The following is a 114,205-nucleotide window of genomic DNA, read 5'->3' as shown; positions in this document are numbered from 1 at the left end:
TGACCCCCGGGCGGTCCGCGTGGAGGCCAACGTGAAGGAAACGGACATCCGCCATTTCCGTCCGGGCAAGAAGGTGAGCGTCCGGGTCGACGCCCTTCCGGGGGACAGGTTCGAGGGAACCGTCCAGAGAGTAGGTCAAGCCGCGACGAGCGAATTCGCACTCCTTCCGAGCCCGAATCCGAGCGGCAACTTCACCAAGATCACCCAGCGACTGCCCGTGCGGATTTCCGTCGCCCGGCGCGACGGTGCGCTCAAGCCGGGCATGATGGTGCAGGTCGAGGCGAACACCCGTGAATGAAGACCGCGCGTCCACAACGACCGCGGACCTCGTCGCCCGTTACGGCCCCGGTTATCGCTGGTTCGCCACGGCTACCGTGATGATCGGGACTATCGTCAGCGTGCTCAGCTCGACGATCGTGAACGTTGCGCTGCCCGACATCATGGGCGCGTTCGGCATGGGCCAGGACAAGGCCCAACTCCTGTCCACCGCGTTTCTGGCTGCCATGACCGGTGCCATGCTCCTCAACGCATGGATGGTGGAATCCTTCGGGCAGCGGGCAACATTTCTGCTGGCAATTTCCGTTTTCATGGGCGCATCAGTCCTCGGCGGCCTCGCGCCGGCCGAGGGTGTGCTGATCCTGGCTCGGATTCTCCAGGGCGCGTCCGCGGGGATCCTGCAGCCGTTGACGATGATGGTGATCTTTCAGGTCTTTCCGCCCGAGCGCCGGGGCTCGGCCATGGGCATCTACGGCATCGGCGTCGTTCTTGCGCCTGCGCTCGGTCCCGCGGTGGGGGGGATCATGGTGGACAGCTTCAGCTGGCGCTACGTCTTTTTCCTAACTCCGCCGTTCTGCGCCATCGGCATCCTGGCGGCCCTCATGTTCCTTCCAGGACGGGCGGGGAGCGGGCCGCCGCGCCGGTTCGACTGGATCGGCTTCCTGTTGATGGCCGTGTTCCTGGTCACTCTGCTCACCGGCCTCTCGCACGGCCAGCGTGACGGATGGAGCTCGAACGTCATTGTGCTGAACCTCGCCGCAGCCGCAGCCTGCGGCATGGCTTTTTTCTGGTGGGAGCTGCGAACGGCTTCGCCGATGCTGAACCTGAAGCTGTTTTCCATCCCGGCGTTCTCGGCCGCGTCGGTCGTTGCCTTCATATTCGGTGCCGGGATCTATGGTTCCACCTACCTGGTGCCGTTGTTCGTGCAGACCGTCCAGGGGTACACCGCCACGCGATCCGGACTGCTTCTGATGCCGGCCGGGCTCGTGCTGGGCGTCATCTTCCCCCTTGCCGGGCGGCTGACAGATCGCACATCACCGCATATGCCGATCGTCTTAGGACTGATCGTCTTCGCCACGTCCTCTGCGCTGATGGCACAGGCAGACACCAACACTTCGTTCCTGGCTTTTGCGTGGTGGCTCGTCCTTGGGCGCATCGGCCTGGCGTTCATCATGACGAGCCTGAATGCGGGCGCGCTCGGCACCGTCCCCCATGCGATGCTCGGCCAGGGCTCCGGCGCCATCAATTTCGTGCGACAGCTGGGGGGGGCGCTTGGCGTAAATCTGCTCTCGGTCGCGCTGGAGCGGCGTTCCCAGCTCTACACTCAGACCTTTGCGGCCACGCAGGATGCCGCGAATACAGCCTCCGCCGAAGCCTTGCGGCAGTTGTCAGCGCTCTACGCGCATGCCGGCCTCACCGAAGGCGTGGCGCTGGCTGCGTCCTCCCAGTTTCTAGGCAGCGTCGTGGCAGCGCAAGGCAGCATGATGGCGTTTCGCGACAGCTTCCGGATGGTCAGCGTCATCTTCATGATCGGCGTGATCCCTGCCGTTTTTATCCATCGCCAGGCGGCGGAGAGGGGTTCACAGGGATCGCCAACTGGACGAGGAGACGGTTGCGCGTGAGCAGACCCATGCCGCAAGGGCGGCCCCGATAGCTCTGGGTCCCATGAGCTATGGCCGGCGGTTGACATTCATCGCCGCCGATGCTCGGATCCCATCCGACCAAATTCCGAACCGCAGTGCGGGATAACCCGGGATTCCACGGAGCTTTTATTTAATAATCTCGATGTTTTGCATGAATATCGAGTTGTTAGTTGCGCCGAGCGCGAGCCCTGACAACGATTGCCGTCCAGTTCCCTGACCCTGGAGACCTGAAATGTCGTTTCGCTACCTTGCGCGTGCCTTGGTCTTTTCTTGTGCGGCCGCCGTACACCTTGCATGCCCTGCGGCCCCACCGCCGGGCTACCCCGACAAGCCGATCAAGATGGTCACGTTATACCCGCCGGGCGGCGGCACGGATTATTTCGCTCGGCAGATCGCGCCGAAGATGGGCGCAGTCTTGGGTCAACCGGTCGTCGTGGACAGCCGTCCGGGTGCGGGCGGCTCGATCGCTGCGGTGGCGGTGGCGAAGAATCTGCCTGCAGATGGCTACGCATTCCTGCTGGGGGACCGGGGCATGTACGCCTTGAACCCAAGCCTGTACGACAACCTCCAGTACGATCCCATGCGCGATCTGGCGCCGGTGTCGCTGATTGCCATCTACGATTTCGTCCTGGTCGTCAATCCGAAGGTCATGCCCGTTCGCACTGTGGCGGACATCATCGCCGCGGCCAAAGCAGCGCCTACAGGGTTGAATTACGCGGCCCCGGGCACTTCCTCGACGCACACCATGGCGATGCAACTATTTGCCCACGCAGCGAACCTCAAGCTGGTCCCCGTGCTCTACAAGGGTGGGAATCCAGCGTTGCAGGACGTGCTGGCGGGCCAGGTGGGCATGATGTTCCTGGATCGGGCGTCGGCCACGCCTCACGTCCAGTCCGGAGCGCTGCGCATCATCGCGACGGCCGGACGCGAGCGCATTTCTGCCTACCCAGACGTGCCGACCGTCGCCGAGTCTGCGGCGGTGGAGCCCGGGTTGAAGGACTTCGAAGCGAACGCCTGGCTGGCATTCACGATGCGGGCGGGAACCCCGCCGGAGATCGTCGCCATGGTGCGGGATGCCTTCATTAAAGCGACGGCTGATCCAGAATTGCGGCAGAAGCTGATGGCCGTCGGAATCACGCCGATTTCAAGCACGCCGGAGCAGCTCCAGGCGCACATGGCTAAAGAGGCTGCACTGTGGGGAAAGATCATCCGTGAACGCGGAATCAAGCCGAATTGAGAGATCTGGCGCACCATGGCAGACAAGAACCGGGTCTTCATCGGCGAAATCTGGGAGGTGGAATCCGGCAAGTCCAAGCTCGTGCGGCTCGAGGGCATGCCGCCGCTGGTGCTGTTCCGGATCGCTGAAGAATTTTTTCTCCTGGACGACACCTGTACCCATGGGAATGCCTCTCTGAGCGAGGGCGATGTTTGCGGCTCCGAGGTCGAATGTCCCTTCCACGCCGGGCGATTCGACATACGCACAGGGCAGGCCACCCGCTTTCCCTGTACGGACCCCCTGCGGACCTATCCTGTGGTTGTCGAAGGCGAGGCCATCTTCGCCGACCTCGATGAAGAGGGGGAATCCTGAGGGTCGATTCCTTCTGCAGAGGCTGGTCCGTCCCGTGGTGCAGTAACGGCGGGGCGCGACGAATTGCCGTCGGTGTCGCGGGGTGTTTCGCGGGCTACACTCGGAGTCGCGCCTTCTTCAGAGGCGACTTCCCTTGCAAATGAACCAAGCCGCCGACTCCATGGTGGAACAGGCAGAGGATGAAAGTCCTCGAACGCTGATTGGGGCGACGTACACAAAGCTGCGCCACGATATCGTTGGAGGCCGGCTGCAGCCCGGGCAGAAGCTGCGTGTCGATCATCTCAAGTCTTCCTACCAGGTCAGCTCGGGGACCATGCGCGAAGCGCTGGCGCTGCTGGTCTCCGATGCGCTTGTCGTCGCCCAAGGCCAGCGAGGCTTTCGGGTCACATCGGTCTCGTTGGCCGATCTGGAAGATCTGACGCGCGTGCGGGTGTTGCTGGAGACAGAGGCAGTTCGCGACAGCATTCTGTTGGGAAAGGACGATTGGGAAGCGAATCTGGTCGGCGCCTTTCACCGCCTGACGCGCGCCGAAGAGCGGTTGCGGACGGACCCCGGTGGCAGCTTCGACGAATGGGAGCAGTGCAACCGCCGGTTCCACGAGGCTTTGACAGCTGCTTGCCGCTCGCGTTGGGTTCAGCGCATGCGACTGATGCTTTACCAGCAGTCGGAGCGCTATCGCCGGATTGCCGCTACCCAAGGGCCGCCGCCGATCGAGGTGCACAGCGAGCACACAGGGATCTTCGAAGCGGCACTTGCTCGGAATGCGGAGACGGCCTGTGCGCTGTTGACGATTCATATTCACCGGGCCTTGCTGGTGATCCGGACTGCGGGCCTTCTGCCCTGAGGGTTTGCGACGGGGAACACGCGGCGTACGTTCGGCAAGACGGTAACGCTTCGTCGGCGGCCGTCGCGCGACCTTCCGGTGGCCGCTCCAGACTGAAAGACCCGCCACAGAGGCTAGGGTTTTCCATGAACGTCGATCTATCGAGATTATCGAAAATATCGATAATCAAGGTGCACATGGCTTCTTCCCCCCACACTAGAAACTTGCGACTTGCGTACATCGAGCTCGAAGCGTCCGATCTGTCGGCTTGGCGCCGGTTCGCCGAAGAGGTTCTTTGCCTGCAGGTCGTCGGAGAGCCCAGCTCTGGTCGCCTCCAGTTGCGCATCGACGACCGAGTATTCCGGATTGCGTTGCGCAGCGGTGACCAGGACGACGTCGTTGTGCTCGGCTTCGAAGCAGACAGTCGCGAGGAGTTCGAAGCCGTTGGTGCCGCCCTCGAGCAAGCCGGGTACTCAGTCCAGCACGAAAGTGCTGAGGCCGCAGCCGCGCGAGGCGTGGCCGCCTTGATGCGCACCGAGGACCCTGAAGGCCTGACGTTCGAATTCTGCTACGCCAGCGTCTACCGCCCTCAAGCCCCGTTTGCGCCGCCGCTGGGCCATGCAGGTTTCAAGACCGGCGACCAGGGGCTAGGGCACGTTTTGCTTCGCGTGAAGAATCCCGAAGTCTATGAGCGCTTTTGCAGCGAAGTACTGGGGCTGCGTGTGAGCGACCAAGTGAAGACGTCATACAACGGTGTCGATGCAAAGTTCACGTTCATGAGAGGGAACGCGCGCCATCATTCCATCGCGTTTGGCACTCTCCCGGTCCCGAAGCGACTGCTCCATTTCATGCTCGAGTGCCGCGATCTGGACGACGTGGGCCGGGCGCTGGACCGGGTACCGGCCTCGGGCCTTCGGCAAACTCGTTCGCTCGGGCGGCACGTCAATGACCGGATGATTTCCTTCTACATGGCCACCCCCTCCGGCGTGCAGGTCGAGTACGGCTGGGGTGGTGTCTCCGTTCAAAACGAAGAAGACTGGCCGGTCGCCACCTACGATGTCACCAGTGTGTGGGGACACCGACACCTATGAGAGGAGACGTTCAACGCGGATGGGGGCGATCCGATCTCGTCGGCGTGTGGTCCCTCGTCTCGTGGCGGCAGTTCCGCGGTGAGCAGGTGGTGCTGCCCATGGGCGACAGGCCCGTGGGCAGACTGATCTATACGGCAGACGGTTGGCTTTCGGTGAACATCATGCGCGGCGAGCGCCCGCGGATGACGACAGGAGACTTCGTCACCGCCTCAGCTAGCGAAAAGGTGGCGGCGTTCGAGGGCTACATGGGCTACAGCGGCCGATATGAGCTGCGGGACGACGAAGTGATCCATCAAATCGATTGTGCTAGCTATCCGAACTGGGTTGGCGACGCGCAGGTCCGGCGGCCCACCGTCGGCAGCGGCTTGCTCGTCCTGGAGGCGGCGGTGCGAATGGTTCAGGGCGTGCCGGTGTCCGCCACGCTCGAATGGAGAAAGCAGTGAGCACCACATGGAATGGCGGAGCACAGGCCGCCGCACAGGCGAACCCTGAAATTCACAAGCGCATCAACGCCGCAGGACTGGACACCAACTACCACGATCATGGCGATGGCCCCCCCGTACTGTTCGTGCATGGCTCAGGGCCGGGCGTCAGCGCTTACGCCAACTGGCGCCCGGTGATGCCCGCGCTCGCACGTAGCCGACGTGTTCTCGCGCCCGACATGGCAGGTTTCGGCTACACCGAGCGGAAGCCGGGGACAAAGTATGAGCTGGACCTCTGGGTCCGCCAGCTGATCGAATTCTTGGATGCGCTTTCGATCGAGAGAACCGACCTGGTGGGAAACTCGTTCGGCGGAGCCGTGGCGCTCGCGACCGCGATTCGACATCCGAGCCGGGTTAGACGGCTTGTGCTGATGGGTTCCGTAGGCGTGAAGTTTGAGCTGACGCCGGCACTCGATGAGATCTGGGGGTACCGTCCGGATGTCCAAGTCATGCGGCGAATCATGGATTACTTCGCGTACGATCGCCGCCTCGCGAGCGACGAGCTCGCGCGGATCCGCTACGAAGCCAGCATCCGCCCCGGCGCGCAGGAGTCGTATGCGTCGATGTTCCCAGCCCCTCGCCAGCAGTGGATCGATGCTCTTGCCAGTCCGGAAGAAGCCATTGCGGCATTGCCTCACGAAACGCTCCTGGTGCACGGGCGCGACGACCGGGTGATACCGATGGCGACCTCATTGAAACTGCTGTCGCTGATTCCGCGATCGCAACTGCACGTTTTTTCCCGATGCGGTCACTGGACGCAGATCGAACAAACCGCCCGCTTTGTGGAGTTGGTGGAATCTTTCCTCAGCGAAGCGGACGCGGAAGGTGTGGTCGTCGCCGGCTCCGCACATCCAATGGAGAAGGCGCAATGAATCTGCGACAGTTCGATCGCCGGAAGTTCGGCACTCTCTTGGCGGCAGGCATGGTGGCCCCGTGGGTCAGGGCGGAGGAGTTTCCCTCGAGACCGGTTCGGATCGTCGTGGGCTTTCCGCCGGGCGGGCCCACGGACATGATGACGCGCGAAATCGCAGGCGCACTGCAGGACCGGTGGAAGCAGGCCGTCGTGACCGAAAACAAGCCCGGTGCGGCGTCACTTCCTGCGGTTGAGCAACTCATTCGCTCGCCGGCAGACGGCTACACGCTGATGTTGGCGACCGACACCCCCATCGTGGTACTTCCCTTCCTTCGGCAGAAGCTCCCGTACGATCCATTGGCCGACATCAAGCCGGTCGCCATCGTCGGGGCGATTCCGCTGATTCTGGTGGCCAGCGCGGCCTCGGGCTTCAAGACGTTTTCGGAGTTCGTCACTGCTGCGAAAGCGCGCCCCGGTGCGCTCGACTATGCGTCCAATGGGATCGGCGCGGGACTGCACATCGCGATGGAGCGCATGCAGCGTGCCGCAGGAATCGAGCTGAACCATATTCCCTACAAGGGCAGCGGAGATGCATTGCCGGCACTGGTCGGCGGGCAGGTGCCAGTGATGTGGGACACCATCCCGTCCTCCCTGCCGCTGATTCGGTCCGGGAAGTTGATACCTTTGGCTGTCGGCGGACTGGAACGCGTGTCATTGCTGCCGGATGTGCCATGCATGCCTGAACTTGGGTACCCCGGGTTTGACGTCGGCTTGTGGATGGGACTTGTTGCGCGCAGCGGGACGCCCGCCGCCATTCTGGAAAAGATCGAGGGCGATGTGCTCGCGGCACAGCAAAACAAGTCATTCGTCGAGCGCGTGGCGGCGCGTGGATTCGAGCGTCGCACAGCAGGCATGGCGGAATTCGCGAAGCGCATCCAAGAGGATTACGCCCGCAACAAGGCGCTGTTTGCTCAATTGAAGATCAAGAAAGACTAGGACGTGAAGGCTGACCGCATCTCCCAGCTGCTGCTGGAAGACGTGACCCGGGGTCAGCATGGCATCGACCGCAGGGCCTTCACGGATCCCGCATTGTTCGACCTTGAGATGGAGCACATTTTCGAGGGCGGATGGATTTACCTGGCGCATGAAAGCCAGATCCCGCGGCCGAACGATTACCTCACAACGACAATGGGCCGTCAGCCCATCATCCTCAATCGTGACCGGCACGGGCGGATCGGAGCGTTCCTGAACGCCTGCGCGCACCGCGGCGCCACCTTGTGCCGGGATCGCGCTGGCAGACGGCCCGTGTTTTCCTGTCCGTTTCACGGGTGGTCCTATGCGTCGTCCGGAGAACTGCTGGATGTGCGTGACGAGAAATCTGCGGGATATCCCGCTCAGTTCGACCGCGGTGCCTATGGGCTTACGCGGGTGCCGCGGGTGGAGAGTTATCGAGGCTTCATTTTTGGGAGCCTGGTCGACAATGTCCCGCCGCTGGAGGAGCACCTGGGAGGAGCGGCTTGGTTCGTCGACCTGATCGTTGACCAGGCACCCGACGGGATCGAAATGGTGCCCGGCCGATGCACATACATTTACCACGGGAACTGGAAGCTGCAGGCGGAAAATGGCGCGGACGGCTATCACGTTGCCACAGTGCATGCCAATTACGTTGCCGTACAGCAGCGGCGCAAGGCGCGCACCACCGACAGGATTGGTGCCATCACGCCAGGTGGCGTGGGCGCACGTGCCGGCGGTTTCTACGCGTTCGACAACGGCCACGTCATGCTGTGGTCCGAGCGCGCCAGTCCGAAAGACAGCCCGAACCATGTGCTGGATGCGCAGTTGCGCGAGCGCTGGCCGGGCGAGCGCGTCGACTGGATGCTCTCGAGGTCACGCAATCTCGGCCTTTATCCCAATCTCTTCCTGATCGATTCGATGAGCTCTCATATCCGGCAATTCCGTCCGATCGCTGTCGACCGAACCGAGGTCACGACGTACTGCTATGCGCCCGTTGGCGAAGCACCATCCGCAAGGGCGCGCCGAATCCGCCAATTCGAAGACTTCTACAACCCGTCTGGCCTGGCAACTCCCGACGATCTTGCTGAGTTTCAGGCCTGCCAGATTGGCTTTCAAGCCAGAGGCCGTCGCTGGAACGATCTCTCGCGCGGCGCCGCGCATGAAATTCCCGGTCCGGACGAACTTGCAAGGACGTCGGGAATTCCCGGAGTCCGGCGCAGCGGCCGTCAGATCGCCGACGAGGGTCTCTTCGTCGAACAGCACGGCGCATGGCAGCAACTGCTTCTCGAGCGTATGCGGCCTGGATCCCGATGAGCACGCTGGCACTCCAAGTCGATGTCGACACATTTATCCAGCAGGAGGCGCTTTGCCTCGACGAAGGACGCTTCGGAGACTGGCTCGGACTGTACGCACCGGAGGTGGAATTCTGGGTACCGGCGTCGGACGATTTCGGCCGGTACACCACAGATCCGCAGACTCAGCTCTCTCTCATCTACTACGATTCCCGCGCGGGGCTGGAAGACCGGGTCTTCCGAGTCGAAAAGGGCAGATCCTCGGCAAGCACGCCGATGCCGCGTACCTGCCACATGCGCACGCCTTCCATCGTGCGGGCAGCGGGCGAGCGGATCGAGGCACGGTTCAACTGGGTGACCCACAGCTTTCGCTTCGGAGCTTCCACCACCTACTACGGCCGCAAGACCATTTGGCTGGAGCGGAGGCACGACGCTCTTTGCATTGTCCAGGCCCATACTTGGGTTCTGAACGATCTGGTCGACCAGGTGCTCGACTTCTATCATCTGTGAACGACCCCGACATGCAGAGCCCTGCAGCAGCCAGGTTTCAGGGAAACGTCGTTGTGGTCACGGGTGCCGGGCAGGGGATCGGGCGCGCCGCTGCGGAACGATTCGCTCGAGAAGGCGCACGCGTCTACCTCGTCGATCGAGCTGGTGCCCAAGGGCGGGCGGCCGCCGAGGCGATTCACGCAAGCGGGGGCGATGCCCGTTTCGTCCAGGCCGATCTCGAATCCTACGGTGCTGCGCGAGACATGGTGGACACAGTCCTGCGGGAGGCCGGGCGCATTGATGTGGCCGTTCATAACGTCGGCGGAACGATCCACGTCAAGCCGTTCTGGGAATATGAGCCTGTGCAGATCGAACAGGAGATCTCCCGGTCCTTGATGCCAACACTATGGTGTTGCCGGGAGGTCATCCCGGTCATGCTGCGCCAGCAACGGGGAGCCATCGTCAACGTCGGTTCGGCGGTGACCCGCGGTGGGCTCTTCCGCGTTCCTTATGCGGCGGCCAAGGCGGGCGTCCACGTCATGACGGCCTGCTTGGCGCAGGAACTGGCGGACACTGGGGTGCGAATCAACTGCGTGGCCCCCGGAGCCATGGACAACGCGGACCGTGTGATTCCCCGCAATCCCTCGCCGCCCACCGATGTGGACCGCGAGCGAATGCAGGCAATGTACGTCCGCGCGCTGGCGGATACGCCACTCCGACGCCGCGGGCGCGCTGACGAGGCCGCGGCCGCGATCTGTTTTCTGGCTGCCGATGAATCCTCGTTCATCACTGGCCAGGTCCTCAGCGTCGCCGGTGGCGCCACCGCAAGCTGACTCCCAGCCCTGGAGCCTCCATGCACGAACACACCTCACCTCAGCACGGCTCCGGCGTGGCTGGGCTCATCCGCGAAACTGCGGTTCACAGTAGCCTTTACACCGATTCGGAAGTTTTTTCGCAGGAAATGAGCGAGATCTACGGCCGGTCATGGGTCTTTGTCGGACACGAGTCGGAGATCCCGAACCGAGGAGATTACGTGCGGCGGGTGATCGGCACGACCCCGGTCCTCATGACGCGATCGGCCCAGGATGAGATCGCCGTCGTGGTAAATCGCTGCGCGCATCGTGGAAATTTGTTGTGCCAGGAGGAAAGGGGGCATCGCCGCAACTTCGCCTGCCAGTACCACGGCTGGGTCTTCGGGCTGAACGGCGATTTGCTTGACGTGCCGTTCCCGATCGGCTTTCAGCAGGACCGCTCGGTCCACGCACTGCGCCGTGCCCGCGTCGGGCGGTACCGGGGGTTCGTGTTCGCGACCTTCGCAGAGCACGGACCTACGATCGAACAACACTTGGGCAACGCGCGACGGGCAATCGACCGCGCAGCAGGCCTGTCCCCCGTCGGCGAGCTCGATCTATTCGGTGGGTGGATCCAGCACCTCTATCAGGCGAACTGGAAGATGCTCGCTGAAAACAATGTGGATGGCTATCACGTCAACTACGTGCATGACTCGTTCGCGCGCGGAATCAAGGTGCAGTACAAGTACAACGGCGTACTCCAGACCAAGGAAGAGAAGCTGGACGCCGTGGCGCGCGACCTGGGCGAAGGCCATGCCGAAATCGACTACGCCCCCACCTATTCGAAGCCATTGGTCTGGCTAGGTGTCGAGCCCGACCGGTATCCTGCCTACACGGCATTGATGGTGGCCGCGTATGGGCAGGCCGCGGGCACCGAAGCGTTGCGCGCAGGCCCACCGCACACTTACATCTTTCCAAATCTGTTCATCGCTGAGACTGCCGTCACGATGATCCAGCCAATTGCTTGCAATCGAACGGTTCAATGGCACACGCCCCTCTACCTCAAAGGGGTGCCGCCCGAAGTCAATGAGCGCATCTTGCGTCTCGGTGAAGCCGCACTCGGTCCCTCGGCCTTTCTCTTGGCGGACGACGCGGTGATATCGGAGCGACAGTGGAAGGCGATCGACCAGGCGCCTGTGTGGATGGATCTCAGTCGTGGCATCGATCGTGAAAAGGTGTGCCCCGATGGCACCCGCACTGCGCATTACTCGGACGAGACGCCGCAACGTGGCTTCTGGCGCCACTACAGAAAGATTTTCGCGTCTCGCTGCGTTCCGCAGGCTGTCGGCGAGCCCGCCAAGGAAGAGGGGCTCGGACAATGAATGAAGGTCTTGCACCATTTACGCCGCACCCGACGGTTACGGAACTGGAGCGCCGGGAGATCGAGACCTTCCTCTATACCGAGGCACAGTACGCGGACGAGTCGCGCTACGACCTCTGGGAGTCCTTGGTGGAGGACGACATGGTCTATTGGGTGCCGCGAGGGAGCGGGGACCTGTCTCCGAACCGGGACGTCTCCATCATCAACGACAACCGGTCACGCCTCGCGACTCGCATCAGGCAACTCAAGACGGGCACGCGGCACAGCCAGACGCCCCCGTCGGAGATGCGAAGGTTGATTTCGAACATCGTGACAAGTCGTCTTGAAGACGGCCAGTACTTGGTGGAGTCCAACTTCGCACTTTTCGAAATGCAGCTTCAATCCTTGGACACCTTGACGATCTGGGCCGGACGCACCGTTCACCGCTTGCGGCGGCGCGAGGGAACGCTGCGCATGTCGTTCAAGAAGGTGATCCTCGTCAACGGCGCCCGGCCGGTGCCCACGCTCGCCTTCCTTATCTGATGCGAAGGCTGGACGGGCGACCGAAGGGATGAAGGGCTGGACGCGACCGCTCGTTCCCTGTACGTGGAAAAACAACTCGTTGAACGCGAACTCCAATGAGCACGCTTGCTGAAATGATTTCCGCCTGCGGGCGAAACCTGCCCCTGAAGACGGCTTTCGTCCAAGGCACGAGAACGGCCACCTGGAAGCAGGTGGACGAACGGTCTTCGCGTTTTGCGAGTGCTTTGGCCGATTTAGGCATTCGTCGGGGTGATGCGGTGGCCATCCTGTCGCAGGAGCGCATCGAGGTCTACGAGCACTGGTTCGGCTGCATCAAGGCGGGTGCGATGCGCGTAGGCATCAATTGGCGCTACTCAGTGCGCGAGATGCAGCATATTCTGGTCGACTGTCGGCCCAAGCTGCTGCTGGTGGATGCACATTGCGCTGCATCAGTGCCCGCTTTAGCACCGACTTTGGCAGCCCTTGGCTGCAAGGTGGTCGGCTTCGGCGACGGGCACGGGCAGTTGCTGGATTACGAAGCTCTTCTTTCGACGACATCACCCGCGCGCGAGCCGGTACCGTACACGGGCGACGAAACCGTTCTGATCACATACACCTCCGGGACGACCGGTTTCCCCAAGGGCGTCATGGTGAGCGAGCGTGCTGTACGCAAGGCGATCCTCTATACCGCCCTGTTTTCCGGAGTTTCGGCGGACGACGTCTGGTATCGCCCGAATCAGTCTTCCTGGATCGTTTTGATCGGCAATTCCTGTGGACTCGCGAACGGGGTGACGATGGTCATCCCGGACGGTGTTTTCGAGGTCAAGGCTTTTTTGCGCGATATCGAGCGGCTTCGGGTTTCTGTTGCGCTGCTGGTACCGACCAGCCTGCAGCGCATGCTCGATGAGTGCCGCGACGGGACGTACGATTTGTCGTCTCTGCGCACGCTCATCTATGGAGGGGGTCCGATCTCGCCCCGCTTGCTGCGACGTGCTCAAGAAGAGCTGCGCTGCAGGATGGTGCAGGTGTACGGGCTGACCGAGGCGACTTGGGTCAGCTACCTGCGTGATGGCGACCACGTGTCCGGGCTGGCTGAGCGTCCCGCCCTGCTTGAATCGGCCGGCACCATCGCCACGCACTTCGAAGCCAGTATTCGCGACGAGGACGGGCAACCGGTCCCCAGTGGAAGCATCGGAACGTTGTGGCTGCGCGGCCCCTGCGTAATGAGCGGCTATCTGAACCTGCCCGAACTGACGGCAAGTGTGCTGAAGCCGGACGGATGGCTAATCACACACGACATGGGCTACCTTGATGATTCGGGCTATCTGTTCCTGAAGGACCGAAAAAACTTTCTCATCGTGACCGGAGGTGTCAACGTCTACGGTTCGGCAGTAGAGGCCGTTCTAGCGGAACACCCCGCAATCAGCGAAGTCGCCGTGGTCGGGCTGCCGGACGAACGTTGGGGAGAGACAGTCGCTGCTGTCGTGGTCGTAGTGCCAGGGGGGGAGATTGACCTTGCCGGGCTGAGAAGCTTCTGCGAGGGAAAGCTCGCACGCATGGAGATCCCCAAACGACTATTCACCGTCCTCGAACTGCCGCGCACGTTCACTGGCAAGATCGACAAGGTCAGCATCCGTAGTTCACTGCTGGAGCAGGACTGATGGCCCTGCTCCTGAAGCCCGAAGCGCCGCTATGACAAGGTGATTCCCGACTTCCGGACCACCGGGCGCCAACGATCGCGCTCGGTCTGAATCAACCTGGCGAACTCGGCGGTGCTGCCGCCCAAGGGTTGCTGACCCGCACCTTCGAGCCACTTGCGCATGGTCGAATCCTGGACCGCCTCGTTCAACGCGGCATTGAGCCGGGCAATCACCGGCTGCGGCGTGCCTGCAACGCCGACCACGCCGAACCATGCCGTCATGTCGAAGTCGGCGATGCCCGCTTCGGCAAAGGTCGGAACTTGGGGCACAAGCGGGGAGCGTTGCCGTGTCGGGATGGCGATGGCGCGCAGCTTGCCCGCCTGCAGGAGAGGAAGCGAGTCGCTGAGGAGAGCAAACAGCATCGTGGTCCGCCCGCCGATCAGGTCGGTCGTGGCGGGCCCGGAACCCTGGTATGGAACGTGGATCATGTCGATGCCTGCCTGTTCCTTGAGCAACTCTCCGCCAAGGTGCGATGCGTGTCCAAGTCCTGGCGACGCGAACGCCAGCTTGCCGGGTTGCGCCTTTGCCAGCGCGATGAGTTCCGGCAGTGTTCGCGCCGGAACGTCGTTGTTCACTACCAGGATATAGGGCAAGCTGGAAATCAGGCCAATGGGTACAAAGTCGCGTTCCGCGTTGTACGGGAGGCTCTTGTAGACCAGCGGATTCAGGATGGCCGTGCTCGTCGAGATGAGGCCGATCGAGTATCCGTCGGCGGCCTGCTTCGACAGGTATTCGAGCCCGATGTTGCCCGCCGCTCCGGCCCGGTTTTCGACAACGATGGTTTGGCCGAGGTTGCGGGACATGCGCTCAGTGGTCTGACGCGAGATGGCATCGCTGCCCGCGCCCGGGGGAAAAGGGCAAACGAATTTGATGGGTTTGGACGGGAAGGCCTGGGCGGAGGCCGGACCCGCGAGGGAGCTTGCGGCGAGAGCGCCTGCAAGAAACGTGCGTCTGTCGATCATTGATCTCTCCTGGGTTGAGTTCTGAAAACTAGTGAGCCAGCGCTGTCGAATTCGGCGAACACCGGCATGCCGACACGCAAGTCTTCCTCGGCGGGCAGGGCGCACGATAATCGGGGGCCCTCGTCCAACTGCACAATCGCAACGGCATAGGGGGGCTCGCGGTCCGCGTAGCCGATGCGATAGATGCTGAAGGTATGGACCGTCGCTTGGCCCGAGGCGGTGCACCATTCAAGGCCCGCTCGGGGGTGATCGGGGCACAGGCGCTGCGTATAAGCCAAGACGCTGCTGCAAACAGGGCATTTTGCAACCAGCAGGCGCCGCTTTGCCAAGCCATCGGTGAACGCGCGCTCGTGGGCGGTGTGATGGCCGTAGGTCTGGCCGCTCATAAAGCCTCCTTCGGGCTCAGCAGCATCGCCGCGTGGTAGTCCATTCGTCCGCCGTTGCCGGTGACCAGGATAAGTTCGTTGCGCGGGCTCTGGCGTTCACCGGCGTGTCCCCGCGCCTGGACCACCGCCTCGGCTACCGGCGTCATTCCCTGCAGATAGAAGCCTGACAGATGCCCGCCTCCGGTGGCCACAGGCAAGGTCCCGCCCGGAGATGTGGCTCCGGACGCGACGAATGACGTCGCTTCGCCGCGTCCGCACAGTTGGTAGTCCTCCAGCGCCTGCAAGCCCACGTAGGAAAAGGCGTCGTAGAGCTGCGCCATCTGGACGTCTGCGGACGTGACGCGTGCCTGGCGCCACAAGGATTCAGCGGCAAGACGCGCGCCGGTCTCGAGTTCGGGTTCGTCGCCGGCAAAGGGTCGCAATCCTGCGTGCCCTTGGCCGCAGGCGTGAACATAGACCGGTGGCTGCCGCAAGTCGCGTGCGCGCGCCGCCGAGCAAACGAGCACGGCAATGGCGCCATTGACGGGGTAAGCGCAGTCGAGAACGCGGAAAGGCTCCGCGATCATCCGAGACTGACGATAGCCTTCGATGTCCAGAGGCTCGCGGAGAAAGGCACTTGGGTGGAGGCTCGCCCATCGCCGACATGCCACCGCGTAGCAGCCGAGGGCATCGGGGGCCAACGCGTACCGCGCCAGGTAGCGCTGCGCGGCTAATGCGTAGGGCCCGGCGGCACCATACAGGCCGCTGCGTGCCTCCATTCCGTCGATGCCTGTGAGGTTCATGACCCGGTTGTAAGCCGCCGAGCCCGACTGGGTGGCGCCTCCGAGGGGCGAATCACCAAAGACGCACAACACCAGGTCGGCCAACCCGTTGGCGATCTGCAGGGAGGCAGCCTGGATGATGCCAACCGACGATGCGCCTTCCATGTTCAGGTCGCCGAGCAATCGGAGGTCGCCCAGGCCGAGGTCGAGGCGAAGCCGAAGCGGCAACTCCGAAGTCGGTTTGGAAGGGCTGCGGCAGACCAGGAGACCCTGCAAGTCCCGAAGAGCGACACCGGCGTCTTCGACGCAGGCGATGGCGGCGGCGATCGCCAGGTCGCGCGTCGAGCCGATGTCGGTGCGGGCCATGGGCGACATGCCGAGGCCGGCGATCGCTGTGGCGCACTTCGTCATGCGCCGCTCCTTTCCAGGGCCGAAGCTGCGCCCCAAGGCAGGTCGGATTGGCGGTCACGAGCCCATGCCAACACCGCGCGCTTGTCGACTTTCGACGTCACCGTTCTCGGAAGGGCGTCGATCGAAAAGACGTGCTTGGGCAACTCCATTCTGCTTAGCCGATCGCGCGCAAATTCCCCAATCTCCTTGACGTCGGGAACGGGCCGGCCGCTCCGCGCAACTACCACGGCCACGACCGCCTCTCCCCATTCCGGATGCGGCAGCCCCACCACGGCGATTTCGGCAATGTCGGGGTGGTCCGCAAGCACTGCCTCGACACTCGCCGGAAATACGTTAACTGCTCCGGTGATGATCATGAACTTCTTGCGATCCACGAGATAAAGGTAGCCCTCATCGTCGAACCGACCGATGTCGTTGGTATGCAGCCAACCGCCGCCAAGCGCTTCTTCGGTTTCCTTCGGCAGGTTGCGGTAACCCAACATCGTCGTTTCCCCGCGCAGCCAGACTTCTCCCGTTTCGCCGGTCGGGACCTCCCGTCCGTCGTTGTCTCGCAGGGACATTTGGTACATGGCGCCGACACGCCCCGCCGAGGACAGCAGCCGTGCGTCGCCGGCCAGGGCCCGAAGGTGGTCCTTGGGTGTCAGATGGGACACCCAGCCGCCTTCGGTCATTCCGTAGGTTTGCATCAGCTGGCAGCGCAGCGTTCCCATGATGCGCTCCAGGAGGCTTCGGGGAGCGGGAGAAGATCCATACATCAGGAGACGGAGGCTGTCGAGGGCACTGGGCGCTCCGGCGCACTTGTCCAACAGCCGTCCGGCCAGTGTGGGAACCAGGAGTGCGGCGGACACTTCATGCTGCTGCACTTCATCCACAAAGCGATCGATGTCGAAAGCTCCGTCCATCACGACCGTGGTCATGCCATTGGCGAGCCCGATCATGTTCAGCACGCAGGCCATCCAAGAAGAAGCGATGGCACCGTACCAGACGTCGTCGGTAGTGAGGCCGCGGGAAACGGCGCCCTGCAGGATGATCAGGGCGACGCTGCGGTGGCTGTGGACGACACCTTTGGGGGCGCCGGTCGAACCGGACGTATAGCTGATGACAAGCGGATCGGCAGGCTGCAGCGCCGGATGCGCGACGCTTGGCGCGCGGCGAAGCAGCGTCTCGTAGTCGAGCGGCTGCGAGTGTTCCCCATAGCCGATGACGGTGATCCCCTCGATCCCGGAAAACGCCAGCGCCGCCCGCAGGAGCGCTTCGCTGCGGCCGTCTACGAGTACGCAACGGGCGCCCGAATCCGCCAGGATATGCGCGACCTCCGCCGGCGCGTAGCGCCAGTTGATGCCCACGCGCACCAGACCAAGCTTCATGCAGGCGAAGTAGTGTTCGTAGATTTCAAGCCGCTCCTGTCCCAGGATCGCGACGGACTCACCGACGGCCAGCCCCAGCGCGGCCAGGGCACCGGCAAGGCGCTCCGACCGCTGCTCCATTTCACCCCAGGTCCGGGAGACTTGGCCACAAACATATGCGTGACGCCCTGCGAAATTACGGGCGACGCGCGAGAGCATCGTTCTTGGCAGAAGCATGGGGCGGTCAGATCAGGAAAGCGAGGCTCGGGATCGGTGCGCTGGCATCGACGAGATCCACGCGCTTGTAGTACATGCGAAAGCCATCGTCACCGTGGTGGCGGAGCCGGTACTCGTAGCGACCCGCCCAGAGGTGCATGCGATGCACGGATTGCGCCCGGAATTCGTGAATCACGAAGTTGCAGCCGACACGCATCTCCGTACCGGAGATGCGCTCCAATTCGATGTTGGACAGGTGCCGCCGCATGGGGGAGATCGGTTGCTGGGCCAGACGGCGGCCGGTCTTCAGCTGGGCGATCCGGTTGGCCAGGCGCCTGCGGTTGTCGGCGATCAATGACGCCGTCTGGTCGGGATGCGGATGGGGGTGCGCAATCGGCACCCAGTAAAGCATTTCGTCCCGATCCACGAGGCCTTCCCATTCGTCGTAGCGTGATTCGTCCGCATACTTCGCCTCCGAGAACAGGAAGGCGAGCACGCCCTGCCGGTCCTTGTCCGAGATGTCCCCGGTCGTGGCTACCGCTTCACAAACAGCTGTAGTCATGGATTGGTGTTCCTTTCGCTTGCTTCTGTTAACTGGTGATGCCGGTTTCGCGAACGAGCCGACTCCACTTATCGTGTTCCCGCGCCAGGAGCTCACCGAACTGCCGCGGCGACTCCGTCACGGGCACGATTCCGAAACTGGCGAAGTCGGCCCGGACCTCCGGCGAGTCGGTAATGGCGTTGAAGTGCCCATTCAGCTGCTCGACAATGGTGCGGGGCACCTTCGCCGAAGCGACAAATCCGAAGAACCCTGCGGCACTGAAATCCGGGTAGCCGGCTTCGGCAATGGTGGGGACGTCGGGGAGCTGACTCGAGCGCTGCCGGTTCGCTACCGCGATCGCCTTCAGCTTTCCCGACTTCACCAGTGGGGCGGCGATTTCCACCGAAACGAAGGCTGTGGCCAGGGTGCCTGCCATCAGGTCGACCACCATCGGCGATTCTCCTTTGTAGGGCACGTGTTGCACCTTGAAGCCCGCTGCCCGGGAGAACAATTCCATGGTGAGGTGCGACAACGACGCATTGCCGGCGGAGCCGTAGAACATCGGCTGCGGGCGGCCGTTGGCGACTTTGATCAGACCCGAGAGACTTTGAGCGTCGATGTTTGGCGCAGCCACGAGCACGAAAGGGTGAATCTCCGCGATGCGAGCAAGCGGCGCGAGGTCTGTGAGCTCATACGGCAGGGACTTGGAGAGAATGGGATTGACAACGGCTGGCCCGATGAAGGTGAAGCCGAGGGTGTAGCCATCACCTGGCGCCTTGGCTACGCTGTCCATGGCGAGCGCGCCGCCACCCCCGGGCTTGTTTTCAACGACCACCGCCTGGGACACCCTCGTGCTCAGGTGCCGGGCAAACAAGCGGGTCACCCGGTCGGCTAAGCCCCCGGGTGCGATTGGCGTCACGACACGAATGGGGCGGCTGGGATAATTGTCGGCCCATCCGTGCCGAGCCCAGGGAACTGCTGCCGCAGCGGCGAGCAGAGCAAACGAGCGTCGTTTCATAGGTGATCCTCGGGTTGAAGCTTCCACGGGAGAAGATGGACATTTCGGGAGAGCCAATCACTCGCGGCGCGCCGGTCCACTTTGCCAGTAGCGGTACGGTCCAATGGGGACCGCAACAGAAACGCTTTTGGACAGGCTGCCTTGCTCATCCGCGTGGCGCAATAGGCGAGGAGATCGGCTGCCGAGCAGTCGGCCTTGGCCGGTTCGATCAAAGCGACCACCGCTTCCCCCCACTCGGGATGCTGCGCACCAAGCACGCAGACTTCCGCCACTGAAGGATGCCCGGACAAGACCTCTTCCACCGCAGTTGGATAGACCTTCACCGCTCCGGTATTGATCTGGAACTGGCGCCGACCGATCAGGAACAGATAGCCGTCATCATCGATCCGCCCGATATCGTTGGTTCGGAACCAGTCACCGTCGAACACGGCTGCGTTCTCTTCCGCCAGATTCAAGTACCCCGTCATCAGCGGCTTGCCTCTGATCCAAATTTCCCCCGGCTCTCCGGGCGCCACGGGTACGCCTTCGTCGGAGCGCAGCGAGAGCGAGAACAAAGTGCTCGGTCTTCCCACGGAAGAGAGCAGCGTCTCATCTGCGGCAATCGCGCGGCGGTGATCTGCCGGTGAAAGGTGGGTCACGCCCCCGCATGTTTCGGTCATGCCATACGTCTGCGTCAACTCACAACCGAATGTGGCGTAGGCGTCGCGGACCAGCTCGGCGGATGCCGGCGAGGAGCCGTACATGATGACCCGCAATGATGAAAGGTCATAGGAAAAGTCACGGCTCGCGTGGATAGCGCGCTTGATCATCGTCGGTACCCAAAGGACCGCGGTGACCTTGAGTCGCTCGATGTCTCTCAAGCACGCGTGGATTTCGAATGCACCGTCGGGAATGGCATGGGTCATCCCGTTCGCCAATCCGAACATCGTCATCATTACCACGATCCACGCGGACTGCGCAGAGACGTAATAGATGTCGTCGTGGGTGAATCCGCGACCGATCACCCCGGAAAGCACCGCGTGCGCAGCCGCAGTGTTGCTGATGATCGCGCCCTTGGGACGGCCCGTCGTCCCGGAGGTATAGCTGTAGAGCAAAGGATGTTCGGGTTCAAGTTCCGGCCATTCCATGTGCTCTGCGCGTCCGGTGACGCCGGCCATTCGTTCCTCGTACGGCGATACCACTGCGCTGGTGCCAAAGACGATGACCCGAACACCGGCCGACTTCAGCTGCTCTTGAATTTGCTGCGCCTGGGCCAACAGTTCGGCCTGCACGAATAGCAGGCGAAGACGAGCGTCGTGCAAGATGTGCGTGAGTTCGGGCGCGGAAAACCGCCAGTTCAGGCTGACCCGCACCGCGCCCAACTTCGCACAAGCGTACAGGTGCTCGTAGACTTCGATCGTTTCGAGCGCCAGGATGCCGACCGCCTCGCCCGCCACGATGCCTTCCTCATGGAGGACGGCAGCCAGGCGAGAACTGCGCGCATCGAGTTCCGACCATGTCACCGAACGAGCCCCACAGAGGTATGCGGCCTTGCGCGGATAGTTCTGCGCGCACTGGCTGAGCATGGCGCGAATCAACACCGGCTCACCCTGCCTGCATCGCCCGCAGATAGTGCGACCAGAAGCCGCGGTTTGTCGTTTCGTCGCTGATATGCCCGATCACTGCCCCGCTGCTGCGCACCTCCCGACTTGTTCCGCGGCTGAGATCGAGCCAGCCGCCCAGACCACCGGCGGCAACCTGCTGCCGCTCCGAAATGATGGAGTCGTCGGCCAGAAGAAAAGACGCCGGGCCCATGGCCGCGACGGATTGACGAATGATCCGGGTGTTCAGCTCGGGCGGCACACCTTCGAGCAGCATCGGCGTGTGCCAGAGCACGCATTCATTCACGGACACGGGCTGGAAGATGCCGATGTTCATCTCGCCAAGGAACAGGTTGGGGAACACGGCCGCGTGCGCCGGCCCGTCCGTAAGCCGGCGCCGCGCTTCGTCGGCGCCGAATTCCCTCGTCATCGCCGACATATACTCCGGCGCCTTTTCCTCGGTGATACCCAGCCAGCGCAGGGGCACCTCGTAAGACGGGGCATGCTCCAGCGCGACGTGCCCGTTTCCCCAGTCGATGGCTTTCGACTTGCGCTGATCTTCGCCCTGCGCGAGCATCTCGTACTGCGAGTCGCTGGCGAAAGTGCGCAGGAAAGATGCGTGCGTGAAGGGCGCGTGGTATCCGTCTGTCGCATTTTCCGGCAGCATCTTCCAGTTGCAGGCGAAGTGCTGCTTGACCCAACCGGCGCCCAGCTTGATCTTCCGTTGCGGCGACAGGAAAACCGACCGTTCGATCAAGTCGGCTGCCGCACCGAGATGCTCGCGCAACGGTGGCGCACCGTCGTCGAAGGTGGCAAACACGAATCCATGAAACAGTTCGGTTCTCGCCGGTTTACGCAGGCCGAGCGTCGACCGGTCCTTTTCCTCCCCTCCCTTCAGCGGAACGCCGATAAGGTCGCCGGAAAGACTGAACGACCACGCGTGGTAGTCGCAGGTGAACGCCCGCGCCTTGCCGTGTTCGAGCGGAACGAGCAGGTTGCCGCGGTGGGAGCACCGGTTGGACAGCACGTTGACCTGTCCGTCGCTCGCGCGCACCATGATGACCGGCTCCAGGCCGAGCATGCGTGTCACGAAGTCCCCAGCTTGAGGTACCTCCGAATCATGCCCGACAAAAACCCAGCCACGGGAGAACAGCCGCGTCATCTCGTCCTCGAAGATGCGGGGATCCGTATACAGGCTGCTGTGAACGGCATCGGGGCGGATCAGGTCAGCATAAGCCGGTCGCGCGGGAGCGCCTTGCGAGACCTGTGGATCTTGGATCGTTTCCATTGCATTAACCCTTCTTTGAGCGCGTCCGTTTTTCAGAGGCCGAAGCCCTTGGCATCCGTCTGGTGGCCGTAGTAGTCGCCGCGGTAGTGCTCCGCTTGGGCGGGCACGTCGCGTCCGTTCCAGCCGAGTTCCCAGACCCACCCAGACGGATTGGCGAAATAGAAGCTGACGGCCCCATCGTTGGAATGCCGCCCCAGCCGCCTGACGATGGGAATGCCTTTTTCCTGCACCAGGTCGAGGGCCCTGCCCAGGTCGTCGAGGCTGGTGTATTCGAACATCAGGTGATTGACACGCTTCTTTCCTTGGTAGCCGCGGCCGAACGACACCGTGTGCTGCCGTCTGTTGCAATGCATGAACACCGGCTTCTTCGGCGGACCACCGGGAACATCGAATATGTATTCCACGCCACCGCGCATGCCGAGCAACTTGTAGAAAGCGTAGGCCGCGTCGGGGTCCGGCTGCGAGAGGAAGCAGTGGCCGAGGCCGTGCTCGCCGGTAAGAAACTTGCCATGCAACGGCCGGCCCGGGTGGAACGGCCGGTGATTTTCGATCTCCGGCCCGAAGAAGATCTCGGTGTCGATTCCTGCCGGGTCGGCCAGCTTCAGCAGGCCAAGGACGTGACGCTCTTGGCAATCCTCCTCGGTACCGCGGCGAAAGGCCATCCCAGCCCGCTCCAGGCGCTGCGCCATGCCATCCAGCGCATCCTGATCGCGCACGCGCCAGCCCACGTGGCGAATGTCGTCGGCAGTGTCGTGCCGTATGTCAATCCGATGATGCCAGGTGTCCAGCCGGAGCTGGAAGCCGCCAGCGGTGCCGTCGCGTGCTTCCATTCCGGCGATGGCAGTCGCGTACTCGCGCCAGGCAGCCAGGTCACTCACGCCGATCCCGACGTAGCCAAGCTCGGTGACATTGTCTGCCGGATCGACCTGCGCGTTGTTGGAACTCTGCATGGTCACCTTCCGAAGAAGTCGATCACAAGGCGGTTGAAGCGCGGTGCCTGGTCGAGGTGACTCCAGTGGCCGCATTGTCCGAACATGTGCAGTTCGGAGCGCGGAATGAGCCGGAACAGCCGTTCGCTCGTTTCGGTGGGCACAACGCGATCCTCGCGACCGTGGATCAGCAGCACCTCGCTCTGGATCGAGCGGATCTGGTCGTCCGGCGTGATCATCGCCAGCATCTTCTGCTCGCGTGTCCCTGGAAACAGCTTTTCGAAGGTAGCCTGGTACCCTGGGCGCATGCTGGTTTCGTATCGCAACTGAACGGCTTCGTCGGTGATGTTCTCGGGCGCGCAGGTGAAGTTCTGCAGCAGCTTGCGCATGCGTTCGACCGCAGGCTCATATCCATGACCTGCATTGAACGCCGGCGGGATCTGGAAGTGCGTTCCCACTGCGCCCATCAGGACGGTGCGGCTCACTCGGTCTGGATGGCGCGCCGTCACCGCGAGCGCCACACCACCGCCGAAGGAGTTGCCAAGCAGATTTGTTTTCTCGATGCCCATCGCATCGAGAAAACGGATGACGTGATCCACCCAGTAATCCAGCGAATAGGAGGCGTCCGTCGGACACGCGCTGTAACCGAAACCGACCATGTCCATGGCAATTGCGCGAAAACTCTTGCCGATTTCCGGCATCGTGTACCGCCAGTTCGCGTAGCCGGAGACGCCGACGCCAGAGCCGTGCAAGAGCAGCACCGGAAAACCGCTGCCTGTTTCGTGGTAGTTCGTCTCGATGCCTCCTGCGTCGATGGTCCGGCCAATGGCCGGGCTGCGTTGTGCTGTCATGCTGGCTCCTGTGCAAGGTGACTGGAAAGAAGGCTGATCGCTTGTTGCAGAGCGGCGGGATCGGCACGCCCGAGGCCCGCAATGTCGTGGGCGCATCCGTGAGCCACACTGGCGAAAATCACGGGAGGCCCGAGCGTCAAGGAGGTCGCTCGCAGTGGGCTCAGCAGCTTCACGGGGATGTGGCCCTGGTCGTGGAACATGGCGAGATAGCCATCATGCGCGCGCTGACTGAGCACGAGGTCGGCCGGCAAGGGACCTTCCACGCGCAAGCCTTCGGCACGCAACTGTTCGGCTGCGGGCTTGGTGACGCGCTCGTCTTCGTCGCCGAAAAGTCCGCCCTCTCCGGCGTGCGGATTGATACCGAACATGGCGAGCCGCGGCCGCTCAACGTGCAGCCGTCGCAGCATCAGATCGGTCGCGCGGGCCGCCTTGCAGACCAACTCAGGTGTCATCCGCGCAAGTGCATGGCCGACGCCTTCGTGCAGCGTGACATGGGAGATGCGCAGTCCGCCCGCCACGAGCATCATGAACGTTTCGTCGGGCGGCGTACCGGTGAGTTGCGCCACCAGCGGCTGGAATCCCGCAAAGCGGATACCCGCCATGTTGACGGCCGTCTCCGAGCATGGGCAGGAGATCACCGCGTCGACTTCTCCCGCGAGGGCCATCGCAACGGCTTCCTCGATGAATCCGACGGTGGCCCTCCCCGCGGCCGCGCTCACTTCACCAGGTCGATAGTCGTCCGGTCCCATGCACTGGACATCACGGGTGGCGAAGGACTCGCGGTTTCCGAAGCGCCGGATGCTGTCTTCCGTCACTCTAGCGGCGCCAACCAACATGATGTCGGCCTCGCTTCGGCACGCGCGAGCGGCCTTGACAGCGATCTCGGGCCCGATACCGTTCGGGTCGCCGAGAGCGACGGCGATGCGGGGCCTGCTCACAACGGAATCGCAAGCAAGGTGTCGATGCGGGAGCTGTCGCAGATCACCTGCCGCTCTGACAGCAGCATCTGGCCGTCGGACCGCACTGCGATGCGGTCGACGTAGCTTCCCGAAGCGAAGATGCTAGTCTCACCCGTGCGCATGATTCGTAGAACGAGAAAGGGAGTCTCACCCTTAAGCGTCTGGTCTACCATGTTTTCCAGCAAGGGAGTTCCGATGACGTGCCGGTAACTCTGGACTTCATAGATGTTGGCACGCTGGAGGGCCTGAACGCGGTCCAGCAGCATCGCCTTGCCCCTCGCATAGATGAGGGACCCTGGCAATCCGCCGAGGAAGTTGTCGCGGGTCGTGACCCGGTACAGGGCATCCTCTGTGAAATACTGCGGCCACTCGTCCAGGAGGCCGGCGTCGAGGCTGCGACCGTACCGCGCATTCAGCCGCGCAGCGAGAAGGCTCGATTCGAGTTCCTGCATCAAAGCTCCATTGCCGTGCGGTAGGCTTTCCAGAAGCCGCGGATGGACGCTTCTGTCGCACGGAAATCCTGGCTCTTGCTCTCCAGGCCACCAAGCTCGATCACCGACTCGTGGTCCGCTGCAGCAGCAATGCCGCGTTGCACGAAGTTGCCCACTGCGCCGTCTTCCATCGACACGTAGCCGGCCGGTCCAACCAGGTTGGCTTGCATCAGTCGCATTTCACGCAAGCGGGGTGAGTCGTCGGCGAAGCCGACGAGAGTCCAGTGCAAGTCCATCGAAGCGGCTCCGGTGGGCACGATCTGGCGCACTGCGATGCAGTTATGGATCTGCTGCAAGACGAATCCGGGAAAGACAGTCAGTATCTGGACCCGAATGCCGTCTCCAATCTCGTCTTCTGAGTCGAGCATCTGCGGTGCATGCAACCTGAAACCGTCCTGGTTCGACCGCTGCTCCGCGTAGGCGGTGTCCGTGCCACGCTCCTCCTCCGGGGCCTTGATGCTCGCGCTCGCATGATGGCCGCCGCTTGGGCTGATTACGACTCCACCCCCTTGGCTCAGGCGAGTGATGTTGAAAGTCGTGAAGAACAGATGCAGCAGGCTGGCGTGATACGTGTCCCGGGCGTTCTCGGCATAGAGCTTCCAGTTGTTCGGCAGCACCTGGGTGAAACGTCCGATGACCTCGAGCGGCTTGAAGAGAACCCGTTCGATCTTTGCGACGATTTCCGGTCCGAGATACTCATCCAGTGGGTCGACATCATCCGCGAAGCTCGCGAACACCAGGCCGGCCAACAGGGCCACCCGAAGCTTGCGCGGCCCATGTTCTTCCTTGCAAAAGCTGGGCGGCATACCGCCGAGGCCGCGCACGCCTTTCTCGAACGCGACGCCCGTGAGGGTGCCCTGGAGATCGTAGGACCACGCGTGATAGACGCACTGGAACTGACGGGCGTTCCCCGCGTTCTCCAGGCAAATCAGCGCACCTCGGTGCGCGCAGCGGTTCTCGAACCCGTAGATTTCACCGTCGAAGTCGCGCGAGATCACCACCGGCGCCTTGCCGATGTGCGTGGTCTTGAAGTCGCCGGGGGCTGCGACTTCCACTTCCAGGCAGACGAAATGCCAGTGCTTGCCCAGGAAGATGCGTCGCTGTTCGTCTTCATCGAAGGCTTCGCGTGAGAAGACGGAGTAGGGGACCCGAGATTCCCCCGCAACGGGCCAACGGATCAATGGAGGTTGTTCGTTCATTGGAGCTGGACGCGGAGATCAAAAAAAGCAGCGTATCGCACGCCGAGACGCTTGTCATGAGGTGCGAGAAACTCTAAGATGGGGTGGAGAGTTTGTCAAGACGCAGAAAAATGAATCCCACCAGGCGATCCGCCGCGAGCACCTCTCCTGAGAGGCATGCCACAGAAACCATCAGGGCAACAACTGGAGGCGTCCAGTCCGTAGGGGTTGCCTTTGCCGTGGTGGAGGAGCTTGCGCATGCATCCGATCCCATCGGGGTGAGCGAACTGGCTCGGCGCTTGGGGCATACGAAAGCGCGCATGCACCGGCATCTGCTCACGCTGCGCGAGCTGGGCTTCGTCGAGAAGGACGCTGCGAGCGACCGTTACCGCCTCGGCTGGAAGCTGTTTCGTCTCGGAATGGCCCTGGGAGAGAATTTCGACCTCCGCCGCACGGCGCATCAACACCTACTGCGCCTCCATGAGCGCGTCGCGCAAACAATCGTGCTTGCGATGCCCGCAGGTGTGCAGGTGGCGGTCGTTGATGCCGTTCAAAGCCGCGCCGATGTGGCAATCACGGTGCGGCCGGGCTCGCTCATGCCGGCGGAGTCCTCTGCAATGGGCCGTGTCATCCTGGCCTTCCAAGCACACGGCACCGAGCACCCTCTTGCACTGGCGGAACGGCTCGCGCTGATCCGGCAACGGTGGTACGAGGTGGCCGTCGACGAGCGGCTGGTCGGCGTGGGCGGTCTGGCGGCACCTGTCTTCGATGAGTCGAATCAAATCGCCGCCGCAGTCGGTATCGTGGCAGTCAGCAACCGGCTACGCGACCCTCCAGAGCCGCAAATGACCGAACTTCTTCAACAGGCTGCAGCCGCCATCTCTTCCGACCTCCGCTCCACACGGTGGCTTGAGATAGGCGGCGCGCCTCGGCGGACCCGCCCGCAACGTGCCGCCTGAAGCGGCGAGCTATCTTGGTAATCCAAAAAGGAGACGACGTGTCGAATTCCATCCGGCCTGACCGCAGGAACTTCCTTATCGCGAGCGCTGGCATGCTCTGCGCTTCGGCAGTACCCCTCGCCCGAGCCCAGTCCTACCCGAACCGCCCGGTGAAGATCATCGTCGCATATGCCCCCGGCGGGGCAAACGACATGACGGCACGCATCTACGCCGAAGCTCTGAGTGTCCGCCTCCAACAGAGTTTCGTCGTCGAGAATCGCCCTGGCGCGAGCGGGATCTCGGGCACCGTGCAGGCAGCGAAGGCCGAGCCCGACGGGTACACGCTCATGCTAGGTGCGGGAGGGGTGATGACCATCAACCCCGCGCTGCACCAGAACCTGTCGTACGAGCCGCTTCGAGACTTTGCGCCGATCGGCCTTGCGTCGCGTTCCCCGCTGGTGATGGTGGTTCCGTCGTCGCTGCCGATCAAATCCGTTGCCGAGCTGATCGCTCATGCGCGAGCGCGGCCTGAAGGCATTTCCTTTGCGTCCCCTGGGGCCGGAACCCCACTGCACTTGGCCGGCGAGCTGTTCACCCGGCAGGCCGGGATCAAGGCTCTGCATGTACCTTACAAAGGCAGCGCGCCTGGCATCGCGGACGTGATAGCGGGGCGGGTGGACCTCATGTGCGACGCGCTTAACAGTTCCCTGCCGTTCATTCGGTCCGGCAAGCTGCGGGCGCTGGCCGTGACCACCGCCCAGCGCAGCGACCAGTTGCCGGAGGTTCCGACACTCCAGGAAGCCGGACTGAAGGATTTCGATGTCAGTTCGTGGTTTGGTCTCTTCGCACCGGCGAACACTCCTCGAGAGATCGTCGGCCTGCTCGCCGCAGAGCTGCAGAAGGCAACCGCCATGCCGGAGACGCGGCAGAAGATTGCGAATATCGGGCTGGAAACGGTGAGCTCCACGCCCGAGCAATTGCGCGCAATGATCGAGCGAGAGCAGCTCCGCTGGAAGGAGGTCGTGCGGCAGGCCAACATCAAGCCTTGACGTCTTCCGAGCTGCTCGCAAGGCGCAATCTTCCGCTCCTGTTGCTGCGGGCGCGAGAATCCGCCCTGTCATTCCATCGGCCGGCGCTGCGCAAATATGGTTTGTCGGATCAACAGTGGAGGGTCCTGCGGGTTCTTGCCGAGTGCGGCGTCCTTGAAACGGGTAGGCTGGCGCACGAAACTTTGCTCGCGGGAGCCAGTCTCACCGGCATCATCGATCGCATGGAGCGCGGTGGTCTGGTCAGGCGCAAGCGTGACCAGAAAGACAAGCGCTGTACGTTGGTGGAGGCCACGCCAATCGGGACTCGACTCGCCCGGCAGCTGTCCCCCTCCATCGAATCGTCATACGGCTCCTTGGAGGCGAGCTTGGGTCGGCAGAACCTTGCAAGTCTTTACGTACTTTTGGACGAAGTCGTGGCCGCTATGGAGAAGGCTCCGGGCTTGCGGTAGGTGCGCGGGCACTCTGATCGCAGCCATCGAAGTCGTCCGCTCGGGAACGAGGGTGGCCGCATTCATGGCACCGGCGGACGTGCCGGCGTAGATGTCGAACGGAGGTTTCGAGTACGCGCTCAGCTCGCGCCGAATGCGCAAAATCCCAAGAGCACACCGACTTGGTATGCCGCACCCGCGCCGCCTCCGGTTAGCACGATATCGAGGCCGTGGCGGGAATCGCTCTGCAGCGTAAAACGATAAACAGGCTTAGCATTTTCGTGCCCTGAATGGTGCCAGCGGGCAACCGAACCTACCATTCGCGATAAGCCGCAGCGATCCGCGGGGGATCAGCGCCACCCTCCGCCCAATGCGCGGTAAAGCTGGATCTGGTTCTGCAGGCGGGCCAGTCGCGTCTGAACCAGCAACTGCTCGGCCGTGAAGAGCGAGCGCTGTGCGTCCAGCAAGTCCAGATAGCTTGCCGCGCCGGCTTCATAACGCAGGCGCGCCAGCCGGGTGCGAGCCTCCTCCGCCGCCACGACCCCGGATTGCGCCTGCAGCTGGTCGCTCCACGTCGTACGTGCCGCTAGAGCGTCAGCGACCTCTCGGAAAGCCGACTGGATCGCGCGCTCGTACTGAGCCAGCGCGATATCACGCCCGGCCAGTGCCGCAGCGAGGCCGGCGCGGTTGCGTCCGGCGTCGAAGATGGGCTGCAGCAAGGACGGTGCCGCAGTCCAGCCCCACGAGCCCCCTCCGAACAGGCCGGAGAGATCGGAACTCGCCGTGCCGATGCCGGCGGTGAGTGTGATGCGGGGAAAGAACGCGGCGCGCGCGGCCCCGATGTTGGCGTTGGCCGCAACGAGTTGCTGCTCGGCCTGGCGCACGTCGGGTCGTTGGACGAGCACGTCCGATGGCGTGCCCGCCGGCAGGTCGGGAAGGCGCACGGCTTGCGTGGTGGCGCCTGTCTGGAACTCGGGCGGCACAGGCTCTCCGAGCAGCAAACCCAGCAAGTTCAGGTCGTTGGCGCGCTGCCGCTGCAGTTGGGCCAGCGTCGCACGAGCCGTTTCCGCCAGCGATTGCGCCAGCCGATAGTCGATTTCGCTGGCGACGCCGTTTTCGAAGCGCAATCGCGTCAGGCGCAAGGAGTCCTCACGCGTGGCGAGCGTGCGGCGAGTGAGTTCCAGGAGCTCGTCGTCGGCTGCCAGGCTCAGCCATGTCGTTGCGACCGACGCCACGAGGCTGACCTGGACGGCCTTGCGCCCCTCCTCGCTCGCGAAAAATTGCGCGAGGGCCGCTTCGGACAGGCTCGCAACGCGGCCGAACAAGTCGATTTCCCAGGATGAGAATGCAATGCCGGCCGTATACGAAGTCACGCTGCTGCCCGAGGCGCCCGGAGCGCGCGTGCCGCCGACTGTCGCCCCGACCGTGGGAAACCGGTCTGCCCGACGGATGTCGTACTGTGCGCGAACCTGCTCGATATTGAGCGCCGCGACACGCAGGTCGCGATTGTTCGCCAGTGCCTTCGCGATGAGCGTGCGAAGCGTGCCGTCGGGAAAGAACTGCTGCCACTCAAGATCGGCCGCGCCCCGCTGATCAGACGGCGAGCCATACGGAAACGCCGCAGGAACGGGCGGCTCGGGGCGCTCGTAAGCGGGCATCAAAGAGCAGCCTGCCAGCAACGCCGCCACACAAGCGGCCACCAGCGACTGCGAAGGGCACAGGTTCATGTGCGGTCTCCCGGAGGGTTGTCGGTGGCGAGGTCCAAAGCCATGTGTTGCGCAGCGAAGCGGCGCTGGCGCTCGCTGCCCTTGAACAGCCCGCGCACCAGCACGAAGAACACAGGCACGAAGAACACCGCCAAGGCGGTGCCGGTAATCATCCCGCCGAGCACGCCCGTTCCGATTGCGCGCTGGCTTGCCGAACCGGCTCCGCTGGCGATTGCCAATGGCAGTACGCCGAGTCCGAAGGCCATGGAGGTCATGACGATCGGCCGGAAGCGCAGACGCACGGCGGTGAGCGCCGAATCGACCAGGCTCCTTCCCTGCGCTTGGAGATCCTTGGCGAACTCGATGATCAGGATCGCGTTCTTCGCCGACAGTCCGATGGTGGTGATCAGGCCGACCTGGAAATACACGTCGTTGGCGTAGCCGCGCAGAAACGTCGCCAGCAGGACGCCGAGCACCCCCAAGGGCACCACCAGGATCACCGCCAACGGGATAGACCAACTCTCGTAGAGCGCAGCCAGGCAGAGGAAGACGGCCAGGATGGCAAAGCCGTAGAGGATCATTGCCTGCGCGCCGGCCAGCTTTTCCTCGCGCGATTGTCCCGTCCACTCGTAGCCGAAGCCCTGCGGCAGCTGGGCCGCCAGCCGCTCCATTTCGGCCATGGCGGCGCCGGTGCTGTACCCGGGCGCCGGGCCGCCAGAAATGCGCATGGCCGGGTATCCGTTGTAACGCACCGTCTGCATTGCCCCCGTCACCCAGCGGGTGGTCGCGAATGCAGACAAGGGCACCGGTCTGCCCTGCTGATTGATCGCGTTGAGTCGCAGCAGGTCTTCGGGCTGCATGCGCGAAGGCGCATCCGCCTGCACCACCACGCGCTGCAACCGGCCGCGATTGGGGAAGTCGTTGACATAACTCGAACCGAGGGCGGTCGACAGTGCGCCGTTGATGGCTTCGAATGCGACGCCCAAGGCCTGCGCCTTCTCACGATCGATGTCCAACTGCAGCTGCGGCGCGTCCTCCAGCCCATCGGGACGGACCTGAGCCAGCACGGGGCTCTTGGCCGCTGCGCCGAGCAGTTGGTTGCGCGCGGCGATCAACGCCGCGCGGCCGTTGGCCCCTCGATCCTGCAGTCGGAATGTGAAACCCGAGGCAGTCCCGAGCTCAGGAATCGGCGGAGGGCTGAGAGGAAAGATAAACGCGTCACGGATGGCAGAGAGTGCGCCGAACGCACGGCCTGCCAGGGCTTGGGCCGACTCGCCGGCCTCTTCACGTTGCTTCCAGTCCTTCAGCGTGACGAACGCCAACGCGGCGTTTTGCCCCTGCCCGGAAAACGAGAAACCCAGCACGCTGACGATGCTCTGCACCTCGGGCTGCTTGAGCACCCACGCCTCGACCTGCTGCATGACGCCCGAGGTTCGTCCGATCGTCGCACCGGGCGGCAGCTGCACGTTGACCAGCAGGGTCCCCTGGTCCTCCGCGGGCAGGAACGAGGTGGGAAGCCGCGCGTAGATCACCGCGGCCGCGGCGCCGATCGCGGCGTAGAGAATCAGCATCCGTGGCGCGCGATGCAGGATGCGTGCGACAACACCCTCGTATCCGTGCGCGGTTCGGCCGAACGCGCGGTTGAAGGCGCCGAAAAACCCGCGTTTGTCGTCATGATGGCCGGGCGGCACCTGTCGAAGAAGCGTGGCGCACAGCGCCGGCGACAGCGACAACGCCATCAGCGCCGAAAATCCGATCGAAGCCACCATGACCGCGGCGAACTGGCGATAGATGTTGCCGGTCGCGCCGGCAAAGAACGCAAGTGGAACGAAGACGGACACAAGGACCACCGTCACCCCGATGATCGCGCCCTGGATCTGGCTCATGGCCTTGCGCGTAGCCTCCCGCGGAGGAAGACCCTCGTGGCTCATGATCCGCTCGACGTTCTCCACCACGACAATCGCGTCGTCCACGACGATGCCGATGACCAGCACCATGCCGAACATCGTGAGCACGTTGATCGAGAACCCGAGGGCCAGCAGCGTCGCGAACGTACCCAGCAGCGCCACGGGAACCACCAGGGTCGGGATGAGGGTGTAGCGCCAGTTCTGCAGGAACAGGAACATCACGAGGAACACGAGCGCCACGGCTTCAACAAGCGTGATCGCCACCTGCTGTATCGAAATCCGTACGAAGCGAGAAGTGTCGTACGGAATGTCCCACTTCATGCCGGCCGGGAAGTAGGCGCCAAGCTCGGACAGGCGCTGGCGCACGGCGTCCGCCGTGGCGAGCGCATTGCCGTTGGGCGACAGCTGGACGCCGATACCGGTGGACGGCTTCCCGTTCAGGCGGGCTGCGGTCGAGAAATTCTGCGCATTCAGTTCGACCCGAGCCACATCCTTCAGCCGAACAGCGGAGCCGTCGGTATTGGCGCGCAGCACGACATTGCGAAACTGCTCGACGTCGGAGAGCTGGCCCTCGACCAGCACCGTGGCGGCGATGCCTTGGCCCGCAACATTGGGCAACTCGCCGATGCTGCCGGATGAGACCTGCGCGTTCTGGCCGCGGATCGCGGCAGTGACGTCGCCGGCCGAGAGGTTGTACGCCACCAGCTTCTGCGGGTCGATCCAGACTCGCATCGCCTGCTCGGTGCCGAACAACTGGGCTTGGCCGACGCCGGGTATGCGCTGGATTTCGGGCAACACGTTGCGCGATGCGTAGTCGCCCAGTTCCACAGGCGTCCAGGCAGGGTCGTCGGACGACAGGATCGTGAAGAGCAGGAAGTTCGAGCGTGCCTTGTCAACGCGCACGCCTTGCTGAGTGACCGCCGAAGGCAGGCGCGGGGCCGCGCGCGACAAGCGGTTCTGCACATCGACCTGCGCGAGGTCAGGATTCGTTCCGGGCTCGAAGCTGAGGGTGATCTGACCGTTGCCGTTCGCCTGCGTGACGGACTCCATGTAGATCAGACCGGGCGAGCCGTTCATCTCCTGCTCGATGACGGTGATCACGCTTTCTTCCAGGGCGCGTGCCGACGCACCCGGGTATGTGGCGGAGATGACCACCGACGGCGGCGCGACGGGCGGGTATTGGGCAATCGGCAGCTGCGTAATGGCCACGCTGCCCAGCACGATGATAAAAAGGGCGATGACCCAGGCGAAGATCGGCCGGTCGATGAAGAAGTTGGCCATGGGCTGCGCTCAGCGTGAGACCGGGGCAGAAGCGGCAGCAGAGGCGGCGGTAGCGCCTGCACCTGCAGGCGTCCAAGGCGTGGGCTTGACCGGCTGGCCAGGCCTCAGTTTCTGGAAACCGTCCACCATTACCTGCTCGCCCGGCTGCAGTCCTTGCAGGATGACCCACTGCCCGTTGCGCGAACCACCGACCTTGACTGGCCGCGAGGCGACTTTGCCATCTGCCGATACCACCATGACCGTGTCGCCTTGAGGAGAGCGTGTGACGGCCTGCTGTGGCAGAAGCACCGCGTTCGTGGCTTTGGCCTGCTCCAGTTGCACGCGCACGAACATCCCCGGCAGCAGGACGCCGCGCGGGTTGGGAATCTCGGCCCGGATCGTCACCTGGCCCGTTGCCGGATCGACGCTGAGGTCGGCGAACAACAGGCGACCCAGGGGACCGTAGTCGCTGCCATCCTCCAGCAGGACGCGAACCTGCGCGCCGTCGGCCCCGGCGCGCTTCAGCTGGCCTTGTTCGAACGCGCGTCGCAGCTTCATGACTTCGCTGGAGGACTGCGTGAAGTTGACGTACAGTGGATTGATCTGTTGGATCACGGCCAACGGAGTCGCCTCGCCCTGGCCTACGAGAGCCCCTTCCGTGACCAGCGAGCGGCCGATGCGCCCCGAAATGGGCGCCGTCACTTCTGCATATCCGAGATTGATCTCGGCGGTCCGAACGGCGGCCCGCGCTGCGGCCACTTCGGCCTCGGCCTGTTTCTGCGCCGCAACCGCATTGGCGTAGTCCTGCTTGCTGATGGCGTTGGCCTCGACAAGCGGCTTGTAGCGTTCGGCCAAGGCTGATGCCTGTCCAAGACTGGCTTCCGCGCGAGCCAGGCTCGCCCGCGCGCTGGCGTTGGCGGCCTGGTATGGGGCAGCATCGATGCGATACAGCACCTGACCAGCCTTAACGTCGCTTCCTTCCGTAAACATGCGGCGCTGGACGATTCCCGCCGCGCGTGCGCGCACCTGGGCGCTTCGGGATGCCTCGAGCCGGCCGGGGAGTTCGGTCACCAGACCCACCTCGCCTGTGGCAACTGTCACCACGCCCACCGCGGGCGGTGGGGGTGAGGCCGGTGCTGCGGCCGGCCCGCCTTGGCGGCCGCAGCCGGTCAGGCTGGCGATCACCAGCACCGAAGAACACGCGGCCAGCACTGCCAATCGGGTTCGCAACATGACGCCTCGCTAAACGACCAGGAAGCGGCGGATTATACATACGTCAATGAATCTATAATCGAGTCCATGCCGAGACGCACCAAGGAAGAAGCACTCGCCACGCGCAATCGCTTGCTGGATGCGGCCGAACGACAATTTCTTGCCAATGGCGTGGCCGGGACGTCGCTGAACGACATCGCTATGGCAGCAGGCACCACCCGGGGCGCGATCTACTGGCACTTCAGGGACAAGGCGGACCTGTTCAACGCCATGATGGACCGCGTGACGCTGCCGCTGCAGGCAGCGGCGAGCCGCCTGGTGGAATCGTCCGAAGACGAAGATGCCCTCCCCAGCTTGCGATCGGCGATTCGGGCTGCGTTGAGCCAGACCGTTCGCGATCCGCAGACGCGCCGCGTCTTCGAGATTGCCACACACAAGGTGGAGTATGTGGACAGCCTGTTCGCGATACGAGAGCGCCATCAGGGCATGCGCATGGAGTGGGTGCGCGGCATCCGCCGCGCGCTGCGAGTCAGCGCGGCGTCGCGAGGGCTGCGCCTGCCAATGACTGCGGCGGCCGCGGCACACGGCTTGCAGGCACTTGTTGACGGGCTGATCCAGAACTGGCTGCTGGACACGTCCGCCTTCAACTTGGAGGTTTCCGGCGATAAGATCGTGGGCTGCTTCCTGGCCGGGCTCGGGTTCGATTAGCTCGGAATGGTGGCGTGCCAGCAGCTTCGACATGCCGCGAAGTCGATGACTTCTGAGCAACTGGGACGTTCGGCAGCGAGCCACGGATTCCCGCATTGGCGATCTCGATTGCGGAGCGAGGCAGCGTTTCATTCCAACACGAGCCCGGTGGCAGCAGTTGGCGCTGGCTCGACCGTCAGTGCGCCCCCTACGGCGCCTTGCGCCATGAGCTCGCGAAGTGCCACCAACCTGCTTCATCGGCCTTTGGTCCGTGGCCCCTTGAATTCAGGGAACGCACCGAGCAAGACGGTGACGCGTGTTGCGTCATCGTCAGGGCCTGCCGGACGAGGCCGACGTGGCTGCTGGACTGCGTCGCTCATCTTTAGGCAACAACTCTTTCGACGCCCTGATCCAGTCGACATCGTCATGGATGATGCAGCGGATGTCCTGCATCTGCTGCCGATATTCAATCGAGCTGCGCTCCTGGTTGGGTCACGCGGTTCGAGGCGTGACGGACCAGGTTGTTCACACGGCGACCCGTCGTGTACAGCGTGTTGCTCAAGTCAGCGTCACGCGCAGGAAGCACGTCGGCTCCAGCACCTGTGAGTCGTCGGCACGGCCCTTCGATTCGCGATGGCGGTTGACGATTGCCCGGGCGTGGCCCTTGGTCTCTTCGTTGACTTCAGCGATGCTGCTGGGGCTGTGCTTGCTCGCCGGCAGCTTCAGCCACTCCAGAACAGTACCGCCACTACGACCGCGCCGCGACGAGTACACCGCTGCTAACAGCCTGGCCCTCCAGGACTCCGGTCAGTTCCGCCATCGTTGTGTCGGCGTCCGTGATGCCGGCGAAGTCGCGCGCCCATTTCTAATGTTCGAAGAGCGTGGCGACGCGCGCATAGCATCCGCGCTTCGTTGGAGCACAAGTCGCTTTCAGATTTCGACGTCGAGCAATTGTTTCGAATCAGCACAACGGATGTAGCAGCCATCCGTGAGCGCTTCCGGGCGGACCGCCGGACCGCCGCCTGGGCGTCGCGGTCCAGTTGGTCGTCCTTCGCGCGACCGGGCGTTCGCCGGATCGAACGTCGGTCTTGCGTCGCGTACAGCTGCGGTCGCTGTGCGGTGCGGGGCCAGAGCGAAACGGCCGTCGCGTCCCTCAAGACAATCTGCGACCGGACGCGAATGCCCGTGCCGCGGGTTTACCCGGCACACAGAGCGTGACGGGGAGCATGGAAAGCAAGGTCACCCCAAGTGCCAGTAGATCGCACCCCGGGTGGTGCCCGCTGCCATAGCAATGTCGTTCAGCGACGTCCCGGCCACGCCATTGGCAAGAAATTGTCGTTCGGCCGCATCCAGCAAGCGATTGCGGGTGGCAAGTGCTTCTTTCTTGGTGCGTCTCGGCATGGACCGTCAATGCGCCGGCCGGCCTTACGGCGTAGACATCCTGATGCCACGGAAGTACGAGGACGTGTCGCAATTGGACGTCGATGCCTTCCCAGTTGACCACGTCGACTTTGTGCGAAAGCTGCTCGACGACGCGGGGGTGCCGCGCTTGGCGCCTGGCCAGGACGGCCGAAGCGGCGCGCGAACTGCTCAAGGGCCTGCACATGACGCCGCGCGAAAGTATGGAGATGCTCGAGCTCTGCTTTCGCCATCCGATCAAGCTCATCGTCAACGCCCTTGGCGGCCCGCCGATCGACCTCGTCGAGCGTGCGCATTCGAAAGGCATCAAGGTCGGGGCGTTGGCAGGGAAGGTCGACCATGCGCTGCGGCATCGAGAGGCGGGATGCGACGTTATCGTCGCGGTCGAACGGAAGCCGCAGGGCACACCGGCAACATTTCTTCGATGGTGCTGTGGCCCCGCATCGCGGGCGCAGTCGCGCCGCTTCCGGTGCTGGGCGTCGGCGGTGTGGGGCGTGGCAGGCAGCTGGCTGCAGCGCTGGCGCTCGGCTGCGAAGGCGTCTGGTGCGGCTCGATCTGGCTCAAGACCGTGCAAAGCGAAGTGCTACCCGCAATCAAGAAGAAGCTGTTCACGGCGGGCGCGAGCGATGCCATCCTGACCAGGAAGGTCACGGGCGAGCAGTGCCGCACACTGTGCAACGCCTTCAGCGAGGCTTACGCGCGGTCCGGTGCGCCGGAGCCGTTGCCCGCGCCGCTGCAGAACATGCTTTGTTGGGCGCACGGGCGCACGCGGGTGGAGCGCGCAAACGCCGAACCGTTCCTCACCTATCCGGTCGGGCAGCTCGTCGGGGACATGAACGAGGAAAGTTGAGTTCGCCAGTCGTGCAGGACATGCTGCTGGAGCTTGCCGACACGAAACTGCGTCTCGACGAAATGCTGTTGATCCCCCTCGCTGCCACCGGAAGCCGCAGGCAAACAAACGACCGTTAGGTGTTAGGATGGTGGCCACGTCAAATCTGCACGGGAAATGGGTCGGAGTTCCATGCCAACTGTTCACCAGGGTCCGGCAGCGGCCGGGAGAAGCTTGCGCGGCCGCGCCGCCGTTGTCGGGGCCGGGAGGTCGGCGGTGGGCCGCGTCGAAGGCCGAAGCGTCATGGCACTGGCCAGCGATGCCGCCAAGGCCGCGCTCAACGACGCCGGGATCGAGCGCGCAGCCATCGACGGCGTCCTCACGAGTGCCGCTTTCGCAGCGCCCTTCCACCGCTTCAGCGTGGCGTTCAGCGAGTATTTTGGCATCCAACCGACGTTCTCGAACACGCTGCAAGTTTCCGGCGCCACCGCGGCGACCATGTTCAACATCGCCGCGGCGGCCGTCGCATCCGGCTTGGCCAACAACGTCCTGGTGCTTGGCGCGGACAGCCTCCTCACTGGGCTTTCGCCAGACCTCGCGCTTCGTTCCATGACAGAGAGCCGCGACCAGCAATACGAGATGCCGTTCGGAATCCCCGTGGCCAACACGTTCGCGATGACGGCGCACCGCCATATGAGGGAATTCGGAACGACCTCTGAGCAGCTGGCGAAAGTGGCCGTGATCCATCGCGAACATGCGATGCAGACGCCCGAAGCTCAGATGAAAAACGCCATCACGGTGGAAGACGTCTTGAATTCGGGCTGGGTGACGACGCCGTACCACAAGCTCGACTGCTCGCTCATCTCCGATGGCGCGGCGGCATTCGTCGTCACTTCGGCTGACCGCGCGCGCGATTCCGGCGGCGCGCCCGTCTACATCCTCGGGGGCGGCGAATGCTACACGCACGAACACATCTTTCTCATGCCGTCCTTGACCACCACCGGTGCGGTCGAATCGAGCGACAGGGCCTACGCCATGGCCGGTGTCGGGCCGCGTGACATCGACGTCGCCGGCGTCTACGACTGTTTCACCGGCACCGTCATCATGATGCTCGAGGACCTCGGGTTCTGCCCGAAAGGCGAGGGCGGCCGGTTCGTCGACGACCGGCAGATCACCTACGGGGGAAGCATCCCGATCAACACGCACGGCGGTTTGCTGTCGTTCGCGCACCCGGGCATGCCGGGGTCCCTGCTGCACTTTCTCGAAGTCATCGAGCAATTGCGCGGCCGCTGCGGCGACCGACAGGTACAGGGTGCCGAACTGGGGCTGGTCCACAGCCTCGGTGCCGGCTTCGCCACGCAGGCGACCACCATCCTCGGAACGGAGGCAACGCTTTGAGACGCATTGACCCAAGAGAGGCGCATGACAAGCCGCTGCCGACGCCAGATTCCGACTCGCGCGCGTACTGGGAAGGGCTGAAGGATGGGCGATTGCTCCTTCAGCACTGCAACACCTGTGGGCACGTGCAGTTCTACCAGCAGGCCCTCTGCCGCAAGTGCCTGGGCACGGACCTTGCCCATCGCGCGGCCAGCGGACGCGGCACCGTGCATTCTTTCAGCGTCGTGCACAGGGCCCCCGGCCCCGCGTTCAAGCAGGACACGCCCTATGCCGTTCTGCTCGTGGAACTGGCGGAAGGACCGCGCATGATCAGCTCGCTGATCGACGCCGATCCGATGTCCGTCGCGTTCGACATGCCGGTGGAACTCGTCTGCGATTCCTCAAACGCCGATGTTGTCCTGCCTCGTTTCCGGCCCGTTAAGTTGGCGCAGCCGCACACAAGTCTTGATGTTCAAGGGAGTTAAGTCCATGCGCATTGGCAGCGTTGAGTTCGAGAAGCGGGACCGCTTGGCGGTCCTGACACTGGATGAACCCACCAAGCTCAACGCCATCTCACCGGCGTTGTGCCAGGGGTTAAGCGAGGGATTGGCGCTTGTCGACGGTGACCCGGATATCCGTGTCGGTGTCATCACCGGACGGGGTGACAAGGCTTTCTGTGCAGGTGCCGACATCGGTTCGTTCCCTGAATCGCCGGAACAGGCGCGCGATTTCATCGCGCGGGTGTTGCCGGTGCTGGAAGCTCCCGAGCGATGCCGAAAACCGCTCATCGCCGCAGTCAACGGGATCGCGTTTGGCGGTGGCTTTGAAATCGCCATTGCGTGCGACTTCATCGTTGCGTCCGACCAGGCGAAGTTCGGCGTGCCCGAGATCCAACTCGGCCTTCTGCCGGGTTTCGCACTCCTGCGACTGCACCAGATCGTCGGCCGGCCGAGGGCCAAGGAGCTGAGCATGCTCGGCGAGCCGATCTCGGCGGCCCAAGCGGTCGAATTGGGCATCGCGCTGCGCGCCGTCCCTCATGCGAACTTGATGGAGGATGCGTTGGCTTTCGCGGAAAAGCTGGCCGCCAAGCCGCGAATGGCCCTCCAGATGGCGAAGTCTTTCTACAACAGGGGCTTAGGGGGCGACGACATGCGTTACGCCGTCGATGCGTTTCCCTTCCTGTTCCAGACCGACGACGTCAAGGAAGGAGTCGACGCTTTTCGCTCCAAGCGCAGGCCGCAGTTCAAGTAGGGCCCGCGCGGTATCTTTGTAGCGTCATGCAAGCCAGCGTTTGCGACGTCGGTAGTGCTTGATGTCCTTGAAATCGCGGCCCTCCGCCCCGCCAAGATAGGCTTCACGAATGTCCGGGTTGTTCCGCAGCACTTCGGCTCGGTCGTGCATCACGACGCGGCCGTTCTCGATCAGGTAGCCGTGCGACACGACATCCAGCGCCGCGATCGCATTTTGCTCGACCAGCAGGATCGACATGCCTTCTTCCCGGTTGATGCGCCGAAGGATATCGAAGATCTCGCCGACGACGACTGGCGCCAGCCCCAGGCTGGGTTCGTCCAGCATCAGGAGCTTCGGCTGCGTCATCAAGGCCCTTCCGATGGCCAGCATCTGCTGCTCGCCGCCCGACAAGTAGCCTGACTTTGCGCCGCGCCGCTGGTGCAGGCGCGGAAAATATGCGTAGACACGGTCGCGGTTGCGCTGCATCTCGGCCCGGCCGCCGTGGACCGCGGAAGCCGCGATCAGGTTCTCGTCGGGAGTGAGATGCTCGAACACACGCCGGCCTTCAAGAACCTGCGCAATGCCGAGCTTCACCCGGTCCTGGGGCGCGAGCTTTCCGATGTCCTGGCCGAGGAACTGGACGTTGCCGCGCGTGATCTCGCCTCGTTCGGACTTCAGCAGCCCGCTGATTGACTTCAAGGTGGTACTCTTGCCGGCGCCATTGGCCCCAAGCAACGCAACCATGCCACCTTTCGGCACCTCGATCGAGACACCCTTGATAGCCAAAAAGACGTGGTCGTAGATGACCTCGATGTTGTTCAATGTCAGGGCGTTGGTCATCGTGCGTACCCGTCGAGGCTCCTTATTTGTTCGCCTTGGCGAATTCCGCCGAATTGGCCTTGACGAGCGTGTTCACCAAACCGGTGTAGTCCGCGATCCAGGGGGTCTGGGGTACCCACTTCGATCCGTCCCACATGTCGATGCGGGTCCTGCCGCCACCGCCGTGGTCCTGCGGGGTCACGGTGATCGGTGGCATGAAGCCCTTGGCGTCGTAGTTCTTCAGGCTGTACATGCCCTTGCGAATCTTTTCCGGGGTCAATGGCCAGCCCTGGGACTTCACCGCGTGGCGCACACCCTCAAACACGGAGGAATAGACGGCCAAACCGGTGTTGTAGTACGAGTCCGCGACAAGCTTCCGGTCGCCGTTGCCCTTACCCTTGTCGTAGAGTTCCCGCAGGATGTCCTGCACGAGGGGGTGCTCGGCGCCGCCGCTCACGACCGCGGATCGTTTCAGCCCCTTGGCGGCAGCGGCGCCGAAGTTGTTGATGTCGACCTCGTTGATCCAGTTGACCGTGACCATTCGCTCCAGCGGGATGCCGTTTCGTTGCATTTCCCGGAAGGAGATCGGGTTGAGCGGGGAGAAGGACCAGAGAACGACCCAGTCGGGCTGGAACCGGCGGATCTGCGCGAAGGCTGCGCTCTGGTCATTTCCAGGCACCGGGAACGGAAAGGTCTGGAAGTCGAATCGTTCCAGCCGCTTGAGAGCCTCGAAGACCGGGATGGGTTCGCGGCCGAATGGCGTGTCGAGATAGAGAAAGGCCACCTTCTTGCCCTGAAGCTCTCCCTTGGCCTGCTTCTTGAAGTAGCTCACGATGTTGGCGGCCTGGCCCCAATACGTCGGCGCCAGCGGAAACACATTCTTGAACACTTCTCCGTCGACGGCGTCGCCGCGACCGACCAGCGGCTGCACCAGGATGTTCCCGTCCTGCATGATGCGCGGCAGGACCGCGCGTGACACGGGCGTGGAGAAGAAATCGAACACCATCACGCCATCGCGTTTGAGGCGCTCGTAGCAGTCGATGCCGCGCTGCGGCTCGTTGCCGTGGTCGATCAGGGTCACTTCGATCGGGTGGCCCTCGATCCCGCCCCGGAGGTTCAGCAGGTCGGCATAGTCCTTTACGGCCTGGGCCACCTGCGGCACAGCGGCGACGTAAATCTTGCTGATGTCGTAGCAGAGGCCGAACTTGACCGGGCCTGCAGCGTGCGCGGAGGGGAAGATCGCGCCACCGAGCAGTGCGATCGCGGCAAGCTTCGAGCGAAGGGATGTCGTCATGGCAGTTGTCCTGATCGATAGGAGGTGCGCCCGCCCCGCGAGGGCCGGGCGCGTACGGGTCACTTGGCTCCGCCCGACTTGGCAAATTCGCCGGAGTGCTGCTTGACCGTGCTCCAGATGAGGTCGGAATAGCCAGCCGTCCATTCACCTTCTGGAACCCAACGGGTGCCATCCCAACGTTCGATCCGCGTCTTGCCACCGCCGCCGTGGTCCTTCGCCGTCACGGTCAGTGCGGGCATCAACCCCCCCGCGTCATAGTTCTTGATCGATTCAAGGCCCTTGCGCATCTTTTCAGCGGTGAGTGGCAGCTTTTCATTTTTGATGGCGATGCGCGCACCCTCGAACACCGTCGCGTATGTGGCGAGACCGAGCGTGTAGTAGATATCCGACACGAACTTGCGGTCGCCGTTTCCCTTCCCTTTGTCATAGAGTTCGCTCAGGATCGCCTTGACGGTAGGGTGGTCGGTGCCGCTCAGAACAGGCGTCGCGCGTCGCAGGCCCTTGGCCGCCTCGGGTCCGATGTTCGCAATATCCACGTCGTTCAACCAATTGACACTGATGATGCGGTCCAGCGGCACCCCGTTGCGCTTGGCCTCCTTCGCAGCGACGACGTGCATCGCGGAGAACGCCCAGTGAACGACCAGGTCAGGCTGGAAGCGACGCAGTTGCGACCAGGCGGAAGACTGGTCGCTTCCGGGCAGCGGATACGGGAAAAGCTGGAGGTCAAAGCCTTCCCGCTTCGCCAACTCCTGCATCACGGGGATCGGTTCCTGTCCGAAGGGGTAGTCGATATACAGGAATGCGATCTTCTTGCCCTTGAGGTTGCCTCCTGCCTGATTCTTGTAGTGGGAAACGATATTTGCAGCCTGCCCCCAGTAGGTGGGGCCGAGGGGAAAAACCCATTTGAAGACATCGCCGTCGACTGCGTCGCCGCGGCCGACCATGGCCTGGATCATCACCTCGCCGTCCTTCATGGCACGAGGCAAGACGGCGCGCGAAACCGGCGTCGAAAGGGTGTCGATCGTCAGAGCCTGGCCCTTGACGCGTTCGTAGCACTCGATGCCCCGTTGCGGCTCGTTTCCGTGATCCTGCACGATGATTTCGATCGGCTGGCCCTCGATGCCCCCCCGCAAGTTCAGCAGCGCAGCATAGTCTTTCGCGGCCTGGGCGAATTGCGGCGTGACGAACGTGTAGGCCTTCGTGAGGTCGTAGCAAAGAGCGAAGCGAAGCGGATCGGCCGCGAACGCCGAAGGTATCGCCAATGCCAATGCGGCGGCGCCCAGGATTTTCTTCAGACTGCCTGTCATGCGAACTCTCCTCGTTTGGAAGGGATGGGTGAAAGAGAACATGAGCGAAGACCTACCTCTTCGCGTAGCCGAATGGCCAGAAAATGAAATAGTTGCGGACGTTGCTGTAGATCTTTGCCAGACCCAGCGGTTCGAACAGAAGGAACCCGATGATCAGCACTCCGTAGAGAAACGCAGGCACATGCGCGAGCAGCTCGATGCCGATCTTGAGGTTCGCGGCCTGGGCGGCGGCGAAGATGAGGTTAGAGACGACGCCTGGCAGCAGCAGGATGAATGCCACCCCGAAATAGCAGCCGATGATGCTGCCCAACCCTCCCACGATGACCATCGCAAGGACCTGGATGGAAACGTTCACTGCGAACTGTTCCGGCGTGACAGCGTGATAGAACGTGAATACGAGCACGGCGCCGCTGACGCCGCCGATGAACGACGACATGGCGAAGGCCGCAAGCTTGTAGTAGAAGCTGTTGACCCCGATGACGGCCGCGGCGAAGTCCTTCTCCCGCACTGCAACCAAGGCACGGCCGAGACCCGAGCGGCGCAGGTTGAGCATGAACACGGTCACCAGCACGCACCATCCGAGTGCAACGTAGTACAGCGCAACGTCGGAAGTGACCTGCACGCCAAGAAGTCGCATCGGTGGGGCCTGTATCGTGGCTTGGGTGCCCCCGCTGACGGCGGGGACCTTGTTGATCACCCAGTCGATCACGAACTGGAGCGCCAGCGTGCTGAGCGCGAGGTACAGGCCTCGCACGCGCAGCGCCGTGATGGCGAATGCGCAGCCGATCATCGTTGACATCGCACCGGCAAGAAGCAGAGCGATCTCGAAGGGTACGCGGTTCAGGGTGGCGTGAACGGCGGTGTACGCCCCGATGCCCATGATCGCCGCATACCCGAAGTGGAACTGGCCGGCCCAGCCGAGGATCAGATTCAGGCCCAGGGCCGCGGCGGTCCAGATGAGCCATGGGAGCATGTAGCTCTTCATGTACAGGGGGGTGAGCAGCAGGGGCGCCGCAATTCCCAGCACGAGCAACGCCGCGATCTGGAACCGGTCGAAGGGGATCGGAAACAACTGGCGATCGCCGCGATAGGTGGTGTGGTGGATGCCCGCTTGACGAAAGAACATGGCAGTCAGATCCGCTGGATGTCTTCACGGCCGAAGAGTCCATGCGGCCGGATGAGGATGGTAAGAACGAGGGTTGCCGCCACGACAAGCTCGCGGCTTCCACCCCCGACGAGCCGGTCGAGGTAACCCGAAGCCACGCCCTGGAACGTTCCGAGCAGCACACCCGCGACGATCGCGCCCCCGATGCTGTCGAGACCGCCGAGGACGGCGACGGTGATGCCCATGAGGAGCAGCAGCGACAGGGACTGGTCGACCCCCTGTATCGAGCCCCATAGCGCGCCTGCGAGTGTGGCGACCACGGCGGACATGGCCCATGACAGGGCCACGCCACGCTCAACGGAAATCCCAACCGACCAGGAAGCGGTGTAGTCGTCCGAAATGGCGCGCATCACGATGCCCATCCGCGTGCGGAAGAAGAGGACAAAGAAACCGAAGAGCGCGAGCGCCACGACGCCCCCAGCGGCGTAGCTTCGATTGATCAGTACCGGGCCGATAAAAAGCGGATCGGACGAAATGGGCAGCGGCAACGGACGGTTGGTCCCTCCCCACGACAGCAGCGCGGCCGCCCGGACGAAGATGTCCACTGCCAGCGTCATCATGAGGATCATGACCAGAGGGCGGCCGGCGAGGCGGCGTAAGGCGACGCGTTCTATGCCCATGCCGATGCCGAACATCACGATCATGCCGACAGGAAGCGCCGCCCAGATGGACAGCTTCAATGTGTCGAAGAGCGCGAGCACGACGTAGGCGCCCAGCATCGCCAGTGCGCCCTGCGCCAGGTTCGGCACGGAAGACGACTTGTAGATCAGCACGATGCCCAGCGCGACCAGCGAGTACATGAGTCCGGACAAGGCGCCGTTGATGGCCAGCTCCAGGAAGAATGCCCAATCCATCGTCAAATCTCTTTCAGCGCAAGCTCGCGCTCGATAACGCCGGTTTCTCCGGTGTCGTAGGTGATCTGGGCCTTCATCCGGACCGAGCGTGCATCCGAATACAGGGCTTCGATGACGGCCGCATAATGCTCGTCGATCACGTTACGGCGCAGCTTGCGTGTCCGGGTGATCTCGCCGTCGTCCGCGTCGAACTCCTTATGGAGGTTCGCGAAACGCCTGATGCGCAATCCGTCGGGAAGTGCGTTGTTGACATGCCGGATGACGGCTGCCACCAGTTCATAAACCTCTTGCTTCTGCGACAGGTCCGCGTAGGAAATGTAGGGAATGCCCCGCACTTCCGCCCAGTGGCCCACGGCTTCGCTGTCGATGCAGACCATCGCACAGAGATACTCTCTCCCGGTCCCGAGGACGGCGACGTCGCGCACGTACGGACTGAACTTGATCCGGTTCTCGATATAGCCGGGGATGTAGCGCTCGCCCGTCGACGTGTGCACAACTTCCGACACGCGGCCCAGCACCACCAGGTGACCGTCAGGCTCGATGTGGCCGGCGTCTCCCGTATGAAGCCAACCGTCGATCAGGGTCTTGGCGGTTGCTTCCTCGTTCTGGAAGTAACCGCTGAAGATGCTCCCCGATCGCAGAAGAATTTCGCCATCGTCGGCGATGCGCGCTTCGACCCCCGGGAGGGGGCGGCCCACAGTATGCAAGCGCACCTCATCGGCTGCCTGGACGGAGTTGAACGCGCTGCTTTCGGTCTGGCCATAGAGCTGGCGCAGGTTGATCCCGAGCGCCCGGTAGAAGAGGAAAGTGTCCTCCCCCATGGCCTCGCCTCCCGTCAACGCGACGCGCATTCGGGTTAGCCCGAGCTGGTCCTTCAGCGGTCCGAATACCATCCAGTTGCCTAGGCGCAACATCAGGCGTTGAAGGTCCGAAGGAACCTTCCCCTCCAGCTTCATTCGCTCCGCCGCGACGCCGAGCTCGATGAAGTGATCGAACACCCTTTTCTTCCAGGGGGTTGAGTCTTCCATCCTCACGCGGATCGTCGTCAGCATGTTGTCCCAGCTGCGCGGTGCGGCCAGGTACAAGGTCGGCGCGATCTCGCGCAGGTTGCGTAGCACCGTTTCCGACCTTTCGGGGACGTTGATCGTGAAGCGAAGGGCCACCCCGGCGGCCATGGAGACCGCGAAGTCGCCGATCCAGGCCATGGGCAGGTAGGCGAGGATGCTTTCCCCGAAGCCGAAGACCTTGCCCTTGTACGCGTTGCTCACGCCCGCCAGTACGTTGCGCTGCTTCAGCACGACGCCTTTCGGCTTTCCAGTGGTGCCGGACGAGTGAACGAAGACTGCGGGTCCGTCCGGCTGCGAACGGTGCACGATCGCCTCGCGCAAGGCGGGTTGGTCGCGCAGGCGCGCGGCCCCGGCATCTCGCAGTTTCTCCCAGCCGATCAGCCCCTCGACGCGGTAGTTGTTCAGGCCTCGGGGGTCATCGAAGATGACGTGGGCCAAGCCGGGAGCCTTCTCGCGCAGGTCGAGCACCTTGTCGACCTGCTCCTGGTCTTCCGCGAGAGCGAACCGGGCCTGCGCTTCGCTGGCAAAGTGAAGCACCTCGGCCGGCGTCGCATCGGGGTACACCGGCATCGCGTAACCACCGAGGGCGCCGGCGGCGAGCATTCCCATGTAAAGGCGAACCCGGTTGTCGCCCAGCACCAGAAGAGAGTCGCCCGCCGTGAACCCAAGATGTTCCAAACCGGCAGCCACCGAAAGCACTTCCTCCAGGACATCGGCCCATGTGAACTCCTGCCAGATCCCCAAGGCCTTTTCGCGCATGGCAACACGGTTGCCGTAATGCCGCGCGTTGAGTTCCAGCAATCGAGCAAGAGTCGTATTCGGGTCGAGGTCCCACTGCCGGGTGTCGGGCCCTGCGGCGGGGGTCCATTGCGCGGGATCTTCACGCCGCATGCTGGTGACCCTTTCCGAGGTAGGCTTCGATCACGCGGGGATTCGCGACGACGTCGCGGGGCAGGCCCGTCCCGATGACTTCGCCGTAGTTCAGCGCCATGATGCGATCGCAGATGCCTGTGACGACGTCCATGTGGTGCTCGATCAGCAGCACGGTGATGCCGCGTTCGTCGCGCGCGTCCAGGACAAATCGGGCCATGTATTCCTTCTCTTCCTGGTTCATTCCGGCCATGGGTTCGTCGAGGATCAGGAACGTCGGCTCGGCGACCAGCGCGCGAGCCAGTTCGACACGCTTCTTCAAACCGATGGACAGGGACTCCACGGGCTCGTCGCGAACCCCCTGCAACTGGAGGAACTCAATGATTTCCTCGCATACGCGCCGGTGCTCGATTTCCTGCGGCTGGCCCAGCCACCAGTAGAGAACCGTCTTGGAAATGCTCGGCTGCAGATGCACGTGGCGTCCCAGCAGGATGTTGTCAAGGACAGACATGCCGTTGAACAGCGCGAGGTTCTGGAAGGTTCGCGCCACCTGGCGACGGGCCACAAGGTGCGGCTTCATGCCGGTGATGTCTTCGCCGTCCAGGAAGATCCGGCCCTTCTGCGGGGGATAGAAGCCGGTGATGGCATTGACGAGTGTCGTCTTGCCGCTCCCGTTCGGCCCGACGAGACCGAAAATCTCGCCACGGTCGATCCGCAGGTCGACATCCGTAACGGCAACCAAGCCGCCGAACCGGCGTTCGACGCCGTTGCATTGAAGCACGGCAGAAGGTGTTGGGGAAACGGTCATGGCCGAGCGAAGATGGCCTCTGGCAATCTGTTGAGTTCGCGGCGTCGTCGAATCATGAGGGCGTTAAATGAAAGCCGGGTAGGGAAACTCAGGGGTGAAGCCGGTTTTTCGGCCTCGCGCGCGTAAGTTGGTACAAAGGACTGCACCCCGGTTTCTAACAAACGTTAGGGCGAGTGTCAATCGGGATTCCTGCATGGTGCGATGAGCGGATGTGCCAATGATCGACGCACGTCTGCTGATCACGGAAAATCAATGGGTGCCGGGCCGCTGTCGGGATTGAAGATCGTCGAGTTCGCCGGCATCGGGCCGGGGCCAATGTGCGGCATGCTGTTGGCCGACCTCGGGGCCGAGGTGCTGCGAATCGACCGAATGGTCGCGAGCGGCCTCGGTATCCGGCGCGCACCGGAGTTTGACCTACTCAACCGGGGAAAACGCACCGTCTCACTCGACCTCAAATCGGCCGAGGGGGTCGCGTTCGCGCGCCGCGTCGCGGCAGCCAGCGATGGATTGATCGAAGGGTTCCGGCCCGGGACGATGGAGCGCCTGGGTCTCGGCCCCGCGGAGTGCCTCGCGGACAATCCCCGGTTGGTCTATGGGCGGGTGACTGGTTTCGGCCAGACGGGCCCCTTGGCCCAGGCCGCGGGCCACGACCTGAACTACATTGCTCTTTCGGGTGCGCTGCACGCCATCGGCCGGCAGGGAGCCGCGCCGACGCCACCTCTGAACCTGGTCGGGGACTTCGGGGGCGGTGGTTTGATGCTCGCGTACGGCATGCTCGCGGCCCTGTGGTGCGTTCAGCGCGGGGGCCCGGGACAGGTCGTCGACGCCGCGATGGTCGATGGCGCGGCTGCCTTGATGACGTCGATGTTCGGCTTGTACGGTGCGGGGGCGCACCTTGGCGATCGCGGCACCAATCTTCTCGATTCAGGCGCGCCTCACTATGACGTTTACCGCTGTGCAGACGGGGAATACGTGAGCGTGGCCCCCATCGAGCTGAAGTTCCGTTCGGAATTGCTGGAGCGCCTCGGCGTGGCTGCGGATTCGATGAACTTCGACGATCCATCACGGTGGCGCGAAGAAAAGGACCGTCTGGCGGCCATCTTTGCCACTCGAACGAGGCAGCAGTGGTGCGAGTTGCTCGAGGGCACCGATGCGTGCTTTGCGCCTGTGCTGGCGCCACTGGAAGCACACACCCATCCGCACATCCGCGCGCGGGAAACGTTTGTGGAGATTGCGGGTATCCGCCAACCGTCGCCTGCGCCCAGATTTCAGGCGACCCCTGCAGCGTCGCCCCGGCCGCCGCACACCGACGACGCCGGTGCCTGCGAGCAATTGCGAAGCTGGGGGGTCGAACCCGGCGCGATCGAGTCCATGGTCGGCAGCGGTTTGCTTCGGGTGGGGGCCCCGCCGGCGACCGACCCCAAGCGGACTTGAACGCGGACGCGCGGTCAGGCGCAAGTCTTCGGCGAAGCGGCGGTCCTGAATGCCGGCCGAGTCAATCCGAAGATGACTCCGCTTCCGCCGCCGCGCCCGAGCGCAGCATCCGATCGATCTCCTGCGGGCTGTAGCCGGCCTCGACCAGGACTTCGCGGGTGTTTTCGCCGAGCAGCGGGGCGTGCCGGCGGATCGATGGCGATGTCCGCGACCATCTTCCCGGCACGTTCATCTGCCGGATGCGGCCTTCACTGGGGTGGTCGATCCATTCGAACATCCCCACATCGGCCAAGTGAGGATCTTCCATGAGGCTATCGGGCGTATGCATTGGGGCGACCGGGATGTCGGCCGCGGAAAGGGCGTCGATCCATTCGTCCGTTGTGCGCGTGGCGATGACCTCGGCGACAAACGCGTACAAGTCATCGATGTTCCGGGTGCGGTCCGACATACGCAGGAAGCGCGGATCCTGGAGCATGTCGGGGCGGCCGATCAGTTTGCAGAAACTCTTCCAGTGCCGGTCGATGTACACCAGCACGCAGACGAACCCGTCCCGCGTCGGCAGCGGCCGCCGGTCCCTGGACAGAAGCCGCACGTATCCGGCCTCGGCCAATGGAGGGTCGAATGTCCGGCCGAACATGTGATCCGACAGCACGAATTGCGTCATCGTCTCGAACATCGGCACTTCGATGGACTGTCCCTGGCCGGTCTTTTCCCGCGCGTAAAGCGCGGCCGTCACGCTGTAGACGGCCGTCAGACCCGTCGTGCGATCGCATACGTTCGTGGGGACGTAGCGGGGTTCTCCGGTGATGCGGCCGACCAGTGCCGGCAGCGCCACCGAACCCTGGATGAGGTCATCCAGCGCCGGCTTGCCGGCATATCGTCCACTTTCGCCGAAGCCGTAGCAGCCGCAGTAGACGATCCGGGGGTTGATCCTCGACACCTCGTCGTAGCCCAGGCCGAGGCGGGCCATGGAGGCAGGCCGAAGATTGAACAGCAAGACGTCGGCGCGTTCGATGAGGCGATGCAGCGCGGCCAGCGCCTCAGGCTTGCGCAGGTCCAAGGCGGCGCTCCGCTTGTTGCGGTTGAGCGCAAGGTACATCGGTCCCATGCCCTTGCTTCGACTGGGACCGATGTAGCGGACCGTGTCTCCCTCGGGCGACTCGACCTTGATCACGTCCGCGCCCAGGTCGGCCAGGATTTGGGAGGCAAAGGGTCCCATCACCACGCCGGTCAGGTCCACGATGCGCACCCCGGCCAGCGGACCGCCGGCGGGCGATGAAGTTGGTGTCGATGTCGTCATGCTGCGGCGCGGCCCGGATCGAAGTAATCGGGCATGCCGGCGGGCCAGAAATCGCCCCACAGAACCATGCCACCGTCGAGGTTGATCGTTTCGCCGGTGATGTACTTGCCCGATGGCGCGGTCAGGTAAATGACGGCCTCGGCGACATCCTGCACATCGCCGGCCCGCAGCATCGGGTTCGTCCGGAACAGCCCGCCGACGTGCTCTTCCTTGTAGTTGTTGAAACCGTTGCTTTCGATCGCACCCGCGCCGATGCAGTTGACGCGGATGTCGTGCTCGGCCCACTCCACGGCCACCGTTTTCGAAAGCGCGATCACTCCCGCGCGGGAAGCCGCCGTGTGGGCCATTCCGGGAAGGCCGCGATCGACCGCGGCGGCGATCGTCACGATACTGGCACCGCGCTTCCGGTCGCGGACCCACCGCCTGGCGGCGGCGTGCATCATGTACCAGGTGCCGTTGAGGTTCGTGTCGATCACCGCGTTCCAGCCCTTCTCGGTGAAGTCCATCGCGTGGGCTGCGAACTGGCCGCCGGCGTTGTTCACGAGCACGTCGAGGGTGCCAAAGCGATTCCATGTGGCTTCAAACAGGCCGTCGACCTGTTCCGGGTCGCGGATCGTCATCGGGTAGGCAAGCACGTCGTCGCCGCCCGACAAGGCGCGCAACTGCTCGGCACAGAGCTCCAAGGCGTCCGGCTTGCGGCCGCAGATCACCAGCCTGGCGCCGAGCCGTGCGTACAGGAAGGCGATTGCCTTTCCGATGCCGCTTCCCGCACCGGAAACCAGCACCACCTTTCCCGCGAAGAGATCCTTGCGGAAAACCGTGGGCAATTCGGCAAGCGCTTTGTCGCCGGGACCGAACTTCGGCTGCGTGTCGCTGGCGCTCATGTCGTCTGCTCCTCGCTGAAGTAGGCGGGTTTCGGAATCGTCCAGAGTTCGCCCCATAGCAGGCCGCCGCCGTCGACGTTGAGCAACTCGCCATTGACGAAGCTCCCGGTCGGCCCGGTGAGGTAGACGACGGCATTGGCGATGTCCTGGACGTTCCCGTGCCGAAGCATCGGGTTGCCGCGTGAAAACCGTGCGCGTGCTTCGGGCGAGTAGTGCGCGAAGCCCGTGCTTTCGATCACCCCGGGCGCGACACAATTCACCCGGATGCCGTGGGGGGCCCATTCGACGGCGACGGTCTTCGACAGGTAGGTGACCGCCGCGCGCGCGGCGCAGCTGTGCGCAACCCCCGGAAAACCGCGCTGGAAGGTGAGGACGATGTTGACGATGCTGCCGGGCTGGGCTGCATCACGCCACCGCCTGGCGGCCGCATGCATCATGTACCACGTGCCGTTCAGGTTGTTGTCGACCACCGTCTTCCAGCCCTTCGGGCTGATGTCCAGCGCCGCTTTCGGAAACTGGCCACCGGCGTTGTTCACCTGCACGTCCAGGCGCCCGAAACGCGCATACGTCGCGTCCAGCAGCGCCGCAACCGCCTCCGTGCTGCGGATGTCGGTGGGCTGCACCAGGACGTCCGGGCTCCCCAGCCGGCGCAGCCAAGGCTCGCAGGCATCCAGTTTCGCGCGGTCCCTGCCGCAGACGACGAGCCTCGCGCCAAGGCGGGCGTAAAGGAACGCGATCGCTTTGCCGATCCCGCTGCCGGCGCCGGAAACCATCACGACCTGCCCATCGAAGAGTCCGGGCTCGTAGGCCAGGGGCAAGGCGGCGAGCGTGGGGTCGTCAAACCCGAATGAAGGGGAAGTGTCTTGTGTCATCGGTGTGCCTCACATGCCGGCGTAGTTGGGGCCGCCGCCGCCTTCGGGGGCGACCCACACGATGTTCTGCACAGGGTCCTTGATGTCGCAGGTCTTGCAGTGGACGCAGTTCTGCGCGTTGATCTGCAAGCGAGGCCGGCCCGCGGAATCCTCGACGAATTCGTACACGCCGGCAGGACAGTAGCGTGCTTCCGGCCCGCCGAACTTCTTCAGGTTCACCTCGACGGGCACCGAGTTGTCCCTGAGCGTGAGGTGCGACGGCTGGTTCTCCTGGTGGTTCGTATTGCTCAGGAAAACTGATCCCAGGCGGTCGAAACTGATCACCCCATCCGGCTTTGGGTAGACGATCGGCGGAGCGTCATCCGCCCGGCGGAGCGTTTCGTGGTCCCGCGTCTTCGAGTGCAGCGTCCAGGGCGGGCTGGATACGCCGACTTTCGGCAGCAGCCACTGCTCGAAGCCCGTCATCAGCTGGCCCAGGAATTTGCCCTTCTTGAACCATAGCTTGAAATTGCGGGATTGCCGCAGCTCTTCGTGGAGCCAGCTCTTCTCGAAGGCCTCGGGGTAGGCGGTCAGTTCGTCGCGCCGGCGGCCAGACTGCAGGGCCGGAACGATCGCCTCGGCGCAAAGCATGCCGCTCTTGATTGCGGCGTGGCTGCCCTTGATGCGCGCGGCATTGAGATAGCCGGCGTCGCAGCCGATCAGCGCTCCGCCGGGAAACACGGTCTTGGGCAGCGCCTGCAGCGTGCCATTGTTGATCGCGCGTGCGCCGTACGCGAGGCGTTTGCCACCCTCGATGTGCTCGCGAATGGCCGGGTGGGTCTTCCATCGCTGCATCTCCTCGAACGGGCTCATGTGCGGATTGCGGTAATCCAGGCCAATCACGAATCCGAGGGTGACCTTGTTATCGGGCAGGTGATAAAGAAAGCCGCCCCCGAAAGTCCCGTCCGTCATCGGCCAGCCGGCGGTATGCATGACGCGCCCGGGCGTGGCGCGCTGCGGAGCGACTTCCCACAGCTCCTTGATGCCGAGCGCGAAGCTCTGGGGATCTCGCCCTTCGTCGAGACGGTAACGGGCGATCATCTGCTTGCCCAGGTGGCCTCGGGCGCCTTCCGCAAAGACGGTGTACTTCGCGTGCAATTCCATTCCGAGTTGAAATGCCTCGCCCGGTTCGCCATCCTTGCCGACGCCCATGTTGCCAGTGGAGACGCCGCGAACCGCGCCTTGCTCGTCATGCAGGACTTCGGATGCAGCGAAGCCCGGGAAGATTTCGACTCCGAGGCTTTCCGCGCGCTGCGCCAGCCAGCGCACCACGCTTCCCAGTGAAACGACGTAAAAGCCGTCGTTGTGAAAATTGCGTGGCACCAGCCAGTCGGGTGTGCGCTTGGCACCCCGCTCCGACAGGAAGAGCACGTCGTCAGCGGTGACCGGCTGAAGCAACGGGGCGCCTTGGGCCTTCCAGTCCGGCAGCAGTTCCGTGATGGCACGTGGGTCCATCACCGCACCTGACAGGATATGCGCCCCGGGCTCCGAGCCCTTCTCGATCACGACGACAGCCGTTTCCGGGGCAAGCTGCTTGATGCGAATAGCCGCCGCCAAGCCCGCCGGTCCGGCACCGACGATCACCACGTCGTATTCCATGGACTCGCGCGGGCCGAATCGTTCGATGATTTCCTGTTGGTTCATTCGTGGTGGTGCGCGCGCATTCGAATCGCGCGCGGGTTCAGGCGGCCGTTCCCGGGACGGGAGGCTCGCGATCGGGGGCCATGCCGCGCCGGTACACCAGCAGGGTGCGCCGGAAACAACAGACGACGACTGCGTCCTGGTTGAAGCCTTCCGTCGCCACTGTGACCACGCCCAGATTCGGGCGCGACTTCGATTCGCGCGTCTCAAGCACTGTCGAGCGCGAGTAGACCGTGTCGCCTTCGAACACGGGATGGGGCAAGCGCACCTCGTCCCAGCCGAGGTTGGCGAAGACGTTATAGGAAACGTCCATGACCGATTGCCCGGTCACGAGCGCGAGGGTGAGGCAGGAGTTCACCAGCGGTCTGGCGAACTCGGTCTTGCCGGCGTAGTGCGCATCGAAGTGGACGGCCGCGGCGTTTTGGGTCAGCAGCGTGAACCAGATGTTGTCCTGCTGGGTGACGGTACGGCCCAGCGGATGACGGTATTCGTCACCGACCTCGAAATCCTCGAAGAATCGTCCCTGCCAACCCGCCTTGACCGCCACTCGCGACTACTCCCTCGTGAATGTTCCGTCGAAGACGATGGTGGTGATCTGCTTGGCGAAGTTGTCGAATGAACCCTTCTGCGGGTTGTACCACTCGACCGTCCAGTTCAACGCGCCGATCACGAACAGGCGCGCGATCGTGGCGCCGATGTCGCGGCGCAGTTCGCCTCGACTCATTGCCTCGTCGAGCAGTGCGTCCCAATAGTCTGCGTACTCGCGACGCACCTTGCGGTGGCGGTTTTTCGCGGTCAGAGGGATCTGGCCGTAAATCCGGATGTTGGCCGACGTGAAGTCGCCGTGGTGCAGCAGGCCCCAGAGGTGCCCCTCGATGGCGGCGGCGACCTTGGCGCGCGACGTCGCGCTCTTCGGCAGCGCCTCCACGCGTTCACGCACGGCGACGATCACGGCCTGGATGCCCTTGTCAAGCACTTCGCCGAGGATCTGCTCCTTCGACTCGAAGTGATAGTAGATGCTGCCGGCCTTGATGCCGGCCGCGTCCGCCACTTCGCGCAATGTCGTTGCGGCATATCCGTGATGGCGGAACAACCGCGAAGCCTCGAGCAGGATGCGCTCGCGGGTTGCGGTGTCGGCGGCCGATTGTGTTGGCCTTTCTTGCATCTTGGTTGGCATTTTCGAAAGTTAGGCAGGTAACGCGGTAAGGCCAATCTTATCCTTAGGGCTGAGTCGCATCACGCCAGACGTGACTAACTAACGTATGTTCGGTTATGGTAGCATTGGTTGTCCGCTTTGCCAACTGCGCTGCCCGCATACCCCCCGAGGAGTCCCGATGCTGCTCAACGAAGACCAAGTCGCGCTGCGCGACGTCGCCCGTCGATTCGCCCGCGAAAAACTCAAGCCGCGGTACCAGGCGCGCGAAGCGGAGCCCGGATTCGACCGTGGCCTCATGAAAGAGATGGGCGCCCTGGGATTGATCGGAGCCGACCTGCCGGAGGAGTATGGCGGGCTCGGACTGAGCGGCGTCACCTCCGGAGTGATCACTGAGGAGATGGCCTACGGTGATTTCAACGTCAGCTACTTGCAGCTGCTGGGATCGCTGATGGGGGCCATCATCCATCGCAATGCAAGTCCCGACCTGGCGCGGTTCTGGAACACGCGGTTGGTCGCCGGGGAGGCCATCGTCGGCCTGGGCCTGACCGAGCCACGCGGCGGCTCCGACGCTGCCAACCTCCAACTCAGGGCCCGAAGGGACGGCGACCACTTCGTGCTCTCCGGCGAGAAGACGTCCATCACTTTCTCGGACCAATGCGACGCCATGGTTCTCTTTGCCCGAACCGGTGCGGCAGATGCCGGTGCCCGGGGCATCAGTGCCTTTCTCGTGCCCATGGACCTGCCGGGAATACAGCGCACGCGCTTCAAGGATGTCGGCAGCAAGATCATCGGCCGCGGTTCGGTGTTCTTCGACGACGTGCGCATACCTGCCGGGAACATGATGGGCGCCGAAGGCAAGGGCTTCACGCAGGTGATGCAGGGCTTCGACTTCAGCCGGATCCTAATCGCGCTGCAGTGCATCGGCGCTGCGCAGGCGTCGATCGACGAAACATGGGCGTACGTGCAGGAGCGGCAAGCCATGGGCGCGCCGCTCGTCCAGTACCAAGGGGTCTCGTTCCCCATCGTCGAATTCGAGACGCTGATCGCCGCGTGCCGCGAGCTTTGCTATCACGCGCTGGCCCTGCGCGACGCCGGGCAGCCGCACACGGCGGAGGCCGCGATGGTCAAGTGGATGGGTCCCAAGACGGCCTTCGACGCGATCCACCAGTGCCTCCTGACCTTTGGGCATTACGGCTGGAGCATGGACCTGCCGCACCAGCAACGGCTGCGCGACGTGATGGGCCTGGAGATCGGCGATGGCACCGCGCAGGTCATGAAGCTCATCGTCGCCCGCGAGCGCGCCGGCCGCATGGCGGTGCAGTACGCGGCGGAGAACAAGCGGTGAGCGCGCCGCCTTCCATCCTGGTGAATCGCGATGGGGCCGTCGGCGTGATCGAGCTGGCTCGTCCCGACAAGTTCAACTGCCTGTCGCTGGAGGTCCATGGCGCGATCGCCGCTGCCCTGGATGAGTTCGAGGCGCCCGGCTCGGGCATTCGCGCCGCCCTGATCCGCGCGCAGGGCAAGCACTTCTGCACGGGCGCCGATCTCGACGAAGTCAAGAAACTGCGAAGCTCACCCGCCGACATCGAACACTTCATCCGCTACGGTCACTCCGTCCTGCAGCGTCTGGAAGCCAGCGAGCTGCCCGTAGTCGCGGCGTGCCAGGGCCTCGCGCTGGCGGGCGGCAGCGAGTTGATGATGGCCTGCGACGTGATCTTCGCTTCGAGCGATTTCCGTATCGGGGACCAGCATGCGCAATACGGGCTGGTGCCGGGCTGGGGCGGTTCCCAGCGGTTGCCGCGAATCGTGGGCGTGCGGCGCGCGCTCGACCTGCTCTACAGCGCGCGCTGGATCGACGCGCCCACTGCGCTGGCATGGGGCCTCGTCAACTACGTCGTCGAACCCGGCAAGCTCGCTGAAGCGTCGATGGCTTACTGCGTTCAGCTGGCGTCGCGCAGCCGGCCCGGACTGGCCGCCATGAAGCGGCTGGCCCGTCAGGGACTCGACCGGCCGCTGCCCGAAGGTTTGGTGTTCGAGCAGGATCTGATTTCACGCGAACTGCTCAACGACGATGTTACCGAAGGCTTGGCTGCGTTCGAGACCCGCCGGCCGCCGGTCTTCAGGTCCTGAAAGCGCGCGGAGCTGTCTGAATGACCATTCTCGTTCCCCGGGCGTCGATGAGCGACGCCGAATTTCAAGCCAACCGTGCGTCCTACGAGACGCTGCTGGCCACGCTGCATGAACGGCGGCGCAAGGCCATGGCGGGAGGTCCGGCCAAGGCCCGCGAGAAGCACCTTTCGCGCAACAAGATTCTCCCGCGCGACCGGGTCGAGGTCCTGCTCGACCCGGGTTCGCCGTTCCTCGAACTCGGCATGCTCGCCGGCGAAGACCTCTACGAGGGGGTGCCTCCCGGTGCGAGCATCATCACAGGCATCGGCCTGATCGGCGGCCGCGCCTGCATGGTGATCGCCAACGATGCGACTGTGAAGGGTGGGACGTACTACGGGATGACATGCAAGAAGCACGTCCGCGCGCAACAGGTGGCCTGGGCCCACCGCCTGCCTTGCGTCACGCTCGTCGACAGCGGCGGCGCGTTCCTCCCCGACATGGCGAATATCTTTCCCGATGCGGGCCAGTTCGGCAGCATCTTCAACAACCAGGTGCGGATGTCCGCGGAAGGCATCCAGCAGATTGCGGTCGTGCTTGGCCCTTGCACGGCCGGCGGCGCCTATATACCGGCGCTGTGCGACGAAATCGTGATCGTGAAGGAGCAAGGGTACATGTACCTGGGCGGGCCGGAGCTGACTTTCGCGGCGACGGGCGAAACGGTCGACGGCGAATCGCTGGGCGGCGCCCAGATGCACTGCAGCATCAGTGGAGTCACCGACCACATCGCCAGCGATGATCGCCACGCGCTGGCAGTGACGCGAGAAATCCTGCTCGAAATGGGGGAGCCCGCCCGACCCCGCTGGACGAAGCTGCCTAGTGTTCCCCCGCGACATGACCCGGCCGAAATCCACGGCTTGGTCAGCCGCGATCCGAAGATTCCCACCGACACGCGGGAGATCCTGGCGCGCCTTGTCGACGACAGCCGCTTCCAGGAGTTCAAACCGTTGTACGGCGACACGCTGCTGACGGGCTTCGCGCGCATCCACGGCCACGAGATCGGCATTCTCGCCAATCAGGGCGTCCTCTTTCCGGAGAGTGCGATGAAGGCCGCGCACTTCATCGACCTGTGCTGCCAGCGGGACATCCCCTTGCTGTTCCTGGCCGACGTGACCGGCTTCATGGTCGGGCGCGCGGCCGAACAGTCGGGCATCGCGAAGGCCGGTGCCAAGATGATCACCGCCATGGCATCAGCCAACGTTCCGAAGTACACCATCCTGATCGGCGCGTCCTATGGCGCGGGCTACCTGGCGATGTGCGGCAGGCCCTTCAATCCCACCGCAATGTTCGCATGGCCAAACGCGCGAGCCGCCATCATGGGCCCCGAGCAGGCAGCCACCGTGATGGCCCTGGTGCGGCGGCAGATCAACAAGTCCGAAGGCCGTGAATGGACCGCCGCGGAGGAAGAGGCCTTCAAGCAGCCCGTGCGCAAGATCTACGAAGACTTCCAGCCGGCGGACAACTTTTCTTCCAACCTGTGGGTCGATGGAATCATCGCGCCGACGGAAACACGCGACGTGATGGGGCTGATGCTGGACCTGGCGTCGCGAACCCCGGCCAAGCCGACGCCTTTCGGCGTCTTCCGTTTCTGAGGCAGGCCATCATGCAGCGCATCACCAAGGTCCTGATCGCCAATCGCGGAGAGATCGCCTGCCGCATCGCGCGAACCTGCAGGCGCCTCGGCCTGAAGGTCGCCACCGTGCACTCCACCGCTGACCGTGACGCGCGGCACGTGCGCGAGATCGGCGAATCGGTCGAGATCGGCGGCGCCGCGCCGTCCGAGAGTTACCTGCGCATCGACGCAATCGTCGCGGCGGCCAGGCGGGTTGGCGCGGACGCAGTGCACCCCGGTTTTGGTTTCGTTTCCGAGAACCCCGATTTCGTTCGCGCGCTGGACGCCGCCGGCATCGTCTTCATCGGCCCCTCCGCCGAGACCATGGAGCGCCTGGGCGGAAAGGCCCAGGCCAAGCGCGAGGCCGCAGCGGTTGGTGTGCCGGTGGTACCCGGCAGTGCCGGCGGCATGAAGGATGCAGCCGAGGTTGCCGCAACCGTGCGCGACATGCAGTTGCCCGTACTTCTCAAGGCCGTGGCCGGCGGCGGTGGGCGCGGCATGGCGGTGATCGAATCTCTTGACGGCCTGGAGTCCCGCATCGACAGCGCGATGCGGGAAGCCGAAAAGGCGTTCGGAAGCAGCGAGATGATCGTCGAACGTTACCTGCCGCGGGTGCGCCACATCGAAGTGCAGGTCGCGGGCGACGGCCGCGGAAATGCGATCCACTTGTTCGAACGCGAGTGCACTTTGCAGCGACGACACCAGAAGGTCATCGAGGAGGCGCCCAGCGCGGGCTTGCCGCCGGCTTTGCGCGAAAGAATCCTGAGCGACGCGGTGAAGCTTGCTGCAGCTGTCGGGTATCGAGGGCTGGGAACCGTCGAATTCGTCGTGGCCGGCGGCGAGTACTTTTTCCTGGAGGTCAATCCCCGTCTGCAGGTGGAACACCCGGTGACGGAGGAAGTCACCGGCCTCGACCTGGTCGAGCTCCAGTTGCACATCGCAGACGCCGGCACCCTGCCCATCTCCCAGGTGGACGTGGCTTGCCAGGGCCATGCCTTCGAAGCAAGGTTGTGCGCGGAGGATCCCGATGCGGGCTTCCTGCCGACAACCGGCCGCCTCGCGCGCGTTGACTTCCCGGGTGAGCCGATCCGTGTCGAGGCCGGGGTCGACAGCGGCGACGAAATCTCGCCGTACTACGATTCGATGATCGCGAAGCTGATCGCCCGCGGGCCCGACCGCGACGCGGCGCGGCGTTCGCTGGCGGGCGGCCTTCGGGACACAACGGTCATCGGCCTGACGACCAACCTTCGCTTCCTCGAAGGCTTGCTCGACTGGCCGCAAACGCTCGATGCGAGCTTCCACACGCGCCTGATCGACGAGCGGGTCGGCAGGACTTCAAGCGCCGCCGAGGCGCCGCCGATACCGCTGGAACACGTCGTCGCTGCGGCACTGCACTGGCTTCGCCGTGAGCGCGCCGCAGTTCCCGAGCTGGGCTGCTGGAGCGAGGCAGCCGGCTTCACCGGATGGAGACTTGGTGCTGGCAGTGTCGCGCTCGCGCCGCTTCCCGCTGTGATCCTGGGCGCCGGCAACGAAGAGTGGCCGATTCGCAGCGCGGCGCCTGCGGCCGACGGCACGGTCGACCTGATGGTTGGCGAGCACGCGCTGCGCGCGGCGCTGCGCGCTCCCCCTGCACTTGGTGCGGGGCGATTGCTGCTGCACCTGCAGGAGCGTGCACTGGAAGTGGTAGTGGCCGATGCCGGCCCGGGCCTCGAAGTCGCCAGCACGCTTGGCCGCAGCGTTTTCAGCTGCACGCCGTTCCTGGGAGGCGCCCTCGCGGGCGAGGGGACGGACGGCGCACTCCTGGCACCGATGATGGGCAAGGTGGTGGCGATTCATGCCGCGGCCGGTGATTCAGTCTCTGTGGGCGACACGGTAATCGTCCTGGAGTCGATGAAGATGGAATTGCACGTGAGCGCGCCGTTCGATGGAACGCTGGCGCGCCTGAACTGCGCGGTCGGGGACATGGTCGAGCGCCACCACACGCTGGCCGAAGTCGTTGCGTCTGCCACTTCCTGAAGGAGATCGAAAGAATGGGTTCGCTGCCGCGCCGGGTCGAGTTTCACGAAGAGGGACCGCGCGAGGGCTTCCAGATGGAGCCCTCCACCTATCCGCTGGACGAACGGCTGGCGCTGATCGATGCGCTTGCGGCGTCGGGCCTCAGGCAGGTGCAGTGCGCGTCGTTCGTGAGCCCGCGGGCCGTGCCGCAGATGGCGGACTCAGCGGAGTTGTTCGCGAGGCTTCGCAAGCGGCCGGGGACGCGCTACACCGGGCTCTGGCTCAACGAAAGCGGCTTCGAGCGTGCCAGGGCCTGCGACAACATCGACATCGACGGCAAAGTCGTCTTCTACGTCACGGAACCGTTTTCGCAGCGGAACAACAACTGCAGTGTTGCCGAGAATCGCGAACGTCAGCTGAAGTGGATCGATCGGTACATCGCGCTGGGCATCCCGTTCGAGCAGGCGTATGTCGTCACCGCATTCGGCTGCAACCTCGGCGGGCCCGTGCCGGTGTCGGCGGTGACCGACGTCGTCCGGTGGCTGGTCGACGCCTGCACCGACAGGGGAGTTCCCTTCCCAGCGTTCTACCTGGCGGATACCATGGGCTGGGCCAACCCCGAGGAGATCAAACGCCGCATCGGCGCCGTGCGCGAACTCGTGCCGCAAGCGCGCATCGGGCTGCACCTGCATGACACGCGCGGTGTCGGAGGCGCGAACGTCTATGCCGCCTTGAAAATGGGGGTGGACCTGTTCGACAGCTCCGTTGCGGGGCTCGGGGGATGTCCTTTCGCTGGTCACAAGCATGGCGACGCCGCAGGCAATATCTGTACCGAGGACATGGCGTTCATGTGCGAGGAGATGGGGGTCGAGACCGGCCTCGATCTCGAGCAACTCGTGGAGGCAGCCCGGCTGGCCGAGCGCATCATCGGGCGGCCCCTGAACGGCCGGTTGATGCGCAGTGGCACGCTCGCGTCGATGCGCCATCCGCGCGAAGCGATCCGGTAGTACCGTGCCGGGATGCTATCCACGGTGCGTCCTCACGGTATCCATGGGCCGGGCGAAGCGATGCCGTCGTGCCGGATGAATTTGGCATCAGTGGGGTCAATTGTCGGGAGAGGCCGCGTCAGTTAGCCTTCGAGCCGCGGCGAGCACGTGACGGCTTGACGAAATCATCGCGAAGCTACTGCAGTCGGTTGCCGGAACGGTGGCGCAAGAGGTCGACTCCCGATAAACTACCAAGTGTTAGTTCAATTCTAGAATGGCGTTATCGAGCTACTTGTGAGGAACCGTCCTTGGCCGTGATCAACAGCAGCTTCGACGGCTCGGTAGGCGCGGCCACGACCGAGCTCAGGGCGAACGACATCGCCCAGTTGCGAGAGCGGCTGGCTCACGTGGCCATGGGCGGGCGCGATGCCCATATTGCGCGGCATCGCGCACGCGGAAAGATGTTGGCGCGTGAGCGCATCGACTTGGTTGTCGATGACGCTGCGGCATTCCTGGAACTCTCGCCGCTCGCCGCCTGGGGCCAGTACGGTAACGAGGTTCCTGCCGCCGGTGTCGTAACTGGCATCGGCATCGTCGCCGGCCAGCCTTGCATGTTCATCGCAAACGACGCCACGGTGAAAGGCGGCTCGTTCTTCCATGAAACCGTCAAGAAGCACCGCCGCGCGCAGGAGATCGCCTGGCGCCTGCGCCTTCCGGTTTTGTACCTCGTGGACTGCGGTGGTGCCTTCCTGCCCGAACAGGACCGTGTGTTTCCCGATCGCGATCACTTCGGCAACAACTTCTTCCAGCAGTGCCGCATGTCGCAGGATAGGGTTCCGCAGATTTCCGCGGTGTTCGGTGGATGCACGGCGGGGGGCGCCTACATCCCCGCACTTTCGGACGAAGTCGTTATGGTGCGCGGCACCGCGCGCATCCACCTCGGCGGCCCGTCGATCGTGAAGATCGCCATAAACGAGACGGTGGATGGCGAGACCTTGGGGGGCGCAGAAATGCACACGCGAATCTCAGGCGTCAACGACCATCTGGCTGAGAGCGAGCCTCAGGCGCTGGCGCGACTGCGCGAAATCGTCGGGAGCCTGCCGCCTGCTCATCTTCCACCGCCGCCGCGCGTCCCATGTCCGCCGAGGTACGACCCCGCGCAGCTCGATGGCCTGGTGCCCGCCGATCCCAAGCAGCCTTATGACGCGCGCGAGATCATCGCGCGCCTCGTCGACGACAGTGACCTGCACGAGTTCAAACCCGACTGGGGCAGCCAGCTGGTCGCCGGGTTCGGTTCGATCCACGGATACCCGGTCGGCATCCTCGGGAACAACGGCGCCCTCGTGGCAGAGGCGGCGCTCAAGGGCACCCATTTCATCGAGTTGGCCAACCAACGTGGCGTCCCGCTGCTTTTTCTCCAAAACATCGCCGGGTTCATGGTCGGAAGCGAAGCCGAGCGCGCGGGCATCGCCAAGCACAGTGCGAACATGGTCTATGCGGTCAGTTGCGCGCGCGTCCCGAAGCTAACGCTGATCGTGGGGGGCTCCTACGGCGCCGGCAACTACGGCATGTGTGGCCGGGGATTCGAGCCCGAGTTCCTGTTCGCTTGGCCGAGCGCTCAGGTGGCGACGATGAGCGCCGACATCGCGAGCAATGTCATGCTGGAACTGGCAAGATCCAACCTGCGAGGGCCAGCCGATGAGGCGAGGATGGCGGAGACCGAACGCGCGGTGCGCGAGCAGTACCAGCGCCAGACGGACCCTTACTACGCCACTTCAAGGCTCTGGGACGACGGACTCATAGCCCCGTCGTCGTCACGCGACGTGCTCGCGCTGGCGCTCTCGTTGTGCACCCGTCGCGTGCCGCCGCAGACCGCAACGCCGGTTTACCGCATGTGAGGCCGCCCATGACGACACCGACGACTCCTCCGGCCTTCGATACGCTGCTGCTCGCGGTCGACCAGCGACGGATCGCCACGCTGACGCTGAACCGCCCCGATACGCACAACGCATTGAATGCCGCCTTGATCGCCGACCTGAAGCAGGCCGCAGACTGGCTGGGTTGCTCCCCGGGCCTTCGCGCTGTCGTCCTCACAGGCGCCGGGGCCACCTTCTGCGCCGGTGGCGACCTCGGTTGGATGCAGCAGAACATGAGCAAGACGCGTTCCGAGCGCGTCGACGAGAGTTTCGAGCTTGCGCTGATGTTGCGCACGCTGAATGAACTGCCGGTGCCGCTCATCGGTCGCATCAACGGTGCAGCCTACGGAGGCGGGGTGGGCATGATCTCGGTGTGCGACGTGTCCGTCGCGGTGGACACCGGCGTCTTCTGCCTCACCGAAGTCAGGTTGGGGTTGCTCCCGGCGAACATCTCCCCGTACGTCGTGGCGCGGATGGGCGAGGCCAACGCCCGGCGCACGTTTCTCACGGCACGCCGCATGGACGCTGCGGAGGCGCGCAGGCTTGGGCTGGTTTCGGAGATCGTCCCTGCCGACCAGCTCGACGCCGCGGTGGAACGGGAGCTCGCCGACCTGATGCAGTGCGCACCGGGCGCGGTGGCCGCGACCAAGAGGCTCGTTTCGTACGTAAACAGCCACGATCTTCCGACCAGCATGATCTACGCCGCCGACAAGCTGGCCGATGCCTGGGAGACCGAGGAAGGCCGGGCTGGCATCGAGGCCTTCTTCGCGCGTCGCCCACCGCCGTGGCGCCAGGGTTGAGCGGGGAAACGGGCATGTTCGACACCTTGCTCATCGCCAACCGCGGGGAGATCGCCTGCCGCATTGCCCGAACCGCGCGGCGCCTGGGCATGCGCAGCGTTGCCGTGTACTCGGACGCCGATCGCCGCGCGCGGCACGTCGCCGAGTGCGACGCGGCCGTTCGTATCGGCCCTGCGGAGGCGGCCCGCAGCTACCTGAACGCGGCCGCCATCATCGCTGCGGCGCAGGCGAGCGGCGCGCAGGCCGTGCATCCTGGCTACGGCTTCCTGTCCGAGAGCCCGGCGCTGATCGAAGCTTGCGAGCGGGCAGGCATTGTCTTCGTCGGACCCTCGCGGGAAGCAATCCGCCGCATGGGCTCGAAGATCGAGTCCAAGCGCATCGCGGTCGAACACGGCGTGCCGGTGGTGCCTGGCTATCACGGCGACGACCAGGCGCCGGCGGCGCTCGCCGAGGCCGCCGGGCGCGTCGGCTATCCGGTCATGATCAAGGCCTCGGCGGGGGGAGGCGGCAAAGGCATGCGGGTGGTGCAGTCGGCTGCCGAGTTCACCGCCGCGCTCGAGACGGTGCGCCGCGAGGCCAAAGCCTCGTTCGGGGACGACAGCGTGCTTCTCGAGCGGTACCTTGGCGAGCCGCGCCACCTGGAGGTCCAACTGCTGGGCGACAAGCACGGCCACCTGGTCCACCTCTTCGAGCGTGAGTGTTCGATCCAGCGCAACCACCAGAAGGTGATCGAGGAAGCCCCGGCGGCCAACCTCTCTGAGTCGCAGCGCGAAGCCCTGTTTCGCCACGCGCTCGCGGTGGGCAACGCCATCGGCTACGACTCCACCGGGACCGTCGAATTCATCCACGACGCAGCCAGTGGCGACACCTTTTTCCTCGAAATGAACACGCGGCTGCAGGTGGAGCATCCCGTCACCGAGGCGACGGTGGGCATCGACCTCGTCGAATGGCAACTGCGCGTGGCCGCGGGCGAACCACTCGCGTTCAACCAGCAGCAGATCGGGCGGCGGGGCTGGGCGATCGAGGCCAGGGTCTGCGCCGAAGATCCAGCCAAGGGATTTGTGCCGGAGATCGGCACCATCGTCGGGTACACCGAGCCCGCAGGCGAGGGCGTGCGTGTCGACAGCGGCGTTTGTGCCGGCAGCGAGGTGACCCCGTTCTACGACTCGATGCTTGCGAAGGTGATCGCGTTCGCCGATACCCGGCCGCTGGCTGCCCATAGGCTGGCGGGCGCGCTCGATCGCTTCGAACTCATCGGGGTTCGCAGCAACATCGGCTTCCTGACCGACTTGCTGCGCGCACCGGCCTTCGACGCCATGCTGACTACCCACTACATCGAGCGCAGCTTCCCCGGGGGCTGGGAGCCAGGAGGCGACGGACTGAAAGCACTCGCGCTAGGTGCTCTCGGTTGCGCGCTGGCCGCACAGGCGCCGGCGCAAGCCTCACCTTGGGTGGCATTGGGCGCTTGGCGACTGCTCGGCCCGGCGGCGCCGGTGGCTATGCCGGTGCTGCTCGAAGATTCCGCCCATCACCTGCACACGGCGCTCGTCCGGCAGGACAGCGCTGTGTGGCACATCGAGATCGGCGAGCGGCGGTTCACCTGCGGCGCCCGGCTCGACGCCGGTCACTTGGAGGTTGAAATTGAAAGTGGCCGGGAGCGGCATCGCTTCTTGCGAGCGCGCGAAGGCTCCGCCAACCGTGTCTGGCTCCATGGGCCGAGGGGCACGCACGTCTGGACGCACATCGACCGCACCGCCCACGCCCTGGCCGGAGCCGCGGCCAGCAGCGCCGCGGCGAGCACCACGCTGCGCGCGCCGATGCCCGGGCTGGTGACCGCTGTCTCGACCTCGATCGGCGCCCGGGTGCAAGCCGGCGATGCCGTGCTGATCCTGGAAGCCATGAAGATGATGCACACGCTGGCCGCGCCGGCCACTGGCACGGTGGCCGAGCTGCGGTGCCGTGTCGGCGATTCAGTGCGCGGTGGCGATGTACTGGTGGCGATCGAACCCGAGGGTGCGACATGAGCATGAACGATCCGATCTATTTCACCGAGGAACACCGCCAGTTCCGCGACAACCTGCGCCGCTTCGTCGAGCAGGAGGTCGTGCCGAAGGCCGGCGCCTGGGAGAAGGCCGGCAAGGTGCCGCGCGAGGTGCTGCGCCAGATGGGCGAGCTCGGCTACCTGGGTGTCCGCTACCCCGAGAAGTACGGTGGATCCGAGCTCGACACCGTGTACAGCGCGATCCTGGCCGAGGAGCTGGGCCGTTCGACCTTCGGCGGCTTCGCGGTCACGGTCACCGTGCACACCGACATGGCCTCCCCGCACTTGGCCAACTTCGGCAGCCCCGAGCAGCTGCAGCGCTACCTGCCGCCGCTGACGCGCGGCGAGCAGGTCTGCGCGGTCGCGGTGACCGAGCCCGATGCCGGATCTGATGTGGCCGGCATCCGAACCCGCGCGGTGCGCGACGGCGATCATTGGGTGCTCAACGGCACCAAGATGTTCATCACGAACGGCGTGCACGGCGACGTGTACTTCGTCGGCGCCAAGACAGACCCGAGCGCCAAGGGCTCGCGCGGCATCTCGATCTTCATCGTCGAGAAGGGCACGCCGGGCTTTCGCGTCGGGCGCGCGCTGGAGAAGAGCGGCTGGCTGTGCAGCGACACCGCCGAACTGGTGTTCGAAAACTGCCGCATTCCCGCCGCCAACCTGCTCGGCGGTGAGAACAAGGGCTTCTACCAGATCATGCGCAACTTCCAGAACGAACGCATGGTGATCGGTGCCGCGGCGATGGGCGAGGCCGCGCGGGCGATCGAGATGACGGTGCAATACGTGCGCGACCGCAAGGCCTTCGGAGCCCCGCTGTGGGACAAGCAGGCGATCCGCCAGCGCCTGGCGATGCGTGCAGCGCAGGTCGAAGCCGGGCGCGCGCTCGTCTACCACTGCGCGTGGCTGGACGCGCAGGGCAGGGACTGCGTGAAGGAGGTTTCGATGGTCAAGGCTTTCTGCGGCGAGTTGGTCAACGATGTGCTCTACGACTGTCAGCAATTCCACGGAGGCTTCGGCTACATGCGGGAGGCGGCGATCGAACGCATGGTGCGCGATGCCCGGGTGGAAGCCATCGGTGGAGGCGCGACTGAAGTCATGCTCGAGGAAGTGGCGAAACGGATTTAAGGACCTGGAATGGCTCAACCCGAGGACGAAGCGGAACTGGTTCGCAAGTGGCAGCAGATCACCGTGATCTCGCCGTACAGCCGTGAGCTGGGCCTGAGGCTGCACAAGGTGGAGCCGGATTGGTGCGTGATCGCGGTCAATCCCGATGGGCGCGTGGTCGGCAACCTGGCCACCGGAGTCGTGCATGGCGGCGTGGTCACTGCCCTCCTTGACAGCTGTTACGGCCTGGCGATCTTCGTGCGCATGAACGTTCTGCGCGCGATGGCGACACTGGACCTTCGCATCGACTACCTGAAAGCGGCCACGCCCGGCCGGGAAATCTACGGCGGCGCCGTCTGCTACAAGCTGGGGCACGAACTCGCGTTCGTCCGCGGCGCCGCGTATCACGAGAGCCCCGACGACCCGATCGCCACTTCGTCGGCCATCTTCATGTTTACCGGTGGGCCGGTGATCTCGCTCGAAAATGCGCTGGACAAGATGAAGGGAGATACGCCATGACCGTGGAAACGATCGTTGCCGCCGCGCGCGCGAGCCGGAACTGGGCGCCGCTCGTGGATCTCGTTCCGTTCGCGCGTTTTCTCGATGTACGGCTGGACATCCGGGGCGAGCAGTACACCGCATGCATGCCCTTTCACCAGAAGCTCATCGGCAACCCGGCGCTGCCCGCGCTGCATGGCGGGGCGATCGGCGGCTTCCTCGAATGCGCCGGGCTCTTCTACCTGCTCTGGGACATGGACAGCGTGGATCTTCCCAAGACCATCAACTTCACCTTCGAATACCTGCGCTCCGGCCGGCCCGTGGACACCTATGCGAACGTCTTCATGGTCAAGCAGGGCAAGCGCGTGGCTCACCTGCGTGTCGAGGCCTGGCAGTCCAGTCCCGACACGCCCATCTCCGTCGGCCACGGCAATTTCATGCTCAAACCCGCCGCAATATCCCAAGGCAACCCATGACCATCGCATCGTATCGTTCCGTCTTCCGGCCCGGCCTGTTCGCCGGGCAGACCGTCATCGTCACCGGCGGGGGTAGCGGTATCGGCCGCTGCATCGCCCATGAGCTGGCGAGCCTGGGTGCGCGGCTTGCACTCGTGGGCCGGAAAGTGGAGAAGCTGGAAGCCATCCGCACGGAGATCGCCACAGCGGCGGCGGAAGCGAAGGTTTCACTCCACTCGTGCGACATCCGCGACGAAGCCGGCGTGAAGCAAATGGTGGCCGATGTACTTGCCACGCACGGACGCATCGACGGCCTTGTCAACAACGCCGGCGGACAGTACCCGCAGCCGGTGCGGGACATCACGCTCAAGGGCTGGGACGCCGTCGTGCGCAACAACCTGCACGGGGGCTTTCTCGTCTCGCGCGAGGCCTACACGCAGTGGATGGAAGCCCATGGCGGCGCAATCGTCAACATCATCGCCGACATGTGGATGGGGATGCCGGGCATGGCCCATAGTGGCGCAGCACGAGCTGGAATGCTGTCTTTCACCGAGACGGCGGCCTGCGAGTGGGGACACGCCGGTGTGCGTGTCAATGCAGTCGCGCCGGGCTTCGTCGCCAGCAGCGGCTTCGACACGTACGGTCCGGAGATGAAGGCCAAATTCCGCAGCCTAATGAAGACGGCGCCGCTGCAGCGCTATGGCACCGAGGCCGAAGTGTCTTCGGCGGTGGCGTACCTGCTTTCCGAAGGAGCCGCATACATCACCGGCTCTTTCATCCGTGTCGACGGCGGCGTGCCGAATGCGCGCCAGACCTGGAAGCTGGAAGAACACAGCCGCAGCCGGCCGTACGAAGGATTCCCGCTGGCAAAGATGCCCGAGTGCCTCGAACCCGGCGCCCAATGAACGTCCCGCCAGCACCCGCAACGACGAAGGAGACCCGCATCATGTCCAGCGAAGCCCCGGCCGGCGTGAGCGTTGTGCCGTTCCGCACGCACAACCGCACCATCACCGAAACCGACATCGTCACGTTCGTCAATGTGGTCGGGCTGCACGAGCCGTTCTTCATCGACATGGAGTACATCAGGCGCAACATGTCGGGCAAGCACCGCAACCGTTTCGCGCCAGGGCCGATGATCATCTCACTGGGCATGGGGCTGCTGGCGCCGACCGTGGCCGGCGTCATCGAACGTGTGCTCGAGGGGCGCGAGCACGGTCCTTTCGGCGGCATGACTGGCGTTCAGGCGCGAGTGAAGGGTGCGCTGTTCCCCGGCGACACGATCCACGTCGAAGGCGAAGCCTGGCTGCGGCCGACCACCTCGCGCGGATACACACTGATGGATTTGCACCACCGAGTCGTCAACCAGGACGGCGAAGTGCTCGTCGACTTCACCGAGACGATCACTTTTCTGCCTGAGGGTGCCGTCGAGCCTGGTTGAGGGCGCGACAATGCCGATGGACTTCTCGCGTTCACCGACGCCAGAACCTGGCCGTGCTCGCTGTCGGACCCAGGCCCGCTTCCAGCCTGATGAACTCGTTCGGTCGAGCGCGTGCGTGCCGCCGCGACCGGGCGCGGCAGAGCACGTCCTCCGTCTCGTCACCCTCCGGACACGTTTGCGCTCATCCGCCAGCGGGACGAGTGGCGCAGGGCCGCTTGATCACGGTTCCATCGCTGAACAGCGCCGAGCGTTCGGTTTCGGAGAAGCCGATCTCCGCCAGGATCGCGTCGGCGTGTTCGCTGAGCCGAGGGGGCAGGCTCGCCACTTGCCCAGGCGTAGCGCTCAGCTTGACCGGCACTCCGATGTGCCGGTGTCCCTCCGCCTCGACGACCATCTGCCGGTGCGCGGCGTGCGGATGCGAAAGCGCCTGCCCGACATCGTTCACCACCGCAGCGGGGACGCCGCGTTGCATCAATGTCGCGCACAGCTCTTCCGCAGAATATGGACGAAGGGTTCTTTCCAGTTCCGTTCGCAACCGGTCGCGATTTTCCCTGCGCGCAACGGGGCTCTCGAAGCGCGGGTCGGACGCCAGGTCCGGGCGCTGCACGCATTCGCACAGCCGGCGGAATTGGCCGTCGTTGACCACGCCGAGGAAGATGGGGCCGTCAGCGGTCGCGTAACAGTCATAGGGCACGATGTTGTGATGGGCGCTGCCCATCCGCTGCGGGATGCTACCGGAGTAGAACCAGTTGGATGCGTGCGGCGCCAGCAACAGCGACAGACCGGTGTCGAACAGCGTCGCTTCCACGCGCTGGCCGCGGCCGGTGCGAGTGCGCGCACCGAGGGCCAGCAGCACGCCCACCATGGCGTTGTAGCCGGTGAGATAGTCCACCACGGGCACACCCAGCCGCACCGGCCCTGAATCGGCGGTGCCGTTGACGCTCATGAGCCCGCACATCGCTTGTGCCACCGCATCGTAGCCCGGCAGGCCCCCCAGCGGGCCGTCGGCACCGAAGCCGCTCACGCAGCAGTAAACGAGCCGGGGATGCCGGGTCGCCAGCGAACCCTCGTAACCCAAGCCCCATTTCTCCATCGTGCCAGGCAGGAAATTCTCGATCACGACGTCCGCCTCCTGAAGCAGTCGTTCCAAGATCTCCCGGCCTGCCCGACGCGACAGGTCGACCGCGATCGAGCGCTTGCCGCGGTTGAGGGCTGCAAAGTAGGCGACCTCTCCGCGCTCGTCCAGGGGCGGGCCGATGCGCCGCGCCTCGTCGCCATCTGGCGGTTCCACTTTGATGACCGAGGCGCCATGGTCCGCCAGCATCTGGGCGCACAGCGGCCCGGCCAGGACGCGCGAAAGGTCGATCACGCGAAGCCCTTCGAGCGCGCGGGGGGCACCAGACACTGACTCAGGCATGAGCGATCAACCTTTCGGCGGCAGTACGTATCGACGCAGGGATGGGCACCGACTTGCGCCGCTGCAAGTCGAAGAAGAGCGCGGCGACCAAGATGCTCGTGTAGATGAACCCCTCCTTGGAATCCACGACGTGGTGGATGATGTGATAGACCTTCTCGCCGACTGCCAGCACGCCGCTGCGCACTTCCACGGCGGTGCCCGCGCGCAGCGGGCGGTGATAGGCGATGTCGTAGTCGAGTGCCGCGGAGCCGGTTCCCTCGGCGAGGAGCGCCCTCCGGTCCAGGGCCATCGCGCGGAACAGGTGGGTGATCGCGTCGTTGAAGCGCGCGATGTGTGCGCGAGGTGGGGCCACGCCGTCCGTGTCGCAATCCCATGGCTCGATCGAGCCGCGATAAGTGAGCAGCATCCGGTCGAGCGGTGGCGCACCGAGCGGCTGCACTGCCGCCATCGGTGGAGGTGCGGGCATTTCGGGGAGGTCGCCGGAAAGGTCGAGCGCAGCGGAGCGGACGTCATCGGGCAATGGTCGAGTGGCGTCGTCGGGACCCACGAGCGCCAGCCGCGTGTCGAATGCCGCCGATTCGACGCCGGTCACGAGGTTTGTCATCCGACTCGCGATGTCGATCGTTCCTTCGGGATGCACCGCGCGGATGCCGGAGCGGATCATGTGAATGTCACCGCCCCGCAGTTCGCGCTTGAACAAGGTCCGATCGGCCAGCGGCCTGAGGGATAACGCTTCCTTTCGCAGCCGCGAGGGGGCGAGGCCGATGCGCGCGGCGAGATGCGCCTGCGCATCGGTCGCACGCGCGAGGTAGAACTGCACGTTCATGTGGCCCCACTGGTCGCACTCGGCCATGTTCACCGAACCGCGGCCCGTGACGAAGGTGCGGTCGTTCATTCGTCGCTCCCCACAGGCAAGAGCCGCTCCCGCGCGCGCGCAAACACGTCCGGGTCCAACGCGGTGGACCGGCGCGCGTCGAGGTCCATCATCACCGTGAAGACCCTGCTTTTCATCGCCACGTGACCGGTCTCGACGTTCGTCAAACGGTGGAAAAAGGTGATCTTGCGCTCGCTGACCTCGAGCACACCGCTATCCATGCGCACGAGATCGCCGGCAAGCAACTCCTTGAGGTAGAAAACGTCCTGCCTGACCGCCGCCGGCGCGCGGCGGCGCTCCCGGATGTAATCCGGCGTGATGCCGATCGACGCCATCACGTGCCAGGCGGCATCGGAAACCTTCGCCACGTAGAACTGCACGTTCATGTGGCCGAGCTGGTCGCACTCGATGGGCGACACGCGCCCCAGGTGGGATTCGACGAACAAGGAAGGCTCCATACAGAAGGTGAAGCAGTCGCGCTCAGCTCTGGGCGGGAGCTTCTACTCTGCCTTGATCCCGGCCGCCTTGACCGTTGCGGCGACCGAGGACAGCTCGGCCTTGTGCGCGGCCGCCAGTGCCTCGGCATCCCCCGTGCGCGGTTCAAATCCCACGCCGCGAATCTTTTCCGCCGTCGCCGGCAACCTCAGGACCGCCAGCAGTTCCGAGGAAAGACGTGACAGGATTTCACGCGGAACACCCGCCGGTGCGAATACGGCTATCCAGGCGCTGTATTCGACGCCCTTGATACCTGCCTCCCCGACAGTTTCGATGTCGGGTGCGAGACCTGAACGCTGTGAGCCGGTCTGTGCCAGTGACCGCAGCCGTCCTGCGCGGATGTTCGGCAGGCTCGTCGAAAGCGGCTCGCAGATGACGTCGAGCTGCCCTCCGATCAGGTCGGTCAGGGCTTGCGCCGACGACTTATACGGCACGCGCGTCAGGTCGACGGCAGCGGCTCGCTTGAGAAGTTCCGCGCACAGCAATGCGGAGCTGGTACCGGAGCCGTAGTTGAGTTTTCCGGGTGAAGCCTTGGCAGCTGCCAAGAGGTCGCGCATGTTCTTCAGCGGCGAACCGGCGGGAACGACGAAGGCGAACGGCGCGTCGGCCACCATTGCGAGCGGCGCCAGGTCCTCGAGGGGCTTGACGGGAAAGCTTGAGTAGAGGAAAGCGTTGGCCGCGACGGTGGTGTTGGACCCGAACAGGAGTGTGTATCCATCGGCTGGGGCCTTCGCTGCGGCCGCCACTCCCAGGATGCCACCGGCTCCGGCGCGATTGTCGATGACGACGCTCTGGCCCAACCGCTCCCCAAGTGCTTGCGCCACAACGCGCGCCAAGGCATCGGTGCTGCCCCCCGCGCCTTGCGGAACGATGATCTGCAGCGGTTTGGACGGCCACGGCTGCGCCGTTGCATGCAGCGGAGCTGCAATGCCGATTACCGCCGATAGACAGAGTACCCACCTGTTAAAGACTTTCATCCGGATCTCCTTCGTCTTGATCGAATCGAACACACACGGGGACCCTTTGCGTTCATGCCCGTGGCAAATGCGGCCGCAACTTTCTAAACTCACGACAACCCCAACCAAAGGAAAACCGATGACCGACCCCGCAGTCCTTGTCTGCCGCCGCGACTTCGTGTGCGAAATCACTCTGAATCGCCCGGAGCAACGCAATGCCATGGCTCCGGAGTTGCTTCAGGCCTTCCAGCAAGTGATCGACAAGGTGAAGGACGATCGCAACCTGCGTTGCGTCGTCATCGCCGGCAGCGGTGCGAACTTCTGCTCCGGTGCCGACTTCCGCAGCAACCTGCTCGACCGCGGCAATGAACTGCCGCATGACGCGTCCTATGGCATCTACCGGCCGTTCCTTTCCATCCTCGATGTGCCGGTTCCTGTGATTGCCGCGATGAACGGCCATGCGATCGGCGGCGGCTTCGGCCTGGGACTCGTGTGCGACCTGCGCGTGGCGAACCGCGACGCGCGCTACGGCGCCAATTTCGCCCGGCTCGGCCTGCATTCCGGCATGGCGATCAGTTATCTCCTGCCACGCGTGTGCGGCGTGCCGCGTGCGGCCGAATTGCTCTTCACGGGCCGGGTGTTCTCGGGTACCGAAGCCGCAGCGATGGGCGTTGCCAACCATGCAGTCGAGCCCGGGCAGGTCCTCGCGCGCGCGAGGGAGCTTGCGGACGAGATCGCCGCCAATGCGCCGGTGGCCGTGAGGATGATGAAACGCTCGCTGTACCGCGGTCTCGACTGGGACCCGAAATCGGCCGGTGAGGTCGAGGCGTTGCTGCAGTCGCGCACGCTCGAGATGTCCGACGCGAAGGAAGGCGTCGCCGCATTGCTCGAAAAACGTAAACCTGAGTTCCGCGGTGCCTGATCGCGAGTGACGCAAGCTACGGGCCCGAGTCTTCACGCGGCGCTCCCGTCGGATGACTCCAGGGTGGCGCCGGCGGCAACCATGGCGCCAATCTCGTCCCCGGAGTAGCCCGCTTCCCGGAGCAGTTCGGCGCTGTGTTCGCCGAGGCTTGGGGGAGGGTGCCTGATCGCTTGCGGCGTGCGCGAAAACCGCGAGGGCGGACGCAGGCTCACCAGCGTGCCCTCGGTGGAGTGCTCGATCCGCTGGAAGAACCCCACGGCGTTCAGGTGCGGGTCCTGCAGCAACGATTCCAGTGTGTGCAGAGGCCCTGCAGGCACGTCCGCGTCAGCCAGGATCGCCAGCCATTCAGCCGTCGATCGCGTGCGGAAGGTGGCTTCCAGCCATGCATAGACCTCGCGGGAGTTCTCCGTACGGGCCTGCAGGGTGGCGAAACGAGGGTCTTCGAGGAGCCGGAGCTCGCCCAGCCGCCCCAGCACCGAACGCCACTGGCCATCGTTGATGAGGAAGGCGCAAACGTAGCCGTCCTTCGTGCGGAACGGCCGCCGATCGGGGTTGAGGTGTCGGGGGTATCCCACCTCGCCGACCGGTGGCTCGAATGAGTGGCCCATCAAGTGGTCGCCGAAAACGGCTTGCGAGAGGGACTCGAACATCGGGACTTCCACCGCCTGTCCCTCTCCCGTGCGCAGCTTGTGAAAGAGGCCGCCCAATATCGCGTTTGCAAGCAGCACCCCCGTGTAGCGGTCCGCGATTGCCATCGGCATGTAACGCGGCTCGCCCCCCGAAGCCCGCGCGTACAGGCTTGGGATGGCGGACATCCCCTGCATCAGGTCGTCGAGTGCGGGTCGGGACGCATAGGGGCCGTCCTGTCCGAAGCCCACGGCGCCCACGTAGACGATCCCCGGGTTCTCGGCAGCCAGCTCTTCGTATGACAGCCCGAGCCGAGCCATCGCTGCGGGCCGCACGTTGTAGACGAATGCATCGGCCCGGGCGGCGAGGCGCAATAAGGCATCGCGCCCGGCCGCCTGCTTCAGGTCCAGCACGATGCTGCGCTTGTTGCGGTTGTTCTGCTGGAAAATCCCGCCCATGCGGCGCGTGCGCGAAGGCCCAAGATCGCGCACGATGTCCCCCTCGGGGGACTCGACCTTGATGATGTCGGCTCCCATGTCGCCAAGGATCTGCGTCGCGAACGGACCCATGAGGTAGGCGGTGAGATCGAGGATCCGGATACCGTCGAGCGCTCCCATGCCGGACCTCTACCGCGACGTGCAGGCGACCGTGGCCTGCCATGCGGACTGCTCGCCGCGATCCCTCAGCGCCTCGACGAGTGCACGCGCCCAGAAGGCCTCGCCGCCGTGTTCGTCCCGCCATTGCCGCAGCCTGCGCGTGGAGTGATGCAGCGTGTGCTCGGCGGTGACACCGATGGCGCCGTGCAGCTGGTGGGCGATCCGCGATCCGAGCCCCGCCGCCTCGCCCGCGCGAACTTTCGCCGCCGCGGCCGCCGCGATGAACCAACGGGAGTCATCAGTGGCCGCAGCCGCGCGCGAGATCACCCGCGCCGCCGCCGCTTCTTCGGCCAGCTGTGCCAGCTGGTGCTGCACCGCCTGGAACTGGCCTATCGCACGTCCGAACTGGACACGCTCCGCCGTGTAGGCAAGCGTGAGTTGCAGAAGGTGGCCGAGCGCGCCGGCGATCTGTGCTGCGGTGAGCAAGGCAGCACGCGCTCGAACCTCGACTGCGCGTATCTCGGGAATGGCAACGCACCATGCCTCGTCGGCACCCGCGCCCACGGCAGGCTTCAGCGCAACGTCAAGGTACGCCACGCTGGCAGACGCGTTTGCGGAATCTTCGGTTTCGATCGTGGCTGCACCGCGCGGCAGCCACAGCAACTGCGCCATTCCGCTGTCGTCGCTCCCCACCACAGCGAGATGGCGCGCATGCGGAGCCCATCGAATCCCGGACAGAGCAAGTCTTGCGCGTCCATCCTCGCGCATCGCGGCGAGACCGAGTTCCGAGATTGCCACGCAAGCCGGCCCGGCAGCCGCGGCCGCACCCGCGCGGCCGCGCAGCCAGCCGGCCAGCAGCGTCTCTGCGAGCGGCAATGGCACGCTGTGTGCCGCCGCGCGTTCGAGCAGCGCGCAGGCGTCCACCCAGTCGCCGCCCGCGCCTCCGAGGGACTCGGGCACGAGCAGCTGGTTGGGCCCCAGGTCCTCGGCCGCTGACCAGAGGTCCGAAGGCCAATGTCCATCGTCTGCGGCGAGCATCACGCGGCTGTCGCAGCGCTGCGAGAAGAGTCGCTCGGCGGCTTCGGACAGGGGTAGGGCCAGTTCGCTCATCGCTGTTGCCTCATCGGGCCTGCAATTGCTTGGCGATCATGTTGCGCAGGACCTCGTTGGTCCCGCCACGCAGGTTGTACGTGGGCGCGAGGGGCCACGCCGCGGCCAGCAGGCCGGTCAGCGCAGGGTCGTTCGCGACCCGCTCATCGAGTTCCATTGCCTCGCGCACGCTCTCCAGCGTGTCACGCTCGAAGTTCGTGCCCAGGTCCTTGACCATCGCCGCCTCGATGGCGGGCGACCGCCCGGCTTGAAGCGCTGCCCAGATCGCCAGACTCATGTTGCGCAAGGTCATCAGGCGGGCGAGCAGGCGCCCCGCAGTGGCATCGGCCGGGGACGATGCGCCCTGCAGCACGAGACGCACGCAGCGTTCGAGCACGGGCATCGTGCTGAGGAAACGCTCCGGCCCGCTGCGCTCATAGGCCAATTCGCTCGTGACCTGCTTCCATCCTTCGCCGGCCTGGCCCACCAGTCGATCCGCCGGCAGTTGAAATGGTGGCTGCCGTCAAGCATGAGGATGGGGCGAATGGTCACGCCAGGAGCCTTCAGGTCGACGATGAACTGGCTCAGCCCGGCATGGCGCGTACGCGGGTCGAGCGGGGCCGTGCGGCACAGGACAATCGCGTAGTGCGCGACATGCGCGCCGCTGGTCCAGACCTTGCGGCCGGTCAGCCGCCACACGTCGCCCGACGGATCGGCCCGGCTGCGAACCGACGCGAGATCCGAGCCCACGTCCGGCTCGCTCATGCCGATCGCGAAGTAGGTGTCGCCGGCGGCAATCCGCGGGAGGAAGTCCTGCCGCTGCCGTTCGCTGCCGAAGCGCATCAGCAGCGGCGCGCTTTGCCGCGCTGCGATCCAGTGGGCGGCCACCGGTGCCCCGGCTGCGAGCAATTCCTCGTTGATCGTCAAGGTTTCAAATGCGGTTCCTCCGCGGCCTCCCCACTCCCTCGGCCAGTGGTAGCCGATCCAGCCGCGCGCGCCAAGCCTGCGGCTGAATTCGCCTTCCAGGCCCTCGGTCCAGGAATTGCATTGGGGACGGAAACCGCCGTTCGCGACCTCCTCGTCGATGAAGGCGCGAACCTCTGCACGCAGTCGTCCCGTTCCCTCGGCGACGGAGGGAAGTCCAAGTTCGGATTCGAAAAACAGCATTGGGCGGAGCGTCGTGCGATTGGCTGGCGAGCCGTTGACCCGGAACTGCAGTATTCTACCAACTGTTAGTTTGTCACCTCGGGGGAACCCCGATATGTCAAGCCAAGGAGATCCCATGTCCAACCGCTCGCTCGACGACCTCAATGCCGGAGACGTGTTCCGCAGCTACGGACGCACGGTCACCGAAACGGACATCGTGCTGTTCACCAGTCTTGCCGGACTGAAACTGCCCATCTTCATCAATGAGGAGTTCGCGAAGAAGCACACGGACTACGGCGGGCGCATCTGCCCCGGGCTACTGACGGCCGCGCTGGCGGCAGGGATGATGGAGGAGATCCTCGGGCCCGCGACGATCGCGGCACTCGAACTGACGGATTTCAAGTTCACCGTGCCTGTGCGGCCGGGCGACACCTTGCGCGCGGAAATCACCGTCGAAGGCAAGAAAAACCTCTCGGACGGCAAGCGCGGCATCATGCAGGGCCGGGTCCGGGTGTTCAACCAACGGGAACAGCAGGTTTTCGAGTTCAGCGAGAAGCTGATGATGCGCCGCGGGCGTGTCGACGACCTGGTATGACCCACGCTACGCCGGCCGAGGGGGCACGATCAGGTCCGGCGCGAGCACGCTGGACGGGCATGCCACCCCAAATGGCCCTCAACTTCTACGGCAGCAACCATCGCAAGGCCCCGGGCAAGCTCGTACCGGCCGTGAAACCTGGAACGGAGGAGGCGCTTTGACGGGCCTCCCCCACGACATCCGGCCCGAGGTGTTCTTTCCGGCGTTGCGGATCGAGCGCACCGTGGTCGCAGGCGTCAAGGCGGTGAGAGTCGGCAGCGGCCCGACACTGCTGCTCCTGCATGGCGGCACGGGATCGTGGACGCATTGGGTGCGCAACATCGAACCGCTGTCGCGCAGGTTCAGCCTGGTGATTCCGGACCTCCCCGGCATGGGTGAATCCTTGGACGTCCCGCGAGACACCGACCTGGATGGATATGGCCGATATCTTCTTGCCGCGATCGACGCCGGTCTGATTCCGTCGGGCCGGAAGTTTGCCGTCGCTGGATTTTCCTGGGGCGGGGTCGTCGCGGCATGGCTCGCAGCGCGCCGGCCCCGAGACGTGTTCGCGACCTGCCTGCTCGCCCCGGGGGGCTTTCCCCCCGAAGGCTGGCATCGCCCTCCGCTCAGGGCCGTCCCGCCGGGCGCGAGTGATGAGGAAGCCAACGCCATCCATCGCGCGAACCTCGGGATGATGATGATCTCCAGGCCGGAGCGCATCGACGAAATGACGGTTGCCATGCAGCGGCGCAACCATGCGATGACCCGCTTCAAGTCGCGCTACCTCGGCTACCGGGATACCCTGGGGCCGAGCCTGCAGAAAGTGCAATGCCCGGTCCTCGCGATCCTGCCCGCGTGCGATCCGCTTCCCCGGCCGGATACGCAGGCCCGCGCCGCCTACCTTCGGCAATGCGCGTCGCACATCGTCTGCCGCGTGGTCCCGGACGCAGGCCACTGGGTCGCCTTCGAGGCGGCCGACGCCGTCAATGAGCTGATTTCCGGTTTCGTCACCCGCTGTGCCGGCGGCCGTGAGCGAGCGATGAAAGACCAAGAGAGGAGCCCCGATGGCGGTCAAGGAAGGTGAACTGCTCTGGACGCCACGTCCCGACTTCGCGCAGTCTTCGCAAGTGGCGTTGTTCATGGACTGGCTGCGCCGGGAGCGGGGGCTCGATTTCCCTGGCCACGCCTCGCTCTGGGAATGGTCCGTCGACCGCATCGAGGATTTCTGGGCCGCCCTGTGGGATTACTTTGGGATCGAATCGTCGACACCTCACTCGTGCGTCCTGGAGGAGCGCGTCATGCCGGGCGCGGTCTGGTTCCCCGGCGCGCGGGTGAACTTCGCCCGGCACATGCTTCACAAGGGGCAGCGAGGGCGGCCCGCGATCCACCATCGCAGCGAGATTCGCCCACCCGCCACCCTGCACTGGGAAGACCTGCGCGACCAGGTGGCGACGCTGGCCGAAGCCATGCGCCGCATGGGCATCCGGCCGGGCGACCGGGTGGTCTCGACCCTGCCCAACACGCCCGAGGCGGTAATAGCGCTGCTCGCGACCACTGCGATCGGCGCGATCTGGTCGGCGTGCTCGCCCGACTTCGGCGCACGCAGCATCCTCGACCGCTTCCAGCAAATCGAGCCGCGGCTGCTATTTGCGGTGGACGGCTATCGATTCGGCGGGAAGGACTTCGATCGCACCGGCGAACTGGCTCGACTCGTCGAGGGCCTGCCCTCGCTGGAACATGTGGTCTTCCTGCCCGATCTGAACCCGGCCGCGCCGCGTCCGACACCGTCCTCGCGTTTCTGGTCGGAGGTGATGGGGGAGCGGCCCGTGCGGCACGAGGACTTTCGCTACGAGGATGTCGAGTTCTCGCACCCGCTGTGGATCCTGTACTCGTCGGGAACGACGGGGCTGCCGAAAGCGATGACTCACGGCCACGGCGGGATGACGCTCGAGACCTGCAAGGTCATGGCCTTCCACGCCAACCAGAGTCCCGATTCCTGCCTGTTCTTCTATACGACCACGGGCTGGATGATGTTCAACTTCATGGTCATGGCGCTGTCCCAGGGCGGCAGCATCGTCCTGTACGACGGCAACCCCCTCGCGCCGCAGCCGGAGCGCCTCTGGCAGATCGCGGCGGAACACCGGGTGACGATGTTCGGCGCCAGCCCGACATTCGTGCAGATGATGATCAAGGCCGGGGTTCGGCCCGCGCAGAAGTACGACCTGTCCGCGCTGGAATCAGTGCTGCTGGGCGGCTCTCCTGCGACACCGGAAACTTTCGAGTGGTTCTATCGCGAGGTCAAACAGGACCTTTGGGTGACTTCGCAAAGTGGCGGGACCGACGTGTGCTCGGCCTTCGTGGGTGCCGCACCCACGCTGCCCGTACACGCGGGCGAAATCCAGACGCGCCTGCTGGGCGTCGACGCGCATGCGCTCGACGATGAGGGCCTGCCGCTGGAGGACTGCGTCGGCGAGCTCGTGATCCGCAAGCCCATGCCTTCGATGCCGCTCTATTTCTGGGGCGACAAGGACAACTTGCGTTACCTCGACAGCTACTTTGATGCCTATCCGGGCCAATGGCGCCACGGCGACTTCTTCAAGGTCAACCGTCGCGGGGGCTGCTACATCTATGGCAGGTCGGATGCCACGCTCAATCGTGCCGGGGTGCGGATCGGGACGGCAGAAATCTACCGGATCGCCGACACGGTCGAGGGTGTGCAGGACTGCCTGGTCGTGAACCTCGATCTGCCGGACGGCAAGTTCTTCATGCCGATGTTCGTCCTGCCGAAGCCGGGTTTCGCGCTCGACGCCGCGATGGAGTCGCGGATCACGCAGGCCCTGCGCTCCCAAGGATCGCCGCGGCACGTGCCCGACAAGTACTTCCCCATCGGCGCGATTCCATACACGTTGACCGGCAAGAAGCTCGAGGTGCCTGTGCGCAGGATCCTGCTGGGCGCGGCGCCGGACAAGGTGGCCAGCCGCGACGCGATGATGAACCCGGACTCGCTCCAGTACTTCGTCGAGTTCTCCCGCGAGTTGCCGCGCTACATGCGAAAGGCGCCGTAGCTGCTCGCCCGCGCCGGCAGGCGGCCTGCGATGTCGAGCAGCTGCGCCAGAACCGCACGCGTCTGCCCGGGCTCCACGATGGCATCGCACCACAGCTGCCGTGCCCAGTTCAGCGCCCCGGCCTCCTCGTCGGGCGCGTCGGGTGAAGCCGACGCCCGCGCTTGCGGCCACATCAGCAGCGCGTTAGGGCGGAATGCGCGGCCGCCCAGCGCGTGATAAGCCGCGCCGTGGGCGCGGCCGGTGATGACCGTGAACTTCGGCACATCGACGTTCGCCACCGCATTCAGCAGCTTGGCTCCGTGCCTGCCCACGGTCGACTGGCCGGGCAGGCTGCTGTCCGCAAAGCCGGGCGAATCGACGAGGAAGACGATCGGGATATCGCGCTGGCCGCACAACTGCACGAAGTGCGCGCCCTTGGCGGCAGCCTGCGCCGTGATTTCGCCACGGGCGCCGACGATTCCGACCTCGAAACCCTCGATGCGCGCGAAACCGCATGTCAGTGTCTCGCCATGCAGTTGCTTGAACTCCTGGAAGCGGCCTCCGTCCACGAGCCCTGCGGGGATGTCGCTGCCGGCGGCGCCTTCCGGAGGCAATTCGACTTCAGCGCGCGTCCACCGCAGGCGGGGCGGCTCGCCGAGATGATCGACGATCCGCCGGGTGATGGACAGGGCGTGCGCGTCGTCTTCGGCCATGTGGTCGGTCACGCCGCTCACCCGGCTGTGCATCTCGGCACCGCCCAGCGGCTCGATGTCGATCACTTCGCCGGTGGCCGCGAAGACAAGCTGCGGGCTTCCGAGGAACATGGCGCCTTGCTTGCGGATGATCACGACTTCGTCGCAAAGCGCCGGGATATACGCCCCACCGGCCGTCGAAGGCCCGTGGACAAGGGCAATCTGCGCGATACCCTCGGCCGACATCTTCACCTGGTTGTACATGATGGAGCCGGCCTGGCCCTCGTCAGGAAAGATGTTCGCGAGGTCGGGGAGGAAACCGCCCCCGGACTGGACCATCGTGATGCAGGGCAGGCGGTGGCGCCACGCGAACAGCTGGGCGCGCGTGTGGCGCTTTGTCGTCATGCCGAACATCGTGCCGCCCTTGACCGTGGCGTCGTTGACCAGCAACATGCACCAGCGCCCGCAGACCTTTCCCACTCCCGTGATCATGGTCGCGCCGGGCGGCACGCCCTCGTACATGTCGGCCCCCGCAAGCTGCCCGATCTCGCAAAATGGCGAGCCGTGGTCGAGCAGCGCGGTGACGCGTTCGCGAGGCAGCATCTGCCCTCGGCTCTTGTGCAGCTTGCGTGCCTTATCCGACCCGCCAGCGAGGGCCTCCTGTTGGCGAGCGCGCAGGGTCGCCAGCAGGCCGTCGTACGAAACGGAGCCGGTGGGCTCGGCATTCGGCTTCATGAGTTCGTTGCTTAACCTAACAAATGTTTGGTATTCTAGCGCCGGTCGCGCGGATCGCGCAACGCGAACTTGACACTCCAACGCACGAAATCATGAGCATCCTCGCCTCCAGCCTGACCCTGAGTCCCGAGGAAATGCGCATCAACCGGGACGCCTACAAAGCCCGCTTGGCCGACCTCCATGCTCGCCGCTCGGCGGCCCTGGGCGTCGGCTCGGCCACGGCACTGCAAAGGCTGCGCGAAGCCGGACAGTTGACGGTGCGCGAACGCATCCGCGCGCTGCTCGACCCGGGGTCGCCGTTCCTCGAGCTGTGCCAACTGGCGGGCGAGGGACTGTACGGCGATGACCCGCCGGGCGCCGGCGTTGTCACCGGCGTGGGAATGATCGCCGGCCGCCCCTGCATGGTCATCGCCAGCGACCCCACGGTCAACGACGGCACCTACAACGCGCACACCTGCAAGCGCCATGTGCGGGCCCAGCGCTTCGCGTGGCAGCAACGGCTGCCCTGCGTGACGATGTTGCAACCGGGCGCGCAGCAGCCCGGCGCCAAGCCCGGTGTCTTCGCCGACGAGGGACAGTTCGGCTCCATCCTGTACAACCAGACGCGGATGTCGCGCGAGGGCATCGCGCAAATCGCAAGTGTCCACGGCCCTGCGGCGGACGCTGCCGCTTTCGTCGCAGCCATGTGCGACGAAGTCGTCGTGGTGCGCGGCCGCGGCGCTCTCGCGTTCGGCCCCGCCGAGCCGGCGCCGGCCGACGCCGAGCGTTCGAACCGTGAGGACGGTGTGACCGACAGGCTCGCCGAAAGCGACGCGCATGCCATTGCGATCCTGCGCGACCTGGTCGGCCACCTCGGTGACGTGCCGGCGCAGCGCCGCGACGTGGCCGAGCCGCGCGAGCCCCTGCACGATCCGCGGGAAATCCACGGCATCGTCAGCGCCGACCCGCGCGTTCCTACCAACAACCGCGAGATCCTGCTGCGTCTCATCGACGGAAGCGACCTGCACGAGTTCAAGCCCGATTTCGGCGAGACCATCATCACGGGTTTCGCGCGCATCCAGGGGTTCGACATCGGAATTCTCTGCAACAGCGGCGTCCTCTTCTCGGAGAGCGCCCTCAAGGCCACGCAATTCATCGACCTGTGCTGCAAGCGGGACATCCCGCTTCTGTTCATGGCCGACATCAACGGCTTCATGGTCGGCCGCGAAGCGGAGGAGGGCGGGATCGCCAAGCATGGCGCGAAGATGATCACCGCGATGACGTGCGCCAACGTCCCCAAGTACACCCTGATCATCGGGGGCTCGTACGGGGCGGGCTACCTGGCGATGTGCGGCCGCGCATTCAGGCCCAATGCGATGCTGATGTGGCCGAACGGGAGGGCCGCGATCATGGGGCCGGAGCAGGCCGCCACGACCCTTGCCATGGTGAAGGACGACCAGCACAAGCGGGATGGCACAAGCTGGACGGATGCCGAGCGCGAGGCCTACAAGGCGCCCGTTCGCAAGACCTTCGAGGACTTCGCCAACGCGTACAACTTCGCCCGAAACACCTGGTGCGACCTGATCATCGAGCCAACGGAGACAAGGGACGTGATGGCGTTGCTGCTCGATCTCGCGGGCCGGGTGCCCCTGCAGCCGTCGAGCTTCGGCGTGTTCCGCATGTAATCGAGGCCGCATCAATGTTCAGCAAGATCCTGATTGCCAATCGCGGCGAGATCGCCTGCCGCATCGCGAGGACCTGCCGCCGCCTGGGCGTCGCCGCTGCGGGCGTGCATTCGGCGGCCGATCGGAATGCCTTGCATGTCCGGGAAATAGGCGAGTCCGTCGAAATCGGCGGCGCGGCAGCAGCCCAAAGCTACTTGCGGATCGACGCGGTGATCGCAGCCGCCCGGGCTGTGGCCGCCGAGGCCATCCACCCGGGTTTCGGCTTCCTCGCGGAGAACGCGGCCTTCGCCCGTGCGGTGGAGGCCGCGGGGCTGGTCTTCATCGGCCCGACGCCGGAGGTCATCGAAAGACTCGGCGACAAGGCCGCCGCAAAGCGCGAAGCTGAAGCGGCCGGCGTTCCCATCGTTCCCGGAAGCCAGATGCCCAGCACGGACCCTGTGGAGATTGCGGCCACGGTGCGCCGTGTCGGCCTCCCGGTGATGCTCAAGGCGGCCGCAGGCGGCGGCGGCAAGGGCATGCGCGGCATCCAGTCGATGGACGGGCTGGAGCAGGAGATCGAGTCGGCGATGCGCGAGGCGAAGAACGCGTTCGGCGATGCCGGGCTGATCGTGGAAAAGCTCATTCGCCGCGGGCGCCACATTGAGATCCAGATTGCCGGCGACGGCGAGGGCGAGGTCATCCATCTCTTCGAACGCGAGTGCACCTTGCAGCGCCGCCACCAGAAAGTGATCGAGGAAGCGCCCGCCGCCAACCTCGATCCGGCGCTGCGCGATCGCATGGCGGCCGACGCGGTGCGTCTGGGCCAGCGGCTCAAATACCGGGGGGTGGGCACGGTCGAGTTCATCGTTGGTGAGGACGAGTATCACTTCCTCGAGGTCAACCCTCGCCTGCAGGTCGAGCATCCCGTCACGGAAGCGATCACCGGCATCGACATCGTCGAGGTGATGATGCGCATCGCTTCCGGCGAGGGGCTACCGCTCCGCCAGGAAGACGTCGCCATTCGGGGCCATGCCGTCGAAGCGCGGATCTGCGCCGAGGACCCGGCTGCCAATTTCCTGCCCTCTACCGGCAGGATCTCCCAATTGGAATTCCCGCGATCCGGCGTCCGTGTCGAGACGGGCGTGGAGTCGGGCAGCGAAGTCACTCCTTTCTATGACTCGATGCTCGCCAAGCTGATCACTCACGCGCCGACGCGTGACGAAGCCCTGGACCGTCTCGATCTGGCCCTTGGCGAAACGACCGTGTTCGGCGTCACCAGCAACATCGGCTTCCTGCGCCGGCTGGTCGACCTGCCCGAGACTCGCAAGGCAAGCTTCCACACGCGGCTGATTGATGAGCAGATCGGCAGCTGGGCACTGGGCGGATCGAGCCAGGATTCGCGGACGCTCGCCATCGCCGCCGCGTACTGGCTGCGCGGGCATCGACGCGATGATGCCGGAAAGCGCGGCCCCTGGACGGCGTGGGCAGGCACCGGGTGGCAGCTCCGTGCGGACGACGACGGCCTGTCGCCGATCCCCAGCCTTCATGTCGAAAGCGCCGATGGTGCCAGTGCCGAGATCCGCTTCGGCCCGGTCACGGCCGACGGCGCGCTGCTTGTCGGTGCCGGCGCTGCGAGGATCCGCATCGGCCTGGAACCCGCCGAGGGTGAAGGCCATTGGATCGCCGTCTGCGACACGCTTCGGGAACGGGTGGCCCTCCATCAGGACGGCGACATGCTGTACGTGCGCGACTGCCGCGGCGCCCATGTGTTGAAGGCGGTTCCCTATCTCGCCTACATCAGCGCCGCGTCCCAGGCCAGCGGGGACATGAAGGCGCCGATGATGGGGCTGATCCTGAAAGTGCAGGTCGCGCCGGGGGATCGCGTCGAGAAGGGCGCAGTGGTCGCCATCCTGGAATCGATGAAGATGGAGATGCGGATCCTCTCGGATTGCCAGGGTACCGTGGCTTCGGTGGCCTGCCAGGCAGGGCAGACTGTCGAGCGGAACGCGTTGCTTGCCTCGATTACGCCGGACTGAGCCGCGCCGCGCCGCCCCCCTCGGATCGGAGCCGGCGTTTCCGCAAGCCGCCTCGTGGCCCGGTTTACTGCACGGCCATCGGGGACACCCTCGCAGCTGACGCAGCTTCTTTCCAGAATTCGAGTTCGCGCTCGAAGAACCGCTCCATGTCGGCCACCGAGCCGCCTTTCACGTCGATCGCCTGGCGCTCCAGGCGGTCGATAACCTCTTGCGACTTGAGCACTTCGTTGGCTTCTCGGTTGAATCGCTGGATGATCGCGTCAGGCACGCCCGCGGGCGCGGCCACGCCGAGCCAGTAGCCAGAGTTCAGGCCCTTGAGTCCATGCTCCTCGAGGCTGCCTACGTTGGGCATGTACTTGGAGCGCTTCTCACTCGTGACGAACAGCGCCTTCATATCGCCGCGCTGGATGAAGTTGCGCGTGGACGAGATGGTGCCGAAGTAGGAGTCGAGGTTACCGCCGATCACATCCTGGATCGCTACCGAGCCGCCCTTGTAGGGGATGTGGTTCACCTCGATGCCTGAGCGCTTGGCCACGATTTCCATCAGCAGGTGGTGCACAGACCCCACGCCGGCGGAGCCGTAGGAGAACTTGCCGGGGTTCTTCTTGGCGTACGCGATCATCTCGGTGAGGTTGTTCACCGGCACCTTGGAGGACGCGGCCATCAGATTGGGCGCCTCGCCCAGCAGCACGATGTTCTTAAGGTCCTTGCGATAGTCATAGGGCAGCTTCTCATAAACCCAGGGGTTGGTGGCATTCATGCTGCTGGATATGAGAAAGGTGTAGCCGTCGGCCGGCGCCTTGGCCACCAGGTTGGACGCGATGATGGTGTTGGCGCCCGGGCGGTTCTCCACCACAACCGACACTTTCAGCCGCTCACCGAGGCCCTTGGCGAACTCCCGCGCCACGGTATCGGACGAGGCACCAGGTGTGAGGCCCACGATCAACTTGATGGGGCGGTTGGGCCAACTGGCCTCCTGAGCCTGCGCGGGCGCGAACACGAATGCGCTGGAGAGGGCGGCGCCGAGCAGGGTCTTGATCATGCGGAACATCGATGTCTCCTAAAAGTGAATGAAAGGGGGCTCGAACTCCTAGTTCCAATGAATGAAACGCGTTCCGTAAGTAGCATAACCCGAACTCGACACCCGTACAAGCCACTGCAAAGATGCGGGCCGGTGGGCGGCGCCTCAGGCGTCAACCCGGAACCGGCGCAGCTTCTCTTCGTCCAGCTCGACGCCCAGGCCCGGCCGGTCGGGCGCAAACATGTGCTTGCCTTCGCGGCGGATCGGATCGGTGATGATGTCCTCGGCAAGGATCTCGTTGACGCCCACGGCGAACGGACCTTCGAGCAATTCGCCCGGCCACGCGGTCGCGAGGTGCAGCGCCGATGCCGTCGCGACGCTTGCGCCCGGATGGTTGCCCGGGAAAATGCGCATGCCTGCGGCCGCTCCAATCTCCCACAGGCGCTTGCACTGCCAGGCACCGCCGTTCTTAGCGATTTTGGTCTGAAACACGCTCGCTGCGCGCATGCCTATTACCTTGAGCAGGTCGGCTTCGGAAGAGACGGCCTCGTCAGCCATGAAGGGCACGTTGTAGCGGCGCGCGAGTTCGGCCATGCCCGCAAGGTCGGCCGGCGGCAGCAGCTGCTCCACGCAGTCCAGCCCGAGGTCCTGCACGCGGTTCATGAAGCGCATCGCGCCGGCAAAGTCCATGCCGCTGTTGCCGTCGGCGCGGATGACGATGCGCCCGCCCATGTTCGCCGCCAGCCGCTCCACGGCCTGCGCGTCGCGCTCGGGGTCGTTGCCCACCTTCACCGTGAAGCTGCTGTAGCCTTCGGCCACGCGCCGCTCCACTTCGGCGATGAGCTCGTTGTGGTCCGGGATGATGCCGAGCGTGATGCCCGCCGCCACGGACGTTTTCGCGCGGCCTCCCAGCACTTGGTAGGCTGGCAAGCCCAGCAGCTTGCCCTGCAGGTCCAGCAGTGCGTCGGAGACTGGCGCGACCGCGTAGCTGGTGTTCCACACTGCCTCGCGCAGCTGCGCGATGATCGCTGCCGAGTCGAAGACGCTGCGGCCGACCAGGCGGGGCGTAAAGTGGTCGGTGATCACCGAGCGCAGGCTCGCGAGCGTCTCGCGACTGCCCTGGCGCATCCACGCGTGCGTCTCGCCGATGCCGACCTCGCCAGACTGGGTGTGCACCTTCACAACCATCACGTCGATGCCGGGGCGCGGGCCGCCGGCGGCGATCTTGAATTCGTTCTTGAACGGCAGGCGCACCGGGATCAGCTCCACGCTGCGGACTACGCCGCCCATGTAGCGGTCGCTGCCTGGCCAGTTCGTCGCTTTTGTCGTGTCCATCATTTCTCCTTAGGAGTTCAGTGGGGGCGCGCGAGCAGTGACTGCAGGTTCGCGACGGAAGCAGTGCCGCTGAAGTCGGCCACGGTCTGGCGCAGGCGATGCATGTCGTATCGCGGCGCGACCACATGGATCAGCCCCCGGGCCTTGGCGGCCACCTCTTCCAGCGGCATCGGGTTGGCGGGCGTGCCTTTGCTGTCGAGCACGCGCGCCACGCGCACCTCGCCATCGGCTAGGCGAATCTCGGTGTGCGTGCCGAAGTGTTCCGGGTAGAGCCGCTCGAACTCCGCGTCCTCGCCCACCTCCACCTTGTCGGCCCAGCGCAGCACCTCAGGATTGGAGAGGTTCACCGTTTCGTAGGCGTCGAAGCGGTGCGGGCCACAGGCGAGCGTGGCGCCCACGGTGAACGGCAGGCTGTACTGCGCTGCCATCGCGGTGGCGGGCCGGCGCACGACGTGCTGTTGCTGCAGCTTCGACGGGCCGGTCACGCGGATGGAGGCGATACGCTCGAAAGGCAGCGAGAAGTCCTGCGTAACCTCGCGCAGGCCGTCGATCATCGAGTGCAGCAGGCGGCAGCATGAGTAGGGCTTGAGGCTGATCTCGTGGATCGCCGCCGGGCCTTCGGCGGTGAGCGCATCCATGTCGGGCTGCTCGCCGTAGAGCGGCAGGAAGCCGTAGCGGCCGTCCAGCGCGCTGTGCGGCGCTTCGATGCCGGCCATGGAGAACTGAGCGGCCAGCACGCCGTTGTGCGCGCCGTAGCCCGCGTGCATGCGCTTGACCTCCGCGCCCACCGCCTCCTGCGAGAACTGCATCGAGCCGGCCGTGAGGGACAGCGCATGGCCCCACGCGCGGCATAGCGCAGTGGCGTCGAGGCCGTACAGCTTGCACGCCGCCGTGGCCGCGCCGAACACACCGAACAGCGGCGTAGGGTGGAAGCCTGTGGCGATTACGCGGTTGGCGCCCGCTGCGCGGCCGATGCGCGCAATCACTTCGTAGCCCGCTTGAACTGCGGCCAAGAAGGCGTCGGCAGGCGCCCCGCGTTCGGCAGCGACTGCGAGCGCTGAGGAGATGACCACCGAGCCCGGATGGCTCATGGAACCGTCGTGCGTGTCGTCCAGCTCGAAGGAGTGGGCGGCGGCGCCGTTGACCAGCGCCGCGACATGCGCCGCCACATCCAGGTCGCTCGCGGCGATCCGCGAGCGACCGGTGCCCGCGAACGGCTTGGCCCACACGTGCAGCGCCTCCACCCACGGCCGGTCCGCGCCGCCGAAGGTGACGCCGAAGTAGTCAAGCAGCAGGCGCTGCAGCTGCGCCACGTCCTTCTGCTGCAGGCTTGCGGGCGTGACAGCCAGCGCGCGCTCGGCCAGCCGGCGCGTGCGGTCGGGAGTATCCGTTTCGCTCATGGTGCTTGCATTCTGCGTGCGCTCAGCGCGCGGGGCGGCGGCCCCGGTACTGCCGGAAGTCGGGCTCGCGCTTCTCGAGGAAGGCCGTGATGCCTTCCATGTTCTCGGCGTTGCCGTAGATGGAAGCGAGCAGCTCCGAAGTGGGAAAGTAGGAGGCGTAGAATTCCTGGTCAGACCCTGTGTTGAGCGCGAGCTTGGCGATGCGCACGCTCTGCGGGCTCTTGTCCAGGATGTCCTGGCACAGCTGGTCGACCGTGGCGTCGAGTTCACCGGCCTCCACCACCTGGTTGATCAAGCCCATGGCCACCGCTTCCTGGGCTGTGTAGAGGCGGCAGGTGTAGAGCATCTCGCGCGCCTTGCGCTCGCCCACGTAGCGCGCTAGCAACTGGCAGGCGCCCCAGATCGGAACGCTGCCCACGCGCGGGCCGGTCTGGCCGAACTTCGCGTCTTCGCTTGCGATCGTCATGTCGCAAAACAGGTTGATCTCGTTGCCGCCGCCCACGCAGAAGCCGCGCACCTTGGCCACGATGGGCTTGTCCATCATGCGCATCACGGACGACAGCGCGAACAGGCGCCGCATGTGCTTGCGGCCCGCGTCGGGGACGCGCTCCTGCTGGTCGCGGATGTCGCCGCCGGAGCAGAAGGCCTTGTCGCCTGCGCCGGTGATCACCACCACGCCGACGCTGGAGTCGTCCGCCGCCATGTGCATCGCAGCGGTGAGCTCTTCGTACGTTCGCGGGCGCACCGCGTTGCGTACCTCGGGGCGGTTGATGGTGATGGTGGCGATGCCATGTTCGGTGCTGTAAAGGATGTCGTCGAAATTCATGATGGGCTTCGCGTCTCTCTTTCAGGTTCAGGTCTGTCGGGGTGTCCAGTCGATGTTGCCGGCCTGCGGTTCGCCGATCAGCGTGCCTGTGCACGCGGGTGTGCGTGACAGGCGCATGGGCGATGCGAACACTTCCCAGCTACGCCCTGCCGCGTCCTTGCGCGCGCCGATGAGTGCGCGCGCGACGGTGTGTGGATGCGTGCAGGCTTCGGCCACGCTGAGCGGCTCCAGCGAGCACGCCGGTGCAGCAGGGGCCCCGTTCCATGCGCTCTGCGCCATCCAAACGCCGATGTCCTGCATCGCGATATCGATCACAGCACCGCGTCCAGTGCGGTCGCGCCGCGCAAGCGCCGCGAGGATGGCGACGAGACCCGTCTGGCCGCCCGCGATGTCGGCGATGGATATGCCGGTCTTCACCGGCACGCCGCCGCAGCGCGTCGCATCCATGATCCCGCACATCGCCTGGACAACCGTGTCGACCGCCGGGCGGCCGGGATAGGCCGAGCGCTGGCCGAAGCCGGAGATGGCGCAGTAGACGAGGCGCGGGTTGAGCACGTTCAGCGCGTCGGCGTCCAGGCCCATCGCGGCCAATGCGCCGGGCTTGAGGTTTTCCACCAGCACGTCCGCGTCGCGCACCAGCGCCTTGAGGGCAGCGAGCCCCTGCGGTGCGCGCAGGTCCAGCGTGACACTGCGCTTCTCGCCGTTGGTGACCATGAAGAAGTGGCTGGTGCCGCCGCGCAGCGGCGCCCAGAAGCGCGCGCTCTCGCCACCCGGCGGCTCGACCTTGATCACCTCGGCGCCAAAGCTCGCAAGGTGGCGCGCGGCGAGCGGCGCGGTGGTGAGTTGGCCGATCTCGATGACGCGCAGGCCAGCCAGCGGCAGGGCGGACGGGGCGCCCCTCGCCGTGGCAGCGGGCCGGGCATGAACGAGGGCGGCCTTGCGGCTGGAATCCGGCGGAGGCACCCGCACGCCTGCGCTTTGGCCGTCATCTTCGAAGCGAATCAGCGGCGCTGACACCTGCACGATGCGGCCCGATACCGGGTCGCGCGTCTGGACGATGCTCCCGCGCAACACGACGTTGGCTTCGCCTCGCAATTGCGCCATCGTGACGATGCCGCCGCAGGGGATACCTTCGCCGTTCAGCTTCGACACAGCAGCTTCCAACGGAAGCGGCGCGGACCACTCGGCAATGCGCGCGTCGATCTCGTGCCGGTGCGTGAGACGGTCCGCGAGCTTGGTAAAACGAGGCTCTTGCGCCAATGCAGGGCCCACGAGCGCAGCGATGCGTTTCCACTGCGCGTCGTTCGTGGAGCACACCAACACCCAGCCATCGGCCGTTGGGTAGGCGTTCCACGGCACGGCCATGCCGTGCCCATTACCCAGGCGCTTGGGCTGCAGGCCCGCGAAGTGTGCAGGCATGAACGTGGTGAGCGCGTTGATGCCGACGTCGAATAGCGCGACCTCAATGCGCTGGCCTGCACCATCCTTGCGCAGCACGTCCAGCGCGATGGCAATAGCCGCGCCAGCATACAAGCCGCCAGACATTTCTAGAACGGGCACAGTGCTCGCCGTGGCATCCCCTTCCGGCAGGCCGGTTGTAGCCGTTACGCCGGTCATGGCCTGAAGATCCTGTTCGGCGAGCGGCAGCCTCGCAAGCGGACCGCTGGAACCGCACGCCGTCACGTCGCACAAGATGGGCGTGCGGCGAATTGCAGCCGTCCACGCATCGGGCAGCGGACCGTCCACATCGGTGCTGACGATCACCACGCCGGCGCGTTCGATCAACGCGGCGACGGCCCGCACGTCTTCGGCCGATCCGGGGTCGCACAGCAGGCTTTCCTTGCCGGCCACCGCACTCACGCGGTCGGCCCACTTCCATTTGCCGATCGCCTTGCGCGGCTCTACCACGTGCACCTGCGCGCCGAGGTCGGCCAGCAGGCGCCCGCAGGCCGCCGCCGCGATGCGCGCGCCGAGCTCCACTACCACGACATCTGAATAAGGTAGGTCCATCAAGGAGGATGGTCTTCGGTTTCAGTAGGCAGAATCAATTTCGTCCATTAGAATATCCTAAAGCCAATTTTTGCGAAAGCATGAAAACCCATCAAGACCTGTATGGCGCGCGTCGGTTTGCGGCCGGGCTGGCTTTTCGCAGCACGGGACAAGGATCAAGTCTCCTGTTGCTGCACGGCGGCTCGGGCTCGCGCAACCATTGGGTGCGCAACGTGCGCGAGCTTTCTAAGCACTTGCGCGTGCTCACGCTGGACCTGCCCGGCCTCGGCGAATCGGCAACGCCCCCCCCCGGTATCAGCGATGACGAATACCTCGTGTGGATCGGTCAAGCCATCGAGGCGCACTTGGCTGGGGAGCCCTTCGACATGGTGGGCTTCAGCTTCGGTGGGGCCATCACGTCCATCGTCGCGGCAACGCTCGCCGCGCGCGGCTGCGGACCGCGTCGCATCACCCTCGTGAGCCCCTCGGGATTCGGCGTGCCCGAGCAGCGCAGCGTGGTGCTGGAAAAAATCAAGCGGAGCGCCGACCACGCCGACTCTGAACTGCGCGCAGCGACCGCACGCAACCTTGGCGTGTGGATGTTGTCGAGCGCACCCTCCGCCGGCGACCCTGCCGTCGACCTGCACTTGGACAACCTCGCGCGCGCCCGCTTCGACAGTCGGCCCATCAGCTACCGCGACAGCACGCTTCATGCCCTGCGCGCCTCGGGCGCGGCGGTTCAGCTGTTGCTGGGCGAGGCCGACCCGCTGATCTTCCCCTCTTTGGCTGCGCGCATCGCGCGCATCCGCGAAGCCCTGCCCGACGCACGCGTGGAAGCGCTCGCCGGCGGGCACTGGCTGCAGTACGAGGCGAACGATGCCGTGAACCGCCGCATCGCCGAATTCCACCTCCCGGGGAGCCGTCCATGAGCTACGAAACCATTCTCACCCGCGTCGAGGGCGCCGCCTTCATCGTCCAGATGAACCGCCCTGATCGCCGCAACGCGGTGAGCGAACGCATGATGGACGACATCGTCGACGCGTGCGGAGAAGCGGCCGGTATAAAGGAGGTGGCTGCCATCGTCATCACCGGTGGCGAAGGGTATTTTTCCGCCGGCGCCGACCTGAACGAGGCCTTCCAGGTCACGACCGCGCAGGAGGGCCGCCGCTACTTCAGCCATTGGCATCGCCTGAACCAGGCGCTGGAGGAATCGCCCAAGCCGGTGATTGCCGCGATCGAGGGCTTCTGCATGACCGGCGGGCTCGAACTGGCGCTGGCGGCCGACCTGCGCATCGCCTCCGAGGACGCGAGCTTCGCGATCACCAGCGCGCGCATCGGCACCGTGGCCGGCGCGGGTGGCACGCAGCGCCTGCCGCGCGTGGTGGGCATGGCGCACGCGCTTGACATGCTGTTTGCCGCCGAGCCGGTCGATGCGGACCATGCCTATCGCATCGGCCTCATCAATCGCCGGACGCCCAAGGGCGGCGCGCTGGCGGAAGCGGTGAAGCTGGCCAACCACTACGCCACGCGCGCACCGCTGGCGCTGGCCTTCGTCAAGCGAGCGGTGCACCGAGGCATGCAGATGGACTTGGCCTCGGCGATCGAATTCGAGACCATGCTCGTGACCACCGTGTACGGCACGAAGGACAAGGCCGAGGGCATCTCGGCCTTCCTCGAAAAGCGCACCGCGCAGTTCAAGGGCGAATGATTCTCATGACCGAACTCGCCGAAGCGATCTTCCGGCCAAAGGCGATCGCGCTCGTGGGCGCATCGGCCGACTCAGGCAAGCATTCCGCGCTGCCGCAGCGCCACTTGGCGCAGCACGGTTACGCGGGCGCGCTCTACCCCATCAACCCTCGCCGAACCGAGGTGCTGGGCCTGAAGGCCTATGCGAGCGTTAGCGCCGTGCCCTCGCCCGTGGACCACGCCTACATCATGCTGCCCACGGAGCAGGTACTGGCCGCCGCGCGCGACTGCGTGTCTGCGGGCGTGCGCTGCATGACCATCATGTCCAACGGCTTCGCCGAAGCCGGCGAGGTCGGGCACGAGCGTCAATCGCAGCTGCTGGCGCTGCTTACCGGCTCGCGCACGCGGCTGCTTGGGCCCAATGCCTTGGGCGTGGTAGACCTGCATGCCAAGGTGGCGCTCTCGGCCAACGAGGTGCTGTCGCTGTGCGAGTTGCCTGCGGGCGACGTTGGCCTCATCTCCCAAAGCGGCAGCATGCTTGGGGCGATCCTTTCGCGAGGCGCCGCTCGCGGCGTGGGTTTCTCCAAGCTGGTGTCGGTGGGAAACGAAGCCGATATCACGGTGGCCGAGCTCGTCGAGATCATGGCTGCCGATGCGCACACGCGCGTGATTCAGCTGTTCATCGAAACCATCCGCGCGCCCGAGGCGCTGCGCGGCGCTGTGGCCATGGCCACGGCAGCGGGAAAACCGGTGCTGGCCTATCGCCTCGGCCGCTCGGCGCTGGGGCAGGAACTCGCTGTGTCACACACCGGCGCGCTCACAGGCAGCGGCCGGGCCGCATCGGCATTCCTGCGGGACATCGGCGTGGCCGAGGTGCGCAACCTCGATGCGCTGATCGATGGGGCACCGCTCTTTCGCGGCGCGCGGCCGACCGGCTCGCGCGTGGCCGTGATGTCCACCACCGGCGGTGGCGGCGCACTGGTCGTCGACAATTTGGGCGAGCGCGACCTGCACGTGAGCCCGCCGCCGGCCGCCGCGCGCGAACGGCTCGCGCAGCAGGGCATAGCGGTCGGCGCGGCGCCGCTCGTGGACCTGACCCTCGCCGGCACCAACCCCGCTACCTACGGCGCCGTGATGCGCGAGGTGCTCGCCGAAGACGGGATCGACGCGCTCGTCTGCGTGGTCGGCTCTTCGTCGCAATTCCGGCCGGAGCGCGCGGTAGCACCCATCCTCGCCGGGCGCACCGGCAAGCCGCTGGCCGTTTTCCTCACGCCGCAGGCCGACCGCTCGCAGCGCCTGCTGCGCGAAGCGGGCATCGCGGTGTTCTCGCAACCTGAGGCCTGCGCCGATGCGATGTCCGCCTGGGCGAGCTGGCGCGCACCGCGCACACTGGACACAGTGCGAGCGGACGCGGCCAGCGAGCAGCTGCGCCGGCATGCGAGCGGCGCCACGCTCAACGCGGTGGACTCGCAGGCGGTGTTCGCCTCGCTGGGCATCGAGCAGGTGCGGGAATGGGTGCTGCACGCCGACCCCGGCTCGTGGGCCCGCGAGGCTGTCTCCGGCATCATCTATCCCTGTGTGCTGAAGGTGTCCTCTCCCGACGTGCCGCACAGAACCGAGGTCGGCGGCGTGAAGCTGGGCATCGGCGATGCGGACGAGCTGCAAGCCGCCGCACTTGAGATGAGGCGGTCCGTCACTGCCGCCCTGCCTCACGCCCACATCGAGGGCTTCCAGGTGCAGGAGACCGCGCGCGGCCTCGCCGAAGTTCTGGTGGGCTTCTCGCGCGACGCGACGGTGGGGCCCGTGGTGTCGGTGGGTATGGGCGGCGTGCTGTCCGAGCTGTACCACGACGTGAGCATCCGGCCCGCACCGGTGAGCGAACAGGAAGCGCACGCGATGATCGCGGAGGTCAAGGCCTTCGCTGCGCTCAAGGGCTACCGCAACCTGCCGCGCGGCGACGTGCATGCGCTCGCTCGCACGATTGCACGGGTTTCCACCTTGGTCGCGGCCGACCCCGCGGTGGCCGAAGCGGAGATCAATCCCCTCATGGTCCTGGGCGAAGGCGAAGGCGTGCGCGCGCTGGACGGGCTCGTGGTCCTGAAGTAGTAGACTGCGCTACTGCTTCTCCCTCGACCCCCACCGTGCGCGCTGTCGACCGCATCTTCTCAGTTCTGGACGCCTTCACGCGGGAGCAGCCCAAGCTGACCCTGCAGGAGATCAGCGACCGCATCGAACTATCCAAGGCCACCACCTTCCGGCTGGTCAACAGCCTGAGCGACGCGGGCTACCTGGTGCGGTTGGATGACCAGCGCTACTGCCTCTCGATGAAGCTGGTGCGCCTAGCCGGAGTGGTCGCGGGCGGCTTGGCCATCCGCGACATCGCACACCCCAAGATGGTGGAGATCGGGCAAGTCACCGGAGAAACGGTCAGCCTCAACACGGTCGTCGGCGTGGATCGCGTCTGCGTGGACGTGGTCGAATCGACCGCGCGGCTGATGCACATCGTGAACCTCGGCGAGCATGCGCCGTTGCTCTACGGCGCCACCGGCAAGACCCTGCTCGCGCACCTTCCGGCCGACGAGCAGGCCGCCATCGTCAAGACCCTGCCGCGCAACGCGCCCTTCACGCAGGCGCAGCTGAAAGCGGAACTCTCCACGATCCGCAAGCAGGGCTATGCGGTGACCAGCAGCGAGCGCGTGCCGGGCTCGCTTGCGATTTCGGTGGCGATCTACGACATGCAGAACACCGGCAAGTACGCCCTGACTTTGACTGGACCCGAGAACCGCATGAAAGCGCAGCAGGAGCGCAACCTGCGCTGCATGCTGCAGGCGCGACACCAGATCTCGTCGAAACTCGGATCGCCGCGCTTCAGCTATTGATCCGGCCCCCTTTTCTCTTGAATGTGCCTCGGAGCGAAGCCGCCTGCACGTAATAAGTTCAAGTTCGATGAGGATGACTCAGTAGCTCGATCGGCCGGCGGCAGATTTTCGCTCCGCCGCCAACAAGCGTTGCTCGTATTGCATCGGACTGAGCTAGACCGAAAGACCCGCTGGGACTGACCTCCAGCACCTCGCATATCAGCGCTATCGGCCAGCGCGGCTTCATCGCTTCATCGACCGAATCCAGGCCTAACTTGCAGCACATCCTGTGCAAATTTCGCCGCGGCTTTTTTTGCGGTGTCGCGCTCCATCTTCAGCCGGGCAAACTCCGCCCGAAGCCGGGCGATCTCAGCCTGCGGGGGTGACCACCGGTGCGGCCTTGCCCTAGGCCGTCATTCCCAACTGCCCCCTATAGAAGCAGCGGCGCGCACCCAGTTGGTCAGGCTCGCCTTGGGCATCCCCAGCATGTTGGTCACCACCGACGCCGCGCGTCCGGCCTTCACCTGCCGGACCGCCTCCTGCTTGAACTCCAGCGTGTATTTGCCTCGGCTGCGTTCCTCGTTTATCACTCAGCTCCTCTCCCGGCATTTTCCGGGTTTAGCTATGAACTCCGAAATTCGGGGACACCTCAGGTCAACCACCATGGCCAGGTACAGCCATCCCTGCCACGCGCGTATGTAGGTGATGTCGTCGCCCAGGCTGTGCCCCAGGCGCAGTTCTGCCTCGGCGATTTGGCGCAGTCCGCACTGGCACGCAACTGCTGCGTCACTTCTAGAAAGTGCAGCAGCGACCCTGGCCTGCCGGGGTGCGCGAAAGACAGCAACCCTTCATGGGTGTTTCAGGGAATGCTGCCGCCGTAGTGATCTGCCGGTCGCACGGATCCGTCCAGCTTGACGTTCCCGAGACGTGCTGACGTCAGACCCACCTCACATAAGAACCTCTTAATTAATATGGTGATTTTTCTTGATGGAACCGACGCCATCTGTCGTGCAATGATGACCCGTCACCAAGCCTTCGCGGCCGCGCGTCTTCTATCCGAGGAACTGAGCCGAACTGGAAAGAAATGGCCACATTGCAGTCAACGGTGTCCCCGTCCCAGCCTGACTTCAAGCGCAACGCGAAGTCCATGCAAGAACTTATCAGTCAGGTGCGCGCGCTTGAAGCCCGCACGGTTGACCGGTCGGCGCGTTCGAAGGCGCGCTTCCATGAAACCGGCAAGCTCCTGCCCCGCGAACGCCTGGCCCACCTCCTCGACCCCGGCACCCAGTTTTTGGAACTGATGACGCTTGCCGGTTACTGTGGCCTGGAGGACCCGGACCCCGCCACCAGCGTGCCCGGCTCGGGGCTGATCACCGGCATTGGCACGGTGGGCGGGGCGCGCTGCATGGTCGCCATCAACGACGCCGGCATCAGTGCCGGCGCGATGCAGGCGCTCACCGGGCAGAAGCTCATCCGCGCGCAGGAGATCGCGCTGACCCACAAGCTGCCGTTCGTGCAGTTGGTCGAGAGCGCGGGTGGCAATCTGAAGAAGTACCGCGTCGAGCGCTTCATCGTGGGCGGCGGCATGTTCTACAACTTGGCGCGTCTGTCGGCGGCGGGCGTGCCGGTGATCTCCCTGATCCACGGCTCGTCGGCCGCTGGCGGCGCCTATTTGCCCGGCCTGTCCGACTACGTCGTCATGGTGCGCCAGCAGGCGCGCGCTTTCCTTGCGGGCCCGGCGCTGCTCAAGGCCGCCACTGGCGAGGAGGCCAGCGAGGAGGAACTGGGAGGCGCCGACATGCACGCGCGCACCTCGGGCTTGGCCGACTATGTTGCCGACAGCGATCTCGACGGCATCGCCCGGGTACGTGAGGTTCTGCGCTCGCTCGAATGGCCGCAGCCCGCAGCGGAACCGTCGTGGCGCGAACCGCGTTTCGACAGCGACGAACTGCTCGGCCTCATGCCCTCCGAAAGCCGCACGCCGGTGGACATGCGCGAGGTGATCGCCCGACTGGTCGACGACTCGGCCTTCCAGGAGTTCAAGGTGCTCTACGGCAGCGCCACAGTGTGCGGCTATGCCCACGTCAAGGGCCGCGCTGTCGGGATTCTCACTAACAACGGTCCGCTCGATGTTGCCGGCTCGACCAAGGCGGCGCAGTTCATCCAGCTGTGCGTGCAGCTCGGACGGCCGCTTTTGTTCCTGCAGAACATCACCGGCTTCATTGTCGGCCGCGCGCACGAGGAGGCCGGCATGATCAAGCACGGCGCCAAGCTCATCCAAGCGCTGTCCAACGCGCCGGTGCCGAGGATCACGGTGCTGTGTGGCGCCTCGTACGGAGCCGGCAACTACGGCATGTGCGGGCGCGCGTTTCGTCCCGACTTCCTGTTCTCCTGGCCCAACGCCAAGACCGCCGTCATGGGCGGCGAGCAGGCGGCAATGACGATGCGGCAGGTGGCCGAAGCCGCGGCCCGGCGCACCGGCAAGGCGCCCGACGAAGCCGCCCTCGCGCGCGAGAGCCAGGAGATCGTAGACACCTTCAACACCCAGTCCAGTGCCATCCACACCAGCAGCCTGCTGCTAGATGATGGTGTCATCGACCCGCGCGACACTCGCGACGTGCTGGGGATCGCGCTCGAGACGGTAATGCAGGGCCGCACGCAACCGGTGCACCCGATCCAGTTCGGCGTCGCGCGGCTGTAGCCGCCCAACTCTCGCGTTCTTCGGCAGCAACCCCAAAAGGAGACAACGGCATGACGATCGGAAGAAGGCAAACCCTCGCATTCCTGGCGGCCACCGCCGGCGCCGCGCAACTGCCGGGCCTGGCCCAGACGGCTTCCGCCGCGCAAGGCGGCTCCGCAACCCCCGCATGGCCGAACAAGACGGTCCGCTTCATCGTGGGCGCGGCGGCCGGCGGCTCAGCCTCGGACATCCTCACACGCTACTTCGCCGAACGCATCGGGGAGAAGTCTGGCCACCCCGTGATGGTGGAGAACCGCACTGGCGCCGACGGCAACGTGGCCGCGGAAGCCGTAGCGCGCGCACCGGCCGATGCGCACACCTTCCTCGTCACGGGCAACAACACGCACGCCGCCAACGTCCACCTCTACAAGTCGCTGGGGTTCGACCCGGAGAAGGACTTCGCGCCCGTCACCACGTACGCGCGCGTGCCCTACATTCTGTTGGTAAACCCGGTACGGGTGAGTGCCCGCACGCTCAAGGATTTCATCGCCAACGCGAAGGCCAACCCCGGCAAACTCAGTTACGCCAGCGCCGCCGTCGCGAGTCGCGTCGGCGTTGAGCAACTCAAGCTGATGGCCGGCTTCGACGCGGTGAACGTGGTCTACAAATCGGGCGCGCAGGCCATGACGGACCTGCTCGGCGGCCACGTCGATTTCTTCATCGCCGACGCGGCCAGCGCACTGGCGCAGGTCAAGACAGGCAAGGCCATGCCGCTGGGCGTCACGGTCGCGCAGCGCCTGCCGGGCGCGCCCGACCTTCCGACCATCGCTGAACAGGGCTTTCCCGAGTTCGACTTCGCCTCGTGGCTGGCAGTGTGGGCGCGTGCTGGCTCGCCGGCCGCCCAGGTGCGCGCCGCCAGCACTGTGATCAACGATGCCCTGAGCACTCCGGCCGCCTTGGCGAACCTGGACAAGCTCGGCCTTCTACCCTATCCCGGCTCGCCCGAATCGTTGCTCGCACTGCAGCGCCGCGAGACCGAGCGCTGGGGCCAGGCGATCCGCGCCGCCAAGATCCAGCCCAACTGAGTGGCCGATGCAAGAGACGCTCTCGTTTGAGGTGGCCGGCCGCACCGGCGTGCTCGCGTTGCGCCTACCGCAGCAGCGCAACAGCCTGCCGGCGCAGGCCAAGGCCGGACGCCCGCCTTCATCCAGTCGGTCGCCCACCGGCACTTCTCGCGGCGGGCCGGCCCTTCCGCTTCCACCGGAATCGTCCGCGCGGCGGCGGCGGCGGCATGGTCCCCAACCTTCCTCGTTCTCTCCTTCAAGCAAGACCCAAGCATGCTGACACCCGACCATATCGCGCTGCAAGACAGCGTCGCCAAATTCATTGCTCGCGAGATCACCCCGCACATTGATGAATGGGAAGCCGCCGAGATATTCCCGGCCCACGACCTCTTTAAGAAGCTGGGCAGCGCCGGCTTCCTGGGCGTGAACAAGCCGGTGGAGTTCGGCGGCATGGGCCTGGACTATTCGTACGAGATCGCTTTTTGCGAGGCCATCGGCGCGATCGGATCGGGTGGCGTGGGCATGGCCATCGCGGTGCAGTGCGACATGGCCACACCGGCCCTGGCGCGCTTCGGCTCCGACGAGCTGCGAGAGCAGTTCCTGAAACCGACCATCGCCGGCGACTACGTAGTGTGCCTGGGTGTGTCCGAGAGCGGCGCCGGTTCCGACGTCGCGTCGCTCAAGACCACGGCGCGCAGGGACGGCGATGACTACGTGATCAACGGCGCCAAGATGTGGATCACCAACGGCACGCAGGCCGATTGGATGTGCCTGCTCGCCAACACCGGCGGCGACGACGTGCATCGCAACAAGTCGATGATCTGCCTGCCCCTGCGGGAGAACGGCAAGCTGCGCGCGGGCATCACGATGAACAAGATCCGGAAAGTGGGGATGTGGTCGTCCGACACGGCGCAGGTGTTCTTCGACGACGTTCGCGTGCCGCAGCGCTACCGCGTGGGCGAAGAGGGCAAGGGCTTTACCTACCAGATGAAGCAGTTCCAAGAGGAGCGCCTGAGCGGCGCCACCCGCCGCGTGACTGCGCTCACCAACGTCATCAACGAAACCATCGAGTACACCCGTCAGCGCATCGCGTTCGGCAAGCCGATCCTGGACAACCAGGTGGTGCACTTCCGCATGGCCGAACTCAAGACCGAGGTGGAGATGCTGCGTTCGCTGATCTATCGCGCCGCGCAGATCCACATGGACGACGGCGACATGACCGAACTGGCCTCGATGGCCAAGCTCAAGGCCGGCCGCCTGTGCCGCGAAGTCACCGACTCCTGCCTGCAGTACTGGGGCGGCATGGGCTTCACCTGGGACAACTCGGTATCCCGCGCCTGGCGCGACCTGCGCCTGATCTCCATCGGCGGCGGCGCCGACGAGATCATGCTGACCATCATCTGCAAGCACATGGGCATCCTCCCAAAGCGCGGCTGACGATGCGTTTCGACACCCTCCTCATCGCCAACCGCGGGGAGATCGCGCGGCGCGTCATCCGCACCGCGCGCGCCGTAGGGCTGCGCACCGTCGCCGTCTACTCCGACGCCGATGCCGCCGCCCCGCACGTGCGCGAGGCCGACCTGGCTGTGCGCCTGGGGCCGGCCGAGTCGGTCGCCAGTTACCGCAATGTGCAAGCCATCCTCGACGCCTGCCGCCGCACCGGCGCGCAGGGCGTACACCCGGGCTACGGCTTCCTCTCCGAGAACGCGGATTTCGCGCAGGCCGTCGCCGATGCCGGCCTGGTCTTCGTGGGCCCGAGCGCCCGCGTCATCCGCCTCATGGGCAACAAGGCGCAGGCAAAGACGACCATGCAGGACGCCGGCGTGCCAACCGTGCCGGGCGCGCAGGGCTGCCGCAACGACGCTGACCTGCAGGCCGCTGCCGGCCGGATCGGCTACCCGCTGATCCTGAAAGCCGCTGCCGGCGGCGGCGGGCGCGGCATGCGGGTGGTGCGCAGCGAATCTGAACTCGCCCCCATGTTCCGCTTGGCGCGGTCCGAGGCGCTGGGCGCCTTCGGCTCCGACGAGATCATCATCGAGCGCGCCATTGAACAGGCGCGCCACATCGAGATCCAGGTGCTGTGCGACGAGCACGGCACCTGCCTTCACCTGGGCGAGCGCGACTGCTCGACGCAGCGCCGCTTCCAGAAGGTGATCGAGGAGGCGCCTTCGCCCGCGGTCGACGCCACGCTGCGCGAAGCCATGGGGGAGGTGGCGCGCAAGGCGTGCGCCGCCATCGGCTACACCGGCGCCGGAACGCTGGAGTTCCTCCTGGGTGCGGACAAGTCGTTCTACTTCATGGAGATGAACACGCGCCTGCAGGTCGAGCACGGGGTGACCGAGCTGGTGACCGGTCTCGACCTGGTGGAGCAGCAGCTGCGTGTCGCTCAGGGTGAGCCGCTTGCCTTCAGTCAGTCCGACGTGCGCATGACCGGCCACGCAATCGAGCTGCGGCTGTGCGCCGAGGACCCGGCGGCCGGCTACCTTCCGCAGGTCGGCCGCGTTGAGCGCTGGCAAGCGCCTCCCGGCATCCGCACGGAAACCGCGCTGGAAAACGGCTGTGAGGTCAGCCCCCATTACGACTCGATGGTCGCCAAGCTGCTGGCCGCCGCGCCCAGCCGCGCTGAATGCATCCAGAAGCTGCGCATGGCCTGCCAGCGCACCGTGCTGCTGGGTATCCGCACGAACCTGGCGTTCCTCGAACGGTGCCTGGCGCACCCGGTGTTCTTGGAAGGCGGCATGACCACCGGCTTCCTCGCACAGCAGGACATGAACGACGCCTATTGGCGCCGCGAGCCGTCGGCGCATGCGCTGGCGGCGGCCTCGCTGGTGCTGGCGGGCCTGGCCGCGCCAGGCACGCGCTCCCGGCAGGCGGGCATGTCCGCGCCTGCCGCGCTGTGGCTGGCGCCGAGCTTCCAGACCACCGCCACCAGCCTGCGCGGCCTGGGAGCAGCCGCGCGTGAAGTGCGCATCGCTGCGCAGGCGGGCGACGGCTTCGAATGGACGCCGACAGGCGAAGACAGCCAGGGTTCGGCGCCGATAAAGCTCGCCAACTTGCGCGCCGACGGCGACGAGATCGGCTTTGCGCTGGACGGCTTATTCCGGCGCTTGACCTGGGTCCAGCCTGGCGCCGACAGCGTCTGGGTGCAGGACGGGGCTGATGCGTGGCGCTACCAGCGGGTGGTGCGGTTCGACCGCGCGGGCGATGCCGGGGAGGACCGCCTGCGGTTGCTGGCACCGATGAGCGGCAAGGCCATTGCGTTGCCGGTGGCGGTGGGCGACGTCGTGGAGCCCGGGGAGACGCTGCTGGTGATGGAATCCATGAAAATGGAAATGCCGCTGTGCGCCACAGGCGCCGGGCGCGTAGCGCGCATTCTGGTGGACGTGGGTGCACAGCTGAGCGCCGGTCAGGTACTGGTCGAATTGGAGGCCGCATGAGCGACGACATCCAGCATGACTCGCGCTCGGTATTCATCGGCAGCGGATCCGGTTTCTGGGGCGATTCGGCGCTGGCCGTGCCCCAGCTGCTGACTGCGCCGCGGCTCGACTACATCGTGTTCGACTACTTGGCCGAGACGACCATGTCGGTGCTGCAGCGCGCCCGCCTGAAGGACCCCGAGCTGGGCTACGCCACCGACTTCGTGACCGGCGCCGTCAAGCCCAATCTGAAGATCCTGATGGAACGGGGCATCCGCCTGGTGTCGAACGCCGGCGGGCTCAATCCGGCCAAGTGCCGCGACGCACTACTGGCCGTTGCCGCCGAACAGGGCCTGGCGCCACGCATCGCCATAGTGACCGGAGACGACGTGCTGGCATTGGCCGACCGGTTCGAGATGCCCGACGGCCAGCCGGCCGCGGCCGCGACCGCGCCGCTGATGTCCGCCAATGCGTACCTGGGCGCGCAGCCGATCGCCCAGGCCCTGAGCGAGGGCGCTGACATCGTCGTGACCGGCCGCTGCGTGGACAGTGCCTCGCTCCTGGGCATCGCGATGCACGAGTTCGGCTGGGCGCCGCACGACTACAACAGGCTGGCGCAAGGCAGCCTGGCAGGCCACCTGGTGGAATGCGGCGCGCAGGCCACCGGAGGTCTCTTCACGGACTGGGAGACGGTGCCAGATTGGGCAGACATCGGCTACCCCATCGTGGAGCTGCAGGCGGACGGGACCTTTGCGCTCGGCAAGCCCGCGGGCACCGGCGGGCGGGTGGACCGCGCCACGGTCGCCGAGCAACTGCTCTACGAAATCGGCGACCCTGCCGCCTACGCGCTGCCCGACGTGGTGTGCGACTTCACGCAGGTGCGCATCGAAGATGCCGGAACCGACCGCGTGCGCGTGTTCGGCGCCCGCGGCCGCGCGCCGAGCGACCACTACAAGGTGACCACCACCTATCCGCGCGGCTTCCAGATTGCGATCATGATGGCCATTCGTGGCCAGCGCGCGAAGGCCAAGGCCCAGCGCACTGCGCAAGAGCTGCTCAAGCGCACGCGCGCGCAGATGGCGCGCGCTGGATTCGCCGACTACAGTGGCACGCTGGTCGAACTGCTGGGCGCTGAATCGATGTACGGCGCTCACGCCCGGGTAGAGGAAAGCCGCGAGATCGTGCTGCGAATCGCTGTGCAGCACCGCGACCGCAAGGCGCTGGCTTTCCTGCAGAAGGAGTCGGCGTCGGCCGGTACCTCGATGGGGCCGGGCACGCGCAGCCACTTCGGTGGACGTGCGGACATCCAGGCCGTCATCGGCACGGCGTCGCATTTCATCGCGAAAGAGCACGTGATGGTGTGCCTGCAAAGCGCGCCCGATGCTCCGATGCAGTACATGCCCGCACCGGAACGCGGCATCGCGACCGAACCCCTCTCCACGGACCCGGTTGGCACGGCGTCCGCCGCGCTGGACGTCGATACAGTCCCGGTCACGCTATCCCGGATCGCCCACGGGCGCAGTGGCGACAAGGGCGACGACGCCAACATCGGGGTGATCGCGCGCAAGCAGGAATTGGTGCCGGTGCTCGAGCGCTACCTCACCGAACAAAGGGTCCGAGACTACTTCTCACACCTCGTGGACGGACCGGTCACCCGCTTCGCGCTGCCCGGGTTGGGCGCGTTCAACTTTCTTCTGGAGCGAGCGCTTGGCGGCGGGGGCTCGTGCAGTCTGCGCTCGGACCCGCTGGGCAAGTGCTACGCACAGATGCTGCTCGACCTGGAGATTCCTTGCCCGCGCGATCTGCTGCCGCAGACGGACCGACTTCACAACCAAGGAGACACAGCATGACGATTCGCAGAAGACATTGCCTGGGTATGGCCGCCGCCGCGGCGGCGGGCGGATGGCCCGCGCTCGGTCGCGCGCAGACCCCGGCCCCCGGCAGCCTCGAAAAATCGGTGCGCGTGATCGTGGCTTATGGCGCCGGCAGCGCCACAGACACACTGGCGCGCTTCCTTGCCGACCGAATCGCCAAGCGCGGCGGCCGTCCCGCCGTCGTGGAGAACAAGCCCGGTGCCGATGGGAACATCGCAGCTGAAGCTGCTGTCCGGGCGCCGAACGACATGTACACGCTGCTCGTGTCGGGCTCCTCCACGCACGCAGCCAATGCCTCCATCTACAAGAAGCTGCCGTTCGACCCTGAAGCCGACTTCACGCCGATCTCCAACCTGGCGAGCGCGCCGTTCATCCTGCTGGTGAATCCGCAGCGCATCCAGGCGCGCTCGATCAAGGAGTTCCTGGACTGGGCACGCGCCGGTGGCGGGCGGGACCTTTCGTTCGCCAGCACCAGCGTCGGAAATCGGGTGGCGGGTGAACGTTTCCGCCAGGTCGCCAACCTGAAGGCGGTGAACGTGCAGTACCGCGCCAGTAGCCAAGCGATGACCGACCTGCTGGGCGGACAGTTCGACTTCTACTTCTGCGACGTGGCCACGGCCATTCCCCAAGTCAAGGCCGGAAAGACCGTGGCGCTGGCAGTGTCGGTGCGCGGCAGGCTCGCCGCCCTGCCCGAGGTGCCGACGCTGGCGGAATCGGGCTTCGCCGATTTCGACGTCGCCTCCTGGATCGCCATGTGGAGCGCGCTCGCGTCCACGCCGCCCAACGTTTCGGCGACACTGGCGCAATGGGTCTCGGAAGCGCTCGATTCGCCGGAAGGCCGCGAGTTCGTCGCCGGCAAGGGGTTGCTGACGGTCAAGAGCGGTGCCGCCACACTGGCCGCGCTGCAGCGGCGTGACACCACCGTCTGGGGCAAGATCATCCGCGAAGCAGGGATGCAGCAACCCTGAAGCGCACGCTGCCGTCAGACGGCCGCCGGTCACCCGGGCGAGATCAATGCGCTAATCTTGCGCGCGCTGTCGCTGCAATCGTTCACCCGCGAATACAGGCGGTAGCTGATCGGCGGCAACCTGGGCAGAGCCAGTTCCTGGTCGACGACCTTCAATTCCGGAGTCAGCATCTCGATCGTGCGCGGCGTGAGACCCAGCCCAGCACGCAGTGCAGCGCGTACCCCCGCCAGGGTCGACGTCTGGAACGCCGTGCGCCAGGGGCGCTCGCCTTGGGCGAGTGCCTCTATGGCCATGCCGCGGAACGGACAACCCGAATCGACCAGCACCAGCGGTAGCGGCACGCTCGGTTGCGCGTGGAAGCGGGCGCCGCCGATCCACACCACCGGCGAGGTGCGCAGTACCACGTGGTGGAAGTCCTCGTGCGGCGCGACGTCCAGCATCAGGTCGACGTCGCCGCGCCGCAGCGCCGAGGCGAGCCAGCGGCTGCGGCCCACCTGGATGTCTACCCGCAGGCCAGGATAGGTCTCCGCGCACATGGCCAGATACTCGGGCAGCAGCGTATCGACCGCGTCGACACAGGCGGCGATCTTCACTGGGTACTCGAACACCGCCTGCGTCATCGCCCGGTAGGCCTCGTCATTCAGGCTGAGGATGCGCCGCGCGTACTCGAGCAGGCGCACGCCCTGGTCGGTCAGGCGCTTGTTGCGGCCGACGCGAGTGAACAGGTCGCAGCCCACAACGGCTTCGAGTCGCTGCATCTGCTGCGAGACGGCGGCTTGGGTGCGAAACACCTTCTCAGCCGCCTGGGCGAAGTTCTCGCGCTCCGCGGCGGCCGCGAATGTGCGCAGCAATGTGACGTCGAGGTCGCGGATTTCCATAAAAATCCCTTAAGGCTTCTTTCGAATCGCAGCATTATCTAACTGGATTGCCCAGTGAACCACTCCTATGATGGCGGGACGAATCATAAGTTTTCCGACCACCACAATGGACACCGCTACTACCTCAGCCTCCGCCGCCGGGCCAGTGCGCGTCACGCGTCGCGATGCCGTCCTGCACATCGAATTGAACCGGCCCGAGGCGCGCAACCCGCTAGGTCCTGACACCGTGGCTGCGCTCGACGCGGCGGTGCGCGAAGGCGGGGCCGACGATGCGGTGCGCGTGCTGCTCTTCACTGCCAGCGGGGACGCCTTCAGCGCCGGTGGCAACTTGGCGAACATGCAGGACCGCCTCGGCGCGCCTCCCGGCTCCGATGGTCGTGACCCGATCGCCGCCGGCAACCGTTTGTATGGCGACTTCCTCGCGCGCCTGTGCGCCTCGCCCAAGGTGAGCGTGGCCGTGGTGCAAGGCCATGCGATGGGGGGCGGCGCGGGCCTGATCTGCGCCTGCGACATCTCGGTCGGCCTTGCCGGCGCACGCTACGGTTTCCCGGAAGCCGCGATCGGCCTCGTGCCAGGGCAGATCCTGCCCTTCGTGGTTGCGCGCATTGGTGTGCCTGCGGCTCGCCGGTTGATACTTACCGGCCAGCGCATCGACGGTATCGAGGCGCACCGCATCGGCCTAATCGATTACCTGGCGCATGACGCAGCCGAGCTGGCTGATCGCACCAGCGCCCTGCTCTCAGGGGTGCTGGGCTGCGGCCCCTCGGCAAGCATCGAAACCAAGCGCCTGCTACGCCAGGTGGCGCAGCCGCAAGCAGGCGCAGCCCTCGCGAGCTACCTTGACGAGGCGGCCGGTGTGTTCGCCCACCAGATGCGCACCGAGGCTGTGGAGGGTGTCGCCGCCTCACGCGCCAGACGCAAGCCGCAGTGGGCGGTCCCCGCGCCCCGACTGACGCATTGAAAGTTCACATGCATGATTCATTCAACCAAAACGCCGATCTGACCACGATCCGGGAGGCGGTTGCAGCCGTGTGCGAGCGCTTCGACGACACCTACTGGATGAACAAGGATGCCGAAGGAGGCTTCCCCACGGAGTTTCACCAAGCGATCGCCGAAGCCGGCTGGCTCGGCATCTGCATGCCCACTGAACTGGGCGGCGCTGGCTTGGGCATGCGCGAGGCGGCCACGTTGGTGCAGACCATCTCGGCCTCCGGTGCAGGGATGTCGGGCGCTTCGGCGGTGCACATGAACGTATTCGGCCTGCAGCCGGTCGTCGTGTTTGGAAGCCCGCAGCAGCAAGCCCGCATGCTGCCGCCGCTCATCGGCGGCAAGGAGCGCGCTTGCTTCGCCGTCACCGAGCCCAGCGTCGGCCTGGACACCACTCGCTTGAAGACGCGCGCGGTGCGCGACGGCGATCACTATGTGGCGCACGGCCAGAAGGTGTGGATCTCCACTGCGCAGGTGGCCGAGAAGATGCTGCTGCTCGCCCGTACCAAGCCGATCGAAAAATGCGCGCGGCCGCAGCACGGGCTGTCGCTGTTCTATACCACGCTCGACCGCAGCAAGGTGCAAGTGCGCGAGATCCACAAGATGGGCCGCGCCGCGGTGGATTCGAACGAGCTGTTCATCGATGGCCTGCGGATCCCGGTGGAGGACCGCATCGGCGAGGAAGGGCGCGGTTTTGAGTACATCCTCCACGGCATGAACCCCGAGCGCATCCTGATCGCCGCCGAGGCGGTGGGTCTGGGCCGCGCTGCCTTGCGCAAGGCGGTGCAGTACGCCAAGGAGCGGGTGGTCTTCGACCGGCCGATCGGCCAGAACCAGGGTATCCAGCATCCGCTGGCCGAGCGCTGGATGAATCTTGAGGCCGCCGACCTCATGGTGCAGCGCGCCGCCGACCTCTACGACGCCGGGCAGGAGTGCGGCGCCTACGCGAACAGCGCCAAGTTCCTCGCGGCTGAGGCGGGCTACCAGGCCTGCCTTACGGCGGTGATGACGCACGGCGGGTTCGGATACGCGAAGGAATACCATGTGGAGCGTTACCTACGCGAATCGCTCATCCCGCGCATCGCCCCCATCAGCCCTCAGATGATCCAGTGCTACATCGCCGAGAAGGTGCTGGGCCTGCCCAAGTCGTACTGATCCCATCAATAAACAAGAGGAGTCATCGTGAGCGCACTCGAAGGCATGAACGTCGTGGACCTGTCTCGCGTTCTGGGGGGACCGTTCTGCGCACAGATACTGGGCGACCACGGCGCGCGCGTGATCAAGGTCGAAGGACCGTCCGGCGACGAAACCCGCACCTGGGGCCCGCCTTTCAGGGACGGCATGGCCTCGTATTTCGCCGGCATCAATCGGAACAAATCCACCGTCTGCGTGGACCTGGCACGCCCCGAGGGCCGCGAGGTCCTGTTCCAGCTGCTCGACGACGCCGACGTGATGATCGAAAACTTCAAGACCGGCACTCTGGAGCGCTGGGGCATGGGCTTCACCGACGTGCTGTCGGTCCGCTTCCCGCGCCTGGTGCATTGCCGCATCACCGGCTACGGCGACTCGGGCCCGCTGGGTGGCGTGGCCGGCTACGACGCCGCGGTGCAAGCGCTATCGGGTCTCATGAGCATCAACGGCACGCCGTCCGACCCGCCCACCCGCCTGGGAGTGCCAGTGGTCGACGTGGGCACCGGACTGAATGCCTGCATCGGTATCCTGATGGCGCTGCACGAGCGCTCCCGCAGCGGGCGGGGCCAGCAGGTCGAGACCACGCTGTACGACTGCGCGCTGGCCGGGCTGTACCCGCACTCGATCAACACCCTCTTCACCGGCCGCCCGCCGCAGCGCTCGGGCAACGGTCACCCGAACATCGCCCCCTACGACAGCTACGCGACCGGTACCGAGCCGCTCTTCCTGGCGGTGGGCAACAACGGCCAGTTCGCGCGAATGTGCGAGGTCGTCAAACGGCCGGACCTGCCGGCGGACCCACGCTTTATTACCAACGCGACGCGCGCCGTGCACCGCTTCGAGCTGCGCACCGCACTCGAGAACGCGTTCCGGCCGTTCGCCGCGCAGGATCTTTTCGAGAAGCTGATCGCCGTGGACGTGCCCTGCGGCGTGATCCAGAACGTGGTGGAAGCCCTGGCGCATCCCCACACCGCACACCGCACCATGGTGGTCGAGGTCAACGGTCACCGTTCAGTGGCCTCGCCGATCAAGATGAGCCGTACACCGGCCAGCTACCGCAGCCATCCGCAGGCCATCGGCGAATCGACGGTTCGCGTGCTGACCGAAGCGGGCTTGGACGCCGAGACCATCGAAAAGCTACTGGCCGCCGGCATCGTGCAGCAGGCAGACGCGGCCACCCAGTCTGCCACGAAGGCTGCCCCCGCATGACCGACGACGCCGTCATCGTTTCCACCGCCCGCACGCCGATCGGCAAGGCGTACCGCGGCGCTTTCAACGATACGCAGGGCACGGTGCTCGCCGCGCATGCAATTTCGAACGCGGTGCAGCGCGCCGGGCTGGACCCGGGCGAAGTCGAGGACGTGATCCTCGGCACCGCCCGCCCCGAAGGCACGACCGGCATGAACATCGGCCGCGCCGCTGCGCTGCGCGCAGGCCTGCCCGTCAGCACTGCCGGAGTGACGGTGAACCGCTTCTGCAGTTCGGGTCTCCAGGCGATCGCCATGGCCGCGCACAGCGTTCGGCAGGACGGCGTGCCGATCATGGTGGCCGGCGGACTGGATGCGGTGAGCCTCACCGTGAACAGCCATACCAACACCTTCCGTCAGCGCGATCCATGGATCGAGCAATACGTGCCCGGGCTCTACGTGACGATGATCCAGACCGCCGAGACGGTGGCGCGCCGCTATGGCATCTCGCGCGAACGGCAGGACGAGTACGGCCTGCGCAGCCAGGTGCGCGCTATCGCCGCGCGGGACGCTGGAGCGTTCGACCGGG

General features: G+C 65.2%; 102 protein-coding genes and 2 pseudogenes (2 of these 104 running past the window's edge). 57 read left to right on the top strand and 47 right to left on the bottom strand.

The window, feature by feature from the left end; all coding sequences use genetic code 11:
* The 15 genes from H8R02_RS01030 to H8R02_RS00960 all read left to right on the top strand — a co-directional run.
* A protein-coding gene (locus H8R02_RS01030; RefSeq protein WP_222622298.1) for an HlyD family secretion protein crosses the window boundary here: on the top strand, positions 1 to 298 show its 3' end. Its footprint begins 854 nt before the window's first position; 298 of the gene's 1,152 nt are visible here — the last part of the coding sequence; its start codon lies off the left edge, out of view; it ends in the stop codon at positions 296 to 298.
* Positions 291 to 1,898, top strand: coding sequence for a DHA2 family efflux MFS transporter permease subunit (locus H8R02_RS01025; RefSeq protein WP_222622297.1), 1,608 nt, complete (start codon positions 291 to 293; stop codon positions 1,896 to 1,898). The genes H8R02_RS01030 and H8R02_RS01025 overlap by 8 nt, the downstream gene beginning before the upstream one ends.
* 253 nt (positions 1,899 to 2,151) lie before the next feature.
* On the top strand, positions 2,152 to 3,156 hold the full coding sequence (locus H8R02_RS01020; RefSeq protein ID WP_187079487.1) for a Bug family tripartite tricarboxylate transporter substrate binding protein: 1,005 nt from the start codon (positions 2,152 to 2,154) through the stop codon (positions 3,154 to 3,156).
* A gap of 15 nt (positions 3,157 to 3,171) precedes the next feature.
* The gene (locus tag H8R02_RS01015) at positions 3,172 to 3,507 is read left to right on the top strand and encodes a non-heme iron oxygenase ferredoxin subunit (protein ID WP_187079486.1); all 336 of its coding nucleotides are present in this window, start codon (positions 3,172 to 3,174) and stop codon (positions 3,505 to 3,507) included.
* A gap of 139 nt (positions 3,508 to 3,646) precedes the next feature.
* A complete protein-coding gene (locus tag H8R02_RS01010) occupies positions 3,647 to 4,351 on the top strand; it encodes a GntR family transcriptional regulator (RefSeq protein ID WP_187079485.1) in 705 nt (234 codons plus the stop codon).
* A gap of 203 nt (positions 4,352 to 4,554) precedes the next feature.
* Entirely contained in the window at positions 4,555 to 5,421 is an 867-nt protein-coding gene (locus tag H8R02_RS01005) for a VOC family protein (protein ID WP_222622296.1), read from the top strand.
* 44 nt (positions 5,422 to 5,465) lie between these two features.
* Positions 5,466 to 5,864, top strand: coding sequence for a lipocalin-like domain-containing protein (locus H8R02_RS01000; protein ID WP_187079484.1), 399 nt, complete (start codon positions 5,466 to 5,468; stop codon positions 5,862 to 5,864).
* Positions 5,861 to 6,775, top strand: a complete 915-nt coding sequence (locus H8R02_RS00995) for an alpha/beta fold hydrolase (protein WP_354004854.1) — start codon at positions 5,861 to 5,863, stop codon at positions 6,773 to 6,775. The genes H8R02_RS01000 and H8R02_RS00995 overlap by 4 nt, the downstream gene beginning before the upstream one ends.
* The gene (locus tag H8R02_RS00990) at positions 6,772 to 7,752 is read left to right on the top strand and encodes a Bug family tripartite tricarboxylate transporter substrate binding protein (protein ID WP_187079482.1); all 981 of its coding nucleotides are present in this window, start codon (positions 6,772 to 6,774) and stop codon (positions 7,750 to 7,752) included. The genes H8R02_RS00995 and H8R02_RS00990 overlap by 4 nt, the downstream gene beginning before the upstream one ends.
* 3 nt (positions 7,753 to 7,755) lie before the next feature.
* Complete coding sequence (locus tag H8R02_RS00985; protein ID WP_354004853.1) at positions 7,756 to 9,084, top strand: SRPBCC family protein; 1,329 nt, start codon at positions 7,756 to 7,758, stop codon at positions 9,082 to 9,084.
* The gene (locus H8R02_RS00980) at positions 9,081 to 9,572 is read left to right on the top strand and encodes an aromatic-ring-hydroxylating dioxygenase subunit beta (protein WP_187079481.1); all 492 of its coding nucleotides are present in this window, start codon (positions 9,081 to 9,083) and stop codon (positions 9,570 to 9,572) included. Before H8R02_RS00985 ends, H8R02_RS00980 begins: the two co-directional genes overlap by 4 nt.
* Before the next feature lie 11 nt (positions 9,573 to 9,583).
* Entirely contained in the window at positions 9,584 to 10,384 is an 801-nt protein-coding gene (locus H8R02_RS00975) for an SDR family NAD(P)-dependent oxidoreductase (RefSeq protein ID WP_187080560.1), read from the top strand.
* Positions 10,385 to 10,404: 20 nt separating this feature from the next.
* Positions 10,405 to 11,724 (top strand): aromatic ring-hydroxylating oxygenase subunit alpha, encoded by a 1,320-nt coding sequence (locus H8R02_RS00970; RefSeq protein WP_187079480.1) that lies wholly within the window; start codon positions 10,405 to 10,407, stop codon positions 11,722 to 11,724.
* A complete protein-coding gene (locus H8R02_RS00965) occupies positions 11,721 to 12,245 on the top strand; it encodes an aromatic-ring-hydroxylating dioxygenase subunit beta (RefSeq protein WP_187079479.1) in 525 nt (174 codons plus the stop codon). The genes H8R02_RS00970 and H8R02_RS00965 overlap by 4 nt, the downstream gene beginning before the upstream one ends.
* A gap of 95 nt (positions 12,246 to 12,340) precedes the next feature.
* Positions 12,341 to 13,885: a class I adenylate-forming enzyme family protein gene (locus H8R02_RS00960; RefSeq protein WP_187079478.1), complete on the top strand. Its 1,545-nt coding sequence runs from the start codon at positions 12,341 to 12,343 to the stop codon at positions 13,883 to 13,885.
* A 29-nt stretch (positions 13,886 to 13,914) separates the two neighbouring features.
* Here H8R02_RS00960 and H8R02_RS00955 read toward each other — a convergent pair whose 3' ends face one another.
* From H8R02_RS00955 to H8R02_RS00895, 13 genes are read right to left on the bottom strand one after another with little or no spacing between them, the layout of a single operon-like run.
* Positions 13,915 to 14,886, bottom strand: a complete 972-nt coding sequence (locus H8R02_RS00955) for a Bug family tripartite tricarboxylate transporter substrate binding protein (RefSeq protein ID WP_187079477.1) — start codon at positions 14,884 to 14,886, stop codon at positions 13,915 to 13,917.
* The gene (locus H8R02_RS00950) at positions 14,883 to 15,272 is read right to left on the bottom strand and encodes a Zn-ribbon domain-containing OB-fold protein (protein WP_187079476.1); all 390 of its coding nucleotides are present in this window, start codon (positions 15,270 to 15,272) and stop codon (positions 14,883 to 14,885) included. The genes H8R02_RS00955 and H8R02_RS00950 overlap by 4 nt, the downstream gene beginning before the upstream one ends.
* Positions 15,269 to 16,444: a thiolase family protein gene (locus H8R02_RS00945; protein WP_187079475.1), complete on the bottom strand. Its 1,176-nt coding sequence runs from the start codon at positions 16,442 to 16,444 to the stop codon at positions 15,269 to 15,271. The genes H8R02_RS00950 and H8R02_RS00945 overlap by 4 nt, the downstream gene beginning before the upstream one ends.
* Positions 16,441 to 18,009, bottom strand: coding sequence for a class I adenylate-forming enzyme family protein (locus tag H8R02_RS00940; RefSeq protein WP_187079474.1), 1,569 nt, complete (start codon positions 18,007 to 18,009; stop codon positions 16,441 to 16,443). Before H8R02_RS00940 ends, H8R02_RS00945 begins: the two co-directional genes overlap by 4 nt.
* Positions 18,010 to 18,034: 25 nt before the next feature.
* Positions 18,035 to 18,568: an aromatic-ring-hydroxylating dioxygenase subunit beta gene (locus tag H8R02_RS00935; RefSeq protein WP_187079473.1), complete on the bottom strand. Its 534-nt coding sequence runs from the start codon at positions 18,566 to 18,568 to the stop codon at positions 18,035 to 18,037.
* Positions 18,569 to 18,596: 28 nt separating this feature from the next.
* On the bottom strand, positions 18,597 to 19,565 hold the full coding sequence (locus tag H8R02_RS00930) for a Bug family tripartite tricarboxylate transporter substrate binding protein (protein WP_187079472.1): 969 nt from the start codon (positions 19,563 to 19,565) through the stop codon (positions 18,597 to 18,599).
* On the bottom strand, positions 19,562 to 21,145 hold the full coding sequence (locus tag H8R02_RS00925) for a class I adenylate-forming enzyme family protein (protein ID WP_187079471.1): 1,584 nt from the start codon (positions 21,143 to 21,145) through the stop codon (positions 19,562 to 19,564). The genes H8R02_RS00930 and H8R02_RS00925 overlap by 4 nt, the downstream gene beginning before the upstream one ends.
* A gap of 4 nt (positions 21,146 to 21,149) precedes the next feature.
* Complete coding sequence (locus tag H8R02_RS00920) at positions 21,150 to 22,433, bottom strand: aromatic ring-hydroxylating oxygenase subunit alpha (RefSeq protein WP_187079470.1); 1,284 nt, start codon at positions 22,431 to 22,433, stop codon at positions 21,150 to 21,152.
* A 32-nt stretch (positions 22,434 to 22,465) separates the two neighbouring features.
* Positions 22,466 to 23,383, bottom strand: a complete 918-nt coding sequence (locus H8R02_RS00915; RefSeq protein WP_187079469.1) for a VOC family protein — start codon at positions 23,381 to 23,383, stop codon at positions 22,466 to 22,468.
* 2 nt (positions 23,384 to 23,385) lie between these two features.
* Positions 23,386 to 24,213 (bottom strand): alpha/beta fold hydrolase, encoded by an 828-nt coding sequence (locus H8R02_RS00910; RefSeq protein WP_187079468.1) that lies wholly within the window; start codon positions 24,211 to 24,213, stop codon positions 23,386 to 23,388.
* Positions 24,210 to 25,151, bottom strand: coding sequence for a PdxA family dehydrogenase (locus H8R02_RS00905; protein ID WP_187079467.1), 942 nt, complete (start codon positions 25,149 to 25,151; stop codon positions 24,210 to 24,212). The genes H8R02_RS00910 and H8R02_RS00905 overlap by 4 nt, the downstream gene beginning before the upstream one ends.
* Positions 25,148 to 25,624 carry an aromatic-ring-hydroxylating dioxygenase subunit beta gene (locus tag H8R02_RS00900; RefSeq protein WP_187079466.1) on the bottom strand — a complete coding sequence of 159 codons (477 nt, stop codon included), beginning with the start codon at positions 25,622 to 25,624 and terminating at the stop codon, positions 25,148 to 25,150. The genes H8R02_RS00905 and H8R02_RS00900 overlap by 4 nt, the downstream gene beginning before the upstream one ends.
* Positions 25,624 to 26,862, bottom strand: coding sequence for an aromatic ring-hydroxylating oxygenase subunit alpha (locus H8R02_RS00895; protein WP_187079465.1), 1,239 nt, complete (start codon positions 26,860 to 26,862; stop codon positions 25,624 to 25,626). The genes H8R02_RS00900 and H8R02_RS00895 overlap by 1 nt, the downstream gene beginning before the upstream one ends.
* Before the next feature lie 110 nt (positions 26,863 to 26,972).
* Between H8R02_RS00895 and H8R02_RS00890 the strand changes: the two genes are divergently transcribed.
* The 3 genes from H8R02_RS00890 (at position 26,973) to hpaR (ending at position 29,277) form a co-directional block, all read left to right on the top strand.
* Positions 26,973 to 27,800, top strand: a complete 828-nt coding sequence (locus tag H8R02_RS00890) for an IclR family transcriptional regulator (protein ID WP_187079464.1) — start codon at positions 26,973 to 26,975, stop codon at positions 27,798 to 27,800.
* A 149-nt stretch (positions 27,801 to 27,949) separates the two neighbouring features.
* Positions 27,950 to 28,828 carry a Bug family tripartite tricarboxylate transporter substrate binding protein gene (locus H8R02_RS00885; protein WP_187079463.1) on the top strand — a complete coding sequence of 293 codons (879 nt, stop codon included), beginning with the start codon at positions 27,950 to 27,952 and terminating at the stop codon, positions 28,826 to 28,828.
* On the top strand, positions 28,825 to 29,277 hold the full coding sequence (hpaR, locus tag H8R02_RS00880) for a homoprotocatechuate degradation operon regulator HpaR (RefSeq protein ID WP_187079462.1): 453 nt from the start codon (positions 28,825 to 28,827) through the stop codon (positions 29,275 to 29,277). The genes H8R02_RS00885 and hpaR overlap by 4 nt, the downstream gene beginning before the upstream one ends.
* 329 nt (positions 29,278 to 29,606) lie before the next feature.
* Here the strand turns inward: hpaR and H8R02_RS00875 are convergent, their stop codons facing one another.
* From H8R02_RS00875 to H8R02_RS00865, 3 genes are read right to left on the bottom strand one after another with little or no spacing between them, the layout of a single operon-like run.
* Positions 29,607 to 30,983 carry an efflux transporter outer membrane subunit gene (locus H8R02_RS00875; protein WP_187079461.1) on the bottom strand — a complete coding sequence of 459 codons (1,377 nt, stop codon included), beginning with the start codon at positions 30,981 to 30,983 and terminating at the stop codon, positions 29,607 to 29,609.
* Entirely contained in the window at positions 30,980 to 34,150 is a 3,171-nt protein-coding gene (locus H8R02_RS00870) for an efflux RND transporter permease subunit (protein WP_187079460.1), read from the bottom strand. The genes H8R02_RS00875 and H8R02_RS00870 overlap by 4 nt, the downstream gene beginning before the upstream one ends.
* 9 nt (positions 34,151 to 34,159) lie before the next feature.
* Positions 34,160 to 35,362, bottom strand: a complete 1,203-nt coding sequence (locus tag H8R02_RS00865) for an efflux RND transporter periplasmic adaptor subunit (protein WP_187079459.1) — start codon at positions 35,360 to 35,362, stop codon at positions 34,160 to 34,162.
* Positions 35,363 to 35,428: 66 nt separating this feature from the next.
* On the opposite strand from H8R02_RS00865, the gene H8R02_RS00860 reads away from it, so the two are divergent.
* A complete protein-coding gene (locus H8R02_RS00860) occupies positions 35,429 to 36,049 on the top strand; it encodes a TetR family transcriptional regulator (protein WP_187079458.1) in 621 nt (206 codons plus the stop codon).
* 537 nt (positions 36,050 to 36,586) lie between these two features.
* Here H8R02_RS00860 and H8R02_RS00855 read toward each other — a convergent pair.
* Together H8R02_RS00855 and H8R02_RS00850 are read right to left on the bottom strand one after the other, a co-directional pair.
* Positions 36,587 to 36,802: a hypothetical protein gene (locus H8R02_RS00855; RefSeq protein WP_187079457.1), complete on the bottom strand. Its 216-nt coding sequence runs from the start codon at positions 36,800 to 36,802 to the stop codon at positions 36,587 to 36,589.
* A gap of 474 nt (positions 36,803 to 37,276) precedes the next feature.
* A pseudogene (locus tag H8R02_RS00850) lies at positions 37,277 to 37,429 on the bottom strand (TetR family transcriptional regulator); the annotation flags it as partial.
* Here H8R02_RS00850 and H8R02_RS30740 point away from each other — a divergent pair.
* From H8R02_RS30740 to H8R02_RS00830, 4 genes are all read left to right on the top strand, one after another.
* Positions 37,428 to 38,297, top strand: coding sequence for a nitronate monooxygenase (locus tag H8R02_RS30740; RefSeq protein WP_354004852.1), 870 nt, complete (start codon positions 37,428 to 37,430; stop codon positions 38,295 to 38,297). The pseudogene H8R02_RS00850 and the gene H8R02_RS30740 sit on opposite strands and share 2 nt — an antisense overlap.
* Before the next feature lie 156 nt (positions 38,298 to 38,453).
* A complete protein-coding gene (locus H8R02_RS00840) occupies positions 38,454 to 39,674 on the top strand; it encodes a thiolase C-terminal domain-containing protein (protein WP_354004851.1) in 1,221 nt (406 codons plus the stop codon).
* A complete protein-coding gene (locus tag H8R02_RS00835) occupies positions 39,671 to 40,138 on the top strand; it encodes a Zn-ribbon domain-containing OB-fold protein (protein WP_222622295.1) in 468 nt (155 codons plus the stop codon). Before H8R02_RS00840 ends, H8R02_RS00835 begins: the two co-directional genes overlap by 4 nt.
* A 4-nt stretch (positions 40,139 to 40,142) precedes the next feature.
* On the top strand, positions 40,143 to 40,904 hold the full coding sequence (locus tag H8R02_RS00830) for an enoyl-CoA hydratase/isomerase family protein (RefSeq protein ID WP_187079453.1): 762 nt from the start codon (positions 40,143 to 40,145) through the stop codon (positions 40,902 to 40,904).
* A 24-nt stretch (positions 40,905 to 40,928) separates the two neighbouring features.
* Here H8R02_RS00830 and H8R02_RS00825 read toward each other — a convergent pair whose 3' ends face one another.
* From H8R02_RS00825 to H8R02_RS00795, 7 genes are read right to left on the bottom strand one after another with little or no spacing between them, the layout of a single operon-like run.
* Positions 40,929 to 41,723: an ABC transporter ATP-binding protein gene (locus tag H8R02_RS00825; RefSeq protein ID WP_187079452.1), complete on the bottom strand. Its 795-nt coding sequence runs from the start codon at positions 41,721 to 41,723 to the stop codon at positions 40,929 to 40,931.
* Positions 41,724 to 41,745: 22 nt separating this feature from the next.
* The gene (locus H8R02_RS00820) at positions 41,746 to 42,996 is read right to left on the bottom strand and encodes an ABC transporter substrate-binding protein (RefSeq protein WP_187079451.1); all 1,251 of its coding nucleotides are present in this window, start codon (positions 42,994 to 42,996) and stop codon (positions 41,746 to 41,748) included.
* A 59-nt stretch (positions 42,997 to 43,055) separates the two neighbouring features.
* The gene (locus H8R02_RS00815) at positions 43,056 to 44,303 is read right to left on the bottom strand and encodes an ABC transporter substrate-binding protein (RefSeq protein WP_187079450.1); all 1,248 of its coding nucleotides are present in this window, start codon (positions 44,301 to 44,303) and stop codon (positions 43,056 to 43,058) included.
* A 52-nt stretch (positions 44,304 to 44,355) separates the two neighbouring features.
* Positions 44,356 to 45,429, bottom strand: coding sequence for a branched-chain amino acid ABC transporter permease (locus tag H8R02_RS00810; RefSeq protein ID WP_187079449.1), 1,074 nt, complete (start codon positions 45,427 to 45,429; stop codon positions 44,356 to 44,358).
* A 5-nt stretch (positions 45,430 to 45,434) separates the two neighbouring features.
* Positions 45,435 to 46,322, bottom strand: a complete 888-nt coding sequence (locus H8R02_RS00805) for a branched-chain amino acid ABC transporter permease (RefSeq protein ID WP_187079448.1) — start codon at positions 46,320 to 46,322, stop codon at positions 45,435 to 45,437.
* Between the two features lie 2 nt (positions 46,323 to 46,324).
* Positions 46,325 to 48,280 carry an AMP-dependent synthetase/ligase gene (locus H8R02_RS00800; RefSeq protein WP_187079447.1) on the bottom strand — a complete coding sequence of 652 codons (1,956 nt, stop codon included), beginning with the start codon at positions 48,278 to 48,280 and terminating at the stop codon, positions 46,325 to 46,327.
* The gene (locus H8R02_RS00795; RefSeq protein WP_187079446.1) at positions 48,270 to 49,067 is read right to left on the bottom strand and encodes an ABC transporter ATP-binding protein; all 798 of its coding nucleotides are present in this window, start codon (positions 49,065 to 49,067) and stop codon (positions 48,270 to 48,272) included. The genes H8R02_RS00800 and H8R02_RS00795 overlap by 11 nt, the downstream gene beginning before the upstream one ends.
* A gap of 252 nt (positions 49,068 to 49,319) precedes the next feature.
* Between H8R02_RS00795 and H8R02_RS00790 the strand changes: the two genes are divergently transcribed.
* Complete coding sequence (locus tag H8R02_RS00790; RefSeq protein WP_187079445.1) at positions 49,320 to 50,501, top strand: CaiB/BaiF CoA transferase family protein; 1,182 nt, start codon at positions 49,320 to 49,322, stop codon at positions 50,499 to 50,501.
* 61 nt (positions 50,502 to 50,562) lie between these two features.
* Here H8R02_RS00790 and H8R02_RS00785 read toward each other — a convergent pair whose 3' ends face one another.
* Genes H8R02_RS00785 through H8R02_RS00760 form a run of 6 tightly spaced genes read right to left on the bottom strand, consistent with a single transcriptional unit; the run spans position 50,563 to position 56,402 of the window.
* Entirely contained in the window at positions 50,563 to 51,801 is a 1,239-nt protein-coding gene (locus tag H8R02_RS00785) for a CaiB/BaiF CoA transferase family protein (protein ID WP_187079444.1), read from the bottom strand.
* Positions 51,798 to 52,685, bottom strand: a complete 888-nt coding sequence (locus H8R02_RS00780) for an SDR family oxidoreductase (protein ID WP_187079443.1) — start codon at positions 52,683 to 52,685, stop codon at positions 51,798 to 51,800. The genes H8R02_RS00785 and H8R02_RS00780 overlap by 4 nt, the downstream gene beginning before the upstream one ends.
* A complete protein-coding gene (locus H8R02_RS00775; RefSeq protein WP_187079442.1) occupies positions 52,682 to 53,557 on the bottom strand; it encodes an SDR family oxidoreductase in 876 nt (291 codons plus the stop codon). The genes H8R02_RS00780 and H8R02_RS00775 overlap by 4 nt, the downstream gene beginning before the upstream one ends.
* A gap of 9 nt (positions 53,558 to 53,566) precedes the next feature.
* Positions 53,567 to 55,240, bottom strand: coding sequence for an electron transfer flavoprotein-ubiquinone oxidoreductase (locus H8R02_RS00770; protein WP_187079441.1), 1,674 nt, complete (start codon positions 55,238 to 55,240; stop codon positions 53,567 to 53,569).
* A gap of 37 nt (positions 55,241 to 55,277) precedes the next feature.
* The gene (locus H8R02_RS00765; RefSeq protein ID WP_187079440.1) at positions 55,278 to 55,784 is read right to left on the bottom strand and encodes a MaoC family dehydratase; all 507 of its coding nucleotides are present in this window, start codon (positions 55,782 to 55,784) and stop codon (positions 55,278 to 55,280) included.
* Positions 55,785 to 55,790: 6 nt separating this feature from the next.
* Complete coding sequence (locus tag H8R02_RS00760) at positions 55,791 to 56,402, bottom strand: TetR/AcrR family transcriptional regulator (RefSeq protein ID WP_255429115.1); 612 nt, start codon at positions 56,400 to 56,402, stop codon at positions 55,791 to 55,793.
* A 169-nt stretch (positions 56,403 to 56,571) separates the two neighbouring features.
* Between H8R02_RS00760 and H8R02_RS00755 the strand changes: the two genes are divergently transcribed.
* From H8R02_RS00755 to H8R02_RS00695, 13 genes are all read left to right on the top strand, one after another.
* A complete protein-coding gene (locus H8R02_RS00755) occupies positions 56,572 to 57,738 on the top strand; it encodes an acyl-CoA dehydrogenase family protein (protein WP_187079438.1) in 1,167 nt (388 codons plus the stop codon).
* Positions 57,735 to 58,523, top strand: a complete 789-nt coding sequence (locus H8R02_RS00750) for an enoyl-CoA hydratase/isomerase family protein (protein WP_187079437.1) — start codon at positions 57,735 to 57,737, stop codon at positions 58,521 to 58,523. Before H8R02_RS00755 ends, H8R02_RS00750 begins: the two co-directional genes overlap by 4 nt.
* A gap of 20 nt (positions 58,524 to 58,543) precedes the next feature.
* Entirely contained in the window at positions 58,544 to 60,151 is a 1,608-nt protein-coding gene (locus tag H8R02_RS00745) for a carboxyl transferase domain-containing protein (protein ID WP_187079436.1), read from the top strand.
* 11 nt (positions 60,152 to 60,162) lie between these two features.
* On the top strand, positions 60,163 to 62,187 hold the full coding sequence (locus H8R02_RS00740) for an acetyl/propionyl/methylcrotonyl-CoA carboxylase subunit alpha (protein ID WP_187079435.1): 2,025 nt from the start codon (positions 60,163 to 60,165) through the stop codon (positions 62,185 to 62,187).
* A gap of 14 nt (positions 62,188 to 62,201) precedes the next feature.
* On the top strand, positions 62,202 to 63,173 hold the full coding sequence (locus H8R02_RS00735; protein ID WP_187079434.1) for a hydroxymethylglutaryl-CoA lyase: 972 nt from the start codon (positions 62,202 to 62,204) through the stop codon (positions 63,171 to 63,173).
* A 287-nt stretch (positions 63,174 to 63,460) separates the two neighbouring features.
* Positions 63,461 to 65,050, top strand: coding sequence for an acyl-CoA carboxylase subunit beta (locus tag H8R02_RS00730; RefSeq protein WP_255429114.1), 1,590 nt, complete (start codon positions 63,461 to 63,463; stop codon positions 65,048 to 65,050).
* A gap of 8 nt (positions 65,051 to 65,058) precedes the next feature.
* A complete protein-coding gene (locus H8R02_RS00725) occupies positions 65,059 to 65,868 on the top strand; it encodes a crotonase/enoyl-CoA hydratase family protein (RefSeq protein WP_187079433.1) in 810 nt (269 codons plus the stop codon).
* A gap of 14 nt (positions 65,869 to 65,882) precedes the next feature.
* Complete coding sequence (locus H8R02_RS00720) at positions 65,883 to 67,892, top strand: acetyl/propionyl/methylcrotonyl-CoA carboxylase subunit alpha (RefSeq protein WP_187079432.1); 2,010 nt, start codon at positions 65,883 to 65,885, stop codon at positions 67,890 to 67,892.
* Positions 67,893 to 67,894: 2 nt separating this feature from the next.
* Positions 67,895 to 69,040 (top strand): acyl-CoA dehydrogenase family protein, encoded by a 1,146-nt coding sequence (locus H8R02_RS00715; protein ID WP_187080557.1) that lies wholly within the window; start codon positions 67,895 to 67,897, stop codon positions 69,038 to 69,040.
* A 9-nt stretch (positions 69,041 to 69,049) separates the two neighbouring features.
* Positions 69,050 to 69,538 (top strand): PaaI family thioesterase, encoded by a 489-nt coding sequence (locus H8R02_RS00710; protein ID WP_187079431.1) that lies wholly within the window; start codon positions 69,050 to 69,052, stop codon positions 69,536 to 69,538.
* Positions 69,535 to 69,993 carry a PaaI family thioesterase gene (locus H8R02_RS00705; RefSeq protein ID WP_187079430.1) on the top strand — a complete coding sequence of 153 codons (459 nt, stop codon included), beginning with the start codon at positions 69,535 to 69,537 and terminating at the stop codon, positions 69,991 to 69,993. Before H8R02_RS00710 ends, H8R02_RS00705 begins: the two co-directional genes overlap by 4 nt.
* A complete protein-coding gene (locus H8R02_RS00700; protein ID WP_187079429.1) occupies positions 69,990 to 70,877 on the top strand; it encodes an SDR family oxidoreductase in 888 nt (295 codons plus the stop codon). The genes H8R02_RS00705 and H8R02_RS00700 overlap by 4 nt, the downstream gene beginning before the upstream one ends.
* Before the next feature lie 41 nt (positions 70,878 to 70,918).
* Positions 70,919 to 71,410 carry a MaoC family dehydratase gene (locus H8R02_RS00695; protein ID WP_187079428.1) on the top strand — a complete coding sequence of 164 codons (492 nt, stop codon included), beginning with the start codon at positions 70,919 to 70,921 and terminating at the stop codon, positions 71,408 to 71,410.
* Between the two features lie 181 nt (positions 71,411 to 71,591).
* Here H8R02_RS00695 and H8R02_RS00690 read toward each other — a convergent pair whose 3' ends face one another.
* From H8R02_RS00690 to H8R02_RS00675, 4 genes are read right to left on the bottom strand one after another with little or no spacing between them, the layout of a single operon-like run.
* The gene (locus tag H8R02_RS00690) at positions 71,592 to 72,827 is read right to left on the bottom strand and encodes a CaiB/BaiF CoA transferase family protein (RefSeq protein ID WP_187079427.1); all 1,236 of its coding nucleotides are present in this window, start codon (positions 72,825 to 72,827) and stop codon (positions 71,592 to 71,594) included.
* Positions 72,820 to 73,722 (bottom strand): acyl-CoA thioesterase, encoded by a 903-nt coding sequence (locus tag H8R02_RS00685; RefSeq protein ID WP_187079426.1) that lies wholly within the window; start codon positions 73,720 to 73,722, stop codon positions 72,820 to 72,822. Before H8R02_RS00685 ends, H8R02_RS00690 begins: the two co-directional genes overlap by 8 nt.
* Entirely contained in the window at positions 73,719 to 74,147 is a 429-nt protein-coding gene (locus H8R02_RS00680) for an acyl-CoA thioesterase (protein WP_187079425.1), read from the bottom strand. Before H8R02_RS00680 ends, H8R02_RS00685 begins: the two co-directional genes overlap by 4 nt.
* 54 nt (positions 74,148 to 74,201) lie before the next feature.
* A complete protein-coding gene (locus H8R02_RS00675; protein WP_187079424.1) occupies positions 74,202 to 75,206 on the bottom strand; it encodes a Bug family tripartite tricarboxylate transporter substrate binding protein in 1,005 nt (334 codons plus the stop codon).
* Between the two features lie 34 nt (positions 75,207 to 75,240).
* Here H8R02_RS00675 and H8R02_RS00670 point away from each other — a divergent pair, with 34 nt between their 5' ends.
* Positions 75,241 to 76,074, top strand: a complete 834-nt coding sequence (locus H8R02_RS00670; RefSeq protein WP_187079423.1) for an enoyl-CoA hydratase/isomerase family protein — start codon at positions 75,241 to 75,243, stop codon at positions 76,072 to 76,074.
* Positions 76,075 to 76,106: 32 nt separating this feature from the next.
* Here H8R02_RS00670 and H8R02_RS00665 read toward each other — a convergent pair whose 3' ends face one another.
* The 4 genes and pseudogenes from H8R02_RS00665 to H8R02_RS30220 form a co-directional block, all read right to left on the bottom strand.
* Positions 76,107 to 77,318 carry a CaiB/BaiF CoA transferase family protein gene (locus H8R02_RS00665; protein ID WP_187079422.1) on the bottom strand — a complete coding sequence of 404 codons (1,212 nt, stop codon included), beginning with the start codon at positions 77,316 to 77,318 and terminating at the stop codon, positions 76,107 to 76,109.
* 9 nt (positions 77,319 to 77,327) lie between these two features.
* Positions 77,328 to 78,407, bottom strand: a complete 1,080-nt coding sequence (locus H8R02_RS00660) for an acyl-CoA dehydrogenase family protein (protein ID WP_187079421.1) — start codon at positions 78,405 to 78,407, stop codon at positions 77,328 to 77,330.
* Positions 78,408 to 78,417: 10 nt separating this feature from the next.
* On the bottom strand, positions 78,418 to 78,873 hold the full coding sequence (locus H8R02_RS30225; protein WP_354004850.1) for an acyl-CoA dehydrogenase family protein: 456 nt from the start codon (positions 78,871 to 78,873) through the stop codon (positions 78,418 to 78,420).
* Between the two features lie 92 nt (positions 78,874 to 78,965).
* A pseudogene (locus H8R02_RS30220) lies at positions 78,966 to 79,553 on the bottom strand (acyl-CoA dehydrogenase family protein); the annotation flags it as partial.
* 115 nt (positions 79,554 to 79,668) lie between these two features.
* On the opposite strand from H8R02_RS30220, the gene H8R02_RS00650 reads away from it, so the two are divergent.
* The 3 genes from H8R02_RS00650 to H8R02_RS00640 all read left to right on the top strand — a co-directional run bounded on the left by H8R02_RS00650 (position 79,669) and on the right by H8R02_RS00640 (position 83,171).
* The gene (locus H8R02_RS00650) at positions 79,669 to 80,127 is read left to right on the top strand and encodes a MaoC family dehydratase (RefSeq protein WP_187079420.1); all 459 of its coding nucleotides are present in this window, start codon (positions 79,669 to 79,671) and stop codon (positions 80,125 to 80,127) included.
* Between the two features lie 157 nt (positions 80,128 to 80,284).
* Complete coding sequence (locus H8R02_RS00645; protein ID WP_187079419.1) at positions 80,285 to 81,190, top strand: alpha/beta fold hydrolase; 906 nt, start codon at positions 80,285 to 80,287, stop codon at positions 81,188 to 81,190.
* The gene (locus H8R02_RS00640; protein ID WP_187079418.1) at positions 81,171 to 83,171 is read left to right on the top strand and encodes an acetoacetate--CoA ligase; all 2,001 of its coding nucleotides are present in this window, start codon (positions 81,171 to 81,173) and stop codon (positions 83,169 to 83,171) included. Before H8R02_RS00645 ends, H8R02_RS00640 begins: the two co-directional genes overlap by 20 nt.
* Here the strand turns inward: H8R02_RS00640 and H8R02_RS00635 are convergent.
* Positions 83,150 to 84,577, bottom strand: a complete 1,428-nt coding sequence (locus H8R02_RS00635; protein ID WP_187079417.1) for an acyl-CoA carboxylase subunit beta — start codon at positions 84,575 to 84,577, stop codon at positions 83,150 to 83,152. The two genes, H8R02_RS00640 and H8R02_RS00635, sit on opposite strands and share 22 nt — an antisense overlap.
* A 92-nt stretch (positions 84,578 to 84,669) precedes the next feature.
* Between H8R02_RS00635 and H8R02_RS00630 the strand changes: the two genes are divergently transcribed.
* Both H8R02_RS00630 and H8R02_RS00625 read left to right on the top strand, forming a co-directional pair.
* Positions 84,670 to 86,241 (top strand): carboxyl transferase domain-containing protein, encoded by a 1,572-nt coding sequence (locus tag H8R02_RS00630; protein ID WP_187079416.1) that lies wholly within the window; start codon positions 84,670 to 84,672, stop codon positions 86,239 to 86,241.
* A gap of 14 nt (positions 86,242 to 86,255) precedes the next feature.
* A complete protein-coding gene (locus H8R02_RS00625; protein WP_187079415.1) occupies positions 86,256 to 88,256 on the top strand; it encodes an acetyl/propionyl/methylcrotonyl-CoA carboxylase subunit alpha in 2,001 nt (666 codons plus the stop codon).
* Between the two features lie 64 nt (positions 88,257 to 88,320).
* Here the strand turns inward: H8R02_RS00625 and H8R02_RS00620 are convergent, their stop codons facing one another.
* The 5 genes from H8R02_RS00620 to H8R02_RS00600 form a co-directional block, all read right to left on the bottom strand.
* A complete protein-coding gene (locus H8R02_RS00620) occupies positions 88,321 to 89,307 on the bottom strand; it encodes a Bug family tripartite tricarboxylate transporter substrate binding protein (protein WP_187079414.1) in 987 nt (328 codons plus the stop codon).
* A 135-nt stretch (positions 89,308 to 89,442) separates the two neighbouring features.
* Positions 89,443 to 90,612, bottom strand: coding sequence for a mandelate racemase/muconate lactonizing enzyme family protein (locus H8R02_RS00615; protein ID WP_187079413.1), 1,170 nt, complete (start codon positions 90,610 to 90,612; stop codon positions 89,443 to 89,445).
* Between the two features lie 17 nt (positions 90,613 to 90,629).
* Positions 90,630 to 92,012, bottom strand: a complete 1,383-nt coding sequence (locus H8R02_RS00610; RefSeq protein WP_187079412.1) for an MmgE/PrpD family protein — start codon at positions 92,010 to 92,012, stop codon at positions 90,630 to 90,632.
* Positions 92,013 to 92,034: 22 nt separating this feature from the next.
* Complete coding sequence (locus H8R02_RS00605; protein ID WP_187079411.1) at positions 92,035 to 92,838, bottom strand: enoyl-CoA hydratase-related protein; 804 nt, start codon at positions 92,836 to 92,838, stop codon at positions 92,035 to 92,037.
* A 27-nt stretch (positions 92,839 to 92,865) separates the two neighbouring features.
* On the bottom strand, positions 92,866 to 94,848 hold the full coding sequence (locus H8R02_RS00600; RefSeq protein ID WP_187079410.1) for a CaiB/BaiF CoA-transferase family protein: 1,983 nt from the start codon (positions 94,846 to 94,848) through the stop codon (positions 92,866 to 92,868).
* A gap of 8 nt (positions 94,849 to 94,856) precedes the next feature.
* Between H8R02_RS00600 and H8R02_RS00595 the strand changes: the two genes are divergently transcribed.
* The 4 genes from H8R02_RS00595 to H8R02_RS30735 are packed head-to-tail and all read left to right on the top strand — an operon-like array spanning position 94,857 to position 99,392.
* Positions 94,857 to 95,756 carry an alpha/beta fold hydrolase gene (locus H8R02_RS00595; RefSeq protein WP_187079409.1) on the top strand — a complete coding sequence of 300 codons (900 nt, stop codon included), beginning with the start codon at positions 94,857 to 94,859 and terminating at the stop codon, positions 95,754 to 95,756.
* A complete protein-coding gene (locus H8R02_RS00590; RefSeq protein WP_187079408.1) occupies positions 95,753 to 96,535 on the top strand; it encodes an enoyl-CoA hydratase/isomerase family protein in 783 nt (260 codons plus the stop codon). The genes H8R02_RS00595 and H8R02_RS00590 overlap by 4 nt, the downstream gene beginning before the upstream one ends.
* A gap of 5 nt (positions 96,536 to 96,540) precedes the next feature.
* A complete protein-coding gene (locus H8R02_RS00585) occupies positions 96,541 to 98,619 on the top strand; it encodes an acetate--CoA ligase family protein (RefSeq protein WP_187079407.1) in 2,079 nt (692 codons plus the stop codon).
* Between the two features lie 35 nt (positions 98,620 to 98,654).
* Positions 98,655 to 99,392 carry an IclR family transcriptional regulator gene (locus H8R02_RS30735; RefSeq protein ID WP_187079406.1) on the top strand — a complete coding sequence of 246 codons (738 nt, stop codon included), beginning with the start codon at positions 98,655 to 98,657 and terminating at the stop codon, positions 99,390 to 99,392.
* A gap of 392 nt (positions 99,393 to 99,784) precedes the next feature.
* Here H8R02_RS30735 and H8R02_RS00575 read toward each other — a convergent pair whose 3' ends face one another.
* Positions 99,785 to 99,961 carry a transposase gene (locus H8R02_RS00575; RefSeq protein ID WP_187079405.1) on the bottom strand — a complete coding sequence of 59 codons (177 nt, stop codon included), beginning with the start codon at positions 99,959 to 99,961 and terminating at the stop codon, positions 99,785 to 99,787.
* A gap of 494 nt (positions 99,962 to 100,455) precedes the next feature.
* Here H8R02_RS00575 and H8R02_RS00570 point away from each other — a divergent pair, with 494 nt between their 5' ends.
* From H8R02_RS00570 to H8R02_RS00545, 6 genes are all read left to right on the top strand, one after another.
* Positions 100,456 to 102,072, top strand: coding sequence for an acyl-CoA carboxylase subunit beta (locus tag H8R02_RS00570; RefSeq protein ID WP_187079404.1), 1,617 nt, complete (start codon positions 100,456 to 100,458; stop codon positions 102,070 to 102,072).
* A 50-nt stretch (positions 102,073 to 102,122) separates the two neighbouring features.
* Positions 102,123 to 103,136, top strand: coding sequence for a Bug family tripartite tricarboxylate transporter substrate binding protein (locus tag H8R02_RS00565; protein ID WP_187079403.1), 1,014 nt, complete (start codon positions 102,123 to 102,125; stop codon positions 103,134 to 103,136).
* A gap of 252 nt (positions 103,137 to 103,388) precedes the next feature.
* Complete coding sequence (locus H8R02_RS00560; protein WP_187079402.1) at positions 103,389 to 104,552, top strand: acyl-CoA dehydrogenase family protein; 1,164 nt, start codon at positions 103,389 to 103,391, stop codon at positions 104,550 to 104,552.
* A 2-nt stretch (positions 104,553 to 104,554) separates the two neighbouring features.
* Positions 104,555 to 106,552, top strand: coding sequence for an ATP-binding protein (locus H8R02_RS00555; RefSeq protein WP_187079401.1), 1,998 nt, complete (start codon positions 104,555 to 104,557; stop codon positions 106,550 to 106,552).
* Complete coding sequence (locus tag H8R02_RS00550; protein ID WP_187079400.1) at positions 106,549 to 108,381, top strand: acyclic terpene utilization AtuA family protein; 1,833 nt, start codon at positions 106,549 to 106,551, stop codon at positions 108,379 to 108,381. Before H8R02_RS00555 ends, H8R02_RS00550 begins: the two co-directional genes overlap by 4 nt.
* Before the next feature lie 26 nt (positions 108,382 to 108,407).
* Positions 108,408 to 109,373 carry a Bug family tripartite tricarboxylate transporter substrate binding protein gene (locus tag H8R02_RS00545; protein WP_255429111.1) on the top strand — a complete coding sequence of 322 codons (966 nt, stop codon included), beginning with the start codon at positions 108,408 to 108,410 and terminating at the stop codon, positions 109,371 to 109,373.
* 29 nt (positions 109,374 to 109,402) lie between these two features.
* Here H8R02_RS00545 and H8R02_RS00540 read toward each other — a convergent pair whose 3' ends face one another.
* Positions 109,403 to 110,251 carry a LysR family transcriptional regulator gene (locus H8R02_RS00540; protein ID WP_187079398.1) on the bottom strand — a complete coding sequence of 283 codons (849 nt, stop codon included), beginning with the start codon at positions 110,249 to 110,251 and terminating at the stop codon, positions 109,403 to 109,405.
* A 106-nt stretch (positions 110,252 to 110,357) separates the two neighbouring features.
* Between H8R02_RS00540 and H8R02_RS00535 the strand changes: the two genes are divergently transcribed.
* The 4 genes in view from H8R02_RS00535 to H8R02_RS00520 are tightly spaced (at most 27 nt apart) and all read left to right on the top strand, a layout consistent with a single transcriptional unit that may run on beyond the window.
* On the top strand, positions 110,358 to 111,212 hold the full coding sequence (locus tag H8R02_RS00535) for an enoyl-CoA hydratase/isomerase family protein (RefSeq protein WP_187079397.1): 855 nt from the start codon (positions 110,358 to 110,360) through the stop codon (positions 111,210 to 111,212).
* Between the two features lie 8 nt (positions 111,213 to 111,220).
* Positions 111,221 to 112,393 (top strand): acyl-CoA dehydrogenase family protein, encoded by a 1,173-nt coding sequence (locus H8R02_RS00530; protein ID WP_187080556.1) that lies wholly within the window; start codon positions 111,221 to 111,223, stop codon positions 112,391 to 112,393.
* Between the two features lie 27 nt (positions 112,394 to 112,420).
* Positions 112,421 to 113,638, top strand: a complete 1,218-nt coding sequence (locus tag H8R02_RS00525; RefSeq protein WP_354004849.1) for a CaiB/BaiF CoA transferase family protein — start codon at positions 112,421 to 112,423, stop codon at positions 113,636 to 113,638.
* Positions 113,635 to 114,205, top strand: the 5' end (the start) of a protein-coding gene (locus H8R02_RS00520) for an acetyl-CoA C-acyltransferase (protein ID WP_187079396.1). The gene runs 611 nt beyond the window's last position; the window shows 571 of its 1,182 coding nt (coding positions 1-571); its start codon is at positions 113,635 to 113,637; its stop codon lies beyond the right edge, outside the window. The genes H8R02_RS00525 and H8R02_RS00520 overlap by 4 nt, the downstream gene beginning before the upstream one ends.

The organism is Ramlibacter albus (assembly GCF_014297445.1).
Lineage (GTDB): Bacteria > Pseudomonadota > Gammaproteobacteria > Burkholderiales > Burkholderiaceae_C > Ramlibacter > Ramlibacter albus.
This window is presented reverse-complemented; position numbering and strand designations above follow the sequence as displayed.

Excerpts from the sequence above, each read along its gene's own strand:
- H8R02_RS01020 (WP_187079487.1), top strand. The coding sequence starts at position 2,152 with ATGTCGTTTCGCTACCTTGCGCGTGCCTTGGTCTTTTCTTGTGCGGCC.
- H8R02_RS01015 (WP_187079486.1), top strand. The coding sequence starts at position 3,172 with ATGGCAGACAAGAACCGGGTCTTCATCGGCGAAATCTGGGAGGTGGAA.
- H8R02_RS01010 (WP_187079485.1), top strand. The coding sequence starts at position 3,647 with ATGAACCAAGCCGCCGACTCCATGGTGGAACAGGCAGAGGATGAAAGT.
- H8R02_RS00990 (WP_187079482.1), top strand. The coding sequence starts at position 6,772 with ATGAATCTGCGACAGTTCGATCGCCGGAAGTTCGGCACTCTCTTGGCG.
- H8R02_RS00980 (WP_187079481.1), top strand. The coding sequence starts at position 9,081 with ATGAGCACGCTGGCACTCCAAGTCGATGTCGACACATTTATCCAGCAG.
- H8R02_RS00975 (WP_187080560.1), top strand. The coding sequence starts at position 9,584 with ATGCAGAGCCCTGCAGCAGCCAGGTTTCAGGGAAACGTCGTTGTGGTC.
- H8R02_RS00970 (WP_187079480.1), top strand. The coding sequence starts at position 10,405 with ATGCACGAACACACCTCACCTCAGCACGGCTCCGGCGTGGCTGGGCTC.
- H8R02_RS00965 (WP_187079479.1), top strand. The coding sequence starts at position 11,721 with ATGAATGAAGGTCTTGCACCATTTACGCCGCACCCGACGGTTACGGAA.
- H8R02_RS00960 (WP_187079478.1), top strand. The coding sequence starts at position 12,341 with ATGAGCACGCTTGCTGAAATGATTTCCGCCTGCGGGCGAAACCTGCCC.
- H8R02_RS00955 (WP_187079477.1), bottom strand. The coding sequence starts at position 14,886 with ATGATCGACAGACGCACGTTTCTTGCAGGCGCTCTCGCCGCAAGCTCC.
- H8R02_RS00950 (WP_187079476.1), bottom strand. The coding sequence starts at position 15,272 with ATGAGCGGCCAGACCTACGGCCATCACACCGCCCACGAGCGCGCGTTC.
- H8R02_RS00945 (WP_187079475.1), bottom strand. The coding sequence starts at position 16,444 with ATGACGAAGTGCGCCACAGCGATCGCCGGCCTCGGCATGTCGCCCATG.
- H8R02_RS00940 (WP_187079474.1), bottom strand. The coding sequence starts at position 18,009 with ATGCTCTCGCGCGTCGCCCGTAATTTCGCAGGGCGTCACGCATATGTT.
- H8R02_RS00935 (WP_187079473.1), bottom strand. The coding sequence starts at position 18,568 with ATGACTACAGCTGTTTGTGAAGCGGTAGCCACGACCGGGGACATCTCG.
- H8R02_RS00930 (WP_187079472.1), bottom strand. The coding sequence starts at position 19,565 with ATGAAACGACGCTCGTTTGCTCTGCTCGCCGCTGCGGCAGCAGTTCCC.
- H8R02_RS00920 (WP_187079470.1), bottom strand. The coding sequence starts at position 22,433 with ATGGAAACGATCCAAGATCCACAGGTCTCGCAAGGCGCTCCCGCGCGA.
- H8R02_RS00915 (WP_187079469.1), bottom strand. The coding sequence starts at position 23,383 with ATGCAGAGTTCCAACAACGCGCAGGTCGATCCGGCAGACAATGTCACC.
- H8R02_RS00910 (WP_187079468.1), bottom strand. The coding sequence starts at position 24,213 with ATGACAGCACAACGCAGCCCGGCCATTGGCCGGACCATCGACGCAGGA.
- H8R02_RS00900 (WP_187079466.1), bottom strand. The coding sequence starts at position 25,624 with ATGCAGGAACTCGAATCGAGCCTTCTCGCTGCGCGGCTGAATGCGCGG.
- H8R02_RS00895 (WP_187079465.1), bottom strand. The coding sequence starts at position 26,862 with ATGAACGAACAACCTCCATTGATCCGTTGGCCCGTTGCGGGGGAATCT.
- H8R02_RS00890 (WP_187079464.1), top strand. The coding sequence starts at position 26,973 with ATGAATCCCACCAGGCGATCCGCCGCGAGCACCTCTCCTGAGAGGCAT.
- H8R02_RS00875 (WP_187079461.1), bottom strand. The coding sequence starts at position 30,983 with ATGAACCTGTGCCCTTCGCAGTCGCTGGTGGCCGCTTGTGTGGCGGCG.
- H8R02_RS00870 (WP_187079460.1), bottom strand. The coding sequence starts at position 34,150 with ATGGCCAACTTCTTCATCGACCGGCCGATCTTCGCCTGGGTCATCGCC.
- H8R02_RS00865 (WP_187079459.1), bottom strand. The coding sequence starts at position 35,362 with ATGTTGCGAACCCGATTGGCAGTGCTGGCCGCGTGTTCTTCGGTGCTG.
- H8R02_RS00860 (WP_187079458.1), top strand. The coding sequence starts at position 35,429 with ATGCCGAGACGCACCAAGGAAGAAGCACTCGCCACGCGCAATCGCTTG.
- H8R02_RS30740 (WP_354004852.1), top strand. The coding sequence starts at position 37,428 with ATGGACCGTCAATGCGCCGGCCGGCCTTACGGCGTAGACATCCTGATG.
- H8R02_RS00840 (WP_354004851.1), top strand. The coding sequence starts at position 38,454 with ATGGGTCGGAGTTCCATGCCAACTGTTCACCAGGGTCCGGCAGCGGCC.
- H8R02_RS00830 (WP_187079453.1), top strand. The coding sequence starts at position 40,143 with ATGCGCATTGGCAGCGTTGAGTTCGAGAAGCGGGACCGCTTGGCGGTC.
- H8R02_RS00825 (WP_187079452.1), bottom strand. The coding sequence starts at position 41,723 with ATGACCAACGCCCTGACATTGAACAACATCGAGGTCATCTACGACCAC.
- H8R02_RS00820 (WP_187079451.1), bottom strand. The coding sequence starts at position 42,996 with ATGACGACATCCCTTCGCTCGAAGCTTGCCGCGATCGCACTGCTCGGT.
- H8R02_RS00815 (WP_187079450.1), bottom strand. The coding sequence starts at position 44,303 with ATGACAGGCAGTCTGAAGAAAATCCTGGGCGCCGCCGCATTGGCATTG.
- H8R02_RS00810 (WP_187079449.1), bottom strand. The coding sequence starts at position 45,429 with ATGTTCTTTCGTCAAGCGGGCATCCACCACACCACCTATCGCGGCGAT.
- H8R02_RS00805 (WP_187079448.1), bottom strand. The coding sequence starts at position 46,322 with ATGGATTGGGCATTCTTCCTGGAGCTGGCCATCAACGGCGCCTTGTCC.
- H8R02_RS00800 (WP_187079447.1), bottom strand. The coding sequence starts at position 48,280 with ATGCGGCGTGAAGATCCCGCGCAATGGACCCCCGCCGCAGGGCCCGAC.
- H8R02_RS00795 (WP_187079446.1), bottom strand. The coding sequence starts at position 49,067 with ATGACCGTTTCCCCAACACCTTCTGCCGTGCTTCAATGCAACGGCGTC.
- H8R02_RS00790 (WP_187079445.1), top strand. The coding sequence starts at position 49,320 with ATGGGTGCCGGGCCGCTGTCGGGATTGAAGATCGTCGAGTTCGCCGGC.
- H8R02_RS00785 (WP_187079444.1), bottom strand. The coding sequence starts at position 51,801 with ATGACGACATCGACACCAACTTCATCGCCCGCCGGCGGTCCGCTGGCC.
- H8R02_RS00780 (WP_187079443.1), bottom strand. The coding sequence starts at position 52,685 with ATGAGCGCCAGCGACACGCAGCCGAAGTTCGGTCCCGGCGACAAAGCG.
- H8R02_RS00775 (WP_187079442.1), bottom strand. The coding sequence starts at position 53,557 with ATGACACAAGACACTTCCCCTTCATTCGGGTTTGACGACCCCACGCTC.
- H8R02_RS00770 (WP_187079441.1), bottom strand. The coding sequence starts at position 55,240 with ATGAACCAACAGGAAATCATCGAACGATTCGGCCCGCGCGAGTCCATG.
- H8R02_RS00760 (WP_255429115.1), bottom strand. The coding sequence starts at position 56,402 with ATGCAAGAAAGGCCAACACAATCGGCCGCCGACACCGCAACCCGCGAG.
- H8R02_RS00755 (WP_187079438.1), top strand. The coding sequence starts at position 56,572 with ATGCTGCTCAACGAAGACCAAGTCGCGCTGCGCGACGTCGCCCGTCGA.
- H8R02_RS00745 (WP_187079436.1), top strand. The coding sequence starts at position 58,544 with ATGACCATTCTCGTTCCCCGGGCGTCGATGAGCGACGCCGAATTTCAA.
- H8R02_RS00740 (WP_187079435.1), top strand. The coding sequence starts at position 60,163 with ATGCAGCGCATCACCAAGGTCCTGATCGCCAATCGCGGAGAGATCGCC.
- H8R02_RS00735 (WP_187079434.1), top strand. The coding sequence starts at position 62,202 with ATGGGTTCGCTGCCGCGCCGGGTCGAGTTTCACGAAGAGGGACCGCGC.
- H8R02_RS00725 (WP_187079433.1), top strand. The coding sequence starts at position 65,059 with ATGACGACACCGACGACTCCTCCGGCCTTCGATACGCTGCTGCTCGCG.
- H8R02_RS00720 (WP_187079432.1), top strand. The coding sequence starts at position 65,883 with ATGTTCGACACCTTGCTCATCGCCAACCGCGGGGAGATCGCCTGCCGC.
- H8R02_RS00715 (WP_187080557.1), top strand. The coding sequence starts at position 67,895 with ATGAACGATCCGATCTATTTCACCGAGGAACACCGCCAGTTCCGCGAC.
- H8R02_RS00710 (WP_187079431.1), top strand. The coding sequence starts at position 69,050 with ATGGCTCAACCCGAGGACGAAGCGGAACTGGTTCGCAAGTGGCAGCAG.
- H8R02_RS00705 (WP_187079430.1), top strand. The coding sequence starts at position 69,535 with ATGACCGTGGAAACGATCGTTGCCGCCGCGCGCGCGAGCCGGAACTGG.
- H8R02_RS00700 (WP_187079429.1), top strand. The coding sequence starts at position 69,990 with ATGACCATCGCATCGTATCGTTCCGTCTTCCGGCCCGGCCTGTTCGCC.
- H8R02_RS00695 (WP_187079428.1), top strand. The coding sequence starts at position 70,919 with ATGTCCAGCGAAGCCCCGGCCGGCGTGAGCGTTGTGCCGTTCCGCACG.
- H8R02_RS00690 (WP_187079427.1), bottom strand. The coding sequence starts at position 72,827 with ATGCCTGAGTCAGTGTCTGGTGCCCCCCGCGCGCTCGAAGGGCTTCGC.
- H8R02_RS00685 (WP_187079426.1), bottom strand. The coding sequence starts at position 73,722 with ATGAACGACCGCACCTTCGTCACGGGCCGCGGTTCGGTGAACATGGCC.
- H8R02_RS00670 (WP_187079423.1), top strand. The coding sequence starts at position 75,241 with ATGCGGCCGCAACTTTCTAAACTCACGACAACCCCAACCAAAGGAAAA.
- H8R02_RS00665 (WP_187079422.1), bottom strand. The coding sequence starts at position 77,318 with ATGGGAGCGCTCGACGGTATCCGGATCCTCGATCTCACCGCCTACCTC.
- H8R02_RS00660 (WP_187079421.1), bottom strand. The coding sequence starts at position 78,407 with ATGAGCGAACTGGCCCTACCCCTGTCCGAAGCCGCCGAGCGACTCTTC.
- H8R02_RS00650 (WP_187079420.1), top strand. The coding sequence starts at position 79,669 with ATGTCCAACCGCTCGCTCGACGACCTCAATGCCGGAGACGTGTTCCGC.
- H8R02_RS00640 (WP_187079418.1), top strand. The coding sequence starts at position 81,171 with ATGGCGGTCAAGGAAGGTGAACTGCTCTGGACGCCACGTCCCGACTTC.
- H8R02_RS00635 (WP_187079417.1), bottom strand. The coding sequence starts at position 84,577 with ATGAAGCCGAATGCCGAGCCCACCGGCTCCGTTTCGTACGACGGCCTG.
- H8R02_RS00630 (WP_187079416.1), top strand. The coding sequence starts at position 84,670 with ATGAGCATCCTCGCCTCCAGCCTGACCCTGAGTCCCGAGGAAATGCGC.
- H8R02_RS00625 (WP_187079415.1), top strand. The coding sequence starts at position 86,256 with ATGTTCAGCAAGATCCTGATTGCCAATCGCGGCGAGATCGCCTGCCGC.
- H8R02_RS00620 (WP_187079414.1), bottom strand. The coding sequence starts at position 89,307 with ATGTTCCGCATGATCAAGACCCTGCTCGGCGCCGCCCTCTCCAGCGCA.
- H8R02_RS00615 (WP_187079413.1), bottom strand. The coding sequence starts at position 90,612 with ATGGACACGACAAAAGCGACGAACTGGCCAGGCAGCGACCGCTACATG.
- H8R02_RS00610 (WP_187079412.1), bottom strand. The coding sequence starts at position 92,012 with ATGAGCGAAACGGATACTCCCGACCGCACGCGCCGGCTGGCCGAGCGC.
- H8R02_RS00605 (WP_187079411.1), bottom strand. The coding sequence starts at position 92,838 with ATGAATTTCGACGACATCCTTTACAGCACCGAACATGGCATCGCCACC.
- H8R02_RS00600 (WP_187079410.1), bottom strand. The coding sequence starts at position 94,848 with ATGGACCTACCTTATTCAGATGTCGTGGTAGTGGAGCTCGGCGCGCGC.
- H8R02_RS00595 (WP_187079409.1), top strand. The coding sequence starts at position 94,857 with ATGGTCTTCGGTTTCAGTAGGCAGAATCAATTTCGTCCATTAGAATAT.
- H8R02_RS00590 (WP_187079408.1), top strand. The coding sequence starts at position 95,753 with ATGAGCTACGAAACCATTCTCACCCGCGTCGAGGGCGCCGCCTTCATC.
- H8R02_RS00585 (WP_187079407.1), top strand. The coding sequence starts at position 96,541 with ATGACCGAACTCGCCGAAGCGATCTTCCGGCCAAAGGCGATCGCGCTC.
- H8R02_RS00570 (WP_187079404.1), top strand. The coding sequence starts at position 100,456 with ATGGCCACATTGCAGTCAACGGTGTCCCCGTCCCAGCCTGACTTCAAG.
- H8R02_RS00565 (WP_187079403.1), top strand. The coding sequence starts at position 102,123 with ATGACGATCGGAAGAAGGCAAACCCTCGCATTCCTGGCGGCCACCGCC.
- H8R02_RS00560 (WP_187079402.1), top strand. The coding sequence starts at position 103,389 with ATGCTGACACCCGACCATATCGCGCTGCAAGACAGCGTCGCCAAATTC.
- H8R02_RS00555 (WP_187079401.1), top strand. The coding sequence starts at position 104,555 with ATGCGTTTCGACACCCTCCTCATCGCCAACCGCGGGGAGATCGCGCGG.
- H8R02_RS00550 (WP_187079400.1), top strand. The coding sequence starts at position 106,549 with ATGAGCGACGACATCCAGCATGACTCGCGCTCGGTATTCATCGGCAGC.
- H8R02_RS00545 (WP_255429111.1), top strand. The coding sequence starts at position 108,408 with ATGGCCGCCGCCGCGGCGGCGGGCGGATGGCCCGCGCTCGGTCGCGCG.
- H8R02_RS00540 (WP_187079398.1), bottom strand. The coding sequence starts at position 110,251 with ATGGAAATCCGCGACCTCGACGTCACATTGCTGCGCACATTCGCGGCC.
- H8R02_RS00535 (WP_187079397.1), top strand. The coding sequence starts at position 110,358 with ATGGACACCGCTACTACCTCAGCCTCCGCCGCCGGGCCAGTGCGCGTC.
- H8R02_RS00530 (WP_187080556.1), top strand. The coding sequence starts at position 111,221 with ATGCATGATTCATTCAACCAAAACGCCGATCTGACCACGATCCGGGAG.